The 114,439-nt window shown below is 65.6% G+C and carries 104 protein-coding genes, 1 tRNA gene and 4 pseudogenes (1 of these 109 cut by a window edge); 56 read left to right on the top strand and 53 right to left on the bottom strand.

The features are described from left to right. The 5 genes in view from Q1A36_RS15520 to dgoD are tightly spaced (at most 59 nt apart) and all read right to left on the bottom strand, a layout consistent with a single transcriptional unit that may run on beyond the window. Positions 1-572, bottom strand: partial view of an ABC transporter permease gene (locus Q1A36_RS15520; RefSeq protein ID WP_299846036.1) — the 5' portion only. Its footprint begins 406 nt before the window's first position; only the first 572 of its 978 coding nucleotides appear in the window; its start codon is at positions 570-572; its stop codon lies beyond the left edge, outside the window. A gap of 8 nt (positions 573-580) precedes the next feature. Continuing rightward, positions 581-2,119 carry a sugar ABC transporter ATP-binding protein gene (locus Q1A36_RS15515; protein WP_299846034.1) on the bottom strand — a complete coding sequence of 513 codons (1,539 nt, stop codon included), beginning with the start codon at positions 2,117-2,119 and terminating at the stop codon, positions 581-583. Between the two features lie 59 nt (positions 2,120-2,178). Continuing rightward, a complete protein-coding gene (locus Q1A36_RS15510; protein WP_299846031.1) occupies positions 2,179-3,156 on the bottom strand; it encodes a substrate-binding domain-containing protein in 978 nt (325 codons plus the stop codon). A 22-nt stretch (positions 3,157-3,178) separates the two neighbouring features. Further along, entirely contained in the window at positions 3,179-3,940 is a 762-nt protein-coding gene (locus Q1A36_RS15505) for an SDR family oxidoreductase (RefSeq protein ID WP_299846028.1), read from the bottom strand. A 3-nt stretch (positions 3,941-3,943) separates the two neighbouring features. Next, on the bottom strand, positions 3,944-5,158 hold the full coding sequence (gene dgoD / locus Q1A36_RS15500) for a galactonate dehydratase (protein WP_299846025.1): 1,215 nt from the start codon (positions 5,156-5,158) through the stop codon (positions 3,944-3,946). A gap of 906 nt (positions 5,159-6,064) precedes the next feature. On the opposite strand from dgoD, the gene Q1A36_RS15495 reads away from it, so the two are divergent. After that, positions 6,065-6,250, top strand: a complete 186-nt coding sequence (locus tag Q1A36_RS15495) for a hypothetical protein (RefSeq protein WP_299846022.1) — start codon at positions 6,065-6,067, stop codon at positions 6,248-6,250. A 50-nt stretch (positions 6,251-6,300) separates the two neighbouring features. Beyond that, positions 6,301-7,470, top strand: a complete 1,170-nt coding sequence (pobA, locus tag Q1A36_RS15490) for a 4-hydroxybenzoate 3-monooxygenase (RefSeq protein WP_299846019.1) — start codon at positions 6,301-6,303, stop codon at positions 7,468-7,470. A gap of 260 nt (positions 7,471-7,730) precedes the next feature. Here pobA and Q1A36_RS15485 read toward each other — a convergent pair whose 3' ends face one another. Beyond that, positions 7,731-8,408 (bottom strand): TetR family transcriptional regulator, encoded by a 678-nt coding sequence (locus Q1A36_RS15485; protein ID WP_299846016.1) that lies wholly within the window; start codon positions 8,406-8,408, stop codon positions 7,731-7,733. A 108-nt stretch (positions 8,409-8,516) separates the two neighbouring features. Here Q1A36_RS15485 and Q1A36_RS15480 point away from each other — a divergent pair, with 108 nt between their 5' ends. From Q1A36_RS15480 to Q1A36_RS15465, 4 genes are read left to right on the top strand one after another with little or no spacing between them, the layout of a single operon-like run. Beyond that, positions 8,517-9,512: an HlyD family efflux transporter periplasmic adaptor subunit gene (locus Q1A36_RS15480; RefSeq protein WP_299846011.1), complete on the top strand. Its 996-nt coding sequence runs from the start codon at positions 8,517-8,519 to the stop codon at positions 9,510-9,512. Beyond that, positions 9,509-11,263, top strand: a complete 1,755-nt coding sequence (locus tag Q1A36_RS15475) for an ATP-binding cassette domain-containing protein (RefSeq protein WP_299846008.1) — start codon at positions 9,509-9,511, stop codon at positions 11,261-11,263. Before Q1A36_RS15480 ends, Q1A36_RS15475 begins: the two co-directional genes overlap by 4 nt. Then, complete coding sequence (locus Q1A36_RS15470; RefSeq protein ID WP_299846006.1) at positions 11,260-12,387, top strand: ABC transporter permease; 1,128 nt, start codon at positions 11,260-11,262, stop codon at positions 12,385-12,387. The genes Q1A36_RS15475 and Q1A36_RS15470 overlap by 4 nt, the downstream gene beginning before the upstream one ends. Before the next feature lie 2 nt (positions 12,388-12,389). Then, on the top strand, positions 12,390-13,490 hold the full coding sequence (locus Q1A36_RS15465) for an ABC transporter permease (protein WP_299846003.1): 1,101 nt from the start codon (positions 12,390-12,392) through the stop codon (positions 13,488-13,490). A gap of 156 nt (positions 13,491-13,646) precedes the next feature. Here the strand turns inward: Q1A36_RS15465 and Q1A36_RS15460 are convergent, their stop codons facing one another. Together Q1A36_RS15460 and Q1A36_RS15455 are read right to left on the bottom strand one after the other, a co-directional pair. After that, complete coding sequence (locus Q1A36_RS15460) at positions 13,647-15,008, bottom strand: ATP-binding protein (RefSeq protein ID WP_299846000.1); 1,362 nt, start codon at positions 15,006-15,008, stop codon at positions 13,647-13,649. Beyond that, positions 15,008-15,667, bottom strand: a complete 660-nt coding sequence (locus Q1A36_RS15455) for a response regulator transcription factor (RefSeq protein ID WP_299845997.1) — start codon at positions 15,665-15,667, stop codon at positions 15,008-15,010. Before Q1A36_RS15455 ends, Q1A36_RS15460 begins: the two co-directional genes overlap by 1 nt. A 116-nt stretch (positions 15,668-15,783) precedes the next feature. On the opposite strand from Q1A36_RS15455, the gene Q1A36_RS15450 reads away from it, so the two are divergent. From Q1A36_RS15450 to mprF, 6 genes are all read left to right on the top strand, one after another. Next, on the top strand, positions 15,784-16,065 hold the full coding sequence (locus Q1A36_RS15450) for a lipid-A-disaccharide synthase N-terminal domain-containing protein (protein WP_299845994.1): 282 nt from the start codon (positions 15,784-15,786) through the stop codon (positions 16,063-16,065). Beyond that, complete coding sequence (locus tag Q1A36_RS15445) at positions 16,062-17,636, top strand: glycosyltransferase family 39 protein (protein WP_299845991.1); 1,575 nt, start codon at positions 16,062-16,064, stop codon at positions 17,634-17,636. The genes Q1A36_RS15450 and Q1A36_RS15445 overlap by 4 nt, the downstream gene beginning before the upstream one ends. A 1-nt stretch (position 17,637) precedes the next feature. Further along, positions 17,638-18,438, top strand: coding sequence for a glycosyltransferase family 2 protein (locus Q1A36_RS15440; protein WP_299845987.1), 801 nt, complete (start codon positions 17,638-17,640; stop codon positions 18,436-18,438). Further along, positions 18,435-19,601, top strand: a complete 1,167-nt coding sequence (locus Q1A36_RS15435; RefSeq protein ID WP_299845984.1) for a nucleotide sugar dehydrogenase — start codon at positions 18,435-18,437, stop codon at positions 19,599-19,601. Before Q1A36_RS15440 ends, Q1A36_RS15435 begins: the two co-directional genes overlap by 4 nt. Beyond that, complete coding sequence (locus tag Q1A36_RS15430) at positions 19,601-20,614, top strand: NAD-dependent epimerase/dehydratase family protein (RefSeq protein ID WP_299845981.1); 1,014 nt, start codon at positions 19,601-19,603, stop codon at positions 20,612-20,614. Before Q1A36_RS15435 ends, Q1A36_RS15430 begins: the two co-directional genes overlap by 1 nt. A 144-nt stretch (positions 20,615-20,758) precedes the next feature. Continuing rightward, the gene (gene mprF, locus Q1A36_RS15425) at positions 20,759-23,347 is read left to right on the top strand and encodes a bifunctional lysylphosphatidylglycerol flippase/synthetase MprF (protein WP_299845978.1); all 2,589 of its coding nucleotides are present in this window, start codon (positions 20,759-20,761) and stop codon (positions 23,345-23,347) included. A gap of 61 nt (positions 23,348-23,408) precedes the next feature. Here mprF and Q1A36_RS21480 read toward each other — a convergent pair whose 3' ends face one another. The 11 genes and pseudogenes from Q1A36_RS21480 to Q1A36_RS15375 form a co-directional block, all read right to left on the bottom strand. Further along, complete coding sequence (locus tag Q1A36_RS21480; RefSeq protein ID WP_366141589.1) at positions 23,409-23,969, bottom strand: thiamine pyrophosphate-binding protein; 561 nt, start codon at positions 23,967-23,969, stop codon at positions 23,409-23,411. Between the two features lie 11 nt (positions 23,970-23,980). Then, positions 23,981-24,334, bottom strand: coding sequence for a PrpF domain-containing protein (locus Q1A36_RS15420; RefSeq protein ID WP_299845975.1), 354 nt, complete (start codon positions 24,332-24,334; stop codon positions 23,981-23,983). 74 nt (positions 24,335-24,408) lie between these two features. Then, positions 24,409-24,708: a PrpF domain-containing protein gene (locus Q1A36_RS15415; RefSeq protein ID WP_299845972.1), complete on the bottom strand. Its 300-nt coding sequence runs from the start codon at positions 24,706-24,708 to the stop codon at positions 24,409-24,411. Positions 24,709-24,779: 71 nt separating this feature from the next. Further along, positions 24,780-25,004 (bottom strand): annotated as a pseudogene (locus tag Q1A36_RS15410) (PrpF domain-containing protein); the annotation flags it as partial. An 82-nt stretch (positions 25,005-25,086) separates the two neighbouring features. After that, on the bottom strand, positions 25,087-25,209 hold the full coding sequence (locus tag Q1A36_RS15405) for a hypothetical protein (RefSeq protein ID WP_299845969.1): 123 nt from the start codon (positions 25,207-25,209) through the stop codon (positions 25,087-25,089). A gap of 235 nt (positions 25,210-25,444) precedes the next feature. After that, positions 25,445-26,254 (bottom strand): annotated as a pseudogene (locus Q1A36_RS15400) (tripartite tricarboxylate transporter permease). 78 nt (positions 26,255-26,332) lie between these two features. Continuing rightward, on the bottom strand, positions 26,333-26,500 hold the full coding sequence (locus Q1A36_RS15395; RefSeq protein ID WP_299845966.1) for a hypothetical protein: 168 nt from the start codon (positions 26,498-26,500) through the stop codon (positions 26,333-26,335). Continuing rightward, positions 26,452-27,008: pseudogene (locus tag Q1A36_RS15390) on the bottom strand (tripartite tricarboxylate transporter permease). The gene Q1A36_RS15395 and the pseudogene Q1A36_RS15390 overlap by 49 nt, the downstream one beginning before the upstream one ends. A gap of 159 nt (positions 27,009-27,167) precedes the next feature. Further along, a pseudogene (locus Q1A36_RS15385) lies at positions 27,168-27,755 on the bottom strand (AbrB family transcriptional regulator); the annotation flags it as partial. Positions 27,756-28,326: 571 nt separating this feature from the next. Further along, positions 28,327-31,467: an efflux RND transporter permease subunit gene (locus Q1A36_RS15380; RefSeq protein WP_299845963.1), complete on the bottom strand. Its 3,141-nt coding sequence runs from the start codon at positions 31,465-31,467 to the stop codon at positions 28,327-28,329. A 32-nt stretch (positions 31,468-31,499) separates the two neighbouring features. Further along, positions 31,500-32,681: an efflux RND transporter periplasmic adaptor subunit gene (locus Q1A36_RS15375; protein ID WP_299845960.1), complete on the bottom strand. Its 1,182-nt coding sequence runs from the start codon at positions 32,679-32,681 to the stop codon at positions 31,500-31,502. Positions 32,682-33,348: 667 nt separating this feature from the next. Here Q1A36_RS15375 and selD point away from each other — a divergent pair. Both selD and Q1A36_RS15365 read left to right on the top strand, forming a co-directional pair. Continuing rightward, positions 33,349-34,428, top strand: a complete 1,080-nt coding sequence (gene selD, locus Q1A36_RS15370; protein WP_299845957.1) for a selenide, water dikinase SelD — start codon at positions 33,349-33,351, stop codon at positions 34,426-34,428. A gap of 6 nt (positions 34,429-34,434) precedes the next feature. Further along, a complete protein-coding gene (locus Q1A36_RS15365) occupies positions 34,435-35,640 on the top strand; it encodes an FAD-binding oxidoreductase (protein ID WP_299845954.1) in 1,206 nt (401 codons plus the stop codon). 39 nt (positions 35,641-35,679) lie between these two features. Here the strand turns inward: Q1A36_RS15365 and Q1A36_RS15360 are convergent, their stop codons facing one another. Further along, positions 35,680-36,618 (bottom strand): pirin family protein, encoded by a 939-nt coding sequence (locus tag Q1A36_RS15360; protein ID WP_299845951.1) that lies wholly within the window; start codon positions 36,616-36,618, stop codon positions 35,680-35,682. 157 nt (positions 36,619-36,775) lie between these two features. Between Q1A36_RS15360 and Q1A36_RS15355 the strand changes: the two genes are divergently transcribed. Genes Q1A36_RS15355 through Q1A36_RS15345 form a run of 3 tightly spaced genes read left to right on the top strand, consistent with a single transcriptional unit; the run spans position 36,776 to position 39,259 of the window. Beyond that, complete coding sequence (locus Q1A36_RS15355) at positions 36,776-37,405, top strand: glutathione S-transferase family protein (protein WP_299845948.1); 630 nt, start codon at positions 36,776-36,778, stop codon at positions 37,403-37,405. Continuing rightward, entirely contained in the window at positions 37,402-38,919 is a 1,518-nt protein-coding gene (locus Q1A36_RS15350) for a VOC family protein (protein ID WP_299845946.1), read from the top strand. The genes Q1A36_RS15355 and Q1A36_RS15350 overlap by 4 nt, the downstream gene beginning before the upstream one ends. Positions 38,920-38,941: 22 nt before the next feature. After that, positions 38,942-39,259, top strand: a complete 318-nt coding sequence (locus Q1A36_RS15345) for a GNAT family N-acetyltransferase (protein WP_101754029.1) — start codon at positions 38,942-38,944, stop codon at positions 39,257-39,259. Positions 39,260-39,265: 6 nt separating this feature from the next. On the opposite strand, the gene Q1A36_RS15340 is transcribed toward Q1A36_RS15345, so the two are convergent. Beyond that, positions 39,266-39,808 carry an NADPH-dependent FMN reductase gene (locus Q1A36_RS15340; protein ID WP_299845942.1) on the bottom strand — a complete coding sequence of 181 codons (543 nt, stop codon included), beginning with the start codon at positions 39,806-39,808 and terminating at the stop codon, positions 39,266-39,268. A 328-nt stretch (positions 39,809-40,136) separates the two neighbouring features. On the opposite strand from Q1A36_RS15340, the gene Q1A36_RS15335 reads away from it, so the two are divergent. Beyond that, the gene (locus Q1A36_RS15335) at positions 40,137-40,862 is read left to right on the top strand and encodes a hypothetical protein (protein WP_299845939.1); all 726 of its coding nucleotides are present in this window, start codon (positions 40,137-40,139) and stop codon (positions 40,860-40,862) included. A gap of 60 nt (positions 40,863-40,922) precedes the next feature. Here the strand turns inward: Q1A36_RS15335 and Q1A36_RS15330 are convergent, their stop codons facing one another. Further along, the gene (locus Q1A36_RS15330; protein ID WP_299845936.1) at positions 40,923-41,864 is read right to left on the bottom strand and encodes a ring-cleaving dioxygenase; all 942 of its coding nucleotides are present in this window, start codon (positions 41,862-41,864) and stop codon (positions 40,923-40,925) included. Between the two features lie 118 nt (positions 41,865-41,982). Here Q1A36_RS15330 and Q1A36_RS15325 point away from each other — a divergent pair, with 118 nt between their 5' ends. Beyond that, a complete protein-coding gene (locus Q1A36_RS15325) occupies positions 41,983-42,927 on the top strand; it encodes a LysR family transcriptional regulator (RefSeq protein WP_299845933.1) in 945 nt (314 codons plus the stop codon). A gap of 91 nt (positions 42,928-43,018) precedes the next feature. Here Q1A36_RS15325 and Q1A36_RS15320 read toward each other — a convergent pair whose 3' ends face one another. From Q1A36_RS15320 to Q1A36_RS15300, 5 genes are read right to left on the bottom strand one after another with little or no spacing between them, the layout of a single operon-like run. Further along, entirely contained in the window at positions 43,019-43,981 is a 963-nt protein-coding gene (locus Q1A36_RS15320) for an ABC transporter substrate-binding protein (protein ID WP_299845930.1), read from the bottom strand. A 24-nt stretch (positions 43,982-44,005) separates the two neighbouring features. Continuing rightward, positions 44,006-44,974 carry an ABC transporter permease gene (locus tag Q1A36_RS15315; protein WP_299845927.1) on the bottom strand — a complete coding sequence of 323 codons (969 nt, stop codon included), beginning with the start codon at positions 44,972-44,974 and terminating at the stop codon, positions 44,006-44,008. Continuing rightward, the gene (locus Q1A36_RS15310; protein WP_299845924.1) at positions 44,971-46,455 is read right to left on the bottom strand and encodes a sugar ABC transporter ATP-binding protein; all 1,485 of its coding nucleotides are present in this window, start codon (positions 46,453-46,455) and stop codon (positions 44,971-44,973) included. The genes Q1A36_RS15315 and Q1A36_RS15310 overlap by 4 nt, the downstream gene beginning before the upstream one ends. Beyond that, a complete protein-coding gene (locus Q1A36_RS15305; protein WP_299845921.1) occupies positions 46,452-47,549 on the bottom strand; it encodes a Gfo/Idh/MocA family oxidoreductase in 1,098 nt (365 codons plus the stop codon). Before Q1A36_RS15305 ends, Q1A36_RS15310 begins: the two co-directional genes overlap by 4 nt. Beyond that, positions 47,546-48,598, bottom strand: a complete 1,053-nt coding sequence (locus tag Q1A36_RS15300) for a sugar phosphate isomerase/epimerase (protein WP_299845919.1) — start codon at positions 48,596-48,598, stop codon at positions 47,546-47,548. The genes Q1A36_RS15305 and Q1A36_RS15300 overlap by 4 nt, the downstream gene beginning before the upstream one ends. 103 nt (positions 48,599-48,701) lie before the next feature. Between Q1A36_RS15300 and Q1A36_RS15295 the strand changes: the two genes are divergently transcribed. From Q1A36_RS15295 to Q1A36_RS15250, 10 genes are all read left to right on the top strand, one after another. Then, complete coding sequence (locus Q1A36_RS15295; protein ID WP_299845916.1) at positions 48,702-49,742, top strand: LacI family DNA-binding transcriptional regulator; 1,041 nt, start codon at positions 48,702-48,704, stop codon at positions 49,740-49,742. 163 nt (positions 49,743-49,905) lie between these two features. Then, positions 49,906-50,841, top strand: a complete 936-nt coding sequence (locus Q1A36_RS15290) for a hypothetical protein (protein WP_299845913.1) — start codon at positions 49,906-49,908, stop codon at positions 50,839-50,841. A 58-nt stretch (positions 50,842-50,899) separates the two neighbouring features. Then, positions 50,900-51,772 carry an alpha/beta fold hydrolase gene (locus Q1A36_RS15285; RefSeq protein ID WP_299845910.1) on the top strand — a complete coding sequence of 291 codons (873 nt, stop codon included), beginning with the start codon at positions 50,900-50,902 and terminating at the stop codon, positions 51,770-51,772. A gap of 672 nt (positions 51,773-52,444) precedes the next feature. Then, a complete protein-coding gene (locus Q1A36_RS15280; RefSeq protein ID WP_299845907.1) occupies positions 52,445-54,202 on the top strand; it encodes a transposase in 1,758 nt (585 codons plus the stop codon). Positions 54,203-54,272: 70 nt separating this feature from the next. Further along, positions 54,273-55,988, top strand: coding sequence for an ATP-binding cassette domain-containing protein (locus Q1A36_RS15275; RefSeq protein ID WP_299845905.1), 1,716 nt, complete (start codon positions 54,273-54,275; stop codon positions 55,986-55,988). Further along, positions 55,985-57,307: an HlyD family type I secretion periplasmic adaptor subunit gene (locus Q1A36_RS15270; protein ID WP_299845903.1), complete on the top strand. Its 1,323-nt coding sequence runs from the start codon at positions 55,985-55,987 to the stop codon at positions 57,305-57,307. The genes Q1A36_RS15275 and Q1A36_RS15270 overlap by 4 nt, the downstream gene beginning before the upstream one ends. Positions 57,308-57,346: 39 nt before the next feature. After that, the gene (locus Q1A36_RS15265; protein ID WP_299845901.1) at positions 57,347-60,415 is read left to right on the top strand and encodes a CapA family protein; all 3,069 of its coding nucleotides are present in this window, start codon (positions 57,347-57,349) and stop codon (positions 60,413-60,415) included. Between the two features lie 104 nt (positions 60,416-60,519). After that, complete coding sequence (purQ, locus tag Q1A36_RS15260) at positions 60,520-61,188, top strand: phosphoribosylformylglycinamidine synthase subunit PurQ (protein WP_299845898.1); 669 nt, start codon at positions 60,520-60,522, stop codon at positions 61,186-61,188. Positions 61,189-61,278: 90 nt separating this feature from the next. Further along, the gene (locus Q1A36_RS15255) at positions 61,279-63,066 is read left to right on the top strand and encodes an ATP-binding protein (protein WP_299845895.1); all 1,788 of its coding nucleotides are present in this window, start codon (positions 61,279-61,281) and stop codon (positions 63,064-63,066) included. Between the two features lie 24 nt (positions 63,067-63,090). Then, positions 63,091-64,416 carry a sigma-54 dependent transcriptional regulator gene (locus Q1A36_RS15250; protein WP_101750791.1) on the top strand — a complete coding sequence of 442 codons (1,326 nt, stop codon included), beginning with the start codon at positions 63,091-63,093 and terminating at the stop codon, positions 64,414-64,416. A 71-nt stretch (positions 64,417-64,487) separates the two neighbouring features. Here Q1A36_RS15250 and Q1A36_RS15245 read toward each other — a convergent pair whose 3' ends face one another. Beyond that, positions 64,488-65,651, bottom strand: a complete 1,164-nt coding sequence (locus Q1A36_RS15245; protein WP_299845890.1) for a hypothetical protein — start codon at positions 65,649-65,651, stop codon at positions 64,488-64,490. Positions 65,652-65,994: 343 nt separating this feature from the next. Here Q1A36_RS15245 and metZ point away from each other — a divergent pair, with 343 nt between their 5' ends. Together metZ and folE2 are read left to right on the top strand one after the other, a co-directional pair. Beyond that, on the top strand, positions 65,995-67,179 hold the full coding sequence (metZ, locus tag Q1A36_RS15240; protein ID WP_299845887.1) for an O-succinylhomoserine sulfhydrylase: 1,185 nt from the start codon (positions 65,995-65,997) through the stop codon (positions 67,177-67,179). 95 nt (positions 67,180-67,274) lie between these two features. Further along, on the top strand, positions 67,275-68,237 hold the full coding sequence (gene folE2, locus Q1A36_RS15235) for a GTP cyclohydrolase FolE2 (protein WP_101754035.1): 963 nt from the start codon (positions 67,275-67,277) through the stop codon (positions 68,235-68,237). A gap of 25 nt (positions 68,238-68,262) precedes the next feature. Here folE2 and Q1A36_RS15230 read toward each other — a convergent pair whose 3' ends face one another. Then, positions 68,263-69,084 (bottom strand): hypothetical protein, encoded by an 822-nt coding sequence (locus Q1A36_RS15230; protein WP_299845882.1) that lies wholly within the window; start codon positions 69,082-69,084, stop codon positions 68,263-68,265. Between the two features lie 170 nt (positions 69,085-69,254). On the opposite strand from Q1A36_RS15230, the gene Q1A36_RS15225 reads away from it, so the two are divergent. Continuing rightward, positions 69,255-71,645 (top strand): UvrD-helicase domain-containing protein, encoded by a 2,391-nt coding sequence (locus Q1A36_RS15225; RefSeq protein ID WP_299845879.1) that lies wholly within the window; start codon positions 69,255-69,257, stop codon positions 71,643-71,645. Positions 71,646-71,655: 10 nt separating this feature from the next. Here the strand turns inward: Q1A36_RS15225 and rlmJ are convergent, their stop codons facing one another. Together rlmJ and Q1A36_RS15215 are read right to left on the bottom strand one after the other, a co-directional pair. Next, positions 71,656-72,450 carry a 23S rRNA (adenine(2030)-N(6))-methyltransferase RlmJ gene (gene rlmJ / locus Q1A36_RS15220; protein ID WP_299845876.1) on the bottom strand — a complete coding sequence of 265 codons (795 nt, stop codon included), beginning with the start codon at positions 72,448-72,450 and terminating at the stop codon, positions 71,656-71,658. A 377-nt stretch (positions 72,451-72,827) separates the two neighbouring features. Beyond that, complete coding sequence (locus Q1A36_RS15215) at positions 72,828-73,058, bottom strand: DUF1127 domain-containing protein (protein ID WP_299845873.1); 231 nt, start codon at positions 73,056-73,058, stop codon at positions 72,828-72,830. 343 nt (positions 73,059-73,401) lie between these two features. On the opposite strand from Q1A36_RS15215, the gene Q1A36_RS15210 reads away from it, so the two are divergent. Beyond that, on the top strand, positions 73,402-74,478 hold the full coding sequence (locus Q1A36_RS15210; RefSeq protein WP_299845870.1) for an Mrp/NBP35 family ATP-binding protein: 1,077 nt from the start codon (positions 73,402-73,404) through the stop codon (positions 74,476-74,478). 4 nt (positions 74,479-74,482) lie between these two features. Here Q1A36_RS15210 and Q1A36_RS15205 read toward each other — a convergent pair whose 3' ends face one another. From Q1A36_RS15205 to secG, 8 genes are all read right to left on the bottom strand, one after another. Beyond that, positions 74,483-74,947, bottom strand: coding sequence for a TerB family tellurite resistance protein (locus Q1A36_RS15205; protein WP_299845867.1), 465 nt, complete (start codon positions 74,945-74,947; stop codon positions 74,483-74,485). A gap of 41 nt (positions 74,948-74,988) precedes the next feature. Beyond that, positions 74,989-75,285, bottom strand: coding sequence for a DUF1330 domain-containing protein (locus Q1A36_RS15200; RefSeq protein WP_299845864.1), 297 nt, complete (start codon positions 75,283-75,285; stop codon positions 74,989-74,991). Next, a complete protein-coding gene (locus Q1A36_RS15195; RefSeq protein ID WP_299845861.1) occupies positions 75,285-76,148 on the bottom strand; it encodes a PhzF family phenazine biosynthesis protein in 864 nt (287 codons plus the stop codon). The genes Q1A36_RS15200 and Q1A36_RS15195 overlap by 1 nt, the downstream gene beginning before the upstream one ends. 15 nt (positions 76,149-76,163) lie before the next feature. Further along, entirely contained in the window at positions 76,164-77,069 is a 906-nt protein-coding gene (ppk2, locus tag Q1A36_RS15190; protein WP_299845857.1) for a polyphosphate kinase 2, read from the bottom strand. A 121-nt stretch (positions 77,070-77,190) separates the two neighbouring features. Then, positions 77,191-77,655, bottom strand: a complete 465-nt coding sequence (locus tag Q1A36_RS15185; RefSeq protein WP_299845854.1) for a hypothetical protein — start codon at positions 77,653-77,655, stop codon at positions 77,191-77,193. Positions 77,656-77,830: 175 nt separating this feature from the next. Continuing rightward, a complete protein-coding gene (locus tag Q1A36_RS15180; protein WP_299845851.1) occupies positions 77,831-78,769 on the bottom strand; it encodes a hypothetical protein in 939 nt (312 codons plus the stop codon). 110 nt (positions 78,770-78,879) lie between these two features. After that, positions 78,880-80,523 (bottom strand): CTP synthase, encoded by a 1,644-nt coding sequence (locus tag Q1A36_RS15175; protein WP_299845848.1) that lies wholly within the window; start codon positions 80,521-80,523, stop codon positions 78,880-78,882. Positions 80,524-80,674: 151 nt separating this feature from the next. Next, on the bottom strand, positions 80,675-81,226 hold the full coding sequence (gene secG, locus Q1A36_RS15170; protein WP_299845845.1) for a preprotein translocase subunit SecG: 552 nt from the start codon (positions 81,224-81,226) through the stop codon (positions 80,675-80,677). 74 nt (positions 81,227-81,300) lie between these two features. Between secG and Q1A36_RS15165 the strand changes: the two genes are divergently transcribed. Continuing rightward, on the top strand, positions 81,301-82,734 hold the full coding sequence (locus Q1A36_RS15165) for a cobyric acid synthase (protein WP_299846055.1): 1,434 nt from the start codon (positions 81,301-81,303) through the stop codon (positions 82,732-82,734). A 180-nt stretch (positions 82,735-82,914) separates the two neighbouring features. Here Q1A36_RS15165 and cobD read toward each other — a convergent pair whose 3' ends face one another. Further along, the gene (gene cobD / locus Q1A36_RS15160; protein WP_299845842.1) at positions 82,915-83,877 is read right to left on the bottom strand and encodes a threonine-phosphate decarboxylase CobD; all 963 of its coding nucleotides are present in this window, start codon (positions 83,875-83,877) and stop codon (positions 82,915-82,917) included. A gap of 214 nt (positions 83,878-84,091) precedes the next feature. Here cobD and Q1A36_RS15155 point away from each other — a divergent pair, with 214 nt between their 5' ends. The 8 genes from Q1A36_RS15155 (at position 84,092) to Q1A36_RS15120 (ending at position 90,544) form a co-directional block, all read left to right on the top strand. Continuing rightward, positions 84,092-84,595, top strand: a complete 504-nt coding sequence (locus Q1A36_RS15155; protein WP_299845839.1) for a YbjN domain-containing protein — start codon at positions 84,092-84,094, stop codon at positions 84,593-84,595. Positions 84,596-84,632: 37 nt separating this feature from the next. Continuing rightward, positions 84,633-85,445, top strand: a complete 813-nt coding sequence (gene proC, locus Q1A36_RS15150; protein WP_299845836.1) for a pyrroline-5-carboxylate reductase — start codon at positions 84,633-84,635, stop codon at positions 85,443-85,445. Further along, positions 85,442-85,774 (top strand): tRNA-binding protein, encoded by a 333-nt coding sequence (locus Q1A36_RS15145; RefSeq protein WP_299845833.1) that lies wholly within the window; start codon positions 85,442-85,444, stop codon positions 85,772-85,774. Before proC ends, Q1A36_RS15145 begins: the two co-directional genes overlap by 4 nt. Continuing rightward, positions 85,774-86,733, top strand: a complete 960-nt coding sequence (locus tag Q1A36_RS15140) for a D-glycerate dehydrogenase (protein WP_299845831.1) — start codon at positions 85,774-85,776, stop codon at positions 86,731-86,733. Before Q1A36_RS15145 ends, Q1A36_RS15140 begins: the two co-directional genes overlap by 1 nt. An 83-nt stretch (positions 86,734-86,816) precedes the next feature. Beyond that, positions 86,817-87,035, top strand: a complete 219-nt coding sequence (locus Q1A36_RS15135) for a CsbD family protein (RefSeq protein WP_101750812.1) — start codon at positions 86,817-86,819, stop codon at positions 87,033-87,035. A 193-nt stretch (positions 87,036-87,228) separates the two neighbouring features. After that, positions 87,229-88,467: a DUF4147 domain-containing protein gene (locus Q1A36_RS15130; RefSeq protein WP_299845827.1), complete on the top strand. Its 1,239-nt coding sequence runs from the start codon at positions 87,229-87,231 to the stop codon at positions 88,465-88,467. After that, positions 88,464-89,423 carry a magnesium transporter CorA family protein gene (locus Q1A36_RS15125; RefSeq protein ID WP_299845825.1) on the top strand — a complete coding sequence of 320 codons (960 nt, stop codon included), beginning with the start codon at positions 88,464-88,466 and terminating at the stop codon, positions 89,421-89,423. Before Q1A36_RS15130 ends, Q1A36_RS15125 begins: the two co-directional genes overlap by 4 nt. Positions 89,424-89,473: 50 nt before the next feature. Next, positions 89,474-90,544, top strand: a complete 1,071-nt coding sequence (locus Q1A36_RS15120) for a DUF475 domain-containing protein (protein ID WP_299845823.1) — start codon at positions 89,474-89,476, stop codon at positions 90,542-90,544. A 120-nt stretch (positions 90,545-90,664) separates the two neighbouring features. On the opposite strand, the gene Q1A36_RS15115 is transcribed toward Q1A36_RS15120, so the two are convergent. From Q1A36_RS15115 to Q1A36_RS15070, 10 genes are all read right to left on the bottom strand, one after another. Beyond that, positions 90,665-90,952, bottom strand: a complete 288-nt coding sequence (locus Q1A36_RS15115) for a protealysin inhibitor emfourin (RefSeq protein WP_101750816.1) — start codon at positions 90,950-90,952, stop codon at positions 90,665-90,667. A 109-nt stretch (positions 90,953-91,061) separates the two neighbouring features. Continuing rightward, positions 91,062-92,168, bottom strand: a complete 1,107-nt coding sequence (locus Q1A36_RS15110) for a M4 family metallopeptidase (RefSeq protein WP_299845821.1) — start codon at positions 92,166-92,168, stop codon at positions 91,062-91,064. A 156-nt stretch (positions 92,169-92,324) separates the two neighbouring features. Further along, positions 92,325-93,332 (bottom strand): sn-glycerol-3-phosphate import ATP-binding protein UgpC, encoded by a 1,008-nt coding sequence (locus tag Q1A36_RS15105; RefSeq protein ID WP_299845819.1) that lies wholly within the window; start codon positions 93,330-93,332, stop codon positions 92,325-92,327. Positions 93,333-93,334: 2 nt separating this feature from the next. Next, positions 93,335-94,183: a sn-glycerol-3-phosphate ABC transporter permease UgpE gene (gene ugpE, locus Q1A36_RS15100; protein ID WP_101750819.1), complete on the bottom strand. Its 849-nt coding sequence runs from the start codon at positions 94,181-94,183 to the stop codon at positions 93,335-93,337. Then, positions 94,183-95,061 carry a sn-glycerol-3-phosphate ABC transporter permease UgpA gene (gene ugpA / locus Q1A36_RS15095; protein WP_299845816.1) on the bottom strand — a complete coding sequence of 293 codons (879 nt, stop codon included), beginning with the start codon at positions 95,059-95,061 and terminating at the stop codon, positions 94,183-94,185. The genes ugpE and ugpA overlap by 1 nt, the downstream gene beginning before the upstream one ends. 60 nt (positions 95,062-95,121) lie before the next feature. Next, on the bottom strand, positions 95,122-96,435 hold the full coding sequence (gene ugpB / locus Q1A36_RS15090; RefSeq protein ID WP_299845812.1) for a sn-glycerol-3-phosphate ABC transporter substrate-binding protein UgpB: 1,314 nt from the start codon (positions 96,433-96,435) through the stop codon (positions 95,122-95,124). Positions 96,436-96,760: 325 nt separating this feature from the next. After that, positions 96,761-97,768, bottom strand: a complete 1,008-nt coding sequence (locus tag Q1A36_RS15085) for a DUF808 domain-containing protein (RefSeq protein WP_299845808.1) — start codon at positions 97,766-97,768, stop codon at positions 96,761-96,763. A 149-nt stretch (positions 97,769-97,917) separates the two neighbouring features. After that, positions 97,918-98,487: a fasciclin domain-containing protein gene (locus Q1A36_RS15080; protein WP_299845805.1), complete on the bottom strand. Its 570-nt coding sequence runs from the start codon at positions 98,485-98,487 to the stop codon at positions 97,918-97,920. A gap of 99 nt (positions 98,488-98,586) precedes the next feature. Next, positions 98,587-99,315 (bottom strand): anti-sigma factor, encoded by a 729-nt coding sequence (locus tag Q1A36_RS15075; protein WP_299845802.1) that lies wholly within the window; start codon positions 99,313-99,315, stop codon positions 98,587-98,589. Beyond that, positions 99,312-99,866 (bottom strand): sigma-70 family RNA polymerase sigma factor, encoded by a 555-nt coding sequence (locus Q1A36_RS15070; RefSeq protein WP_299845799.1) that lies wholly within the window; start codon positions 99,864-99,866, stop codon positions 99,312-99,314. The genes Q1A36_RS15075 and Q1A36_RS15070 overlap by 4 nt, the downstream gene beginning before the upstream one ends. 124 nt (positions 99,867-99,990) lie before the next feature. Between Q1A36_RS15070 and cobS the strand changes: the two genes are divergently transcribed. Then, positions 99,991-100,965, top strand: a complete 975-nt coding sequence (gene cobS / locus Q1A36_RS15065; RefSeq protein ID WP_101754038.1) for a cobaltochelatase subunit CobS — start codon at positions 99,991-99,993, stop codon at positions 100,963-100,965. Positions 100,966-100,968: 3 nt separating this feature from the next. Further along, positions 100,969-101,658: an aspartate/glutamate racemase family protein gene (locus tag Q1A36_RS15060; RefSeq protein ID WP_299845796.1), complete on the top strand. Its 690-nt coding sequence runs from the start codon at positions 100,969-100,971 to the stop codon at positions 101,656-101,658. Positions 101,659-101,893: 235 nt separating this feature from the next. On the opposite strand, the gene Q1A36_RS15055 is transcribed toward Q1A36_RS15060, so the two are convergent. Continuing rightward, positions 101,894-102,481 (bottom strand): NAD(P)H-dependent oxidoreductase, encoded by a 588-nt coding sequence (locus Q1A36_RS15055; protein ID WP_299845793.1) that lies wholly within the window; start codon positions 102,479-102,481, stop codon positions 101,894-101,896. Between the two features lie 159 nt (positions 102,482-102,640). Between Q1A36_RS15055 and cobT the strand changes: the two genes are divergently transcribed. From cobT to Q1A36_RS15000, 11 genes are all read left to right on the top strand, one after another. Next, the gene (gene cobT / locus Q1A36_RS15050; protein ID WP_299845790.1) at positions 102,641-104,512 is read left to right on the top strand and encodes a cobaltochelatase subunit CobT; all 1,872 of its coding nucleotides are present in this window, start codon (positions 102,641-102,643) and stop codon (positions 104,510-104,512) included. A gap of 69 nt (positions 104,513-104,581) precedes the next feature. After that, positions 104,582-105,865 (top strand): short-chain fatty acyl-CoA regulator family protein, encoded by a 1,284-nt coding sequence (locus Q1A36_RS15045; RefSeq protein WP_299845785.1) that lies wholly within the window; start codon positions 104,582-104,584, stop codon positions 105,863-105,865. A 98-nt stretch (positions 105,866-105,963) separates the two neighbouring features. Continuing rightward, the gene (locus Q1A36_RS15040) at positions 105,964-106,335 is read left to right on the top strand and encodes a response regulator (protein ID WP_299845781.1); all 372 of its coding nucleotides are present in this window, start codon (positions 105,964-105,966) and stop codon (positions 106,333-106,335) included. 12 nt (positions 106,336-106,347) lie between these two features. Then, positions 106,348-106,641 (top strand): hypothetical protein, encoded by a 294-nt coding sequence (locus Q1A36_RS15035; RefSeq protein WP_101752197.1) that lies wholly within the window; start codon positions 106,348-106,350, stop codon positions 106,639-106,641. Continuing rightward, positions 106,631-109,300 (top strand): ATP-binding protein, encoded by a 2,670-nt coding sequence (locus tag Q1A36_RS15030; protein WP_299845775.1) that lies wholly within the window; start codon positions 106,631-106,633, stop codon positions 109,298-109,300. The genes Q1A36_RS15035 and Q1A36_RS15030 overlap by 11 nt, the downstream gene beginning before the upstream one ends. A gap of 61 nt (positions 109,301-109,361) precedes the next feature. After that, positions 109,362-110,558 (top strand): FliM/FliN family flagellar motor switch protein, encoded by a 1,197-nt coding sequence (locus Q1A36_RS15025; protein ID WP_299845772.1) that lies wholly within the window; start codon positions 109,362-109,364, stop codon positions 110,556-110,558. 88 nt (positions 110,559-110,646) lie between these two features. Next, complete coding sequence (gene infA / locus Q1A36_RS15020) at positions 110,647-110,865, top strand: translation initiation factor IF-1 (protein ID WP_036636451.1); 219 nt, start codon at positions 110,647-110,649, stop codon at positions 110,863-110,865. 52 nt (positions 110,866-110,917) lie between these two features. Beyond that, positions 110,918-111,490 carry a Maf family protein gene (locus Q1A36_RS15015; RefSeq protein WP_299845769.1) on the top strand — a complete coding sequence of 191 codons (573 nt, stop codon included), beginning with the start codon at positions 110,918-110,920 and terminating at the stop codon, positions 111,488-111,490. Further along, on the top strand, positions 111,487-112,560 hold the full coding sequence (locus Q1A36_RS15010) for a ribonuclease E/G (RefSeq protein WP_299845766.1): 1,074 nt from the start codon (positions 111,487-111,489) through the stop codon (positions 112,558-112,560). Before Q1A36_RS15015 ends, Q1A36_RS15010 begins: the two co-directional genes overlap by 4 nt. Then, positions 112,560-112,733, top strand: a complete 174-nt coding sequence (gene yacG / locus Q1A36_RS15005) for a DNA gyrase inhibitor YacG (protein WP_299845763.1) — start codon at positions 112,560-112,562, stop codon at positions 112,731-112,733. Before Q1A36_RS15010 ends, yacG begins: the two co-directional genes overlap by 1 nt. Positions 112,734-112,812: 79 nt before the next feature. Next, positions 112,813-112,888, top strand: a tRNA-Phe gene (locus tag Q1A36_RS15000). A gap of 202 nt (positions 112,889-113,090) precedes the next feature. Here Q1A36_RS15000 and Q1A36_RS14995 read toward each other — a convergent pair. Further along, complete coding sequence (locus tag Q1A36_RS14995) at positions 113,091-113,417, bottom strand: hypothetical protein (RefSeq protein WP_299845760.1); 327 nt, start codon at positions 113,415-113,417, stop codon at positions 113,091-113,093. A 37-nt stretch (positions 113,418-113,454) separates the two neighbouring features. Continuing rightward, the gene (locus tag Q1A36_RS14990) at positions 113,455-113,817 is read right to left on the bottom strand and encodes a hypothetical protein (protein ID WP_299845758.1); all 363 of its coding nucleotides are present in this window, start codon (positions 113,815-113,817) and stop codon (positions 113,455-113,457) included. Between the two features lie 39 nt (positions 113,818-113,856). Between Q1A36_RS14990 and Q1A36_RS14985 the strand changes: the two genes are divergently transcribed. Further along, positions 113,857-114,439 (top strand): hypothetical protein (locus Q1A36_RS14985; protein ID WP_299845755.1); only part of this gene is annotated, 583 nt, incomplete at its 3' end.

Raw genomic sequence — 114,439 nt, 5'->3', positions numbered from 1 at the left:
TGCAGGAAGACCCAGAAGGCGACCGCCACGATGATCAGCACCCAGATCGGCACCGGCAGCCCGAGGACCCGGCCAATACCGATCCAGCGGAAGGTGTTGTCGAAGATCGAGATCGACTGGCCGTCCGACAGGATGAAGGCGATGCCGCGAAAGATTGCCATGGTCCCCAGCGTCACGATCACGGCGTTGATCCGGCCATAGGTGATGAGGAGGCCGTTCACCAACCCCGCCGCCGCGCCAAGGGCAATACCTGCGACAAGCCCCAGCCCGGCGCTTTCAGTGCCCTGAATGGTCATTGCGGTCGCCACGGTCGTCAGTCCGACGATCGAGCCGACCGAGATATCCAGCCCGCCCGACACGATCACGGTCGTCTGCGAAATGGCCAGCACGCCCAGAATGGCCACGCCCATGCCGATGTTCAGCAGGTTGCGGGTCGAGAAGAATACATCGCTGCGGATGAAGCCGAAGATCGCCAGCAGGGCTGCCAGCGCGATGATCAGGCTGAGATTGTGCAGCCCGATCCGGTCGACCAGATCTTTGGCGGTGGCTCGTGTATTTTGCGTCTGTGTCATGGCATGGCTCATATCGTTGCCGCCTCCTGCGCCGGCAGGGTTGGTTTTGCGGTTTGTGGCATGGCGGCGCGGAGAATGCGGTCTTCGCTCATCTCTTCGGCGCTGTATTCGGCGGTGATCCTGCCTCCCGCCATGACGATCACCCGATCCGACAGGCCGATCAACTCGGGCATTTCAGATGAGATCACGATCAGCCCGAGGCCGGCGCGCGTCAGGTTGCGGATGAGGGCATATATTTCGGATTTCGCGCCCACGTCGATGCCTCGTGTAGGTTCGTCAAGGATCAGCACCTTGGGCTGGCGCGCCAGCCATCGGGCCAGAACGACCTTTTGTTGATTTCCGCCCGACAGCCGACCAACCGGCGTGTCGAGGCTCGGTGCCTTGATCGCAAGCTGGCTGGCAATGTCACCAATGACACCCTGGGCGAGGGTCTTGCTGAACAGTCCGCCGCGGGTCACCTTGTCGGGGATGCAGATCACCGCATTGTCGAGGATCGACTGCATCAGGAGCAGCGCCTCTTCCTTACGATCCTCTGGCGCAAAGCCCATCCCGGCCATGATCGCCGCCGCCGTATCGCCGCCGGGAAGCGCAACCCCGTCCAGCGTCACGCGCCCGGCATGGCGGCGGTGAAAGCCGAACAGCCCCTTGGCGAGTTCCGACCGCCCGGCACCCATCAGCCCGCCGATCCCCAGAACCTCTCCCGCGTGCAGGTCAAGGCTGATGTCACTGACGTGATCCGTGGTCATGCCCTGAACCGACAGGATGACGCGCGAGCCGTGCGGCTCCTTCGCCGGAAACATCTCGCTCAGGTCACGCCCGACCATCTGCCGGGTGATGCTGTCCTCGGTCGCGCCCGTCGCGGGCGACACATCGATCAACCTCCCGTCGCGCAGCACGGCGATGCGATCGGCCAGTTCGATGATCTCGGGCAGGCGGTGCGAGATATAGACGACGGCAACGCCATCCGCCCGCAGCCGGCGGATCACAGCAAACAGCCGCCGGGCCTCCTCATCGGTCAGCGACGAGGTGGGTTCGTCGAAGGCAACAAGACGGCCACCGGCGTGGACTGCCCGCATGATCTCGATCATCTGCCGCTGCGCCGGCCCAAGCCCCTCGCATTTCTGGTCGGGCGACAAGTCACGCTCCATCCCGAAATCGGCCAGCAGCTTCGCGGTCTGGCGCGACAGTTGGCGCGCATCCAGCAGCACCCCCGCACGCTTCGGCAGATGGCCGATATAGATATTCTCGCCCACGGTCATGTGCGGAACGATTTCCGGTTCCTGATGGATGACGCGGATGCCCGCGTCATGGGCGCTGCGCGGACCGGGGAAGGTGACGGGCTTTCCCTCGATCCTGATCTCGCCGCCATCGGTTGGAAACACCCCCTCGATCAGCCGCATCAGCGTGGATTTCCCGGCCCCGTTCTCACCGACCAGTGCCAGAACCTCGCCGGGGCGGATGTCGAGCGTAACATCCGCCAGCGCCTGCACGATGCCGAAGGACTTGGTCAGACCGTGGACCGACAGAAAGGAGGTTGCATTACTCACCGGAATACCTGTCATCTCGCGGTAGACCGGGGGCGGCAGATCACCGCCCCCAGAATTGGTCACTTGCAAAGCTGGGCCTTGTAGGTCGTTTCGAAATTCTCGGCATTGATGAATTCCGGGTCACTGTAGGTGGCCAGAGGCAGCTCGGTCCCGTCCTTGGCTGCGGCAACAAGCGCCGCCACCGCATCGCGGCCATGGTTGGCCGAGTTCAGCCACATCGTGCCACGGAAGCCCGAGGGTGTGCCGCCGCCAAAGGCATCGCAGGCGCGGCTGCCGTCGATGCCGATGCCAAGGCCCTGATCAGCGGTATAGCCCGCATTCTCCATCGCCCGGGCAGCGCCAAGGACGCCGTCATCATTGCAGGAATAGAACACCCAGTTGGTCACTTCCGGATTGCCGGTCAGCGTGGTCGTCATCACGTCGATCGAGTTGACCATGGTGTTGTCATAGGCCACGCGGATGATGTTGGCCGGATCGAAGCCGGGCACGCCCTTCAAAAAGGCCTCTTCGGCGCCCATGTTGCGCTGCATGCAGGTATCGGCCTTGCGGTCCTCGATCGAGACCACGCGCACGTTCTTGTCTGCCCAGCCTTCGGCGTTGTAGATCGCGGCAAGCTCGGTGCCGACCGCGACTCCGATATTCTTGGCGTTCATTCCGACATAAGGCACCGGCGAGCCATCCTCGAAGGTGATGTCGTCATCGACCGCGATCAGCGGAATGCCCGCCTCCTTGGCCTTGGCGGCAACCACCGGACCCAGCGCCTTGTCGGGAACCACGATGGCGATACCATCGACACCGTCACCGATCATCGTGTCCAGCGTGGTGATGGTCAGGTTCGCGTCGAACTGCACGTCCTGGCTGACGAAGCCGGCCCCCAGTTCCTCGGCCTTTGCCTTGGCACCCGCGACCTCGGCCACGAACCAGGGGTGGTCCCCCATCTTGTTGATGAAACCGATCTTGAGATCCTCGGCGAGTGCCGGGCCGGTCATGCCCGCCAGCACCAGTGCCAGTGCCGTCAGGCCCTTGAAGTCACGCATGGTTCTCCTCCCTTATGGCGTGTCAGTCGTGGTAGAGCGCCGAACGTCCTCCATCGATCACAATGGTCTCGGCGTTGATGAAGGGTGCCTCGTCCGATGCGAGGAAGACTGCCGTCATGGCAACCTCCTCGGGCCGACCGATGCGACCGGGCGGATGGATCGCCATTGCGCGATGCCGCTCGGCCTCGGGATCGGGGAAACCGGCCCAATAGGCGCGGGCGATCTCGGTCTCGATATAGCCCGGCGCGATGGCGTTCACCCGTATGCCCTCGGCGGCGTATTCCACCCCAAGCGCGCGGGTCAGCCCGATCAGCCCGTGCTTGGCGACCGGATAGGGAAAGGTATGGGGGATGATCTTGAAACCATGGGTCGAGGCGATGTTCAGGATTACCCCGGATCCCTGCTGGCGCATTCCGGGCAGCACCGCCTCGGCCATCGACCACGCGGCCTCCAGATCCAGCGCCATGCAGCGCGCCCATTCCGAGCGCGGCATGTCCAGCGGGCGATGAAAGATATTCGCACCGGCGTTGTTCACCAGAACATCGACCCGTCCGAATCCCCCCACGGTGTCTCGCACCGCTCGCTGGACATCCGCCGGAACCGTCACATCGCAGGGACTGAAGACGGCCCCGATCTCATCGGCCACCTGTTGGCCGGTCTCGGGGTTGCGCTCGGCAATCACCACGTTCGCGCCCTCCGCCACGAAGGCGCGGGCAATGGCCTCGCCGATCCCCTGACCGGCGCCGGTGACGATGGCAACCTTGTCCTTCAGACGATCCGTCATTGCTTACCAATCCACGATCGTGCCATCCGGCAGGACGGCGTTTCTGGCGTGGAGGATTTCCTGTTCGAAAGGATGCCTGGCGATCTCGGCCTCGTTCACCTCGATCCCGAGCCCCGGTTTTTCAGGCAGGCCCCAGCGCCCCGGCAGTCGCTCGATCGGCCATTCGACCACCGCACCATACCAGGGAACCGCCCCCACCATTTCCTCCTGAATGATCAGGTTCGGGGTCGAGATGCCGAAGTGCAGGGCGGCCACGCCCGCAATCGGCCCCAATGGGTTATGCGGCGCGACCCCGATGCCGTGGCTTTCGCACATGGCGGCGATCTTCTTGGTCTCGGACAGCCCGCCGGCATGGCAGATATCGGGTTGCGCGATATGGAAGGCGCGCTTCTTCAACGCCTCGACGAAGTCGCGCCGTCCGATCAGCCGCTCGCCCGCAGCGATATGCACATGCTGCGTCGCGGTCAGATGCGCGAGCCCGTCCATGTCCTCGGGCGGCAGTGGTTCCTCGACGAACATCGGCCGGCAGGGTTCAAGCGCGCGGATGAAATCCTTGGCCAATGCGACCGAGGCCGGCCGTCCGTGGCAGTCGACCATGATATCCACATCCGGTCCAACCGCCTCGCGCAGGCCCATCATCGCATCGGCCACGCTGTCGATATCGCGGTTCGAGGCCACGTAATGTGCATAGGGGATCGAGACGACCTTGACCGCATCATAGCCCGCCTCGACCACCGCCTGACCACGCTCGGACAAGGCGCTGCGACCCGAGGTCTCGTAGACCGACCCCATGTCGCCCATGCCAAGATGGGTATAGGTGCGCACATGGTCGCGGACCTTGCCGCCCAGAAGCCGCCAGACCGGCTGGCCCAGTGACTTGCCGAAGATATCCCACAGCGCCATCTCGATGCCGCTGATCGCCGACATGCCGATGACGCCCATGCGCCAGAAGCCGTGGCGGGTCAGAATCTGGAAGCACTGCTCGATATCCCGTGGGTCGCGGCCCAGGATCAGCGGGGCAAGGTCGTCAATCGCGCCGACGATGGCGCGGGTCTTCCATTCCAGCGTCGCTTCGCCCCAGCCGATCAGACCCGGCACATCCGTCTCGACCCGCACGAAAACCCAGTTCCGCATGGCAGCGTTACACACAAGCGAACTGATCCGGGTTATGCGCACGATGATTCCTCCTGATTTGTAGTATTTAAAAAAATGAATCATGTGATGTCAATGGTGCCGACGGGTCTGCTCTGCGGTCTGTCGCCCGCACCTTTTCATATTTCCGAGCAACACGGTTTGTCGCGATGTTGAGGAGGTCCCGCTGAGCGATCCAGGGGCACGCTGCGCATCAAAAGGCTGCCTGGAGCCCGTGTTCAATCATGGACCGAAAACGAGTCGCGCTGGCAACCTGCCGACGGGCATTTCACGGGTCGCCTGGTTCTGCTTACGCGGTGGATATCCTTCGCAATCGGCTCCGCCGTCGGATTCCAGTTCCGGGTTTCCGTCTCGTCTCCACTGCTTGGTGGTTACGAAGAGCCTGTAACGTTGCGCTACGACATCAACCTAAATGTCCCAAGAAGGCTCATGCGGGACATGCGGCGGGCAAAGGCTCGACACACAGAGGCCGATTGAGATCCAGATCAGCCTGCTGTGGGTCAGTTTCACGATGATCGCCAGGAAATCACAGATCTACGCCACAAATAAACATTCATCAGGACTGCATCCGGCCGTAATTTGCGATCATTCCGTAGTCGAGGCGGATTTCGGGGCAGGGACAGGCGCCGCAGGCTTGCCAGCTTGTCCTCATGCCCAGTTCAAGGGAGGGAAATCATGGCCGGTGTGCTTCGGATCAGCAGTGACAGTCAGGTGGCGCGGCACGTGCCCGATGCAGGTCGCCTCGCCGGTTGGCAGCGTGCTGGATCGTAGCGTGGGCTATACGCCATATGGCGAGCATTTCATGAGGCAATGCGGGATGGAGGTGGTGCTGCCCAATGGCGATCTCTTGCGCACCGCCATGGGCGGGGTCGAAGGCAGCAACAGCTGGCAAGTGTTTGAATGGCGCTTCGGGCCCTGTCTGGACGGACCTTTCACCCAGTCGAACTATGGCATCGTCACCAAAATGGGCCTGTGGCTGATGCCCAAGCCCCCGCCTACAAGCCCTTATATGTCCGCTTCAAGGATGACGGCGACATCGCCGAGATCGTCGACATGTTCCGCCCGCTGCGTATCGCCAATATCATCCCGAACGCCGTCGTCTTCGCCCCCTGCGTCGTGGAAAGCGCCAGTGGTCATCCGGCGGTCGCAATCCCATGACGGCGGCGGCCCTGCCGCCACCCCCTCAGCGTCGTCGAAGGAGAACCACCATGCGCACACAAGTCGTCATCATCGGCGGCGGGCCCTCGGGTCTGCTGCTGGGCCAGTTGCTGCACCGCCGGGGGATCGAGGCGGTGGTGCTGGAACGCAAGACCCGCGACTACGTCCTCGGCCGAATCCGCGCCGGGGTTCTGGAAACCGGGCTGGTCGGACTGATGGAGGAAGCCGGCGTGGCCGAGCGGCTGCACCGCGAGGGCTATGTCCACGAGGGCACGCAGATCTCTCTGAATGGCGAGATGTTCCATCTGGATTTCAATCGGCTCACCGGCAAGACGGTCACCGTCTATGGCCAGACCGAGGTGACGCGCGATCTTTACGATGCCCGCGAGTCAGTGGGCGCCCGGACCGAGTTCGAGGTCGATCATGTGGTGATCCACGATGCCGACAGCGATCATCCCTTCGTCACCTATGACCAGCACGGCCAGCAGCAGCGGCTGGATTGCGATGTCATCGCCGGCTGCGACGGTTTCCACGGCGTCAGCCGTCAGGCCATCCCGCTGTCGATGCGGCGCGAATACGAAAAGACCTATCCCTTCGGCTGGCTGGGCGCGCTGTCCGAGACCCCGCCGGTCCATGACGAGCTGATCTATGCCAATTCCGATCGCGGCTTCGCGCTCTGCTCGATGCGCAACGCCAATCTGTCGCGCTATTACATCCAATGCGCGCTGTCGGATCACCCGGGCGACTGGACCGACAAGGCCTTCTGGCAGGAGCTGCGCCGCCGCATTCCCGCCGAGATGGCCGAGAAACTGGTGACTGGCCCGACGATCGAGAAATCCATCGCGCCGCTCCGATCCTTCGTGACCGAGCCGATGCGCTGGGGCCGGCTGTTCCTCTGCGGCGACGCCGCCCATATCGTGCCGCCGACCGGGGCCAAGGGGCTGAACACGGCGGCGAGCGACGTGCATTACCTCTATACCGGCCTGCGTCAGTTCTATGAGGAAGGCGACAGCGAGGGCATCGACCGCTATTCCGAACGCGCGCTGTCGCGCGTGTGGAAGGCCGAACGCTTCAGCTGGTGGTTCAGCGGCCTCCTGCATCGCTATCCCGACCAGAGCCCGTTCGATCTGAAGATGCAGCAGGCCGACATCGCCTTCCTGCGCGACAACGAGGCCCAGCAACGCGCCTTTGCCGAGAATTATGTGGGGCTGCCGTATTGAGCGAGACGCGCAGAGCTTCTGGATCGCCTGGATGCTTATCCACCCGCTCTAGGTGAAAGTTTTTATCAGGTTGTTCATCCGGCGGGGCCTCCGGTTGTGGTTCGGCGATTGCAGCCTAATCCCGTTCCGGGTGAACAACCTGCTAAGACTTCACAGCTAGGCATCATTCTGTCATGCCCTGCGCCAGCCCCTCCTGATTGGCTGTCCTGGCCGACCTTGGACTCCCGCTTCGCTGCGATGCTGGGGTGGTCTGAACCCGACTACTGCAAATCTGCAGTTGTCTCGCCAGAACCTTTTCTCCGGTAATTTTCGCCGACCGCCTCCAAGCCGCCGATCGCAAAGGTGTAAAGGCGCTCGACCTGCTCATCGCGCGGAAGGGCGAGGGCAAAGCCGCCGAAGGGCAGGTTGCGACCGATCAGCAGCAGGGCGAGGCAGGGCGCGCCGATGCAGGGCAGGCACAGCCACAGGTCGGGGGTGCCGACCGGGATGCCGGTGATCTCGCTGAGTATAGGCAAGACCATCATCAGTTTCGGCGCCACTTCGACATCGCGCAGCGCTGCGATATGCGCACTTGGGGCGACCAGTTCCCGGAACAGCACGATCACCGGCCAGCGATCCTCGCCGCTGGCGCTGGCCAGGAAGAAGGCAATCAGGCCCCGCAACTTGTCGCGGGCGGGGATCGCTGCCGTGGCGATGCGCTCGATATCGGCACGGTCGATGATGCGGCGATGCGCCTCGATCAGCGTCGCCTGATAGAGCCCGTTGCGATTGCCGAAATGGTAATTGATCGAGGCCATGTCGGCGCCGGCTTCAGCGGCCACCATCTTGTTGGTGGTCTGGGCAAAGCCGTGCATGGCGATCAGCGCCCCCGCAGCCTCGAGGATGCGCCGGCGGGTCGCCTCGCCATCGGCGCGTTGGGTGGATCGGGCCTTGCTCATGTCTCGATTTCACACTCGACGTTAAATCAAATTTAATTTAATATTAATTTAATCTACTGGTCAAGCCGGGAGAATCACGGCTTCCGCATCTGCTCCGGGGCTCTGCCAATGAAGAAGCTGACACCGATCCTTGCCCTTTTTGCCTTGCTGGCCGGCGGCTGGTGGTGGTGGAGCCATCGCGGCACGACGGGCAGCGGCGATCTCGTGCTTTACGGCAATGTCGATATCCGCCAGATCGCGCTGGCCTTTGACGGCAGCGGGCGGATCAGCGAGTTGCTCGTCGAGGAGGGCGATGCGGTCGAGAAGGGCCAGATTGTCGGGCGTCTCGACACCCGGACCCTGGAACTGCAAGCCGATGCGCAGGAGGCGGTGGTCGAGGCGCAGCGGCAGGCGCTGATGAAGTTCAGCAATGGCTCGCGCCCCGAAGAGATCGCGCAGGTGCGGGCACAGCTTGCCGCTGCCGCCGCGGCGCAGGTGCTGGCCGAGCAGGAACTGACCCGCGTGCGCCAGTTGCGCGCCTCGCGCAGCGGCGCGGCGAGCCAGCAAAGTCTGGAACAGGCGCAGGCCGGGGCCGAGGCGGCGACGGCCACGGTCGCACAGGCGCAGGCGGCGCTGGATCTATCGCTCGCCGGCGCGCGGGCCGAGGATATCGCACAGGCCGAGGCCCAGCTGCGCTCGGCCGAGGTGCAACTGGAACTGCTGCGCCACCAGATCGGTCAGGGTAAGCTGGTCGCGCCCGATCACGCCGTCATCCGCTCGCGCCTGCGCGAACCGGGCGACATGGTCGGCCCGACCACGCCGGTTCTGGCCTTGGCCCTGACTCAGCCGAAATGGGTGCGGGTCTATGTCGGCGAGCCCGATCTGGGCCGCATCCGCGCGGGCATGGCGGCCGAGGTGGTCAGTGACAGCCAGCCCGACCAGCCGGTCGCGGGCACCGTCGGCTATATTGCCTCGGTTGCCGAGTTCACCCCGAAGACCGTGCAGACCGAGGAATTGCGCACCAGCCTTGTCTACGAGGTGCATGTGATCGTCGCGGATCAGGCCGACCGGCTGCGTCTTGGCCAGCCGGTGACGGTGCGGCTGGCGACCACGGCCACGCCATGACCGGCATCACCATCACTGCAAAGGATCTGCGCAAGACCTTCGGCACGCCCGGCAAGGATGAGGCCGTGGCGCTGGACGGGCTGTCGCTGACCATCCGCGAGGGCGAGTTGACCGCGCTGGTCGGTCCCGATGGCGCCGGCAAGACGACGCTGATGCGGCTTTTCGCGGGCCTGCTGAAACCGCAAGCGGGCAGCCTCTCGGTGCTGGGCATCGATGTGCTTGCCCACCCGCAGGCGGTGCAGGACCGGATCAGCTACATGCCGCAGCGCTTTGGCCTCTACGAGGATCTGAGCGTGCAGGAGAATCTCGACCTCTATGCCGATCTGCACGGCGTGCCGATGGAGCAGCGGCGCGAACGCTTTGCGCGGATGCTGCAGATGACCGACCTGGCGCGGTTCACCGACCGCCCGGCAGGCAAGCTGTCGGGCGGGATGAAGCAGAAGCTGGGGCTGGCCTGCACACTGGTCCGCTCTCCCGATCTGCTGCTTCTGGATGAACCGAGCGTCGGGGTCGATCCGCTGTCGCGCCGCGATCTCTGGGCCATTGTGCAGCAGCTGGTCGAGGACGAGGGTCTCAGCGTCATCGTCAGCACCGCCTATCTGGACGAGGCCGAGCGTTGCGCCAAGGTCTTCGTCATGGATCGCGGGCGGCTGCTGGCCGAGGGCGCGCCCGAAGCTCTGGCCAGCCGCGCGCGGGGCCTGACCTTGACCGCCGCTTCGCCGCCGGGCCTGCCCGCGCGGGTGCTACAGGCGCGGTTGATGGATGCGCGGGATCTGGTCATCGATGCCGTGCCCGAGGCCGGCAATGTCCGCTTCATCCGACAGCCGGGCGGGGACGAGGCGGCCATGCAGGCGCTGCTGGGCGATATCCCGGTCACGCCGCGCGAGGCCGAGCTTGAGGATGCCTTCATGATGATGCTGCATCAGCAGGAGGGCGAGGCGCAGGCGGGTGCGGTGATCGAACCCGCGCCAGTTGCGCTATCCGCGCAAGACGACAAGCCGGTGATCGTCGTCCGCGATCTGGTCCGCAAGTTCGGCGATTTCACCGCCGTCGCCAGCACCTCCTTTGACGTGGCGCGGGGCGAGATCTTTGGCCTTCTCGGCCCCAATGGCGCGGGCAAGACCACCACCTTCCGCATGCTCTGCGGCCTTCTGCCGGCGACCAGCGGGCATCTGGAAGTGGCGGGGCGCGATCTGCGCACGGCGCGGGCGGCGGCGCGGGGGCGGATCGGCTATGTCGCGCAGAAATTCGCCCTCTATGGCAATCTGACCGTGCGCGAGAACCTCGAGTTCTTCGGCGGCGCCTATGGGCTGGGCGGCAAGGCGCTGCGAACGCGGATCGCGGAAACGGCGGCGCAGTTCGATCTTGACCTCTCGGCCCCCAGCGGTTCCCTGCCCACCGGCTACAAGCAGCGGCTGGCGATGGCGACGGGTCTTTTGCATCAGCCCGAGATCCTGTTTCTCGACGAGCCGACCAGCGGCATCGACCCGCTGGCCCGCCGCGCCTTCTGGCGCACCATCACCGGGCTGGCCGGGACCGGCGTCACCATCGTCATCACCACCCATTTCATGGAAGAGGCCGAATATTGCGACCGCATCGCCATTCAGGATCAGGGCGAGATGCTGGTGATCGGCACCCCGCAGGCGGTGCGTGATGAGGCGGGCGGCGGCGCCAGAACCATGAACGACGCCTTCATTGCCATCGTCGAACAGCACCGCGCGCGGCGCGACAGCGGGCAGGTCGCGGCATGACCAGCGGAGGCTTCCCCGCCCGGCTGGCCGCGCTGACCCGGAAAGAGGTCCGCCAGATGCTGCGCGACCGCAGCAACCTGATCGTCGGCCTCGCCCTGCCCTTGGTGCTGATCCTCTTGTTCGGCTATGGCCTTTCTTTCGATGTGACCGATGCCCGCATCGCCGTGGTGCTGGAGGACAGCTCGCCCATCACGCTCAACGCCGTGGCCGGGCTGGCCGGGACCGATTACCTCAGCCCGATCTGGTTGCAGTCCATGCCCGAGGCCGAGGCGATGATCCGCAAGGGTGAGGCCGATGCGATCCTGCGGGTCCCGGCGGAATTCACTGCCGAGCTGGCACAGGGACGCGGCAGGTTGCAGCTGATCCTGAACGGCGTCGATTCGAGCACCGCGCAGGCGATCCAGGGCTATGCCACCGGCGCGATCACCAATGCGCTGCAGCATCTGGCCGACCGCTCCGATACACGTTTTGCCGCCAGCGGCGTGACTGTCGTGGCGCGCACGTGGTTCAACGAGGCCAGCAGCAGCACCTGGTTTCTGGTGCCGGGCCTCATCGCACTGGTGATGACGCTGATCGGCGCATTCCTGACCTCGCTGCTGATCGCCCGGGAATGGGAGCGCGGCACGCTGGAATCGCTGTTCGTGACCCCGGTCCGGCCGTTGGAATTGGTGCTGTCGAAACTGGCCCCCTACCTCATCATCGGGGCGATCGATCTGGTCATGTGCCTTCTGGCGGCGCGCTACCTGTTCGAGGTGCCGATGCGCGGTTCGCTGTGGCTCGTGGTGCTGGCCTCGCTCCTCTATCTGCTGGTCTCGCTGGCGCTGGGGCTGTGGATCTCGGGTACCACCCGCAACCAGTTCGCCGCCAGCCAGATGGCGCTGCTTCTCAGCTTCATGCCGGCGATGATGCTGTCGGGTTTTGTCTTCGACCTGCGGAATGTGCCGCTGGTCATCCAGATCATCTCTCAGGCCCTTCCGGCGACGCATTTCATGGCGGTCATCAAGACGCTGTTTCTTGCCGGTGACTACTGGCCGACGATCCTGCGGGGACTTGCGATCCTGACGCTTTACGCGGCGCTGCTGATCTGGGCCACGCATCGCACCTTGGCGAAAAGGCTGGACTGACCATGGCCTATCTCGCCCAGATCATCGCCCTGATCCGCAAGGAGTTGCGGGCGATCCTGAAAGACCCGTCCAGCCGGGCGCTGCTGTTCGCCCCGGCGCTGATGCAGGCGCTGCTGTTTGGTTATGGCGCGACCTATGACCTGACCCATGCGCCCTATGCTGTGCTGGACCAGAGCCGCAGCGAGGCCTCGACCGAGATCACCGCCCGGCTTGACGGGACCGGCGTGTTCACGCGCATTGCGACCCTCGACAATACCAGCCAGATCGCGCCGCAGATCGACAGCGGCGTTGCGCTGCTGGTGCTGCAATTCCAGCCCGATTTCGCCGACCGGCTGGCCGGTGGTGCCACGGCTCCGGTGCAGGTGATCCTCGACGGGCGCAATTCCTCGACCGCCGGGCTGGCTTCGGCCTATGTCTCGTCGATCGTTGCGGGCTACAATGCCGATCAGGGCACTGCCACGCCGCTGACCATCGTCAGCCGCGCCTGGTTCAACCCCAACTTCGAGTCGCGCTGGAACCTGATGCCGGCGCTGATCGCCTCGCTGTCGATGCTGCAAACGCTGATGCTGGCGGCGCTGTCGGTGGCGCGCGAGCGCGAACAAGGCACCTTCGACCAGCTGCTGGTGACGCCGTTGACACCGACCCAGATCCTGATCGGCAAGGCGCTGCCCTCGATCATCGTCGGGCTGCTGCAATCGACGATCATCTTCCTCATCATCCGCTACTGGTTCCAGATCCCGATGAGCGGCCAGGTCTGGCTGATGTACCTGGGCCTCGTCACCTTCACTACCGCAGCCGTCGGGCTGGGCCTCTCGATCTCGGCGGTGGCGCTGACCATGCAGCAAGCGATGCTTTATACCTTCATCCTGATCATGCCGCTGATGTTGCTTTCGGGCCTGCTGACCCCTGTGCGCAACATGCCCAAGGTGCTGCAATGGGCGACCCATGCCAATCCGTTGCGTTTCGGTATCGACCTCGTACGCCGGGTCTATATTGAAGGTGCACGGTTTTCCGATATCGCATTCGATTTCGTCCCGATGCTGGTGATTGCCGCCCTGACCCTACCGCTGGCAGCCTGGCTGTTCCGCCACCGGCTCGGCTGAGCAGGCAATAGACCTGTTGAATTGCTGCCTGTGGTAAGTTCATCCTGCGCGACGACCTTGCTGGGCCTGGCAGGGAGCATTTGGCATTCCATCGCATTGAGCCGCAGTTGAGAATCTGCAGTCCACCGGCTGGCCAGATCGCCAGTCTGGCCGTGATCACGCCGTATTTTCGGGCCCGAGGATCTGGTCGAGGTCCTGCTGCAGTCTGACCCGCGCCAGAAATCCGTCCGTCTGGTCGGGGCGTGGCGAGAGCAGCTCCAGCCGCCCTCCTGCGCTGGTCAGAATCTGCGTGCAAATGTCGAGGCCAAGACCGAAGCCCTCGCCATGTCGGCGACCGAAGCGCCGGGTCAGCGCCCCCTGCGCGGCGTCGGGGAGAGCGGGTCCGCCATTGCTGACCTCGATCACCGCATCGGGCCGAAGCCGGACCAGCACCGGCGCGTCGGCGGGGCCGTGCTGCAGCGCGTTCTCGACCAGATTGCCCAGCACGATGGCATAGGCATCGGGATCAATGCGCGCCGGCACGGCTGCGTCAGGAAGCTCGGCCCTGATCCGGCCGGCCCGACCGTGCGGCATAGCGTCGTCGAGGATCAGCCGGGTCAGCGGCACCAGATCATGCGCGATCTCTGAACCGCCGATACCGGCATCGGCGCGGGCGAGCTGCAACAGCCGCGCGACCAGCCGGCGCATGCGCTGCAGCGCCCGCTCCAGCGCCTCGGTCCGCGCGATCTGCCGGTCGGTCGTGGCGATCTCGCGCAGCTGCTGCACCTGGGTCAACGCGATGGCGACCGGGGTGCGCAGCTCATGCGCGGCATTGCTGGCGAAGGCGCGCTCTGCATCCAGCGCCTGTGACAGCCGGGCGATGAAGCCGTTGGTGGTGCCGGCGATGCGCACCAGATCCTCGGGCCAGTCGCTGGCATCGATCGGGTCCAGTCGGTCGCCGTCCCGCGCCGCGATCTCGTCACCGAGCGCTCGCATCGGCGCCAGGGCGCGCCGGGTGATCCATCCGATCAACAGCCAGGTCAGCGGCAGAAGGGCGATCATCGGCAAGAGAAACCCCATCATCCCGTCGCGAAAGGCCTCGCGTCGTTCGGCCATGGGCGCAGCGATCTGCAGGGCGTGGCCGGTCTGGTTGAAGGCGGTGACATACACCTGATAATCATCCGCGCCGGTGATCCGGTCGACCGGCAACCCGCGCGGGTCGGGCAGTGCCGCCGCATCCGTCTGTGCGGCCTGTTGCAGCACCCGGCCATCCCCATCGAAGAGGCGATAAAGCACCGCCTCCTCCAGCGATAGCGAGGGGCGCGACAGGGCGACATCCGCCGCGCGACCCCCCGCAAGTTCATTGGCCGACAGCAGCGGCAGCAGGACCTGGCCGTACTCGACCAGCTCCTGATCGAACATCTCGTCCAGCTCGGTCCAGAGGATCACCGACATCAAGAGCACCGCCACGCTCCAGATCGCTCCCAGCCCCAGCGTGCTGAACAGCGTGACCCGTCGCGCCAGGCTCGCGCGCGCCATCAGACCTGACCCATGCGATAACCAAAACCACGCTCGGTCACGATCGCCTCGCGGCCCAGCTTGGCACGCAGCCGGCTGATATGGGCCTCGATGGCATTGCTTTCGACCTCGTCGCCGAACCCGTAGAGCGCATCCTCCATCTGCGCGCGGCTGACGGTGATATCGGACCTGCGGCTCAGCCGCTCCAGAAGCGCCCATTCCCGCAGGGTCAGATGCACCGGCTGTCCATCGAGCAGCGCCTGCCGGCGCTCGGGTAGCAGCAGAAGTCGGCCAAAGCGGCGCTCGATCTCGGGGCTGGCGGCAGAGCGGCGGTGGATGGCGAGGATGCGGGCCTGCATCTCGTCCAGATCATAGGGTTTCACCAGATAGTCGTCGGCCCCCGCCTCCAGCCCGGCAATGCGCTCGGTGATCCGGTCTCGCGCAGTGGTGATCAGCATTGGGGTCTGCACCCCACGCTCGCGCAGTTGCCGCAGGATCGCCAGCCCCTCGCCATCGGGAAGCTGCAGGTCCAGCACCGCAAGGTCATAGCCGGTGGCGGCCAGTGCCGCCTCGGCATCTGCCGCCGTCAGCGCCAGATCCACGGCATGACCGGCGGCGCGCAGATAAGACCCCACCGCCTCGGCCAGATCCGGCTCGTCCTCGATGACCAGCAGTCTCATGTTCGCATGCAATCAGACATTTCTCGCCCTTGGTAAGAAACTGGTAAGATTTAGGGTCCATCAAGCTCATCAAAAGCCTCCGGTCGAGTCTCAACCGGACGGCAGAAGGATGAGGCATGATTACGGCAGACAGGATATGGCTGGCCATCGGTTTCGCCGGGCAGCTGCTTTTTACTTCGCGTTTTCTGGTGCAATGGATCGCCAGCGAGCGGGCGCGGCGCAGCGTGGTGCCGCTGGCTTTCTGGTGGTTCAGTCTGGCGGGAGGGGCGACGCTGCTGGCCTATGCGCTGTGGCGGCGCGACCCGGTCTTTGCCATCGGGCAGGCCTCGGGGCTGATCATTTATACCCGCAATCTGATTCTGATCGGGCGCCAGGACAAGGCCGCGGCAAGCACATGATCCAGCGCCATCCGATTGCGGCGGCGCTGGGGCTGATGCTGGCCACCGCCGCCCTGGGCCTTCTGCTGCGCCCGCTGGCCCCGATTGACGAGACCCGTTATCTCGCCGTGGCCTGGGAGATGCACCGCTCCGGCAACTGGCTGGTGCCCACGAAGAATTTCGCCCTCTACAGCGACAAGCCTCCGCTGCTGTTCTGGACGATCAACCTCGTCTGGCTCGTGACCGGGATCAGCGAATTTGCGGCAAGGCTGGTCGGCCCGGGTTTCGCGGCCTTGTGCCTGTGGCTGACGGCAGTGCTCGCCCGCAACCTCTGGCCCGAGGATGCGGGCATCGCCGGACGCGCGGCGATGGCACTCGCGGGGCTGGTGGTCTTTGCGCTCTCGGGCAGTCTGACCATGTTCGACGTGCCGCTGACCGCATCGGTGCTGCTTGGTCTGATCGCGCTGGCCGCTGCCGGGCGTGATCCGCAGGCGCGGCGCCCCTGGATCGGCTTTGGCGCGGCGATCGCGCTGGGGGTGCTGACCAAGGGGCCGGTGATCCTGTTCCATCTCCTGCCGGCGGCGGCGCTGTTGCCGCTGTGGAGCCGAACCGCCTTTGGCTGGCCCGTACTGGCCAAGCGGCTGGGGCTTGGCCTGCTGGTCGGTCTGGGCCTCTTGTCGCTGTGGCTGGTCCCGGCGATCACGCTCGGCGGGGCGGAATACCGCAACGCGATCCTGTGGCATCAAAGCGCCGGACGGTTGACCGAATCCTTCGCCCATGCACGGCCCTGGTGGTTCTTTCTGGGGCTGCTGCCCCTCTATGCCTTCCCCCTGCTCTGGAGCCCGACTCTCTGGGCGGCCGGCCTGCGGGCGGGCTGGATGAGGGATCGCGGGCTCAGGCTCTGCCTCATCTGGGCCGGGGCCGGACTGGTGCTGTTCAGCCTGACCAGCGGCAAGCAGGTCCATTACCTCGTTCCCGAATTGCCCGCGCTGGGGCTGATCGGCGCGCGGCTGGCTCGTGATCGGCCGCGCTTCGGGCTGCTGCCAGCGGTCGCGCTGCTGGGGCTGCTGGCCGTGGTGGCGGCGCTGGCCGGGTTTGGTCTGCTGCCGCTGAAGAATGCTGGCGAATTGCTTCAGCCAGGCGCCATGCTTCTGGTCTGGGCCCTGCTGATCGCGGCGCTGTGCTGGTTCGCGCTCCGCCGGCGTGGTCTCGAGGGCGCGCTGATCCTGTCGCTAGGCAGCCTCTTGGCCACCAACCTGCTGATCGGCCTCACCGGCACCGGCACGATCTTCAGTACCCATCCCCTCGCCGCGCGGATCGCGCCCTATCAGGCCGAGGGGCTGGCCTATGCCGGAATGCGCTATCATGCCGAGTTCAATTTTGCCGCCCGGCTGACTGAACCCGTCGTAGAGCTCTCTGATCCGGCGGCGCTGCGCGACTGGGTAATCGCCCATCCTCATGGCCGGATCATTGCCCGCAGCGATCTGGCCGAACTGCCCTGGTCCGCCAGCGAAACCATCCTGTTCCGCAACCGCGACTACGGAATCTGGCTTGCCGAGAACTCACCCTTCCTTACATCGCAGGAGCCATAAGATGCATCCTCTCTCCCCCACCGTCTCGGTGATCATTCCGGTTCGTGACGAGGCTGTCGCCATCACCCCGCTCATTTCCGGGATCATGGTGGCGCTCGAGGGTCGCGCCTTCGAAATCATTGTCGTCGATGACGGATCGCAGGACGGCACCGACCACATCCTGCAGGCATTGGCCGCGCGAAATCCTGCGCTGCACCATCTGCGCCACCCGGTCTCGCGCGGGCAGTCGACGGCGATCCGCACCGGCGTGCGGGCGGCGCGCGCGCCGCTGATCGTGACGCTGGATGGCGACGGCCAGAACCCGCCCAACCAGATCCCGCTGCTGCTCGCGCCCTTCGAGGCTGCGCCGCCGCAGCTTGGGCTGGTGCAGGGCCAGCGGGCGGTCAGGCAGGACAATCTGGGCAAGCGCCTGTCTTCGCGCTTTGCAAACGGGTTGCGAGCGGCGCTGCTCAAGGACGGCGTGCGCGATTCCGGCTGCGGGCTGAAGGCCTTTCGCCGCGAGGCCTATCTGGAGTTGCCCTTCTTCGATCACATCCACCGTTTCATGCCCGCGATGATGCTGCGCGAAGGCTGGCGGATTGAAACGGTCGATGTCGCCCATCGCCAACGGCACGGCGGTCGATCGAAATATTCCAACCTCGCCCGCGGTCTGGTCGGCATTCCCGATCTTCTGGGCGCCGCCTGGCTGATCCGCAGGTCCGGCCGCCTCGCGCGCGAGCAAGGGCCGGTCAGACCAGGCGACGGCGCGGCGACCCCCTCGGCATGGCAGGGCATGGAGACGGATGAAGGGGCCAGACCTTGAAGATCGCTGTTGCAGGGCTTGGGTATGTGGGGCTGGCGAATGCGGTCCTTCTGGCCCAAAATCACGAAGTCGTCGCTGTCGATGTCGCGCCCCAGCGGGTCGATGCGGTGAATGCCCGAACCGCTCCGTTCGAGGATACGGACCTCGCGAAGTATCTACGCCGGCCCGGCCTGAATCTGCGGGCCACCCTGGACGGCGACAGTGCCTGGCGCGGGGCCGACTTCGTCATCATCGCCACCCCGACCGACTATGATCCTGTCAAGAACACCTTCGACACCTCAAGCGCCGAGCAGGTGATTGCGCAGGTCCGGGCGGTGAATGACAGCGCCAGCATCATCATCCGCTCGACCGTTCCGGTGGGCTTTACCGACAAGATGCGCGGGATGCCCGATGCCGGCTCGGTCATCTTCGTGCCGGAATTCCTGCGCGAGGGGCAGGCGCTGCATGACAGCCTTTATCCCTCGCGGATCATCGTCGGTGAACGCTCCGCGCGCGGACGGCGATTTGCGGATTTGCTGGTCGAAGGCGCGCTGACCAACAAACCCGAGGTGCTGCTGACCGATTCCAGCGAGGCCGAGGCGATCAAACTGTTTTCGAACACCTTCCTTGCCATGCGGGTGGCCTTCTTTAACGAGTTGGACAGCTATGCCATGGCGCGCGGGATGGAGAGCCGTCAGATCATCGAGGGTGTCTGTCTCGACCCGCGCATTGGCGCGCATTACAATAATCCCTCCTTCGGGTACGGCGGCTATTGCCTGCCCAAGGACACCAAGCAGCTGCTGGCGAATTTCGACCATGTCCCGCAGAACCTGATCGCGGCCATCGTTGACGCCAATCGGACGCGCAAGGATTTTCTGGCCGACCAGATCGTCGCCGCCCAACCCTCGACCGTCGGCGTCTATCGTCTGGTCGCAAAGGCCGGATCGGACAATTTTCGCCACAGCGCAATTCAGGGGATCATGAAGCGGATCAAGGCCAAGGGGATCGAGGTAATCGTCTACGAGCCCGAATTGGCCAATGACCGTTTCTTCGGCTCGGAGGTGCGCGGCGATCTTGCCAGCTTCAAATCCGATTGCGACCTGATCGTCGCCAACCGGCACAGCGAAGAACTGGCGGATGTTGCAGCCAAGGTTTTCACCCGTGATCTCTTCGGGGCCAACTGATGCGCACGGCCCTTGTTACCGGATCCTCGGGTTTCATTGGCTATCACCTGTCGCGTCGCCTGTTGGCCGAGGGGTATCGGGTCGTCGGCATCGACAACCTGTCGGACTATTACGACGTGACCCTGAAGCTGCGGCGTCAGGCCATGCTGGAGGAGGATGCGAATTTCTCGGTGGTGAACCAGCCCATCGAGGCTGCCGGCGTGCTGCATGATCTGTTCGGGACCCATCGCCCCGCGGTGGTGGTGCATCTGGCGGCGCAGGCCGGGGTGCGGCATTCGATCACCGAGCCGCGCGGCTATCTGACGAGCAACCTTGCCGGCACCTTTGAACTGCTCGAGGCAGCGCGGGCCTTTCCGCCTCGGCACATGCTGCTGGCCTCGACCTCCTCGGTCTATGGCGCAAACGAGAGCCTGCCCTATCACGAGGATGACCGGACCGATCACCCACTGTCCTTCTATGCCGCCACAAAGAAGGCCACCGAGGTCATCGCCCATTCCTATGCCCATCTCTACGGGCTGCCGGTGACGATGTTCCGCTTCTTCACCGTTTACGGACCCTGGGGCCGCCCCGACATGGCGCTGTTCAAGTTCACCCGCGCGATCCTCGCAGGCGAGCCGATCGACGTTTACAATCATGGCCGGATGAAGCGCGACTTCACCCACGTCCGCGATCTGGTGGGCGCGATCATCGCGCTGATCGACGAGGTTCCGGTTCGCCCGGCCGAGGGGGAATCCGCCAAGGATGTCTCGCCCGTGGCGCCGTGGCGGGCGGTGAATATCGGCAACTCCGACCCGGTGGCGCTGGAAGACATGATCGCCGCGGTCGAGGCGGCGACGGGGCGCAAGGCGCAACGCAACATGCTGCCGATGCAGGCGGGCGATATGGTCGCGACCTGGGCCGATACCGCGCGCCTGCAGCAACTGACCGACCAGACGCTTGGCACCGATATCTGCGAGGGCGTCAAGGAATTCGTCGACTGGTATCAGAACTACTATTTCGGCCAGAACGACTGACCCCGACCGTCGCGATGGCCCCGGTCCTGCCTCGGAACGACCACCGCCCACAGGCTGCGACGTGACGGACCACGCCGAGCCTCTGGCCCCGCCGGTTGCCATGTGGTTGAAGGCGGCGTGGACGATTCACGGAGACGACCAGACGTGCCAAAGCCTGCCGCTGATCGGCTGCGCAGCTTCCTACCGCTTGCGGTGGGGGGGCTGCTTTTCGTGCTGGGCCTCTATGCGCTGCATCACCTTCTGGCACCGGTCAATCTCGAGGATGTCTGGGCGCGGATCAGGAACATGCCGCCAACGATCCTCATGGCCTCGGTGCTGGGGGTCGCCGTCAGCTATGCCGCGCTGATCTTCTATGACTGGTTCGCGCTGCGTTTCGTCGGCCGGCGACTGCCGGCAGGGCCGGTCGCGCTGGGGGGATTTCTGGGCTTCGCCTTCGGCAACACCATCGGCGTCAGTGTCGTGTCGGGCGGGGCGGTGCGCTATCGCATCTATTCGGCGCTCGGGCTGAGCTTTTTCGAGGTCGCCACGCTGTCGGCCTATCTGGCTGTGGCGGTCGGGACCGGCTTGACGCTGATCGGGCTGGCGGCGCTGGCGCTGCATCCGGGTGCGGCGGGTTCGGTGCTGTCCTATACGCCCGAGGCGATCCGCTGGGTGGCCGGCGGGCTGTTTCTGGTGGGAATGGCGGTGATCATCTGGGCCTCGGCCCGGCGCAGCAGCCTGCGATTTCGCGGGCTGGACCTGCGGATGCCGCCGCTGCCCGACCTCTTCGGCCAGTTGGCGGCAACCCTGATCGACGTGGCTGCGGCGGCATTTGCGCTGTGGATCCTGCTGCCCGAGGGCCGGCCGGATTTCACCGCCTTCATCGCCATCTACGCGGCGGCGACGATGATCGGGGTCATCAGCCATGTCCCGGGCGGCATCGGCGTCTTCGAGACCGTTGTGATCGGCGCCCTGCCGCCGACCGTGCCCGTGGGCGAGGTGGCCGCCGCGCTTCTGATGTTCCGGCTGACCTATTACCTTTTGCCCTTCGCCATCGGCTTCCTGCTGGTGGCGCTGAATGAGGCGCGGGCGGCGGGCGGTGCGGCGGCGCGGATCGTCGGACGACTGTCCGATCCGGTGCAGACCGGCCTGACCACGCTGCACGAGCTGGTCCCGTCCTTGGTGGCGGCCGTAGCCTTTGGCTTCGGCAGCTTCCTGCTTCTGGTGACGATGATCCCGGCCATGCGCACAGATGCCATCGCGGATGGAGATCTGACGGCGGCGCTGCTGCTCGAGGGCGGGACGCTGGCGGCGGCGGTTGCCGGGCTGGCGCTGCTGATCCTGTCGCACGGGCTGATCCGGCGGGTCTCGTCGGCCTATCACCTGTCGGTGATCATGCTGATCGTGGCGGCGGGCTCGGCGCTGCTGAACCACCTTGATCTTGCGGATGCGACCATCCTGCTGTCTGGCGCCGTTGCGCTGCTGCCCTTTCACCGCGCCTTCGACCGGCACGGACCGCTGACCGAGGGCAGTTTTGGTCCGCGCTGGTTCGCGCTGGTCGCCGCCGTCCTGCTGGCGGCGGGCACGCTGTTCTTCTTTGCCCATCGCGCCGTGCCCTATTCGAACGATCTCTGGATCGCCTTCTCGGCCGAATCCGATGCCCCCCGTTCGCTGCGTGCCGGGCTGCTGCTGTCGATCCTGCTGTTCCTCTTCTGCCTCTTCCTGCTGACCCGCCCGGTGCGCCGAATTGCCCCCGCCGAGGTGACGCCCGATACACTCGCCCGGGCCGCCAGGCTGGCCGCCGAGGCACGTTCGCCCCAGGCATGGCTCAGCCAGGTCGGTGACAAGCGTTTCCTGTTCTCGGATGCGGGCGACGCCTTCATCATGTATGGCGTGCATCGCGGCTCTTGGGTGGCGCTTGGCGATCCGGTGGGCAACGAGGCGGCCTTCGAGCCGCTCTGCTGGGCCTTTTGCGAACTGGCCGACGGCGCGAATTGCCGGCCGGTCTTTTACGAAGTGACCGAACGCCATCTGCCGTTGTGGGTTGGCATGGGATTTGCACTGAACAAGGTCGGCGAGGAGGCCGTCATCCACCTCGCAGACTTCAGCCTGTCGGGATCGAAGTTCAAGACCATGCGCGCGGCCCAGAACAAGCGCGAGCGTGACGGTTATGAAACCGCGATCCTGCAGCCGCCGCATTCCGACGCGTTGATCGCCCAGTTGCACGGCATCTCCGAGGCCTGGCTGGGCAGCAAGGCGGGGGCCGAGAAGAAGTTTTCCGTCGGCCGCTTCGATGCCGCCTATCTGGCCCATTTCGAGATCGCCGTGACCCGCAGGTCAGGGCGCATGGTGGCATTCGCCAGCATCATGAGTTCCGCCGGCGGCAAGGCCGTGGCGGTCGATCTGATGCGCTATCTGCCCGACGAGGCCTCAGGGCTGATGGAATACATGTTCCTGCGTCTGATCGAGCATTATCGCGGCACCGGCGCCGACGAATTCAGCCTGGGCGTCTGCCCGCTGGCGGGCCTATCGGACAAGACCGTGGGCCGGTCCTGGAACAAGTATGGCCGGCTGATCTTCCGACATGGCGGTGCCTTCTACAATTTCGAAGGCCTCCGGGCCTTCAAGCAGAAATTCCAGCCGGAATGGCGCCCGCGCTATATCGCGCTTCCTCCGCACCAGTCACCGCTGATGGCCATGGGCGACGTGGCCCTGCTGATCGCCGGATCGCGCCGCGGATTGTTCGGAAGGTAACAGCTGGCGATCATTCTGCACAAATGTGACAATTGCAGCATTTCGTCGCCAATCATCACCATCAGGGCGGCGACACACGGCCGCCGGTTGTCAGCCTGGATCCCGGGCGGATGCCCGTTTCACGGATGCGCTGACGGCGAGCGCGACTTCGCGGGTACCGGCCTTGCCGCCCAGATCGCGGGTTCGGTGCTCGGGCACGCCCAGAGCCATGGGCAGCGAGGCCCCTGCGTCTCGAGAACGGCGTTGCGAGGATCGCCTCGGCCATGCACGGAACATGATGAGGCGCCCGATAGCGCGCCTGATCGAACCATGCCGTGCCCAACGGCGCCTCGCCTGCGAAGATGACCAGCGGGAGTCCGGCACGGAGAGCAGCCGGCAGGGCGGTCAGAACCTGTGTAAGCCCCGGGCTGCGGGTGACGGTTGCGACCCCGAGCTGACCGGACTTGCGCGCAAAGGCGCTGGCGGCGGCGACGGCACAATGTTTGTGGCGAACATAGATCATCCGCACACCACTCCCGGCAAGCGCCGTCACCCAGTTCATGTTCGCATCGCCCAAGAGTGCAAACCAGGTATCGACACCTTCGGCTACAAAACACGCGGCAAGATGTCCAAACAGATGCATGGCCAGCGGGTTCAGACAGAGGTCGGGATCAGGACCTCGCCACTGGCCAGCAGGTAAGCGGACCGAACGACACCGGCCGAGTGGATCTGCACCCCGTCACTCTCGCGCCGGAATTCTACCAGCACCTCGAAGGTTCCTGTTGCATCTTTGATCCCGATATTGAGCGGTGACTGGCCGCGCGCCGAGACGGCCGCCAACCCGTCGACCACGGTGCCGGGCGTAATCGCGCGGGCGGCGATGAATTGCGCGCCGGTCACGGCCATCGAGGTATGGCACGCCCGGGTCATGGAACAGCGGGCCGCGATGGTGCCGTCATTGCGCGGTTCGGCCAGCACCGCGATCCTGGGCGTGACCGATTTCGACACGTCACCCAGACCCTACATCCGGTCGACCTTCATACCTGTAGGCTCGATCGGGTCGAAGACATCCCGCCTGTCGTTCAGATCCTGCCGGTTTTCATTGCCGGACCGCCCGAAATCGGCGGCCCGCGCATCATCACCGGCATGGCGACATCCCTGCAGGTGACTTCGATCCCGTCGATCACGTCGCGCAGGTTGCCGGTCGGCAGCAGCGCGCCGGTCACTGATTCGACGGTCTCCATGAAGCCGAGGGCGATCGGCGCGGCGGCGACGGGGACACCGGCAATGGCACTGTCGCCGCCATCGCAGACCCGACCGCCGGGGGTTTGGACCTGCGGTTCGACCACGGCACCGGTATTGACGGCATGGATGCGGACCACGTTTCGCCGTCCTGCGCAGCGATCAGCCCCATTTTGATCGCAGCGGGGCCCACGCCGACGAGGATATTGCCGCAGGTCGGGCGATAGTCGACCTCGCGCTTGTCCACCGCGACCTGGGCGAAAAAACAGTCGATGTCGCAATCGGCTCGTGCGGAACGGCTCAGCATGGCGACTTTCGTTGTGACCGCATTGCCGTCATCAAGCCCGTCGATGTTCAGCGGGTGGCGAGCGCCGATGATGGCCATCAAGACCTGCGAGAGGGTACCCTGATCCTCGGGGCGATCGCTGCGGCGCAGATAGGGACCGCGCGAGGTGCTGTCCCCGAAGAAATGATGCGGGATTGCGTGTTGGTTCTTGGCAGAGGCCTCAGGTCAGGGTTCAGGGAAGGTGGACCAGCGTCGGCAGGTATCCCGGCGGCACTTCGCGCCCCAGAAAGCCCGCAAGCCCGGTGAAGAAGGCCAGTCCGATCGCGGTGGCCAGAACGGTAGCCGGCCCAGCCAAAGCGAACCCGGATCCGGCAGAAGGCAAGCAGGAAAAGCGTCAGCGCGACGATCAGGCCAAAGGCAAAGGTCGTCGCGACCAGCGCGGGGAACCCAGATCCGTGTTGGCCACAGGCCATGCGGCACCTCGCCTTCGATGCCCCTCTCGAGATCGATGAAGACTTCGTTGGTTGCAGGGCGTGTCGCCATCCGGATCAGCAGAAGCAAGCCGCCGACCAACGTCGCAAGTCCGATGGTCAGCGGAAACATGCGGTCCTGGAGTCGACCGATGCCCGAGGCATCGAAGGTGGCCACGGCAAGATCGGCCACGATGATTGCCAGAAAGACGGCCGGTGCTGTCTTGGTGCCGGTAGGTGCTTCGATGTTTCGCGGATGTTCCTCGAGGCCCTGATCCCTACAAAGACCGATGCGATGGTCAGCAGCGGCAGACCGATGGTGATGGGTGAGAGCAGATAATCCCAATGCGCCTCGGGCGATCGGCGCAAGCGGGCACCGGCACTCTGGAACGCCTGATTGACCAAGATCCCGGATTGGTTGCTCAGCAGGAACCCGATCAGGAAGGCCGGACGCGAGAAGTCGAAGCGCCGCAGCAGGATGCCAAGAACTCTGATCCCGACCAACGCCGCCAGGTCCAGCGCGGATTGACGCGACTGGAACGCCGCGAAGGAGATGATCGTGAACAGATAGGGCGCGATGAGGGTGAAGCGGATCGTGGTCATCGCCGCGATCGGTTCGGACAGCAGGATGCACAGCCCGGCCTCGATCACGTTCGCGAGGGCCAGCGACCAGACGATGGTGTAGGTGATTTCCAGATTGTTGCGCACCATCTACGGGCCTGGCGTCATGTTCAGCAGCGCCAGCCCGCTGAAGAAGATCGCCATCGATCCCGACCCGGGAATCCCGAAGATCAGCGTCGGCACCAGACCGCCGCCCTCTTTCGTGTTGTTCGAGCTTTCGGGTGCGATGACGCCGTGACTATCGCCCTGACCGAATTGCGACCTGTCCTTGGCGGTCAGCACCGCAGAGCCATGGGCCAGCCAGTCCACCACCGAACCGCCCAGCCCGGGAATGAGGCCGACAATTACGCCGATCACGGCGCAGCGCAGCGACAGTCAGCGATGACGTCACCAGTCGCGCACGCCCTGTCCGCAACCGTCGCCCAGGGTGCCGCCCTCGGCAATGGCCTTGTCCTGCCTTAGCAGCGAGATGATCTCGGGCACCGCGTCGATGCCCAAGCCCACGACTACCAGTTGAACGCCGTCGACGAGATAGGGCAGGTCATAGGTCGACATCCGCAGGCTGCCCCCCCCCCCGGTGCCGCGCCGATATTGCCGAACATCAGCCCCAGCCCCAAGGCGACGACGCCCTTCACCGGCGCCCGACCGGCAAGGATGGCGACCATAGACAGGCCGAGACTGGTGATCATCAGCATTTCCGGCAGCCCGAAGGCCAGGATCAGCGGCCGCGCGATCAGGATGAAGAAGGTCAGCACGATAGCGCCGCAGAGGCCGCCGAACAGCGACGAGGCAAAGGCCGCCGACAGCGCCCGTGCCGCCGGCCCTGTTTGGCAAATGGAAAGCCGTCCAACACCGTGGCTTGACTGGCAGATAAACCGGGAATGCCCAGCAGAACTGACGAAAAAGTATCCGAAGTCGGGATGACCGCGATAAAGCCGATCATCAGTTCGAGACGCGAGACGGGCTCCATGCCGTACATGAAGGGCAAGAGTAGCGCGAGGCCCGCAATTCCGCCCAATCCGGGAAGAACCCCGACGAACAGACCAAGCAGCACACCTCCCATGAGGTAGAGCAGCTGCATCGGTTGGAAGATCAGGGCAAAAGCCTGACCCAGACTCGGCAATGCCTGCATTAAGGGGTCCACAACGCTATCCGCTTGATAGGGAAGGGGCTGCTGTCCACCGCGCGCGGGCAGGGCGAGCTGGATGAGGAGGGACGACAATCATTCCATGGTGATCTCGTAATCCTCGTTCAGCCAGTCGAGGACGTATTGCTTGGCTTCGGGCGGGATCGACGTCGCCTGTTTGGTCGCTTCCATCGCCGCCTCTCCGACAAGCTGCGGACAGGCGCACAGAACCTCGGGCGCCTGGGTTTCGAAACCTTCGGCGGTGGTAATTCCGCGCAGGGCCTCGACATAGGCATCAACCATCTCCTGCGGGGCGGAGGAGGGCAGGAAAATCGTATTCTGGTTTGCGAAGCCGGCAACGAAGAACGCCTTGTGGGCATCCCATGCCACGCCCTTGATCTCGCAGGCTGGGGTCGCTCGCACACCTCCTTGAAACTCGTCGGCCATGATCGCCAGTTCGACCGGCGGCATGTCTGCAGCAGGCTCGCCGATCGGGTGGGTCAGCGGGCGATCGAACAGATAGTGCAGGATCGCCGGCAAGGTGGTGACGATGATCAGGACGCGGGTCGCGTGGAGCTGCGACAGGGCGCGGACGGCGCCGCCGGCCTCCTGTCTGAACAGCACCATGTCCTGCAATCCGCCCGGCATTGCCGCGAAATAGGACGTAGGCAGGTCGAAGCCGCAGACCTTGTGGAATTAGGGCACCCCGACCAGTCCGTTGACCGCAATATAGGCCGGGATGAAGGCGGCAGAGCCGACCATTCCGGGGATCTGGTGGATGACCTCGGGTGTCAGCGAGGCACCGTCAGCAACCCCCAGAACCGTTCGCGCTGCGTTCGAGACAGGTTTAACCCCAGCAGAGGCGCGCCTGGATCCTGATGCGCGAGATGGTCGGGGACGGGCATCACCTGGCCTGTGTCTCGAAGGCGCAGTCCAGGCGCGAGGATCGAGCGCGGCATGGTGGCCGAGTTGCCCTTTCCCGGCCGTTCCCTGCCGCGCCCCATCGGCCTGACCCTGCGCAGCGGATGGCAACCGAAGCCTGCTCAGCGGATTCTTCTCGATGCAATCCGCGCCTCTGTCCAGACGCGGGACTAGCAGGGATCGAAGGGATTCACCGGGTATTGCGTCCGGGGCATGGGCCTGCCGGTTCGAGCTGACGCCCCGCGCCCCGACGAAGAGAAGGCAATGAAAACGGGCCGGGAAGTTCTCCTGCCGGCCCGTCTGGTGTGGTTCTGGTTCAGGTAGCAAGCAACGCTCAGGTGGTGGGCTTGGGCGCGTGGTCGCTTTCGATCATCCGGTCTTCCATCTCGTCCTTGCGGCGCAGCAGCTTGCGCATCAGCACGAAGAACATCGGCGCGAAGAGGATGCCGAGGATCGAAGCCAACACGGTGCCGCCCAGCACCGTCGAGCCGATGGCGTTGCGGCCATTGGCACCCGCGCCGGTGGACAGGACCAGCGGCAGGACGCCAAGCGAGAAGGCGATCGAGGTCATGATGATCGGGCGGAAGCGCTGGCGCGCCGCCTCGACCACCGCGCGGTAAAGCGGCACCCCGGCCTGCACCTGTTCGCGCGCGAACTCGACGATCAGGATGGCGTTCTTGCCGGTGAGGCCGATCACCGTCAGCAGGCCGACCTGGAAGAACACACCGTTCTCGAAGCCACCCAGCCAGGCGCCCAGAAGCGCGCCGAGGACGCCGATGGGCATGACGAGGATCACCGCCAGCGGGATCGCCCAGCTTTCGTAAAGCGCGGCAAGGCAGAGGAACACGGCGGCCAGCGACAGCGCGTAGAGGAGCGTGGTCTGATCGCCGGAATCCTGTTCCTCGAGCGACAGCCCGGTCCAGGCGACGTCGAAGCCGCCCGGCAACTGGCTGGCGATGCGTTCGACCTCGGCCATGGCCTCGCCAGAACTGACGCCGGGCATGCTGGCGCCCTGGATCTGCATCGAGGGCACGCCGTTATAGCGGTTCAGGCCCTGCGGACCGAAGGTCCATTCGCCCTCGGCAAAGCTGGAGAAGGGCACCAAGCTGCCGGTGGCGTTCCGGACCCGCCACTTGTCCAGATCGGTCGGCACGGCGCGGCTGTTGGCCTCGCCCTGCATGTAGACCTTCTTGATCCGGCCGCGATCGATGAAGTCGTTCACATAGGCCCCGGTCCAGGCAACTTGCAGCAGGTTCGCCACGTCGGTCGCGGTCACGCCCATCGCCCCGGCCTTGCGCCAGTCGATGTTCAGCCGGTACTGCGACGCATCTTCCAGCCCTGAGGGTCGGGTCTGGGTGATGATCTGGCTTTGCGCCGCCATGCCCAGCATCTGGTTGCGGGCGTCCAGCAACTGTTCATGTGACTGGCCGCCGCGCGCTTGCAGGTAGAAGTCGAAGCCCGAGGCGTTGCCCAGCTCGATCACCGCCGGCGGCACGATCGGGAAGACCATCGCATCGCGGATCTGGCTCAGCGCGCCGAAGGCCCGCCCGGCCACCGCCTGAACCGACAGCGCGGGGTCCTCGCGTTCGGCCCAGTCCTTCAGCCGCACGAAGGCCATGCCAACGTTCTGGCCCTGACCGGCGAAGCTGAATCCCGAGACGGCGAACATCGAATCGACGGCGGCGGATTCCTCGTTCAGGAAATAGTTCTCGACCTGGTCCAGAACTGCCGTGGTCCGCTCGGTGGTGGCCCCGGTCGGGCCCTGCACCAGCACGAACATGATCCCCTGATCCTCGTCCGGCAGGAAGCCCTGCGGCGTGCGCAGGAACAGCAGCGCCATCACCAGCCCGAGCCCGGCATAGACCAAGAGCATCCGCAGTGGTCGGCGGACCATCCAGTTCACCGCTCCGGTATAGCCGTGGGTGGTCTTGTCGAAGCCCCGGTTGAACAGACCGAAGAAGCCACGCTTCTTGCCATGCGAAGGACGCAACATCGAGGCGCAGAGTGCCGGAGTCAGGGTCAGCGCAACCACCACCGACAGGCCCATGGCCGAGACGATGGTGATGGCGAATTGCTGGTAGATCACCCCGGTCGAGCCGCCGAAGAAGGCCATCGGCACGAACACCGCCGAAAGGACCAGCGCGATGCCGATCAGCGCCCCGGTGATCTGGCCCATGGATTTGCGGGTCGCCTCGCGGGGCGACAGGCCCTCGTCCTCCATGATCCGCTCGACGTTCTCCACCACCACGATGGCGTCATCGACCAGAAGGCCGATGGCCAGCACCATGGCCAGCATGGTCAGCGTGTTGATGGTGAATCCCAGCAGTGCCATGATCCCGAAGGTGCCCAGAAGCACGATCGGCACCGCCAGCGTCGGGATCAGCGTCGCCCGCCAGTTCTGCAGGAAGATATACATGACCACGAAGACCAGCACGATGGCTTCGATCAGGGTCTTGACCACTTCCTCGATCGAGATTTCCACGAAGGGCGAGGTGTCGAAGGGGATGACGTATTCCACGCCTTCGGGGAAGAATTCGGCGAATTCCTCCATCCGTTCCTTGACCCGCTCGGCCGTGTCCAGCGCGTTCGCGCCGGGCGTCAGGCTGAGCGCCATGCCCGAGGCGGGACGGCCGTTATAGGTGGCGTCGGCGACATAGGATTCCGCACCGATCTCGACCCGCGCCACGTCCTGCAGCAGCACCAGCCCGCCGTTTTCCTCGGCGCGCAGAACGATCTGGCGGAATTCCTCGGGGGTGGACAGCAGGGATTGCGCGGTGACGGTGGCGTTCAGCTGCTGGCCCTCGACCGTCGGCAGGCCGCCGAAGGCACCGGCCGAGATCTGGGTGTTTTGGGACGAAACCGCCGCCACCACATCGGAGGGGGAAATCTCGTAGGCGGCCATCTTGGACGGGTCGAGCCAGATGCGCATGGCATATTGCGCGCCGAAAACCTGCACGCTGCCGATGCCCTCGACCCGGCTCAGGTCGTCGACAAGGTTGGTGACCATGTAATCGGCAAGGTCGGTCTGGTCGTAATTGTCGTCACCGATCATGCCGATGACCATCAGGAAGCCGGCGGTCGATTTCTCGACCGTGATGCCCTGACGCTGCACCGGCTCGGGCAGCAGCGCGGTCGCCTGTGACAGCTTGTTCTGCACCTGCACCTGCGCGATGTCGGCATCGGTGCCGGTCTCGAAGGTCAGCGTGGTCGAGGAGGTGCCTGCCGAGGTCGAGCTGGAGGACATGTAGCGCAGACCGTCGAGGCCGGTCATCTGCTGTTCGATGACCTGCGTCACCGTGTTGCTGACCGTCTCGGCCGAGGCGCCCGGGTAGTTGGCATTGATCGAGACCGAGGGCGGCGCGATCTGGGGATACTGGGCGACGGGCAGCGTCATGATCGACAGCACGCCGATGCCCATGATGATGATCGAGATCACCCAGGCGAAAACCGGACGGTCAATGAAAAAACGGGCCATGGCTTAGCTTTCGATGTTCCGGGCAGGCCAGCTTAGTTGCTGGCCGTGCCGTCAGACGTTTCGGCCGTGGCGGCCTCGGTATCTTCGGGCATGGTCGCGGCAGCATCCCCGACCGGTGCGGCCTCGGCGGGCGCAGCCTCGGCAGCCGCAGCCGGTGCCGCCTCGCCTTCGGCGGCAGGTGCGGCCTGTTCCTCGGGGGTCACGGGCGCGCCGGCGGCGATACGCTGGAAGCCGGCGACGATCAGCCGGTCTCCATCCTTCAGGCCGTCGCGTACCACCCAATTGTTGCCGCGATCCTGCACGATATCCAGCATCCGCTCTTCCACCACGTTCTCGGCATTGACGACCATGGCGACCGGGCGGCCACGACGGTCGCGGCTGACGCCTTCCTGCGGGGCAAGAATCACGTCCTTCATCTCGGTCGTGGGGATCTCGGCCAGCACATACATGCCGGGCAGCAGCAGGCCCTCGGGATTGGCGAATTCCATGCGCAGGGTGACGACGCCGGTGGTCTCGTCCACATGCGGCTCGGCTGCGGTGATCGAGCCGGTATGTTCATAGTCGGTGCCATCGGCCAGTTGCAGCGTCACCGTACGGTCGACGCCATCGGGCAGCGCGGCTTCGGCGCCCTGACGCTGCCAGCGGATGATCTCGGCCGCCGACTGGGTCACGTCCACGCGCACCGGGTCGATGCTGCGGATGACGGCCAACGGCGTGGCCTGGCTGGCCGTGACAAGAGCGCCTTCCGAGGTCTGGGCAAGGCCGATCACGCCGTCCAGCGGCGCGGTGATGGTGGTCCGGTCCAGCTCGATCTGGGCACCCAGCAGCTGGGCCTCGGCCGAGGCGACGGCGGCGTTCGCCGCATCGCGCGCGGCGACGGCGGCATCCTGGGTCTGCTGGCTGGCGACGCTGCGGTCGCGCAGCGTGGCCACGCGATCGGCATCGCGGTTGGCGGCGTCGGCCTGTGCCCGCGCCGAGGCCAGTGCGGCTTCGGCCTGCGCAACCGCCGCCTCATAGGTGCGCGGATCGATCCGGTACAGCGGATCGCCGGTCGAGACATGGCTGCCCTCTTCGAACAGCCGTTCGGTGATGATGCCATTGACCTGCGGACGCAGTTCGGCCTCGGCCGAGGCGACCACCCTTCCGGGCAGGGTCGCCGTCAGGGTCACATCCTCGGCATGAAGCGTGACGACGGTGACGGCAGGGGGCGGCATCTCTCCGCCGGCCTCCTGCGCCAGAATCGGCGTCCCGAGGAAAAGGGAAGCAAGAAGAGGCGCAACTGCGACAGAAGTGATGTGTTTCATGATCTCGCCCGGCGGCAACTGGAAAAGGTGCGATCCGGCAATGCAATCGGTTGCCGGAGCAAGGGGTCCGACCTGTCTATGCTGTCATTGCACAAACCGCAATCACTGAAACGGCGCAGGGCGCGTCAATTCCGACCAAATGGCACGGGATTTCAGCGGCGGATCGGGCGAAAACCCGGCCTATTGCGGGAAAACCGGCAGGCTGTTCTTTGCTGCGCGGCGCGCAAGAAAAAGCCGCCGCTTCGGCCTGAAATAAGGCCATCTGCGGCGGCGTAAGCAGGGAATCTGACAAATCTGTGAGGTAAAAAGTCACTCGTTACTAAACGAATTCATCTTGTCGCCCCGAAGGCCGCTTTTGAATCGCGGCTAGTAAACGGTCACTATCTACTCCACATCCTGGAATATACTTGCGCGATGCTGCGCAGTATATGCGCGCCTTTACCTAGGCAATTTTGCCTATCCACTGTCAAGTTTGCGCTGACAGTCACGCAAGTCGCCGCGCGACCTTGCGTCGGGCGGCGCAGTCGGGAAAGGTCTGCCGCAACAGCGCACCAGCCGCGCCAATCCGAGGATCGCCATGTCCAAGCCCACCGCCGAAACCCGTCCTGCCGCGACGACCGAGCCGCCCCTGACCTCGCTTTCCCATGGTGGCGGTTGCGGCTGCAAGATCGCGCCGGCGGTGCTGTCGCGCATCCTTGCGGCGACGCCCTCCTTTCCCGCCCCCGCCGATCTTCTGGTCGGGAACGAGACCGCCGATGATGCCGCCGTCTACCGGCTGAACGACCAGCAGGCGCTGGTGGCGACCACGGATTTCTTCATGCCCATCGTCGACGATCCTCATGATTTCGGCCGCATCGCCGCGACCAATGCGATCTCGGATGTCTATGCCATGGGTGGCCGCCCGATCATGGCGCTGGCGCTGGTGGGGATGCCGGTGGACCGGCTGTCGCCCGAGACCATCGGCAAGATCCTGTCGGGCGGGGCGGATGTCTGCGCCAGGGCGGGGATACCGGTGGCCGGCGGCCATACGATCGACTCGGTCGAGGCGATCTATGGCCTTGTGGCGCTGGGGCTGGTGCATCCGGACCGGATCCGGACCAATGCCGGGGCGCGGCCGGGTGATGTGCTGGTGCTGGGCAAGCCCGTCGGCGTCGGCATCCTGTCGGCGGCGCTGAAGAAGGGCGCGCTGGACGATGCCGGCTATGGCCGGATGATCGACACCACCACACGGCTGAACACACCCGGCCCGGATCTGGCCGAGACCGAGGGCGTTCATGCGATGACCGACGTGACCGGCTTCGGATTGGCGGGCCATGCGCTGGAGATGGCGCGGGGATCGGGGGTCGGGGTGCAAATAGATTGGCAGGCGGTCCCGCTGATCGAGGGAGCGCGGGCGCTGGCCGAGGGTGGGTTCATCACCGGCGCCTCGGGGCGCAACTGGGCCAGCTATGGCGAGGGGGTAACGCTGGCGAGCGGCCTGACCGCCACCGACCGCGCGCTTCTGACCGATCCGCAGACCAGCGGCGGGCTGATGGTCGCCTGCGATCCGGCGGCGCTGGATCAGGTGCTGGCGGTCTTTGCCGCGCATGGCTTTGACCGGGCCGGAGTGATCGGGCGGGTCGTGGCCTCTGCGCGGCCCTCGGTTCAGGTGGCGTGAACAAGGATGCGCGACAGCCATGACGTGGTGATCGTGGGCGGGGCCGTGATCGGCTCGGCGGTCGCCTATTACCTGATGTCCAACCCGGATTTCGATGGCACGGTGCTGATCGTCGAGCGCGACCCGCAATTCCGCCAGGCCTCGACCTCGCTTTCGGCGGCCTCGATCCGCACGCAGTTTTCGAACGCCATCAATGTGAAGATCAGCCAGTATGGCGGTCAGGTGATCCGCGATTTCGCGGATATGATGGCCGTGGGCGACAGCCGGCCCGACCTGAATTTCCACGGCGGCGGATATCTGTTCCTCGCCACGCAGGAGGCGCAGGCCGAGACCCTGCGCCTGAACCACGCCGTGCAGCGCGACTCCGGCGCCGATGTGGTCCTGTGGAGCCGCGACGAGTTGGCCGAGGCCTTTCCGCATCTGCGGGTCGATGACGTGCTGCTAGCCTCCTATGGCCGCTCGGGCGAGGGCTGGTTCGACAATTCCGGGCTGATGAACGGCTTTCGTGCCAAGGCCCGCGATCTGGGCGCCGATTATGTCGTGGACGAGGTGGTGGGCATCGACCGGCAGGGCGGGCGCGTCAGCGGCGTCACGCTGGCTTCAGGCGCAAAGGTGCAGGCTGGCACCATCGTCAATGCCTCCGGCCCTCGCGCCGCGCGGACGGCGGCGATGGCGGGGCTGGCCATCCCGGTCGAGCCGCGCAAGCGCAGCGTTTTCGTCTTTGACTGCGCCGCCTCGCCCGAAGGCACGGCGCGGCTGAACCATGGCCGCCTGCCGCTGCTCATCGATGCCAGCGGCGTCTATGTCCGGCCCGAGGGGCGGTTCTTCCTGACCGGCTGCCCGCCGGTGGAGGATCCGGCGGTGGATTACGACGATTTCGCGCCGCGACACGAGGAGTTCGAGGAGATCATCTGGCCGGTGCTGGCCGAACGCTCTCCGGCTTTCGAGGCGATCAAGCTCGTGAACATGTGGGCCGGGCATTACGCCTTCAACACTTTGGACCATAACCTGATCGTCGGGCGGCATCCCGAGGTCGAAAATTTCATCTTCGCCAACGGCTTTTCCGGTCACGGCTTGCAGCAGGCCCCGGCCACTGGGCGCGGCGTGTCGGAACTGATCGTGCATGGTGGGTTCCGCACGCTTGACCTGAGGCCATTGGGGGTCGAGCGGGTGCTGGAGGGGCGTCCGTTCCTTGAGCGTGCGGTGATCTGAGGGGCGCGGCCCGTGCTGGTCGCACGGGCCAAGAGGCCCTTACCGATCCGGCGCCTTGATATGCTCGTGCCGGTCGCCTTCGGGCAGGTCGAACAGCCCTTGCCCCCAGTTCGCCGCCTGCCATTCGCGCTTGGCGTGCTCGATCTTTTCCTCGGATGAGGCGACGAAGTTCCACCAGACATGGCGCGGCCCGTTCAGCGTCGCCCCGCCAAGCGCCATCAGCCGCGCGCCCCGTGGACCCGCCGAAACGGTGATCTTGTCGCCGGGGCGAAACACCATCATCTGCCCGGCCGCAAACTCCTGCCCCGAGATGCTGACCGAGCCTTCGGTGATGTAGAGGCCGCGATCCTCGTGATCGTCGGGCAACGGGAAGCGCGCGCCGGGGATCAGCACCACGTCGAGATAGAAGGTCTCGGAATACAGCGTCGCCGGCGCCACCTCGCCATAGGCATTGCCGAGGATCAGCTTCGCGGTGACGCCCTCGGCCTCGATCTCGGGCAGGGTTTCCTTGCCGTGATGCTCGAAGATCGGGTCCATATCCTCTTCATCCTCGGGCAGCGCGATCCAGGTCTGGATGCCGTAAAGGCTGTGCGGCCCCTGACGACCGGTGGCCGAGGTGCGTTCGGAATGGGTCACGCCCTTGCCGGCCACCATCCAGTTCACCGCGCCGGGCAGAATCACCTGATCGGTGCCGATGCTGTCGCGGTGGTGGAAATCGCCGCTGTAGAGATAGGTGACGGTGCCGAGGCCGATATGGGGATGGGGGCGCACGTCGATGCCCTGTCCGGTCAGGAATTCGGCCGGGCCGGCCTGATCGAAGAAGATGAACGGGCCGACCATCTGCCGCTTGGGTGCGGGCAGGGCGCGCTTGACCTCGAAGCCGCCCAGATCGCGGGCGCGGGGGATAATGAGGGTTTCGATCGCGTCGATGCCGATCTCGTCGGGGCATCCGGGCTCGAGTGCGGGGTTCCAGCTCATGGCCTCTCCTTTCGGTCGTTCTCCCGACGGTAAGTCGCCAAGGCCGGACACGCAACGCCCCGAGGGTTCGCAATTGCCGAACACGGGATTTGTCCGACCGCTCTGGACAAGCCGCGCGCCTATCCCCACGATCAAGCGCCGACCCAAGGAGGATCTGATGCCGACTCTCTATTATGCCGTCGGGGCCTGTTCGCTGGCCCCCCATATCGTGCTGGAATGGATCGGGGCGCCCTTTGAGGCCGTCCGGGTGCAATATGGCTCGCCCGAACTGCTGGCGGTGAACCCCGCCGGCGCGGTGCCGACGCTGCGCGAGGATGACGGCTGGCTGCTGACGCAGGCGGGGGCGATCCTGGAATACCTCGCCGCCAAGCACCCCGAGGCCGGGCTATCGGGCGGCGAAAGCCTGCGCGAACGGGCCGAGGCGCATCGCTGGTCGGCCTTCCTGACCAGCGACATGCACGCCGCCTTCTGGCCGGTCTTCATGCCCTATCGCTATACCACCGATGGCAGCGACGAGGCCAAGAAGGCCGTCACCGATGCCGGGCTGAAGCTGGTCGAGAAGCAGATGTCGGTGCTGAACGAACATCTCGAGGGCCGCGACTGGATGCTGGGCGAGGGGCGCGGCAAACGTTCGGTCATCGACGCCTATGCCTGCCCGATGATCCGCTGGGGCATCAAGCTGCTGCCGGGCGGGCTGGCGGAGTTCCCCAATGTGCTGGCCCTGCATGAGCGGCTGGCCGCCGATCCGGCCGTTCAGCGGGTTATGGAACGCGAGCGGGCGAAATGACCAGCGGCATTCACCACGTCACCGGCCTCACCCGCAGCGTCCAGAAGAACGTCGATTTCTACAGCGGTTTCCTCGGATTGCGGCTGGTCAAGCAGACCGGCGGCTACGAGGATGCCGAGCAGCTGCACCTGTTCTACGGCGATGCGCTTGGCAGCCCCGGCTCGATCATCACCTTCCTGGTCTGGGAGGCCGGATCGCCCGGTCGCGTGGGCCATGCGCAGGTGGGCGAGATCGCCTTTGCCGTGCCGCCGTCCAGCATCGGCGACTGGCTACAACGGGCCATGGCCGCGCATGTCCCCGTCGAGGGGCCAAAGCGCGAGATGGGCGAGACGGTGCTGCGGCTGAAAGACCCGGACGGGATCATCGTCAAGCTCGTGGGCATCGACATGCCCGCCGCTGCGCCGCTGCCCGACCCGATCGCGCCGACGCGGGTGCGCGGCGTCACCATCCTGACCGAGAACGCGGACGCCACCGCCGAGTTCGCCAGCCGCTTCGGCTATCGCCCCGGCCCGGTGGACGGGACCACAAGGCGGCTGATCTCGGACAGCGATGTGCTGGACATCCGCGATGCCCATGGCTTCTTCCCCGGCATTCCCGGCACCGGCACCTTTGACCATGTGGCCTTCCGCGCCCCGGACGTGGATGCCGTGCGCCAGATGCGGCTTTCGCTGCGCGACCATGACGGGCTGACCAATGTGCATGACCGGAAATATTTCCTGTCGCTCTATGTCCGCGAACCCGCCGGGACGCTGTTCGAATATGCCACCGATGCGCCGGGCTTCACCGTCGATGAGCCGGCCGAGCATCTGGGCGAGACCCTGCTGATCCCGCCGCGCGACGCGGCCCGGACCGAGGACCTGAAAGTCATGCTGCCGCAATTCGCCCGACCGGGCGAAGAAAGGATGCCGATGCGCGACCTGCCCTTTACCCACCGCTTTCACACGCCGGCGGATCCGGATGGTTCGGTCATCGTGCTGCTGCACGGCACCGGTGGGAACGAGGCCGACCTGATGCCGCTGGCGGCACGGCTGAACCCGCGTGCGACCCTGCTGGGGGTGCGCGGACGATCGACCGAGGAAGGCATCAACCGCTGGTTCCGCCGCTTTGATGCGGTGACCTATGACCAAGAGGATATCCGTTCGGAATCAGAGGCATTCGCGGCCTTTATCGAGGGTGCGATCCGCGGCTATGTGCTTGAGGCCGAGAAGCTGACCTTCCTTGGCTATTCCAATGGCGCGAACCTTCTGGGCGCGATCATGGAACTGCATCCGGGCGTGGTCCAGCGGGCGATCCTCTTGCGCGGGATTCAGGTCCTGGACGAGGCGCCCGCCGCCGACCTCAAGGGCGCCCGCGTGCTGATGCTGAACGGCGCGCGCGATCCCTTTGCCAAGATGGCCCCGGCTCTGGAACAGGCGCTGCGCGCCTTCGCCGCCGAGGTCGAGGCGCAGACCCTGCCCGGCGGGCATGAGCTGACCCCCGACGACCTGACCGCCGCCGCCCGCTGGCTGGCCTGACCCCATTCAAGGAGAACCCGACATGTCCGAGATCACCATCACCAAGGAAGAAACCGACGCCCGCCACGGCCGCTATGTCGCCAAGATCGAGGGGATCGATGCCGAGGGCGAGATCACCTTCACCCATCGCGGGCCGAAGGTGATCAGCGCCGATCATACCGGCGTGCCAGATGCCATGGGCGGCAAGGGCGTGGCCAAGGCGCTGCTGAATTTCATGCTTGATGACGCGAAGGCCAATGGCTTCCGCATCATCCCGGTCTGCCCCTATGTGCGCGCCCAATATGCGCGCCATGCGGAATGGTCGGATCTCTTCACCACCAAGCCGGGCGAGGATCCCTGATCCGGCCTAGAGGCTGGCGGCAAAGCCAGCGACGAACTCGGCCAGCTGCTTGCGGGTGGCCGCGTCCTGCAGCTTGCCGTCCTGATCGAACAGCTGGCCGGCATGGGAAACCAGCATCCGGCCCTCGAACCAGGGCTTGGTCCTGAGCGTCCGCAGCACCGGCAGCCATGCGGTCTGGGCCTGCCCGGTGCCGAACCCGCCGGGCGAGGCACCCAGCACGGCAACGGGCTTGCCCACGAACATCTTCAGCCCCGGCCCGCGCGACATCCAGTCGATGGCGTTCTTGAACACGCCCGGAATGCCGTTGTTGTATTCGGGCGTGACCAGCAGCAACCCATCCGCCGCCTGCAACTGCGATTGCAGGGTCAGGACGGCGGGGGGCAGGCCATGGGCGGCCTCGGCATCGCCATCATAAAGCGGCACCTCGCGGATCGAGCCGATCTGGATCGTGGTATCCGCCGGCGCGATCTCGGCTGCGGCCCGGAGGAGGCCGGCATTGAACGAGCCGCGGCGCAGGCTGCCGGACAGCCCGAGGATGATCTTGGTCATGTTTCGTCTCCGATTGGGTTGGGCGCATGAAAGCCGGGCAGGGGAGGATCGTCAACCGGGGGGTGCGCAAACGGCAGCGTGCGGTGGGGTGCGCAACAGTGCGGGGTGGGATGCGGGTTTGGGGCTGCACAGGGCGTAGCTTCGGTGATGCAGGGATGAGGCAAGCGGACAGGTTCGCCAGAGTAACCCCTATTTCCGAACGTCGGGAGGGCGGGTTCTTTCGGATTCGCAGGTTCAATTCTGCGGGGGGCCGAAGCAGAGTTTGACGGTTCCAGCGAGGCGGTTAGAGTTCGGTCAGATATCTGAGCAAGAAAGAAAATGACCTTTGATGGCCAGCGCTTCCAAGCTTCACGACGCCGACATCCTGTTTAACCCTTCTCCTTGGGCAGAGCTTGTGGAAACGCAGCGCGATCTGTTCAATCCCGACGCTCTGATCCGCATTTCGGATCGACTTCGTGGCGAGTTTCATGATGGTCATGCTGACGGACGGGACATGCCGGAAATCGCTCCGCAGGATTGGAACACCAAGCTGTTGGCGCCCTACGTGGGCGGAACGATCGGCTACGACCTTCCCTGCCTGCTTTCGGCGGACCGACCTTCCCGTGGTCGTATCATGTTGTGCGCGCAAGACCCTCTGCGAAAGCCAGGCGGCGCCAGACTTACCGTGGGAACGTTCTTCGGCATCGACAATCACACCCTGCGCACGCGGCGACATTATGGCGTGATCTGGCTGTTCATCCGACAATGTGTGCTCGCCGGATATGATGTCTGGGTGACGGATGCGATCAAGCTCTATGCCGGCCGGAACGTCCTGCGTCGTGACCCCGACCTACGTTCGCTGTCCATTTCAGTGATCAGTGCGGAGGTCGCAGCATTTCGCCCGGACAAGATTCTCACCTTTGGTAATGATGCGCGTTGGGCGATGAAAGCATCCGGTGCCGTCGTTCCCCTGACCCATGTGGCCCATCCGAATGCACGAGGGATCAAGGGGCCATTCAAGGATCGTCTCATCATCTACAGTCAAGCATTGTTCGGGTCCGACTCGCCACAATAGTTCTTGCTACGCAAAAGGGCGCCCCGTGGGACGCCCCTTAAACCCAATTCGCAAACCCGATCAATCCAGCGGCTTCAGCCCGGCCTCGATCTGCGCCCGGCGGGGTTCGAGGAAGGGCGGCAGCGACAGGCCTTCGCCCATGGTCTCGCGCGGTTCGTCCACGGCGAAGCCGGGGCCGTCGGTGGCGATCTCGAACAGGTTGCCGCCCGGTTCGCGGAAATAGAGCGAGCGGAAATAGTAACGCTCGACCTCGCCCGAACTCGGGATGCGGAACTGGTTCAGCCGTTCGGCCCATCCGGTGATGGCGGCCACGTCCGGGGTGCGGAAGGCGACGTGATGCACGGCACCGGCGCCCTGACGGGCGACCTGAAGTCCGGGCTGCACCGCCACGTGAAGCTCGGCCGAGGGGCCGCCGGCGGCCATTTCGAAGACATGCACCTGACCCTCGCCATCGGGGCTGGCATAGTCGCGGACGCGGCGCATGTTCATCACCGTGGTCAGCACAGCCTCGGTCGGGGCCAGTTCGGGGACCGAAATGGTGATCGGGCCAAGGCCGCGGATCTGATGCTCGGCCGGGACCGGGCTTTTCTCCCACGGGTGGGTTTCGCCGGGCTGGTCGGTGGTCAGGCGGAAACGCTGGCCCTCGGGATCTTCGAAATCGAGGCTGCCGCGACCATCGAGCGGGGCGATGTCGCCGACGATCAGGCCCTTGTCGTTCAGCCGTCCGGCCCAGTAATCGAGGCTGGATTCATTGACCCGAAGCCCGGTGCGGCTGATCGAATGAGTGCCGCGACGTTCCCGCGTAACCGGCCAGTCGAAGAAGGTCAGGTCGGTGCCGGGGCTGCCGGCGCCATCGGCGAAGAAGAGGTGATAGGCCGAGGTATCGTCCTGGTTCACCGTCTTCTTCACCCGGCGCAGGCCAAGCGTGTCGGTGTAGAAACGGTTATTGGCGGGCGCATCGGCGGTGATGGCCGTCAGGTGGTGAATGCCGGTGAGGTCCATGATGCTCTCCTTTTCGTTGCCCCCAATCTCGGGTGCGATGCCGCAGGACGCCAGCCGGCCCATCGCGAAGCCGGCGTTCGGGAATTGCGAACGGCGCGCGGCGCGCTATGCTGTTGCCATGCGCTATAGTCTCGATGAAATCTCGACCTTCCTTGCGGTCATGGAACTGGGCACGGTGACGGCCGCCGCCGCCCGGCTGAACCTGTCGAAATCGGTGATCTCGAAACGGATCGGCGATTTCGAGACCGCCGTGGGCGCGGCCCTGTTCCGCCGCCATGCCGGCCGCATCAGCCCGACCGAGGCCGCATTGCGGCTGGCCGAGCGGCTGCGCCCGGCGCTGGCGGAACTGACCGCCGCCACCGAAAGCGCGGCCTGGGGCATGGACGGCGCGGCGCCCTTGCGCGGCAGCCTGTCCATCGCCGCGCCGATGAGCTTTGGCACCATGCATCTGTCGGCGATCCTCGCGCGTTTCGCTGCCGCCCATCCGGGGCTGGAACTGCGCATCGATTACGACGACCGCGCCCGCGATCTGGCACGCGACGGTTTTGACCTGGGCATCCGCATCGGCGAGGCGAGGGACGGGGCGCTGATTGCCCGCAAGCTGTGCGAGGACCGGCAAGTCGCCTGCGCCAGCCCGGATTACCTCGCGCGGCATGGCGTGCCGTCGGGTCTGGCCGATCTGCGCGATCATCAGGTCATCGGCTACAGCCATATCCCCGATGCGCAGCTGTGGCAGTTCCGGCAGGGCGGGCGGATGATCTCGCCGCAGGTCACAAGCCGGCTGAGTCTGAACAATGGCGAGGCCATGCGCGAGATGGCGATTGCGGGCGTCGGGCTGGCGATGCTGCCCGGCTTCATCGTCGCCGATGCGCTGCGCGAGGGGCGATTGCAGCGGGTGCTGGCCGATTACGAGACCCGCGCCCTGCCGGTCATGGCCGTCTGGCCCCCGGTCACACCGATGCCCGCGAAGCTCAGGGCGCTGGTGGACCATCTCGCAGCAGAGCTGGCGGATGGCGGGCCGTGGCAGGAGGGGATTGGGCAGGCCGCTGACCCGGCGGGCTGACGCAATCGATTCCGGGGCAGACCGCTGAACAATCGTAAGAAAAACCCCGCCATCGTCGATGGCGGGGGCACTCGTCACAATCTGCGTTCGATCAGAACGGGCTGTCGGGATAATAGAACTGTTCCGCGTTCTCGGGGGTGATCAACTGGCTGCCAATGATGAAGCGGCCGGTCATCGGCGCGTTCGAGACGAAGCGCAGGGCGGTCATCTCGATGGCCGAGGAGATCAGCGCCGGCGGGTAGGTCACGTTCACCGGCAGTTGCGGGTCGCCGTCCATGATGCGCTTGACGATTTCCTTCATCCCGGCGCCGCCGATCACCCACATTTCCTCGCTGCGATTGGCGGCGGCGATGGCCTCCATGACGCCGACGGCCATGTCGTCATCGGCAGCCCAGACCGCGTCGATCTCGGGATATTTCGACAGAAAGTCCTGCATGACGGTGAAGGCGTCATCGCGGTTCCAGTTGCCGTGCTGCATGTCGAGGATCTCGATCTCCGAGCCTTCCAGCGCCGCCTGGAAGGCCTCGACCCGCTCGTTGTCGAGCGTGGTCGGGATGCCGCGCAGGACCACGACCTTGCTGCCGGCTTCCAGGTTGTCGCGGAAATACTCGCCCGCGACGCGGCCGAAGGCGGTGTTGTCACCGGCGACATAGAGATCCTCGATGCCCTCCTGCGACAGGCCCCGATCGACCACGGTAACGAATTTGCCGGCTTCCTTCACCGCAGCGACCGGGGCGGTCAGCGGCTCGGATTCGAAGGGCAGGACGACAAGGCCGTCGATGTTGCGGGTCGCCATCATGTCCTCGATATCGGCGACCTGCTTGGCGGAATCGCCCGCCGTGGACAGCACGAATTCGAGGTTCGGATAGGCGGCGCTGAGGCGTTCGATGCTGTCCTGTGCGTGCCAGTTCAGCCCGCCCATGAAGCCATGCGTGGCCGAGGGGATCGAGACCCCGATCACCTTTTTCTCGGTATCCTGCGCGAAGGCCGCGCCTGCGCCCATGCCCAGCACAGCAGCCAGCGCCGTCGCCTTCATCAGAGTTCTGCGGTTCATGAATTCCTCCCGGTTTAATATCTGTTACCGCTCGTCGGCGGTGCGTTTCTCCCGCTGCAAGACGACAGCAAGAACGATGATGACCCCCTGGATCGCCCCGTTGAGATAGGGGCTGACCAGATCGGCCAAATTGAGGATGTTGTCGATGAGCGACAGGATCAGCACGCCGACCACGGTGCCCCAGACCCGGCCCGTGCCGCCCTTCAGCGCGGTGCCGCCGATGATGACGGCGGCGATCGCCTCGAGCTCCCAGAGCGTGCCGGTCGAGCCCGAGGCCGAGCCGAGACGCGGGACGTAAAGCACGGTGGCCAGCCCGACCAGCAGGCCCAGAAGCACATAGGTCATCAGCTTCACCCGGTTCACGTCGATGGCCGAATAGCGCGCCACCCGGTCATTCGAGCCGATGGCCTCGACATGGCGGCCAAAGCGGGAATGGCGCATGATCCATTCGCCGGCGATGGCGGTCAGGGCGAAGGCGATGATCGGCCAGGTGATCCAGCCAATGCCGCCATAATAGACCGGCCGGGCCAGCGTGCGCAGGCCATAATCGAGGCTCAGCGTGCCGCCATCGGCCATCCAGGTGATCAGCGAGCGGAAGATGCCCATGGTGCCCAGGGTGACGATGAACGGCTCGATCCGCGCCTTGGTGATCAGCGCGCCGTTCAGATAGCCCGCCGCAATGCCGCCAAGGATACAGACGATCATGCCAAGGAGGATCGTGCCCCAGTTCTCGCCGACCGAGGGCAGGGCGAAGTTCATCGCGATGATGGCGATGCCCGCGAGAAAGGCCGCCATCGAGCCGACCGAGAGGTCAAGCCCGCCGGCGGTGATGACGAAGGTCATGCCGACCGCGATCATGCCGATGAAGGCCGAGCGCGCCAGAACGTTGGTGATATTCGCCGGCGCGAGGAATGCCGGGTTCAGCAGCGCGCCGAGGATGATCAGCGCGACCAGCGCGACCAGCGGGCCAAGGGTATGCAGGTCCAGTTTCATGCGGCCTCTCCGGTCACGCCCATGGCAAGGCGGACGATGTTGTCTTCGGTCATGGCATTGCCCTCGACGGCGCCGGCCAGCCGGCCCTCGCGCATCACCAGCACGCGGTCAGAGATGCCGATCACCTCGGTCATCTCGCTGCTGATGACGATCAGGCTGCGGCCCTCGGCGGCGAGATCGCGGATGAAGGCATAGATCTGTGCCTTGGTGCCGACATCGATGCCGCGCGTCGGTTCGTCGATGATGATGATCCGGGGATCGGGCAGCATGGTCTTGGCCAGAAGCAGCTTCTGCTGGTTCCCACCCGAGAGCTTGCCCGCCACCATGTCGCGGCGGGGGGCGCGGATGTCGAACTCCTGCGTGGCCTTGTCCAGCGCCGCATCCTCGGCCGCTACATCCAGCCGCCACGCGCCGAAGCGCTCCAGTGTGGCCAGGGTCAGGTTCTCGCGCAACCCCTTGTCCAGCAGCAGCCCGGCCTCCTTGCGGTCCTCGGTGAGATAGGCGAGGCCGGCGGCGAAGGCGTCGCGCAGGCTGGTGATCGGGGTCGGCCGGCCGCCCACGCGGATCTCGCCCGTCGCCGCGCGCAGCCCGACGATGCCCTCGGCCAGTTCGGTCCGGCCTGAGCCGACCAGCCCGGCAATTCCCAGAACCTCGCCCTTCCTCAGCGTCAGGCTGACGCCATGGACCTTCCCCGGCACGGTCAGGTCGGTGATCTGCAGCGCCGGTTCATCCGAGGGATTGCCCTTCGGCGGATAGAAATCCTGCAACTCGCGCCCGACCATGGCGGCGGCCATGCCATCCTCGGTCAGCTCGCCGCGCAGGGCCTGACGCACCACGCGGCCATCGCGCAAGACGGTGATGCGGTCGGCCAGATGCGCCACCTCGTCCAGCCGGTGCGAGCAGTAAAGGATCGCCACGCCCTCGCCGCGCAGCCGATCGATCTGTTCGTAAAGGCTGCCGACCTCGCGATGGGTCAGGACGGCGCTCGGTTCGTCCATGATCAGGACGCGAGGATTGCGCGACAGGGCCTTGGCGATCTCGACCATCTGCCGGTCGGGCACCGACAGATCGCGGATCAGCGTTCCGGGATCGATGGGGCTGTGCAGCCTGTCCAGAAGCTTGGCGGTGGCGGCGCGCATCGCGCTGTGGTCCAGCCGGAAGCCGCCCAATTCGCGGCCAAGGAACACGTTCGCCGCGACGGTCAGGTCGGCGGCAAGATTGAATTCCTGATGGATGACCACGATGCCCTGCGCCTCGGCTTCGGGGCCGCTGCCAAAGCGCACGGGCTGCCCGCTGAACAGCAACTCGCCCTCGGTCGGGTCCAGAAAACCGCTGAGGATCTTCATGATCGTGGATTTCCCGGCGCCGTTCTCGCCGATCAGGGCGTGAACCTCGCCCGGTTCGAGTGCCAGATCGACATTGTGCAGCACCTGGATGGGTCCGAAGCTTTTCGAGACATTGCGCAGCGCCAGAACGGTCATGCCTGCACCTTGGTCCAGGCGCCATCCTGCGCCGACGAGGCTTGTGCAGCGGCGATGAACGTCATGCCCGACAGCCCGTCGGCAATTCCCGGCACGCGCGCGGCATGGGCCAGATCGCCCCGGATGATGGCGGCGATGTCGCTGTAAAGATTGGCGAAACCTTCCAGATAACCCTCGGGATGGCCTGGCGGGGTGCGGAAGGACTGGCTGCGATCCTGCGCCCGGGTCAGGATCTGCGCCGGGCCGTCCTTGGGCGTCAGGATCAGCCGCTCGCTGTCTTCCTGCCGCCATTCGAGCCCGCCCTTGGTGCCAAAGACGCGCAGCGACAGGTTGTTGCCCTGACCGGCGGCGACCTGGCTGACCCAGATGCCGCCCTTTGCGCCCGACGCATAGCGCAGCGCCACGCGGGCATCGTCGTCGATGGGCCGGTCCGGCACGATGCTGGAGAGTTGGGCGGAAATTTCAGAGGGCGTCTGGCCGGTCACGAACTGCGCCAACTGCCAGGCATGGGTGCCGATATCGCCAAGCGCCCCGGCACCGGCGCGGGCCGGATCGGTGCGCCATTCGGCCTGTTTCCCCTGCGCGGCATCCGACAACCAGCCCTGCAGATATTCGGCCTGCACCAGCCGGATCTGGCCAAGCGCGCCCTCGGCGACCAGCGCGCGCGCCTCGCGCACCATCGGCAGGGCGGAATAGTTGTGGGTCAGGAAGAAGCGCGCGTCGCTGGCGGCTGCGGCCTCGGCGATCTCGCGCGCCTGATCCGGGGTCGCGGCCAGCGGCTTGTCGCAGATGACATGGATTCCGGCCTTGAGGAAGGCGACGGCGGGGGCGGCGTGCATGTGGTTCGGGGTGACAATGGCCACCGCCTCGATCCCGTCTTCGCGCGCTGCCTCGGCCCGGGCCATCTCGGTGAAATCGGCATAGCTGCGGGCGATGTTCAGCTCCGCCGCGCTGGCCGCCGCACGGTCGGGGTCCGAAGAGAGGGCACCGGCGACCAGATCGAAACGGCCATCCATGCGCGCGGCGATGCGATGCACCGCGCCGATAAAGGCGCCGCTGCCGCCGCCGACCATGCCAAGACGAACGGGTGTCATAGTCCAAGCGCCTTTCTGATGGCCGAGGGATCGACATCGCTGGCGGCGAAATCGTCGAAGGCGTGCGGGGTGGTGCGGATGATGTGGTCGCGGACGAACTTGGCCCCCTCGCGCGCCCCGTCCTCGGGGTGCTTCAGCGCGCATTCCCATTCGACCACGGCCCAGCCATCGAAGCCGTACTGGGTCAGCTTGGAAAAGACCTGTCCGAAATCAACCTGACCGTCGCCAAGGCTGCGGAAGCGCCCGGCGCGATCGACCCATGACTGATAGCCGCCATAGACGCCTTGCCGGCCGGTGGGGCGGAACTCGGCATCCTTCACATGGAACATGCGGATGCGGTCGTGATAGATGTCGATGTTCTGCAGATAATCGAGCTGCTGCAGCACGTAATGCGACGGGTCGTAAAGCATGTTGGCGCGGGGATGCTGGTCCACCCGGTCGAGGAACATCTCGAAGGTCACGCCGTCATGCAGATCCTCGCCGGGATGGATCTCATAGCAGATGTCCACGCCATGCTCGTCGGCGAGATCCAGGAGCGGGCGCCAGCGCGCGGCCAGCGTGTCGAAGGCGGTCTCGACCATACCCGGCGCGCGCTGGGGCCAGGGATAGAGATAGGGCCAGGCGAGCGAGCCTGAGAAGCTGACCATGCGGTCCAGCCCCAACAGGCGACTGACGCGGATGGCGCGGGCGACCTGAGCAACGGCCCAGTCCTGCCTGGCCTTGGGATTGCCGCGGATCGCCGCCGGGGCGAAGGCATCAAAGCCTGCGTCGTAGGCGGGGTGAACGGCGACCAGCTGGCCCTGCAGATGGGTCGACAGTTCCGTGACCTCGACGCCGTTCTGGCGCGCCACGCCCAGGAACTCGTCGCGATAGGTTGCGGAGGACTCGGCCAGCTCCAGATCCAGAAAGCGGGGATCAAGCGTCGGCAGCTGCACGCCCAGATAGCCGCAATCGGCGGCCCAACGGGTGATCCCGTCCCACGAGTCGAACGGCGCCGTGTTGCCGATGAACTGCGCCAGAAACAGCGCAGGCCCCTTGATGGTCCGCATGAATATCTCTCCCCTGATTCTCAGGCTGCACTGGACTGAAATCGATTACAACGATTTTCTTCTTGCGCTTGCCGGATGGGCGTTCCGGGCCTAGTCTCACGCGATGAACAAGCGCATGGCGACGCCCGGCCGGGCAAAGATTTCTGACGTGGCCAAGCTGGCCGGTGTCTCGCCGGCGACGGTCAGCCGGGTCCTGTCGCGACCGGGGCTGGTGGCCGAAGCGACACGGCTGGCGGTGATGAATGCGGTAAGCGCGACCGGCTACCGGATGAACCATGCCGCGCGGAACCTGCGCAAGCAGCGCACCGGCAGCGTGGTGGCGCTGGTGCCCAATTTGGGCAACCCGTTCTTTGCCAAGATCCTCGAAGGCATGGGGCGCGAGTTGGCGCGCGGGGGCTATGACCTCTTGGTCGCGGATACACTGGAGGGCGAGGGTCGGCACCGGACGCTGGAGCGGTTTCTTGATCCCTCGCGTGCCGATGGCATCATCCTCTTGGACGGGTTGGTACCCCATGCGGATCTGGACCAGCGCGACGACCTGCCGCCGATCGTCACCGCCTGCGAATGGATCGAAGGCGCATCCCTGCCGCGGGTGATGCTGGACAACCGCGAGGGCGGGCGACTGGCGGTCGCCCATCTGCGCGAGTTGGGACATGGGCGCATCGGCATCATCGGCGGGCCGTCGCAAAACGTTTTGCACCAGGCGCGACTGGCCGGGGCGGAAGCCGCAGCCGAGGGGGCGCAGCTTGTAAGCTTTCCGGGTGATTTCACCCTCGCCTCGGGGCAGGCGGCGGCCGATCTGTGGACCGCCATGCCGGACGCAACGCGCCCCAGCGCGGTCTTTGCCTTTTCGGACGAGATGGCCTGCGCCTTCATGGCACGGCTTCACCAGCGCGGCATTTCCGTGCCGCGCGACGTGTCGGTCATCGGCTTCGATGACATCGAACTGGCCTCGCACCTTACCCCGGCCCTGACCACCATCCGCCAGCCCAAGCGCGACCTTGGCCGGGCGGCAGCCGGCATCATCATCGACCGCATTGCCGGGCGCGAGATCGCCGAAGTCACGCTGCTGGTTCCCCGGTTGATGCTGCGCGATTCGACGGCCGCACCGGCCGGGCCGGCTGGCGGGACGGACCGGGCCTAGCGGCGTTCGGCTGGCGATGGGCAGCGTATCCTGACCATCTGGAAGAAAAACCACTCGGTTTAGCCGACAAGATTTGTTGAGATCGCAATTTCATGCTAGGGGATTTGAACATCCTGGGCGCAACGGAAGGTTGCGTTCCCATACTTGCAGCGGGAAGGCTGGTATGACCGGGACAGGTTCCGACAGTTGCACTGCCGTGATCGGCAATGTGCGGATGACGCTTTATACCCATCATCCCGCGCGAGAGGCGCAGGGTCTGATGCTGATGTGTCATGGCAACAGCGGCAATGCCGAGGCGCTGCGCGATTTCGCCCTGCCGCTGTCCGAGCGGCTGGGTCTGATGATCGTGGCGCCGCTGTTCGACCGGAAGCGCTTTCCGCCCGTCGCCTATCAGCGCGGCCACATCACCGATGGCCGCGGGCGTCCTCGCCCGCCCGAGCAATGGGCCACGCGACTGGTGCCGGCGCTGGTCGACTGGGCGCTGGACGGGCGGTCGCTGCCCTATTGGCTCTGGGGTTTCTCCGCCGGGGCACAGTTCCTGTCGCGGGTTGCCGCCTTCCAGCCGCTTCGGGCCGCGCCCGAGCGGATCGTGATCGTCAGCCCCTCGGTCCATGTCCAGCCCCTGCTGGGCCGATGGCCATCCGGCGAAGCCGCGCCCTATGGTCTGGGCGGGGTGTTTCACGGCGAGGAAGAGCGCGAGGTCCAGCGCCGCTATCTCGAACGGTCGGTGACGCTCTGCGTGGGCGCCGAGGATCACGAGGCGACCGACCCGACACTGGGGCGCAACAGGGCTGCCCGGCGTCAGGGGCCGGACCGCCTTGCGCGTGCCGCCCGGACCTTTGACCTGGGGGCGATGACGGCGCTGCGGTTGGATTGCGATTTCGGCTGGCAGCTGAAGATCGTGCCGGGTGTCGGCCATTCCGCCCGCGACATGCTTGAGCCGCTCAGGGCCATGGCGATCATGGACCTGTTGCCCGAAACCCGGTCCGAGGCGCAGCGGTTGCGCGAGAGTCTGCCCTTCGAACTGGTCCCCGGCCGCCGGTCCGGACCCAAGATCCGCGTCGGCGGCCGCTGGTTCGATCTGCCGCGCAAATCTTGATTCTGCCTGCCGCTCGCCGCAGACTTGCCGGGCTGGACCCATATGGGGCAAGACGAGGATGAAGCAGACACTTGGGCGCAATCTGATCCGCCGCTCGGTGCTGGGGGCGGCGCTGATGCTTCTGGCCCCTGCCGCCGCATCCGCCGAAGAACCGGTCGAGCAGGTCACGGCAGAGATCGACGGGCAGGATATGCGCATCTATCGCTATCATCCCGAGGGCTGCGCCGCGCCGTCGATCCTTCTGGTCTTTCACGGCAACAGCCGGGCGGCGAAATCCTATCTCAACTCGGCGCGCGAGATCGCCGACCGGGGCTGCTTCATCGTCTATTCGCCGCTCTTCGACCGCGACCGCTTTCCAAACTGGACCTATCACCGTGGCGGGCTGGTCCGTGACGGGCAGTTGCAGCCCGAAGAGGACTGGACCGCCTCGATGGTGGACGACCTGATGGACTGGGCGCGGCAGCAGGAGGGTCTGCCCGAGGCCGATGGCTATCTCTTCGGGCATTCCGCCGGGGCGCAGTTCCTGTCGCGCGTTGCCGCCTATGCGCTGCCCGATGACGTGGCGCGGATCATCCTGGCCAATCCCTCGAGCTATGTCATGCCGAGCGAGGAGGAGCAGGTTCCCTATGGCTATGGCGGGTTGCCCGAACCCGAGGCCGAGGGCTGGATGCGCGATTACCTGGCCGCGCCGATCACCATCTACCTGGGCGAGGAGGATACCGGGTCAAAGGATCTGACCACGAATCCGCCGGCGCTGCGGCAGGGCCGCAACCGGCTCGATCGGGGCGAGCGGACCTTCGAGGCTGCCCGCAAGGCCGCCGAGTCGAAAGGCTGGCCCTTTAATTGGAGCCTCGTTCGCGCCGACGACGTCGGCCACAGCGCCCGCGGGATGCTCGGGGCCGAGGAAATGGTCGAGGCCTTGGGGTTCTGACGGCGACGCGTCTCACGACGATATATTGCAGCAAATGCAAGTGGTCGGCATGAATTGGCCGACTCGGTTGGTCACTTCCGCCAGAGAAGCGGTGATTTGGACGAAATACGCGGCGCGAGACGGCGATATTGAGGATGATTAGTCGATTCCATTGACTGGTATGCCAGAACCGGCCAGAAACCGCTTATTCTCCTATTGGGTGCAGCCAAAATTCGCCGGAATTAGCGTTTGTTTGTGTGGGCTGTCTGGGACGCTCAGGCGGCGCGGCGAACATCCCTAGGTTTTGACAGGTTTCAGCAGTTGGTTCTGCGACGCCGAAGCGACTGTCCTAAGGTTTTCTTCCTTTGTGGTAGCGATCTGAATTGACTTTGAAATAACCAAAACAATTTGTTTAGATCTGCGCCTGTTAGTGGAAACAGCTGCCTCCGGCCCGAGTGCGCACGCAGCAATGTTGAACGTTTTCGTTCGGAATTTCGGTCAACAAAACCGTTCAGATATCGTCATTGAAGTGAATCAACCTGCGGGTTAGCCAAAAAGGGCGATTGGTCTGGGGTCGGCATTTCGTTCGGTTGCCATGCTGACTCGCGGGACGTTTACTGAGTTTGCAGTTGCAGAGAGTTATTTTCAGCGACGCGCGAGAGCCTGCGCGCCTGCGGAAGGGATACAATCCACATGGCCCATCTCAATCTTCGTAAAAGCCGTATCGACCATGCCAAACGGGCTTTCAGCACCCGGCGGGTTCCGCGCAAGGCGTACCAGACCCTGTTGACGGGCAAGCTGGTGCCGAAGCCCGGCGACCTGGTGCTGGCCCGCGTCGACGAGATCGGCAAGCAGACCAAGCTGGAGCTGACCGATGGCCGGCGGGCGCATATGTTTCCGGGTGACGAGATCATCGTCTGCTATGGCAATCGCTATGCGCCGGACCAGTACGAGGCGCAGATCGGTCAGGATCTCTCGCCCTGCGATCTGGTTGCGGCCGGTGGTCTGGCGGCGGTCGAGCTGTCACGGCACCAGCGGATGAAGCCGCCGACGCAAATCACCCCGCTGGGGCTGCTGGGTGATGCCAAGGGTCGCAGGCTGAACCTGTCGAGCTTCGGCGTCGATGCGACCGACGCGGTGCCGCAGATCCCGGCGATCCTGTCGCTTGGCACCTCGATGAATGCCGGCAAGACGCTGACGGCGACCTCGCTGGTGCGCGGGTTCAAGCGGCTGGGGTTCAAGGTCGGTGCGCTCAAGATCACCGGCACGGGGGCAGGCGGCGACATGTGGATCGTGCGCGATGCCGGTGCCGATGTGGCGCTGGATTTCACCGATGCGGGCTTTGCCAGCACCTATCTGGTCGGCATTCCCGAGATCGAGGCGGCGACCTATCGGCTGATGAACCATGCTGCGGCGCAGGGCTGCGATGTCTGCGTGATCGAGATTGCCGACGGCTTGCAGCAACTCGAGACCTCGCAACTGATCCGCAGCCCGCAGATCCTCGATGTCACCATCGGCACAGTCTTTGCCGCCTATGACGCGATGGGAGCGAAATACGGCGTCGATGTGCTGCGTGCGGCAGGCCACTCGGTGCTGGCCATGAGCGGGCGTCTGGGGCGCTCGCCCCTCGGCGTGCGCGAGGCCGAGGCGGCGACCGGGCTCAGGGTGTTCTCGCCTTGGGAATTGCAGGAAGGCGCGCTGATGACGGCGATCCGCGAACGCGCGGCGGCAGCCTGCCGGACCCGCAGCGCGGCGCGGCCGGCGCTGGAGGCGCTGGCGCAGGCGGCAGTGCCGGCGGATGTGGCGCTTGGCAATCTTGTGCCGATGGGACCGGCGGCGGCGGATGCGCGGCGGATCGGCCTTTCGGGCACCTCGCTGGCGCGCGACATCCTTGACCGCGTCGCCCATCACGTCATGCAGGCCGAGGCAGACCAACTGTGCGGGGTGGCCTACGGGGCCCATGCCGCGGGTCGCCGCGACTGGCGCAATGGCGTGCGGCCACAGGACTGGATCACCGATTTCGGCGTGATCGAGCTCAGGGTGCCGAGGCTGCGCAAGACGCGCTATGAACCGGCCTTCCCGCGCCAGGCGGCGGCGCCCATCGCCGCGCTGAAGGCGGTGATCGATGCTCGGCATGGCGATTTCGACACGGCGGTGCAGCGTCTCTGTGCCGGTCTCGCCAAGGGCGGTCGCTTCGGCGGCGACCTTGACCGGCTGCTCGACGAGCTGCGGCGGATGATCGATGCCGCCCGGCTGCAGGGCCTGCCGCTGGCGGCACCAATGCGGGTGCTCGACTGGCCGCTGCCCGGTCCCTCCGAGAATGGCGGCATCGACGAGGACGAGATCTTCGACGGCGGCACCGGCTTTCTGGGCGGGCTTGAAAGCGATCACGAGCGCGTCGGCGTGGGCGAGCTGTTCCAGAACGGCTTCGGCGTGACCGCGGCGGAATGATCAAGGGCCATTGGCCCGGGCAGATCCGGGGCCGGTCACTCGGCCCCGGTGGGAAGACAAGGGACGATTGATGGCAAGACGCAGGAAAGCCGGAACCGAGACCGTGTTGACGGCGGCCTGGCGCCAGTCGCGGCCCGGGCTGTTCGTGGTGCTGCTGTTCACGGCCTGCTTCAACCTGCTGAAGTTCGCCATGCCGCTCTACCTGATCCAGGTGCTGGACCGGGTGCCGGCCAGCCGCAGCATCGAGACGCTGGTTATGCTGACCATCATGGTCGTCATCGCTGTCGGCTGCGGTCTGGCGCTGGACGTGATCCGCCGGCGGATGCTGGTCCGCTGGGGGCTGTGGATCGAGCGCCAGTTCGGCCCGCGCATGGTCGGGCAGGGGCTCGAGGGCCGCAGCAGCGACGACCAGTCGGGCGAGATCGACGGCGCGCTTGGCGATGTCGCGCGACTGCGCAGCTTTGTCTCGGGGCCGATCGTGTCCTGGCTGGATATCGGTTTCGCGCCGCTGTTCTTCATCGGCATCTTCTTGGTCCATCCGCTTCTGGGCGTGATCGGGCTTTCCGCGTTGGTGGCGCTGGCCGTGGTGGGCATCTTGGGCGATTCCCTGACGCGGGATGCGCGCCGCGCCTCGGGTGATGCCTATCGCGAGCAGCGGGCATTGGTGCAGGCCGCCGGGCAGAACCGGGAAAGCGTCGGTGCCTTCTCGATGTCGCGCACCCTGACCGAGCGCTGGCGGCGCACCGCCTCGGCCCGGTTGGAAGAGCGTCAGCGCATCGAGGACGGGCATATCCTGTTCAAGAGCCTGCGCCGGGGCATCGGGCAGTTCCTGCGCATCGCCATGATCGCCGCCGGTGTCTGGCTGGTGGTGATCGGATCGCTGACCTTCGGCGGCATCTTCGCGGCGCGGATCATGGCGGGCTTCGGCTTCAGCCTCGCGAATGACGCGATCAGCAACTGGCGCAATCTGCGCGAGGCGCGGGCTGCCTATGCCTCGCTGAAAAAGCGGCTGGCCGAGGACCCGGATCAGCCCGCTTCGGTCGAGGGCGAGCCGGCTGCCGCGCCGCTGATCCTCGACCAGATGAGCTTTCGGCAGCCGGGCGAGCGGTCCTACCTGTTCAACCGGCTGACGCTGGAACTGGCACCGGGCGAGCTGATGGTGGTCAGCGGTCAGGCGGGGACCGGCAAGACCACGCTGTCGCGGCTACTGGTCGGGGTGCTGGCGCCGCGCGAGGGTCAGATCCGGCTGGGGGATGTCGAGTTGTCGCGCCTGCCGCCCGAGCAGCGGGCCGGTCTAATCGGCTTCCTGCCCCAGCATACCGAGCTGTTCACCGGCACCATCCGCGAGAACATTGCCCGCATGGACGCGGGCGATTTCGCCGCCGTGACCGATGCTGCCCGGCTGGTCGGGATGCACGAGAAGTTCATCGGTCTGCCCGAGGGCTATGACACGGTGATCAGCGGTGACAGCTTCGGCATGTCGGGCAGCGAGCGCAAGCGCATCGCCCTGGCCCGCGCCTTCTATGGCCGCCCGCGTCTGATCGTCCTCGACGAGCCAACGGCCAATCTGGATGCCGGCGCGCGCCGGGTGCTGGAAACGGCGCTGGCCGAGTTGAAACAGGGCGGCGCCTCGCTGGTCGTGACCCAGTCAATCCATTCGGTGCAGATCGCCCGCATGGCCGAACGGTTCCTGATCCTCGGCGGCAAGCGCGCGCATGAGGTGACTGAAAATACCGGCCGCGAGACCCGCGAACGTGCCCGTGACCATCTGAGAAGCGTGACATGACTGACCGCACCCAGACCCTCCTTGACGCCGAGACCGGCCCGCCATTCGGCCGCGGTCTGGCACTGGCCGGCTTCGGCGTGATCGCGGTCTTTGCCGGCACGTTCTATGTCTGGGCCGCCGCCGCCCCGATCGAGGGCGCTGTGGTGGCGCCGGGCCTTGTCAGCGTCGATACCAGCGTTCGCACCGTCCAGCATCTGGAAGGCGGCATCATCCAGGACATCCTTGTGCGCGACGGCGATCAGGTCGAACCGGGTCAGGTGCTGATCCGGCTGCAGAACACCGTGCCCTCCTCGAGCCTGAACGAGGTGCAGGCGCAGTATTTCGAGGCGCGGGCGACCGAGGCCCGGCTGTTGGCCGAGCAGCAGGGGCTGGACGCAATCAGCTTTCCCGGGGAATTGACCGAGAAGATCGGCGACAGCGCTGCGCAATCGGCCATGGCCGGTCAACAGGGCATCTTCGACAGCCGCCGGACGTTGATGACCGACCGGCTGACCATCTTCGAGCGCACCACCGACGGGCTCGAGACCGAGATCGAGGGGCTGGAGGGCCAGATCGCCGCCTCGGAATCGCGCCAGAAACTTCTGGGTGAGGAACTGGCCGATGTGCAGCGCCTCTTTGACCGGAACCTGACCGACAAGCCGCGCCTGCTGCAATTGCAGCGCGACGCCGCCCAGTTGGAGGGCGAGATCGCCAGCTATCGCGCGGCCATCGGCACGGCCGAGCAGAAGATCGCGGAAACCGCCCTGCGCCGGTCCGAGCTGAAGAACGCGATGGAGACCGAGGTGGTCCAGCAGTTGCGCGACAGCCGGGCGCGTGCCTACGAACTGAGCCAGCGCCTTGCCGCCGCCCGCGACGTGATGGGCCGGACCGAGATCCGCTCGCCGGTCAGCGGTGTGGTGACGGGCTTGCAGGTCCACACCGTCGGCGGGGTCATCGCCGCCGGCCAGCCGCTGATGGACGTGGTGCCGGTCAGCGACAAGCTGGTGGTGCAGGCGACCATCGATCCGCTGGACATCGATCAGGTCACAGCCGGGCAGGAGGCGCAGGTCTGGCTGTCGGCGCTGAACCGGCGCAGCCAGCATCCGATCGAGGGGGTGGTCCAGACCGTCTCGGCGGACCGGCTGGTCGATCCACAGACCGGCGCGCCCTATTATCTGGCGCGGGTCGAATTGCAGCGCGCCGAGATCGAGAAGGGCGGGATGCCGCTGCAACCGGGCATGAGCGCCGAGGTGATGATCCATACCGGGGCGCGCACCACGCTGGACTATCTGCTTTCACCGATCACGCAATTCCTGACGCGCGCCATGCGCGAGGGATGAGGTCGATCCCTTTCCCTGTTAACACGTGAGGACAAAGCCATGCAGAGTCTCGACGCCACGTTCCTTGCCGCCGGCAATATCCACGCCCGCTGCCGGGTCCTGTCGCTGCGCATCAAGGATGCGGCCGACCAGACCGTTTCGCCCGAGGCCATCGCCGTGCTGGCCGAGGCGATGCAGCGCATCCGTCCGGTGATTCTGGATTGCCCGGCCTGGCGGCGGTTGACGCAGGCAAGGGGGGATGTGCCGGTGGCGGCGCTGGTCGAGGTTCTGGCGCTCATCCTGCAGCGCTATACCCATTGGCCGGTGAAATTCTGCTCCTGGCGCGAACGCGCCTCGCAGAGCCATCCCGGGCGCACCGATCAGCTCGAGCGGCAGGGGATCGCAGTCTTCGAGATCGGCGCCGAGAATCCTGGCCGCGTGGCCGGTGAGGGAGCGATCGCTCTGGCCGAGCTGCTGATGGGTCAGCCGTCGGCCGACGAGGTCTACCACGCCTTTCTTGCGCAGATGACCATCCTCCAGGATCGCACCTCGCACGAAACGCCCTCGGGCGACGCGCTGCAGATCGCCGGCGACGCCGCGCGGCGGGGAATTGCCTGGGCGGTGATGCAGCGGTCGCAGCTGATGCGTCTGGGGCTGGGGCGCTATTCGCAGATCCTGAAGGGCACGGAATCGACGCATACCCGCTCGATCGGCCGGCTGGTGGCCGGCGACAAGGGGCTGACCAACCGGATCTTGACCGAGGCCGGTTTGCCGGTGCCACGACAGGCGGTCACCAGCAGTCTGAAGCGGGCGCAATCGTTGGCCGAGAAGGTCGGCTATCCGCTGGTGGTCAAGCCGCGCAACGGCAATATGGGGCGCGGCATCACCATCGGCGTGCGCGACGGCAAACATCTGGCCAAGGCCTTCGAGCGGGCGCAAAAAGTCTCGCACACGGTCGTGCTGGAATCGCTGATCGAGGGCGAGGAATATCGCCTGCTGGCGGTCGGCGGCCGCTTCGTCGCCGCCGCCCATCGTCGCGCTGCACAGGTCAAGGGCGATGGCGTCTCGACCATCACCCAACTGGTCGAGCGCGAGAACCTGCGCCCCGAACGCGAGCCGGTGCTGATCAGCCGCATGGCCATCCTGCGCCGGCTGGAACTGGACGATTACGCGCTGGAGGTTCTGGCCGAGCAGGGGATGCATGCGGAGTCGATCCCGGAGGAGGGGCAGATCGCCTATCTCAGGCGGGAATCGAACATCTCGCGCGGCGGCGAGCCTGCGGATGTGACCGACAGGATGCATCCCGACAATATCGAGATGGCGGGACGCGCGGCGCGAATCGTCGGTCTGGACATCGCAGGGATCGACTTCATCACCACCGATCCCGCCATCTCGTGGCGGCAGAACCGGGCAGCGATCTGTGAAGTAAACAGCCGGCCGGGGATCAATATGCAGATCCAGATGGCCGGGAAGGGCCGGGACCGCATCACCGGTCCGATCCTCGACATGTATTTCCCGCAGGGCAGCCGCTCACGTATGCCCGTGGTCGCGCTTCTCGGCCAGCCCGAGCAGACCCGGCAGTTGCGCGAGAGCATCGAGGCGGCGGCGACAGAGGCCGGGCTGGTGCTGGGACTGGTCGGACCCGCTGCGTCGCCGGCCCATCCGGACAGCTCGACGAGCACGCGGCATCTGGCTGATGCCGATGCGCTGGCCTGGGACCCCGATATCGACCTGGCGCTGCTCGAGGCGACACCTGCCGAGTTCGTCGCCCGTGGCATCGGGGTCGAGCGGCTGGACCTCGCGGTGACGGCACTCAGCGATGGTTCTGAAGCGCATGGGCTGGCCTCCGAGACGCTGTCCCGGGTCTCTGGCGGGCGGTTGGTCGGGCTGGACGACTCGGCAGCCGCCGAGCAGGTCGGCGCGGCTCTGGGCCTCGATCTGCGGCAGGTTGCTTCGACGCCGGTGCCGATGTCGCCGCAAACGGAAGCCCGCGCGAACTTTGCCACCCCCTTGCCGCGCCGAGCCCAGGACCCCGACGAGGTCGCGGTGCTGTTCCTTGGCGATCTGGGTTTTGGCGAAAGCTACATGCACCATCCCCGCACCCTGGACCTGCAGCGGATTCTGGGCAGCTTTGGACATGGCTTTTCACTGGCGAACCTGCAGGACATCCTGGGGCTTGGGCATTTCACCATCGCCAATCTCGAGGTGCCGCTGTCGATGCGCCCCGACCCGGCGCTGCAGGGGCAGAAGAACTATCTGGGCTGGTCCGATCCCGAGCGGACGGCGGCCGCGTTGCAACAGGCCGGGATCGATGCCGTCTGCCTTGCCAACAACCACATGCTGGATTGCGGCGCGGCGGGATTGTCGGACACGCTGAGCCGGTTGCAGGCGTCGGGGATCGGTGCCTTCGGTGCAGGCGAGGGCGAGGCTGCGGCCGCCCATCCGCTGATCCATCGCTTCGAGGTGGCCGGTGCCGAGCGGTCGCTGGTGGTCTTTCCCGGCTTCGAATATCGCCGCCGCTATGATCGCCGCTATCGCTGGTATGCGCGGGGCCAGCGCGGCGGGATCGGGCTCTTGTCCCCCGATGCCATCGCCCGGCAGATCAGCGCCCTGCGCGAGGTGCTGCCCGATCCGGTCTTCGTGGGCTTTCCCCATTGGGGTACCGATTACGAGGACACGACCGACGCTCAACGCGTCACGGCGGCGGAACTGGTCGCGGCGGGGCTCGACCTGATCATCGGCCATGGCGCGCATGTGCTGCAGCCGATCGAGATGATCGAGGGGGTGCCGGTGCTTTACAATATCGGGAACTTCGTCTGGAACACGCCGGGGCGCTTCAAATCGCGCGAGGTGCTGCCGATGGGCGCGGCGGTCAGCCTGACATTCGCGCGCAACCAGCGCGGCGGTCCACGGCTGCGGCTCTACCCCATCGTGACCGACAACGACCTGACCGGCTTCCAGAACCGCCCGGTGACCGAGGACGAGTTTCCCGAGGTCGCGCGCTTCCTGACCTCGCGGCTGACGGGCCGTCCGCGCCGGATGCAGGACGAGGCGGGCTTCTGTCTGGACCTGCCCTTGCACGCGCGACGCACCGCCGAGGCATCCGCGTCCCACGTGGCGGCGGAATAGCGCCGCGGTTCTTGCGCTGAAGGGGCGCTGCCAAGGGGCGGCGCCCCTTTTCCCGGACTGCTGCTTGCGCTATGGCAGGGCCATTCCCGCGACAGGAGCCGCCGATGAAAGCCGCCGTCATCACCTTCCCCGGATCGAATTGCGATCGCGATCTGGCCGTCGCGCTGGATCAGGCGGGCGCCGATGTGTCCCGTGTCTGGCACAAGGACGAAGCCTTGCCGGCGGGGACCGATCTGGTTGCCGTGCCGGGCGGGTTCTCCTTCGGCGATTACCTGCGCTGCGGCGCCATCGCTGCCCATTCGCCGATTGCGGCAGCCCTGCGCGAGCACGCGCGGCGCGGCGGCTATGTGCTGGGGGTCTGCAACGGCTTCCAGGTGCTGACCGAGCTGGGCCTGCTGCCCGGGGCACTGATGCGCAATGCCGGGCTGACCTTTGTCTGCCGGCCGGTCGGGCTGGTTGTGGCAGCGGCCGACAACGCCTTCACCGCCGGATACGAGCGGGGCGCGCGGCTGGAGATCCCGGTCGCCCATCACGACGGCAATTACCAGATCGATGCCGAGGGGCTGGCGCGGCTGAAGGCCGAGGACCGGATCGCCTTCACCTATGAGGGCGCGGTGAACGGCTCGGTCGCCGATATTGCCGGCGTGCTGTCCGAGAACCGCCGGGTTCTGGGCCTGATGCCGCATCCCGAGCGGGCGGCCGATCCCAAGCTCGGTGGCAACGACGGCGCGGCGATGTTCCGTGGCCTCATCGATCAGGCAGTTGCGGCCTGACTTGAGAGAAAGCCCGCAAGGGCTTAGATTGGCTTGATCCATGGCAATTGATGGACAGGCTGATTGGCAAGGGAAGCTGACCCGACCCAGATGACAGACACGGGCACCGAAACGCCGCTGCGCAATCCGTGGTGGCTGCGCATCGCGGTTGCGCTGATCCTGGTCACGGCGGCCGGGGTCATCTGGGTGACCAATGCCTGGCTGACCGAGCGGTTTTCCGAAACCACCCGGGTGCGGCTGGAGCTGCGCTCGGCGCTTTACATCGGCAACCTGCGGTCGGAATTGCAGCGGACGGCGGTGGTGCCCTTGCTGCTGGCGCGCGATCCGGCGTTGATCGGCTCGCTGAACGGGCAGGATTTCTCGACCACCTCGGCGCGGCTGATGGCGGCGCAGAAGGAAATCAACGTCGCCTCGATCCGGCTTCTGGATGCCTCGGGGCGGGTGGTGGCCTCGACCGACCGGGCGCTTCTGGGCGGCAATGACCTGTCCCAACCCTATTTCGTCGAGGCCCTGCGCTCGCGCGAGACCGTGTTTACCGTCAGCAAGAACGAAGCCGGGGCGAACGAGTTCAGCTATTCCCGCGCCGTGGTCGCCGAGGGCAAGGCCGTGGGGGTGATCGCCGTGGCCGCCGACCTCTTGCGGCTGGAACGGTCATGGGCCGGGATCTCGGACGCGGTGGCGGTGCTGGACAGCGCCGGGACCATCGTGCTGTCGACCGAGCCGCGCTGGCGCGGGCTGACCCTGCCCGAGGCGCTGTCGGTGCGCTCGGCCCCCAATGCCATCGACCGGGCCTTCCAGGTCACCGCTGACTGGACCAACCAGCCGCCCGACGCCTATCTGCGCGGCAAGGCGGTAATGCAGACCGAGACCCGGATCCCCTTCCGTGGCTGGCGCATGGTGTCCTTTGCCACCTATGATTCGATCCGCGAGCGGGTGAACGCGGTTCTGGCGCTGGAGATCATGGGCTTTGCCATCATCCTGGCCGCCGCCTTCTATATCCTGTCGCGGCGCGAGCGCGAGAAATCCGTGGCCTTCATGCGCGAGTCGGCTGATCTCAGGGCGCTGAACAACCGCCTGAAAGCCGAGATCGCCGAGCGGGTGCGGGTGCAGCGCGAACTGAGGGTGGCCGAGCAGACGGTTCAGCAAAGCTCGAAACTCGCGGCCCTGGGCGAGATGTCGGCAGGGGTCAGCCACGAGTTGAACCAGCCGCTGGCGGCGATGAAGACCTATCTGGCCGGCGCGCGGCTCTTGTTGCAGCGCGGGCGCGGCGAAGAGGCGCTGTCCAGTTTTCAGCGCATCGATGATCTGGTCGAGCGCATGGGCGCCATCACCCGGCAGCTGAAAAGCTTTGCCCGCAAGGGCGAGGAGGCGATGGAGCCGGTGGACCTGCGTGCCAGCGTCTCTGCCGCGCTTACCATGATGGAGCCGCAATTGCGCAGCGGCGTCATCCGCGTCAGCCACAGCATCCCGCGCGAGAAGATCATGGTTCTGGCCGACCGCATCCGGCTGGAGCAGGTGATCATCAACCTGTTGCGCAATGCCGTGGACGCGGTGAAATCGCAGCGCGACCCGACGATCGAGATCTCCGTCGGCACCGGCTCGCACGCCTATGTATCGGTGCGCGACAACGGCCCGGGCGTCGCGGATCTGGAAAAATTGTTCGAACCTTTTTTCACCACCAAGAAGCCCGGCGAGGGAACCGGGCTGGGACTTGCGATTTCCTCTGGGATTGTCTCCGATTTCGGGGGACGATTGACGGCCCAGAACAATGAGACGGGCGGAGGGGCGGTGTTCGAGGTTGAACTGCCGCTCTACGAGCCCGGTGTGCGGCGCCGGATGCCGACCCCGGAGGGCGGGGACAGCGTGGCGGCCGAATGATGTATTTGAGACAAGGATGGCCAAATGGCGCGTAAACTGAAAATCGCGATCGTCGATGACGAGCCCGACATGCGGGAATCGATCAGCCAGTGGTTGGTGCTGTCAGGCTTCCAGACCGAAACCTATGCCAGTGCCGAAGACGCGCTGAAGGTCATCGGTGCCGACTGGCCGGGCGTCGTAGTCACCGATATCCGGATGCCGGGCATGGACGGGATGACCTTCCTCAAGCGGCTGATGGGGCTGGATTCGGGTCTGCCGGTCATCATGATCACCGGCCATGGCGATGTGCCGATGGCGGTCGAGGCGATGCGGCTTGGCGCCATGGACTTCATGGAAAAGCCGTTCAATCCGGATCGCATGACCGAACTGGCCAAGAAGGCCACGCAGTCGCGCCGGCTGACGCTGGACAACCGCGCCCTGCGCCGCGACCTCAGCGAGGGCCAGCAGGTCATGTCGAAGCTGATCGGCACCAGTCCGGTGATGGAGCGGCTGCGCGAGGATATTCTGGATCTGGGGCAGGCCGATGGCCATGTGCTGATCGATGGCGAGACCGGCACCGGCAAGACGCTGGTTGCCCATGCGCTGCACGCGGTCGGCCCGCGGGCCTCGAAGAAATTCGTGCCGGTTTCCTGCGCCGCCTATAATGACGAGGCGCTGGCCTCGCGGCTGTTCGGCCCGCTGGAGAACGGCGTGCCGGCGGTCGAGGAGGCGCGGGGCGGAACGCTGTGCCTCGAGGATGTCGAGGCGCTGTCCGAACCGCTGCAGGCGCGGCTCTTGGCCTTCATCAGCGAGCAGGGGACCCCGGCCGAGACCCGGATCATCGCCATCTCGAACGCGCGGGGCGAGGGGCGCAAGGCCGAAGATTCGCTGCGGCCCGATCTCTTCTATCGCCTCTCGGCGCTGAAGATCACCCTGCCGCCGCTCAGGGCACGCGGCGAGGATATTCTTGCCCTCTTCACCCGGATGACCGAGCAGTTTTCCGAGGAATATGGCTGCGAGCCGCCGCAGGTGAACGCGCAGGAGGCGGCGCAGCTGCTGCAGGCGCCCTGGCCGGGGAATATCCGCCAGTTGATCAACGTGGCCGAGCGCGCGGTGCTGCAGAACCGGCGGGGCTCGGGGTCCATCGCCTCGCTGCTGATGGCGGATGGCGATGACAACCAGCAGGCCACCACGACCGAGGGCAAGCCGCTGAAGGAATATGTCGAGAGCTTCGAGAAGATGCTGATCGACAATACCATGCGCCGCCACAAGGGCAGCATCGCCAGCGTGATGGAGGAACTGTGCCTGCCGCGCCGGACGCTGAACGAGAAGATGGCGAAATACGGGCTGCAGCGCGGGGATTATCTGTAGGCGCGCAGCCGCCCGGCGATGAAAAAACGGCGGCCCCGTAGGGCCGCCGTTCCTGCCTGGGGGTATCAGGTTCAGACGAAAGCGAAGCTGTCGTTTTGCATCTCGAGCGTATAGGTCGCCTCGGTGTGTCCGGCGACATCGGTTTCTGCGGTCAGGATATGATCCTGATCGTTGAACACGGTCCAAGGCAGGCTGTCCGGCGCTTCGGGATTCAGCGGATTGTCCTGCGCGAAATCCGCGATGTTGTAGTTGGCTTGATCTCCGCGGCAATCTGTCACGATCACGGACTTGAGGATGTCGCTGCGGTCGATGAACGGATCTTGTTCGACCAGCAGGGCGACGATCTGGTCAAGATAGGCATCCGGATCCTCGCCCATCTCGGCCGGCACGTTGATGCTGACGGTATAATACCAGTCGCCACTGGTGTCGCCGGGCGTAGGTTGATAGCCGCCGTTGCCGTCATCAACATTGTAGAACGACAAGGTCAGATTCGTGATCTGGGCGTCCTGCATCTCGATCTTGCCGGCGACATCCGGGCCGTCCAGCGGGCGGTCGCAAAGGTCTACGGGCTCGGGATGGCGAACCTCGCCGGTATCGGCGAGCTTCAGGCTGGTGGCGCCGCCGGCGGCGCCACTGACGCTGGTGGCGCGGATGCCGATCTCGGCATTGGCCAGCTGGTCGAGACTGGTGATCTTCAACGCGCTCAGCGAGACAGTGACCGTCCCCGCGGTGTTGTCGGCATCATTGCCGCCGACGCTGCCGAGGGCCTTGGCGTAGTCGAAGCCATCGAGCTTGTCGCCGTCGGTATCCGACCCGTTCATGTTGTTGGCGTTGCTGCCGACCTTGGTGATCGAGCCGCCATCATTGTTCACATCGATGAAGAAGCCGTTCAGGTCGGCCTTGCCGCTGAGGAGCTGGTATTTGAACACGACATTGCCATCGAGGATCGTCGCGATGACCTCGACGCTCACTCCGCCCGAGCTGAGGACCCATTTGGCAAAGGACTCGTTGGGGGTGGGTTCGGTCACAGTACTTCCTCCAGTATGGTCTTGCGCGCCATGGTCTTGGCCACCGAGATCGCCGCGGGTGTTGTGGTCCTGGTCCTTGCGGTCATGACCATCTCCTTGGTCACGCCCACGGCCGTGATCGTCGCCCCGGTGGTCGAAACGATCATTGCGGTCATCGCGGTGGTCGGATTTGCCGTTTCCTCGGCTGGTTTTGCCGGACTTACTCATCAACTTAGCCTTTGTTAAACAACGTCTCCTAAAATATCGGCGAAATTTGGCCGATCAATCTGTCGAAAAGTTAGTTGTCGGATTTTCATATATTTGCGATTAATATCATTGACTTATGCCATAATTTTACCGGGTTTCTGGCGTCCTGTGGCAGGGTGAATCGGCGAATTTTGGAGTTTTGCAATCAAAAGTTGTATTTTTCCGAAGGCTTCCCGCTTTTCTTGTGCGACACATTGACTCGGGACCGCATGAGACCATCGCTCTGGCAAGCGCCGGCGATTGCAGCCTTGCACCAATGGGCTTCGGGCGGTAACTGCGGCTGACAGCAGACAAGGCAGCAGACATGACCGAAACGCCCAAGAATGCCGCCCATCCCCGCACCCGCGCCGTGCATCACGGCACGCGCCGAAGCCAGTATGGCGAGATGGCCGAGGCGATCTTCCTGACCCAGGGCTTTGTCTATGACAGCGCCGAGCAGGCCGAGGCGCGGTTCATCGAGACCGGGCCGGACGAGTTCATCTATGCCCGCTACGGCAACCCCACCAGCCGCATGTTCGAGGACCGGATCGCCGCGCTGGAAGGGACCGAAGATGCCTTTGCCACCGCCTCGGGCATGGCGGCGGTGAACGGTGCGCTGTTTTCCATGTGCGCCCCGGGCGATCACATCGTCGCCTCGCGTGCACTCTTCGGCTCCTGCCTCTTCGTTCTGGACCTCTTGGCCAAGTTCGGGGTCGAGGTCTCTTACGTGGACGGCACCGATCTGGAGCAATGGCGCGCGGCGCTGCGGCCTGGCACCAAGGCGGTGTTCTTCGAGTCGGTGTCGAACCCGGGCCTCGAGGTGATCGACATGAAGGGCGTGGCCGATCTGGCCCATGCGGTCGGCGCGCTGGTGGTGGTGGACAATGTCTTTGCCACGCCGGTCTTTTCCCGCGCGGTCGAACAGGGCGCCGATGTCGTGGTCTATTCGGCCACCAAGCATATCGATGGCGGTGGCCGGGCGCTGGCCGGGGTCATCTGCGGCACGCGCGACTATATCCGCAAGGTGGTCGAGCCTTATCTGAAACATACCGGCGGCGCGATCAGCCCGTTCCACAGCTGGATCATGCTGAACGGTCTGGCGACGATGGATCTGCGGGTGCGGGCGCAGGCCGACAGCGCGCTGACCATCGCCAGGGCGCTGCAGGGCCATCGCAAGCTGAAGCGCGTCATCTATCCCGGCCTTCCCGACCATCCGCAGCACGCGCTGGCGATGGAGCAGATGGGCAGCGGCGGCACCATGCTGGCGCTGGAGGTCGAGGGCGGCAAGGACGCGGCCTTCGCGGCGCTGAACCGGCTGCGGCTCATCAGCATCTCGAACAACCTGGGCGACGCGAAGTCGATCGTGACCCATCCGGCCACGACCACCCATCAGCGCCTCAGCGATGCCGACAAGGCCTATCTGGGCATCACCCCGGGCCTGTTGCGGCTGTCGATTGGGCTTGAACATGCCGAGGACCTGATCGACGATCTGCAGGCCGCGCTGCAATAGGGCGCGGTCGGACCGTTGGGCCCGACAGAAATCATTTGGGATCGGGCCACCGATCCCCATATATGCCGCAGCCTTTCCCCCTGAAGGAGCCGAGCATGACCGAGAACCGCCCCCTGATCCCGGCCTATCCGGCGCTGGCGCGCGATTACGACGCCGGCTTCACCGTCGATGCCGCCTACAAGGCCAGTTTGCCTGACCTGCAGAACGGCCCGGCCAGCCTGATCGTCGGCGCGCACAAGCCGATCCAGCATGTCGGGATCTCGAATTTCCGTCTGCCGATCCGCTATCAGCGGCGCGACGGGGGCGAGATCACGCTGGAAACCAGCGTCACCGGCACCGTGAGCCTCGAGGCCGGGCGCAAGGGCATCAACATGAGCCGCATCATGCGCTCCTTCTATGCCCATTCGGAAAAGCAGTTCAGCCTGAAGGTTCTGGAAGCCGCGCTGGATGACTACCAGGCCGATCTGGATGCGCTGGATGCCCGTATCCTGATGCGGCTGTCCTATCCGGTGCGGGTCGACTCGCTGCGTTCGGGCCTCTGGGGCTGGCAGTATTACGACATCTCGCAGGAGGTAGTGGAACAGCGCGGCCATCGTCTGCGGATCATGCATTTCGATTACGTATATTCCTCGACCTGCCCCTGTTCGCTGGAGCTGTCGGAACATGCGCGCGAGACCCGGGCGCGGCTGGCCACGCCGCATTCGCAGCGCTCGATCGCGCGGATCTCGGTGGTGATGAACGGGCCCGAGAAGATCTGGTTCGAGGATATGGTCGATCTCTGCCGCCGCGCCGTGCCGACCGAGACGCAGGTCATGGTCAAGCGCGAGGATGAACAGGCCTTTGCCGAGTTGAACGCCTCGAACCCGATCTTCGTCGAGGATGCGGTGCGGGCCTTTGCCCAGCAGCTGATGGATGATCCGCGCTATGGCGATTTCCGCGTCGTGGCCAGCCATCAGGAATCGCTGCATTCCCATGATGCCGTCAGCGTGCTGACCGACGGTCCCACCTTCGAGCAGCACAGCCTGGACCCGGCGCTGTTCGCGCGGCTGCGGGCCTGAGCCACAGCCGCGCCGCGCGCCGGCCTTATTCGGTTGCGGCCGGGGCCGAGGTCTCGGTGATCGGGATGATCGACAGGGCGTAGATCCCGCCTTTCTCGTCAAGGCTGGTCAGGTTGACGCAATAGCTGCCATCGGCGCTGACCGGGGCCAGTTCCAGCTTGCTGTTGGTATCGCCGCCGCCATCGTCATCCTCGGAGATCACCTGCCCGATGCCGTCCTCGAGCGTCAGGTAGGTGTCGAAGATCGGGCTGCGCGCCTCGATCCGCACGCCGGTTCCGGCGGCGACGTTCAGGGCAATGCTCGCCTTGGTCGACAACTGGTCGCTGGTGATGATCTCGTCGCTGCCGGCCTTGATCTCGACCGGATCGCCGGCGGTCCTGATGCAGGCATCGGGCGGCGGGGCCGGGGTGATCGAGACCGGGACCACGGCATCGGTCTTGGCGAAATTGACGACGGTATCGACCTGCAGGCAATAGTTGCCCGGCTGCAGACGGCTGACGATGCGGGCATTGGTATCGCCGCCACCGTCATCGTCCGAGGCGACGATCTGGCCCTTGTCGCCGAAAAGGATCAGCGTGGTGTCGACGCTGCCCGAATCGGCCAGCATGGTCAGCGCGACCGGCGCGGTGATGCCCAGTTCGATATAGCGGGGCTCGTTGCGGCGCAGCTGGACGAAGGCGCCGGTGACATCCTCAGGCTGCTTGTCGAAAGTGAGGCTTTGGGCGGTCAGCGCGGCGGGCTGGCCGCAGAGGCCGGTGGCCGGGCTCGCGCTCTCCTGTGCCTGCGCAGCGCCGAAGCTGCAGGTGACGGCAGCGGCGGCAAGCAGCAACGGTTTGAATTCTCGCATGGAAACCCCTGAATGATCGTGACGCATGACCCATGTGCTCGCCCGGAACGGTGGACAGGTCAAGCGGGCTCTGGACCGTGGGCGCGGCAGACGGGCTATTTCTGCGGGTGGCGGGAACGGAATGTGAACACGCCCTTCCCATGAGGGGCCTTCGCGTCTATGTTCCGGTCATGAGCCAGTTTGACGATCAGGATGCCTTCGAGGCCGCCGTGCCGCTGTCGCAACGCGCCCTGTCAGCGCGTCCGGCCCCCTATCTCGAGGGGCTGAACCCCGCGCAGCGCGAGGCGGTCGAGGCGCTGGACGGGCCGGTCTTGATGCTGGCCGGGGCAGGGACGGGCAAGACCCGCGCCCTGACCACGCGGATCGCGCATCTGCTGCTGCTGGGCAAGGCGAGGCCGGGGCAGATCCTTGCCGTGACCTTCACCAACAAGGCCGCGCGCGAGATGAAGAACCGCATTGGCCGGCTTCTGGGCGAGGCGGTCGAGGGGATGCCCTGGCTGGGCACCTTCCACTCGATCAGCGTCAAGATCCTGCGCCGCCATGCGGAACTGATCGGCCGGGACGGGCTGTATCTGAAACCCAGCTTCACCATCCTGGACACGGATGACCAGCTGCGCCTGCTGAAGCAACTGATCGCCGCCGAGAACATCGACGAGAAGCGCTGGCCGGCGCGGCAACTGGCCGGGCTGATCGATGACTGGAAGAACCGCTGCATCACCCCCGCGCGTCTGCCCAAGGGCGAGGGCGCGGCGTTCGACGGCATGGGCGGGCGGCTTTACGCGGCCTATCAGGACCGGCTGCTGGCGCTGAACGCGGTCGATTTCGGCGATCTCTTGATGCATTGCGTGACGCTGTTCCAGGCGCATCCGGACGTGCTGAAGCAATGGCAGGACCGGTTCCGCTATATTCTGGTGGACGAGTATCAGGACACCAACATCGCGCAATACATGTGGCTGCGGCTGCTGGCACAGGCGCATCGCAACATCTGCTGCGTGGGTGATGACGACCAGTCGATCTATGGCTGGCGGGGGGCCGAGGTCGGCAACATCCTGCGTTTCGAACAGGATTTCCCCGGCGCGCGGGTCATCCGGCTGGAACAGAATTACCGCTCGACCCCGCATATCCTCGCCGCCGCCTCGGGGCTGATCGCGGCGAACAAGGGGCGCTTGGGCAAGACGCTGTGGACCGATGCCGAGGACGAGGGCGAACGGGTGCGCCTGATCGGCCATTGGGACAGCGAGGCCGAGGCGCGCTGGATCGGCGAGGAGATCGAGAGCTTTCAGGGCGGCCATCGCGCCAGCATCGGCCGGGTCAGCCTGAACGACATCGCCATCCTCGTCCGTGCCAGCCACCAGATGCGGGCTTTCGAGGACCGCTTCATGACCATCGGTCTGCCCTATCGCGTCATCGGCGGCCCGCGCTTCTACGAGCGGCAGGAAATCCGCGATGCCATGGCCTATTTCCGGCTGGTGGTCAGCCCCGCCGACGACCTGGCCTTCGAGCGGATCGTGAACACCCCCAAGCGCGGTCTGGGTGACAAGGCGGTGCAGACCATTCAGACCATCGCCCGGCAGAATGGCGTGCCGCTGCTAGAGGGCGCGAAAATTGCCGTGGACGAGGGGCATCTGGGCGGCAAGGGTCTGGCCAACCTGCGCGACTTCGTGACCGGGATCGGGCGTTGGCATGCCGATGTGCTGGACAGAACCGTCAGCCATGTCGAACTGGCCGAGCGGATTCTGGACGAATCCGGCTATACCGCCATGTGGCAGAACGAGAAGTCACCGGATGCGCCCGGGCGTCTCGACAACCTCAAGGAACTGGTCAAGGCGCTGGAAGAGTTCGACAACCTTCAAGGCTTCCTCGAACATGTCGCACTGGTCATGGACCGCGACGAGGGTGAGGCGGCGGAAGAGGTCAGCATCATGACGCTCCATGGCGCCAAGGGGCTGGAATTTCCGATCGTCTTCCTGCCGGGATGGGAGGACGGGCTGTTCCCCAGCCAGCGCGCCATGGACGAAAGCGGCACCCGCGGGCTCGAGGAGGAGCGCCGGCTGGCCTATGTCGGCATCACCCGGGCCGAGCGGCTGGCGACCATCAGTTTTGCCGGCAACCGGCGGCTCTACGGGCAATGGCAAAGCTCGATGCCCTCGCGCTTCGTCGACGAACTGCCCGAGGATCATGTCGAGGTGCTGACCCCGCCGGGCCTCTATGGCGGCGGCTATGGTGCGGCGATGGCCTTTGCTGGCGCCAATGGCGGCAGCGACATGCACCAACGCGCCGCTAATGCCGATGTCTATAACTCTCCGGGCTGGAAGCGGATGCAGGCCAATGCGACCCTGCGCAAGCCGCCGATGCAACGCACGCCGGTCATCATCGATGCCGAGCTGGCGGCGGGCTTTGCCGTGGGGGATCGGGTGTTCCACCAGAAATTCGGCAATGGCACGGTGATGGGCATTGCCGAGGATACGCTGACGGTGCAATTCCCGACCGGCTTCAAGACCATCAAGGCCGCCTACCTGCAGCCCTCGGGCAATGCGGGCGGGGATGACGTGCCGTTCTGAGCGGTCGAGCCTATGGCGCGCCGCCCCGCACGCCCTTGGCGATCGCCTCCGCCAGCCGCTGTGCCTCACGGTCCAGACCCCAGGGCGGGTTGATGACGAACATGCCCGAGCCAACCATGTTGTGATCAGCCCGGACTGGCGGAAAGCGGATCTCTGATACCAGCGCCTGCCGGTGAGTCTGCTTCAGCCGCGTGAGCATCGGCAGATGCCGGTCATCGGTCAGGATCGGGTACCAGAGCGCAATCGTCCCGACATTCCACTTTCGCACGATCTGGTCGATCTGGCGGGGAATCTCATCGTACTCGGTCTTTACCTCGTAGCTGGGATCGATCAGCATGAAGCCCCGCCGCGGTGTCGGCGGGCACAGCGACTGCGCAACCTGGAAGCCATCGCGTCGGTGAATGGTGGCGAAGCCTGCCACCCAGGACAGCGCCGCATGTTCCGCCGGGTGCAGCTCGGCCAGATGTGCATTGTCTGATTTGCGCAGGAAATGCGCGGCAATAAGCGGTGATCCGGGATAGGCGGCGCGACCATGTGCGGCGCGCACGGCGGCCAGCACCTGCAGGAAGGGGTGGCCAGCGGGCAGCCAGCCCTCGGCCTCGGCGCGCCGGATGCCCGCCGCCGCCTCGCCGGTCTTCTGCGCCTCGGCGCTGTCCAGCCGATAGAGGCCGCGCCCGGCATGGGTCTCGATATAGCTGAGCTGCTTGTCCTTGCGCGTCAGGTAATCCAGCGCCACCGCAAGCAGCGTGTGCTTGTGGAGATCAGCAAGGTTCCCGGCGTGATAGGCGTGCTGATAGCTGAGCATCTTTTGCCCATAACCCGGCCCGCAGAAAAAGAAAAGCGGCGGCGCCCAGGGAGGAGAAGGGGCGCCGCCGCGTTCACGCTGGCCCAGGGAGGAGGAGGGGCCGCGTATGGGGTGCGGTGTCGCCCTGGGAGGAGGTAGGGCTTCACCGCGAACAAGGCGGGCTGTCCAGGGAGGAGGAAGGACAGCGGGCCTCGTATTCTTTTCAGCGGCGACCCCTGGGAGGAGGAGTGGGGCCGCCGCTGCGACAGGATGGCCCTAGGGAGGAGGAGCGGGCGATCCTGTTAACTGGGTGGCGGCATCCTCAGGGAGGAGGAGGGAGGATGCCGCCTAAGCCCTGGCCCCAGGGAGGAGGAGGGGCGAGGGATCAAAAACCTGTGTTACTGCGCGGCGCCGTAGGCGGCTTCGCGGGCGATGCGGGAGATCATCGAACGATGAATGCCCAGGTCAGCCAGGTCACGCGCGGTCAGGGCGTTCAATTCGCGAACGGTCTGACGGTAGACGGCATTGCGAGCGCGGTTTTCCTGAATGCCGGCGATCACGTCGCCCAGCCAAGTGCGGAAACCGGCTTCTTTGCGGGCGCTGCCGTGGATATGTTCAATTGCAGCCATGTTCGTCTTCCTTGCGTCTGCTCTTCGTCTCTGCGCCGAACCCGGATGGTCCTGCGCTTTCGGATGAGACAAAGATGGCGCCAATGCTGCAGATGCACAATGGCTGGAATGTGGTTTTCTGCTATGCAGCAATTGCATAACTATTGCTGACCTAGCTGGCTGTGACCTGCTGAAAAGGCGCGCAAAAAAGAGAGCGTTCTGGCGTTAGCGATCACGGTTCCGCTACCCTGCGCTCTTGTGACGCAGGGTCAGATGGGGTTAGCCTGCGACAAAGGGACGCGAGTGTTGCCGGGGCGCCGCGGTTCCATAAGTTTGATGACGATCTCGGGTGAAAGGCGAAGAAATGGGCATCGAACGCGAAGTTGCCGTAAGGTCAATCGAAGGGATCGAGATTCCGGGCGGCGGAAGCCTTGGCGGGGCCGATTTTCTGCGCGCTCTCACCGTCGACGGCGATACCGTTCGATTCGTCCTCGAGGTCCGGGATGCCGATCAGGCGCGCGCATTCGCCCCGGTCGAGGCCGAGGCGCGGCGGCGGCTGCTGGCGCTGCCGGGTGTGGCCAATGTCTCGATCGTCATGACCGCGCCGGCCGGCAAACCGGCGGCACAGACGCCACCGCCGCAGATGAAGCTGGGCCGCCACCCGACCCCGCAAGCCGGACCGCAGCCGATTGCGGGCGTGAAGAACATCATCGCCATCGGTTCCGGCAAGGGCGGCGTGGGCAAATCCACCGTCACCTCGAATCTCGCGGTGTCGCTGGCGCGGGCCGGGCGGCGCGTGGGGATTCTGGACGCCGATATCCACGGACCCAGCCAGCCGCGGATGATGGGGGCCTCGGGCCGCCCCGCCAGTCCCGACGGCCAGCGGATCGAGCCGCTGCAGGCGCATGGCGTCACGCTGATGTCGATCGGCTTCATGCTGAACGAGGGCGAGGCGGTGATCTGGCGCGGGCCGATGCTGATGGGCGCGATGCAGCAGTTGCTGGGACAGGTGAACTGGGGCGAGCTTGACGTGCTGCTGATCGACCTGCCGCCCGGCACTGGCGATGTGCAGCTGTCGCTGTGTCAGAAGGCGGCGCTGACCGGGGCGCTGATCGTCTCGACGCCGCAGGATGTGGCTCTGCTGGATGCCCGCCGCGCCATCGACATGTTCCGCAAGCTGAAGACGCCGATCCTCGGGCTGGTCGAGAACATGTCGAGCTATGTCTGCCCGAATTGCGGCCACGAGGCGCATCTCTTCGGTCATGGTGGTGTTGCCGCCGAGGCGCGGGATCTGGATCTGCCCTTCCTTGGCGAGATTCCCCTGGAACTCGAGGTGCGGCTGGCCGGAGATGCGGGCCGCCCGGTGGCTCTTGGCGAGGGGGCGGTTGCCGAGGCCTATGCCCGGCTGGCCGACCGCCTGATCAAGGGCGGGCTGGCCTGACCGGTCAGCCCTTGTCGCCGAGGCCCATCTCTTCCAGGACGCGCTGGCGGGCCAGCGCCGAATCGCGGTCGTTGATGCCCAGCAAGCCGGCGACGAGGCGGATCATCGATTCCTCGTCGGCCCCGCGTGTCTCGTCGGCATAGGCAATCTCCCACAAGGCGGCGATCACGTCAAAGCGGTCTTCCAGCGCGATGCGGTCCTTGATCGTGCGGGTGAAGCGGACGGTATCGGGCGCCTCGGCCTCGATCATCTCGGCGGCGGCGCGGCGTTCGGCCGCCTGCGATGCGCTGAGGCCACGGCGGCGGGCGAGGATCTGCTCGATCCGCCGCTGCTCGACCCCGTCATAGCGGTCATCGGCGCGGGCGACCCGCACCAGCAGTGCCGCAAGCGCCACCTCGGCATCGCCGGCATCGATGCGGCGGTCCTCGGTGTCATCGGCGAAAAGGCGGGTCAGGAGATTGCGAAACATGCGGCCATCATAGACCTTACGCCCGCCGTCACAAGACGCGATCAGGCTGGGTCATATCCGGCGACGATGACGACATCCCCCGCGCTGCAGGGTTTGCGCAGCGCCAGCGCAGCCTGGTACTCGGCGCTGTGATAGCAGTCGGTCGCGGCCTCGAGGCTGGGAAATTCGACCACGACACTGCGCGGCCGTGCCTCGCCCTCGACCACGGTCTGCGCGCCGCCGCGCACAAGGAAGCGCCCGCCAAACTGGGCCAGCGGCGCGGCATTGGCCTGACGATATGCCTCGTAGGCTGTGGGATCATCTACCGTCACATGCGCGATCCAGTATCCCTTGGGCATCAGTGATCCTCCGGTATGGCAATCCGTCCTTCGGCGACCTTCGCCGCCCGCCCGCTGATGCGGACCTCGGTGATGGCCCCGTTTCTGACCTGAACCGTCAGCCCGATCTCTGACGGGCGGCCCATCTCGACGCCCTGACGCAGCGCGATGCGGCTCTCGCCCTCGCCGAGCCGACCGGCGGCCAGCAGCAGCGCGGGCAAGGTGGCCGAGGCGGATCCGGTCGCGGGGTCCTCGGGCACGCCATTCGCGGGCGCGAACATGCGCGCCCGGAAACCATCGCCCTCGGGCGCATAGGCATAGAGCTTGGGGACAGCGCGGGTCAGCGCCTCGAAGGCCTCGCCGCGCGGACGTGCCTGGGCCAGCGCTTCGAGATCGCGCAGCGGCACAAAGATGAAACCATTGCCGGCACTGGCCATGGCGGGGCGATGCGCGCCGAACCCGATCTGCCCCACCGTCAGCCCCAGCGCCGCGGCAACGTCGACAGGCGTTGGTGCCTCGCCGTTCAGCGTGGGCAGCACCGGCGCCACGAATTCCGCCAGCCCGTCCCCGATGATCACGGGCACCAGTCCGGCCTCTTCCTCCAGCACGATCCGCCCATTCTCGCCGCCCGACAGGTGCAGCGCGCAGCCGATGGTCGGATGGCCGGCGAAGGGAATCTCGGCCTTGGGCAGGAAGATCCGCACCCGCGCCGTATGCGCCGGATCGCGCGGCGTTTGGACAAAGATCGTCTCGCTGAGATTGAACTGCCGGGCGATGGTCTGCATCTGCGTCGTGCTCAGCCCATCCGCCCCCATGACCACGGCCAGCGGATTGCCCGAAAAGGGCTTGTCGGTGAAGACATCATAGATGTGGAACTCGAGCATCACCCGCCTCAGCCCTCAATATTTCTGCGGCACATAGAGATCGCGCGGCAGCACGTCACGTTCGTAATCGGGGTTGAACACGCGGTTCGGCAGCTCGATCTCGTCATGCGGCACCTCGGTATAGGGCATCAGCCCCAGAAGGTGGCTCATGCAGTTCAGCCGGGCGCGCTTCTTGTCATTGCCCGGCACGATATACCACGGCGCCTCGGGAATATTGGTGCGCTCGAACATCTCTTCCTTGGCCTTGGTATAGCTTTCCCACCGCACCCGGCTTTGCAGGTCCATCGGCGACAGCTTCCATTGCTTCAGCGGATCGTGGATGCGCATGAGGAACCGCATCTGCTGTTCCTCGTCAGTGACCGAGAACCAGTATTTCACCAGCCGGATGCCCGAACGGACCAGCATCCGTTCAAATTCCGGAACGTCCTGGAAGAACTGCTCGACCTCGTCCTCGTTGGCGAATCCCATCACCCGCTCGACGCCCGCGCGGTTGTACCAGCTGCGGTCGAACAGCACGATTTCCCCGCCTGCCGGCAGATGCGGCACGTAGCGCTGGAAATACCATTGCGTCTTTTCCCGGTCCGAGGGGGCGGGCAGGGCGACCACGCGGGCGACGCGCGGGTTCAGCCGCTGGGTGATGCGCTTGATGGCTCCGCCCTTGCCGGCCGAATCGCGGCCCTCGAAGATGACGACGATCTTTTCCTTGTAATGGCTGACCCAGTCCTGCAGCTTGATCAGCTCGGATTGCAGGCGCAGCAATTCCTGGAAATACAGCTTGCGATCCATCTGCTCGGGATGGTTGTCGCGGTAGATGCGCCGGATCTCGGCCGAGAGCACCGCATCCTCCAGCTCGATCTCGTAATCCTCGTCCAGCGTGTCCTGAAGCTCGGCTTCGAACCAGTCCTTGGGCGCATCGTTCATGTTCGGCAATCCTGCAGTGACGTTACGTAGTTAGCAGAGAAAGATGACAAGTTAAAAAAGGTTGGGTTTCCAAACCTGCAGAATCTGCACATAAAGATTGTGCGCGGCGGCCTTTGCTCTGTCAGCGGTTGAAGCGCGCAGCGCAAGACCGCGTAACCCCCAGTACAAAGCCACCGCCGCGCACCCCGTCCACCGTGCCGCACCATTCGCCGTTCGTGCTGAACAGGCTGCGCGTGCCGCGCGCCGGACGATAGGCAACCCGCCGACCGTTCACGTCAAAGAGGTTCAGCACCCCGCCCGCATTGGTGCTGTAATAGCCCATGACCCCGCCATCGCCGGTGATGATCAGCCGCTCCGAATTCGCCGGGTTCGAGGGCCGGTTCTCGTAGGCCGAACTGGAATTGGCGCTGTTCGCCGCGCTGTTCCAGGCGGAATTGGGCGAGTTCGACATGCGCGACGGCTTGTTCGCCGGATGGGCCGGGCCAAGGTCGAAGGGAATCTGCGACTGCTCGATGACAATCAGGGGGGCGTCAGCGAGAGCAGGGGTTGTGAGAAGTGCGGCGAGTGCGGCGAGGGCGAGGCGCATGGGATGGATCGCTCGATTATGGTTTTGAGCGATTGTGACGCGTTGCGGGCGGTTTGGGTAGGGGGTGGGGGATCGGTCGGCGGAAAAGGGGTTGAGTAAAGGTGGGAGATGCACAAGCCCGGCAGACCCGCTCCCTGCGTGAGATGGCTTGCGATACAAGCCTAGGATTATCCCTCTACTGGATTGCCAGATAGTCGCTGGCGTTTAGATCTATGTACCGCGCTCGGAATTTGTCGAGCCACTCCCGTTCGTGATCTGTCGCAACTCGCTGCCACGCCTCTGAAACTTGGCCCAAGGTAAATGCGCGGAAGTTCTGTTCAGGTGAAATCAGGGTTTTTCGGTAGGCTTCGATTGGACCAACGCACTTTTGGTCGTCGTCATGATGAACGACCCAAAGCTGAGAAGTATCAATGTCGAACTCCCGTGCGCTGCGGACACTCGCAAGTAGCAGATGGTTCCGCCAAAGCTGCCAAATATCAGTTGTGACGAACACGTCACTCTCTGGCTCCGCCCAAAGGCGGGCGCTATGTGCGGTCGCTCGATATACCGGCTTGTCCGCCTGACTGTTCCGGCTTGGGTCGCTAAATGGCTCGGTGAGCTTGGTCTCTATCGCGATCAGACCTTGCCTGCCGAGATGGTCAGTATAGCGAACCAAGACATCAAAGGATGTTCGGTCATTCAAATGAGTTTTCTTGTCTGGCGTGAATTCGATCTCCACGCTGGCGCTGTGTAGCTCAGTTCCCAAGAGGGTGCCCATAAATCGTCGCGCCCGTTCTGGATTTACAACCAACGGACCGAACAGGTTGAAGGCCATCGGCTGCGATGATAGCAAATTCTGTTCGTTTCGGCGTTTCTCGACATGCGGGCCGGCGCTTCCCATCGCCAGAACTTTAATCTCTTCAGTCAGAAAATTCAGGCCTTTGGCAGCGTCGTCGGAATGCAGGTAATTGCCATATGGAAGCTTTTGGGGACCACCGACACCGGTTCGCTCAAGTCCTAGAACCACGCGCCGCCACCACGATTGATGCAACCTCATTCGCTTCGTGAACGGGTCGTCGCTCGATCTTTGCGGACCTACATCCGCGAGTTGCACTGCCAACAGATCGTCAGACATAAAAAGCTCCCTAGTTGCCTCGACTAGAGTTCACCATGCCCGGATCGTTATCAAGGTTAACTGGCGAGACCTCTGACCAGTGGCTCGCCACCGGTCAGCAAGTTGCCCAATTACACCAACCGCGCCCCCACCTTAGCCGCCTCCACAAATCCCGCAAACAGTGGCGCCGGCAGGAACGGCTTCGACTTCAGTTCAGGATGCGATTGCACGCCGATGAACCACGGGTGATCGGCATATTCCACCACCTCGGGCAGCTTGCCGTCCGGTGACATGCCCGAGAAATGCAGGCCGGCGGCCTCCAGCTGGTCGCGGTATTTCGCGTCGACCTCATAGCGGTGGCGATGGCGGTCTTCCATCTCGGTCGCGCCGCCATAGATCCCGGAGATCTTCGAGCCGGGCTCCAGGATCGCGGTATAGGCGCCAAGGCGCATGGTGCCGCCCTTGTCGTCGCCGACCTTGCGCTGCACGGTGTAATTCCCCTGCACCCATTCCTTCAGGTGATAGACGACCGGGGTGAAGCGGGTCTGGCCGGCCTCGTGGTCGAACTCCTCGGAGCCGGCATCGGGCATGTCGGCGAGGTTCCGGGCGGCCTCGATCACCGCCATCTGCATCCCCAGGCAGATGCCCAGATAGGGCACCTTCTTCTCGCGCGCGTATTTCGCCGCGGCGATCATCCCCTCGGTGCCGCGCTCGCCAAAGCCGCCGGGCACGATGATGCCGTGATAGCCATCCAGAAGATGTGCGCCTTCGCCTTCCAGCTTCTCGCTGTCCACCCAGTCGGCCTTGACCCGCACCCGGTTCGCCATGCCGCCATGGGTCAGCGCCTCGGCGATGGATTTATAGGCGTCCTCGAGCTGGGTATACTTGCCGACGACCGCGATCTTGACCTTGCCCTCGGCATTCTGCAGCCGGTCCATCACGTCTTCCCACCGCGACATGTCGGGGCGCGGGGCCGGGCTGATGCCAAAGGCATCCAGAACCGCCTGATCGAGACCGGCGCGATGATAGGCCAAGGGGGCCTCGTAGATCGACTTCAGGTCATAGGCGGGAATGACGTGATCGGGGCGGACATTGCAGAAGAGCGCGATCTTGGCGCGTTCCTTCTCCGGGATCGGATGCTCGCTGCGGCAGACCAGCACATCGGGGGCAAGGCCGATCGACTGCAATTCCTTGACGCTGTGCTGGGTGGGCTTGGTCTTCAACTCGCCGGAGGCCGCCAGATAGGGCAAGAGCGTCAGGTGCATCAGGATGCACTGGCCGCGCGGACGCTCGTGGATGAACTGCCGGATCGCCTCGAAGAAGGGCAGGCCCTCGATATCGCCGACCGTGCCGCCGATCTCGCAGAGCATGAAATCGACCTCATCCTCGCCGATGGAGAGGAAATCCTTGATCTCGTTGGTGACGTGCGGAATGACCTGAATGGTCTTGCCCAGGTATTCGCCGCGGCGTTCCTTTTCCAGCACATTGGAATAGATCCGGCCCGAGCTGACGGAATCGGTCTTGCGCGCCGAAACGCCGGTGAAGCGCTCGTAATGGCCAAGGTCCAGATCGGTCTCGGCCCCGTCATCGGTGACGAATACCTCGCCATGTTCAAAGGGTGACATGGTGCCGGGATCGACGTTCAGATAGGGGTCGAGCTTGCGCAGCCGCACGGTAAAGCCCCGCGCCTGCAGCAGCGCCCCCAGCGCGGCGGATGCCAAGCCCTTGCCGAGTGAGGAAACCACGCCGCCGGTGATGAAGATGTAACGCGCCATTGGGCCCCCGTGATGTCGTCAAATTCAAGTCGTAGCGGGCCGCCGAGCGACCTGCATCACGGGAGTCAAGAAATAACCGATTTGTCCCGTGGCCGCAACGGACCGCAAGTGGATGTGGGGTGATTTTCACACCCCGCAATTTCTGGTGAGCTTAGTTGGTCGCAGGTGCGGCCGGTTCGGCGGGCGTTTCCGCCGCCGGGGGAGTCTCGGCCGCGGGGGCCTCAGTTGCGGGGGCCTCAGCCGGGGCTTCCGCTGCCGGCGGGGTTACAGGAGCAGCCGCCGCATCCGTCGCCGGCGCAGCCGCTTCAGGCGCCGCAGCCGCGTCACCGGCCGGCGCGGTGGGCGCGGGCGGCGTCACCGGCTGGCCGCTGGTCGCGGGCGGGGGCGTATAGGTGCCAAGGCCCGGCAGGTCGGTCGCCGGTGCCTGCTGGCTCTGGCCGTTGCCGCCCAGCTGGTCGATGATCGAGCCGGTCGAAGCTTCGCGGGCCGCGATGATGGTCAGCGCGATCGAGGTCACGAACAGCGCGATGCCGAAGATCCAGGTCAGCCGGGTAAAGACGTTCGCCGCCTGACGGCCGGTCATCACCCCGCCGCCACCGCCGCCGCCCATGCCAAGGCCACCGCCTTCCGAGCGTTGCAGCAGCACCACCCCTGTCAGAAGCAGGGCCAGAATCAGATGGATCGTCAGCACGACGTTTTGCACGGGGCGGGCCTTTCCTTTGCGGACGCGCCTATCTAGTCATCCGCAGAGATGATGGCAAGCGGTGGGTGGCCTCGATGGGCGCGGTGATGATTCAGGGCACGGGATCGAATGTCGGCAAGTCGCTGCTGGTCGCGGGCCTCTGCCGCGCGGCGCGGCTGCGCGGGCTGTCGGTCGCGCCCTTCAAGCCACAGAATATGTCGAACAATGCCGCCGTGACCGCCGATGGCGGCGAGATCGGTCGGGCGCAGGCGCTGCAGGCGCGGGCCTCGGGGCTGGAGCCTGTGACCGACATGAACCCGGTGCTGCTGAAACCCGAGACCGATACCGGCGCGCAGGTCGTGGTGCAGGGGCGCGCCGTCGCCAGGGCCGAGGCGCACGACTATGCCGGGCTGAAGCCGCGCCTGATGACGGCGGTGATGGAGAGTTTTGGCCGGCTCAGCGCCGCGCATGATCTGGTCATTGTCGAGGGGGCGGGCAGCCCCGCCGAGGTGAACCTGCGTCCGCGTGACATTGCCAATATGGGATTCGCGCGGGCGGCCAATGTGCCGGTGGTGCTGGCGGGCGATATCGACCGGGGCGGGGTCATCGCCCAGATCGTCGGCACGCAGGCGGTGATCGACCCCGAGGATGCAGCGATGGTGCGGGGATTTCTCATCAACAAGTTCCGTGGCGATCCGCGGCTCTTCGATGATGGCTATGGCTTCATCGAGGACCGCACCGGCTGGCGCGGCTTCGGCGTGCTGCCGTGGTTTCGGGACGCCATGCGCCTGCCGGCCGAGGATGCGGTCGATCTGCGCGCCTCGCGTGGGGCAGGGCTGAACGTGGTGTGCCTGACCCTGTCGCGGATCGCCAATTTCGACGACCTCGACCCGCTGGCCGCCGAGCCGGGGGTGCGACTGAGCATGCTGGGGCCGGGGCAGGTCTTGCCCGGAGACACCGATCTAGTGGTGATCCCCGGCACCAAATCCACGCGCGGCGATCTGGATTTCCTGCGCGCGCAGGGCTGGGATATCGACCTTCAGGCGCATCTGCGGCGGGGCGGGCATGTGCTGGGTCTCTGCGGCGGCTATCAGATGCTGGGGCGTGCCATCCGCGACCCGCAGGGCACCGACGGTCCGCCGGGCGAAAGCGAGGGGCTGGGCCTTCTGGACGTGGCGACCGAGATGGCCGGTACCAAGCGGCTCGAGCGCGTCAGCGGCACCGCCCTTGGCCAGCCGCTCAACGGCTACGAGATCCATATGGGCCGGACCGAGGGGCCGGATTGCGCCCGGCCTTTTGCGCATGTCCCCGGCCCGGACGGGGCCATCGGCCGCGACGGGCGGGTGATGGGCACCTATCTGCACGGGCTTTTCGCCGATGACCGCTTTCGGGCCGGCTTTCTGGCGCGGCTGGGGGCGGCCTCGCAGCCGGGCTACGAGGCCGGCGTTGAGGAGACGCTGGACGCATTGGCCGCGCATATGGAGCGGCATCTGGACGTTGGGGCGATTCTGGGGCTGGCGCAAAGCTAGCAGACCCGGCCCGGGGACTAGGGCGAAGCCCGCCCGGGCCAGCGCCTGCCCGTCCCGGCGGGCTGGCGCTTTGGTGACGCTGGTCCCGAGTTCACCCAGCCGAGGGACTTTGCACCATAAACCGTATTGGCGAACCGTCGCGGCGCCAGCCCACGGGCCGGCGCTGGCCCTCCGCCGCGCCTAACTGCGCATCGCCGCCGTCACCCGGTCCCATTCCGCGTGATCGCCCGGAACCCCCATCCTGAGCCAGCCCTTGGAATAGGGAAAGCGCCGCGTCCAGACCTGTGACCGGGCCAGCGCCTCCTGCGCGCCTTCCGCATCCCCGGTCTCGTACAGCCGGAACAGATGCGTGCCGCCCACCACCTGCCAGCCCCGCTGCATCGCCAGCCGGTCCAGCCGCAGCGCGGCCTCGCTGTGATAGACGACAGCCGCATCGGCCCATGCGGCATCACCCATGGCCGCCGCCCCGATCTCCAGCGCCGGGCCATTGACCGCCCACGGCCCCGCCTCGCGCGCGACTGCGGCCAGCAGCGGTGGCGCGCCCAAGAGGAAGCCAAGCCGCAGCCCCGCCAGCCCCCAGAACTTGCCGAAGCTGCGCAGGATGCTGACATTCGCGGGCATCCGGCCCGCCAGCGACAGGTCCGGCCTCGGATCGGCAAAGCTTTCATCGACGACCAGATGCCCGACCCGCCCGGCCAGATCGGCCAGCACCTCGGGCGCCCATTCGCGCCCGTCGGGATTGTTCGGATTGACCACCATCGCCAGATCGGCGCCCGTCATGGCCTCAATGGTCGGAACGTCGTCGACCTGCCAGCCCGCCGCCCGCAGGCTGGCGGCATGTTCGTTATAGCTGGGCGCGATGACCGCCGCGCGGCCCTTTGGCAAGATGCGCGGCAGCAACTGGATCGGTGCCGAGGCCCCCGCCATCGGCAGCACCTGCTCTGCTTCGCAGCCGAACCATGCCGCCGCGACCCGGGTCAGCCGCGCCCGCGCCGATTCGGTCGGCAGCGCGCGCCAGACCGCCTCGGGCACTTGCCCCACCGGCCAGGGGCGGCGGTTGATTCCTGTGGACAGATCGATCCAGTCGCCGCCGCCAAAGCGCGCCTGAGCGCGGTCGATATCGCCGCCATGGTCCCGATTCATGCGGGTTTTCCCCCTATCCGCCGCTTGTGCGTTTGCTAGGCAGTGCCTCGTTGCGAGGCAAGCCGTTAAGGAAATTTTACTTTACACCCTGCCAATTCCAACACAGGATATAGTGTAAGCAGCCAAGGCATCCCGCCGGGTGTTGTGACTGCCACCAAGACTAGCGGCGACAGAACCGCTTCCTCAGACAGGCGAAAGCAGGCAGGGGACAGACATGGCTCAGACAGACCATTACATCCATAGCGACGAGATCCATCCGATCGATATTGTCGAGTCGGTGGCCACCCATCACGCCTGGGATTTCGACCGACTTGCCGATGACCAGATTGCCATGGTGGTCGAGGGGCAATGGCGCAGCTACTCCATCACCCTCGCCTGGTCGGCGCGGGAAGAGGTGCTGCGGCTGATCTGCACCTTCGACATGGACCCGCCCGAAGAGCGCCTGCCCGAGCTTTACGAGACGTTGAACCTTGCCAACGATCAGGTCTGGGATGGCGGCTTCACCTTCTGGGCCGAGCAGAAGCTGATGGTCTGGCGCTATGGTCTGGTGCTGGCCGGCGACACCATCGCAGCGCCCGAGCAGATCGACCAGATGATCTGCAATGCGCTTCTGGGTTGCGAACGCTTCTATCCCTCGTTCCAGCTGGCCGCCTGGGGCAACGCGAGCCCCGCCGCTGCGCTGGACATCGCCCTGTCCGAAGCCTACGGACGGGCCTGAGGGGGCGCACTTCCCCCGCCGGCAAGAGGGGGAATGAATGACCGATTTCGACGAACTGAACAGCCGCGGGCTAGTGCTTGTCGGCTGTGGCCGCATGGGCGGGGCAATGCTGAAGGGCTGGCTGGCACGCGGGCTGGAACCGGGCGCTGTCACCGTCATCGACCCGAAACTGGCGCCCGACTGGCATGACAAGGGCCTGCGCGTGAACGCGCCCCTGCCGGAAAATCCCGCCGTTCTGGTCCTTGCGGTCAAGCCCCAGATGATGGCCGGGGCGCTTGGCGAGATGCCCAAGCTTACCGATACGCTGGTCATATCGGTGGCCGCCGGCACCACCATCGCCACCTTTGAGAACGCCTTTCCGGGTAGCCCGGTCGTGCGGGTGATGCCCAATACCCCCGCCGCCATCGGGCAGGGGATCTCGGCCATGATCGGCAATGCCGCCGCCACGCCAGCCCATCTCGATCTGGGCGAGGCGCTGATGCGCGCGGTCGGGCGCGTGGTGCGGCTGCAGGGCGAGGACCAGATGGATGCCGTCACCGGCCTCTCGGGCAGCGGCCCGGCCTATGTCTTTCACCTGATCGAGGCGATGGCGGCGGCTGGCGTGGCGCAGGGCCTGCCGGCAGACCTGTCGCTGGAACTGGCGAGGATGACCGTGGCCGGGGCCGGGGCGCTGGCGGTCGATGCCGATCAGGACCCGGCGGTGCTGCGCGAGAACGTCACCTCGCCGGGCGGCACGACGGCCGCGGGGCTTAAGGTGCTGATGGACCCCGAGACCGGCTTGCCGCCCTTGATGGCGCGCACGGTCGCCGCCGCGACCGAACGGGGCCGTGAGTTGGGAGCCGCGAAATGACCATTTCCTTCGACGAATTCCTGAAGGTCGATATCCGCGTCGCCACCATCACCCGCGCCGAACCCTTTCCCGAGGCGCGCAAGCCCGCGATCAAGCTGTGGCTCGATCTGGGGGAACTGGGCGAGCGCAAATCCTCGGCCCAGATCACAAAATATTACCAGCCAGAGACGCTGGTCGGGAAACAGGTGCTCTGTGTGGTGAACTTCCCGCCGCGCCAGATCGGCCCGGTCATGTCCGAGGTGCTGGTGCTGGGTGTGCCCGATGAGGAGAACGAGGTGGTGCTGATCGCGCCGGACCTGAAGGTTCCGAATGGCGGAAGGATGTATTGATGAAACTGCTGGTCACCCGCCCGATGACGCCCGCCGCGACCGACGCGATCCGCGCCCGCTTTGACGCGAGCTTCCTGCCTGACCGCCCGCTGACGCCCGCCGAGGCGCGGCAGGCGATGCAGGATCACGACCTGATCCTGCCCACGCTGCGCGACGGCTTCACCGCCGAGGCCTTTGCCGGTGCCGAGCCCGGTGATCTGCGCTGCAAGCTGCTGGCGAATTTCGGTGTGGGCTTCAACCATATCGACATCGAGGCGGCGCGGGCCGCCGGCATCGCCGTCTCGAATACGCCGGGCGCCGTTACCGACGCCACCGCCGATATCGCCATGACGCTGCTTCTGATGGCCGCCCGCCGCGCCAGCGAGGGCGAGCATCTGGTGCGCAGCGGTAGCTGGGACGGCTGGTATCCGACCCAGCTTCTGGGCACCCATGTCACCGGCAAGACCGTCGGCATCATCGGCATGGGCCGCATCGGGCAGGCCATCGCCCGGCGCTGCCATTTGGGCTTCGGGATGCGGGTCGTGTTCCACAACCGCTCGGCGGTCTCGTCGCTGGACTTTCCGGCCGAGCAGATGCCGGATCTGGCAGCGGCCCTCTCGGCCGCCGATTTCGCCGTGGTCGCGGTGCCGGGTGGTGCCGGAACGCGGCACCTGATCGGGGCGGCGGAATTGGCCGCGCTGGGGACGGGTGGCTATCTCATCAATATCTCGCGCGGTGATGTGGTGGATGAAGCCGCGCTGATCGCGGCGCTGCAATCGCGCGCCATCGCCGGCGCTGGCCTCGATGTCTATGAGCAGGAGCCGCTGGTGCCCGAGGCGCTGCGCAAGCTGTGGAATGTCAGCTTGCTGCCGCATCTCGGCACCGCCGCCGAAGAGGTGCGCACCGCCATGGCGCTGCGCGCGCTGGACAACCTGGTCGACTTTGCCGAGGGCCGCGCACCTCGCGATCAGGTGAATTAACAATTGCTCAATCGCGGAACTGCCGTTTCCAACCCTGCGTTTGATCCCCGTAATCAACGCGCAATTCTTGAAAGGAGCACGCGATGAACTGGGATATCGTTGAAGGCAAGTGGAAGCAGCTCAAAGGTGCCGCTCGCGCCAAATGGGGTGATCTGACTGATGATGAATACGATCAGGTCGCCGGCAACCGCGAGCAGCTGGCCGGCAAGCTGCAGGAGAAATACGGCTGGACCAAGGACGAGGCCGAAAAGCAGGTCGACGAGTTCGCGCGTGACGTGGATCGGGACCTGAAGAACCTCTGAGATCGCACACCGGCTTTGCCGGTGGGCGCCAACCGGCAAGCGGGACACCAGTCCCACCTGTAGGTTCACCAGTTTATGCCGCCGCCGAGCAATCGGCGGCGGCTTTTTTGCGGCACCGGACCGGGTGATCTTTGCGCCCGCCAGTCCGTGAACGCCTCTTTCCTTTTTCAGCGAAACAGGCTCATCTTGCGCCATGACAGAGCTTGGCGAACGCGCGATGGCCTTGATCCGCGCCGGTATTGCGGCCGCGGACCCCGCGGCTTGCGTGACAGCAAACCTGGATCAGGCGCTGGCCGATCCACCCGCCGCCGGCGGTCGCTGGCATGTGATCGCGCTTGGCAAGGCGGCACGGGCCATGGCGGTTGCAGCACTGGCGGGCCTGCCCAAGGGCACGACTGCGCTGGTCATCACCAATGCCGGCAATGATGCCCCGCTGGAGGGGGCGCGGGTGCTGACCTCGGGCCATCCGGTGCCCGATGCGGCGGGCGAACTGGCGGCGCGCGAGGTCGAGGCGATCCTGCAATCGGCCGGTCCAGACGACCGGGTTCTGGCGCTGATCTCGGGCGGTGGCTCGGCCATGCTGCCGGCGCCGATCACCGGGCTGACGCTGAAGGACAAGCAGGCGGTGAACAAGCTGCTGCTGGCCGGGGGCGCGGACATCACCGAGACCAACCTGATCCGCCAGGCGCTGTCGCGGCTGAAGGGCGGGGGCTGGCTGCGTACCAGCCGCGCCCCGGTCACTGCCCTTATCCTTTCCGACGTCCCGGGCGATGACCTGCGCGTCATTGCCTCGGGTCCGACCGTAGCGCCCATCGGTACGGTGGCCGAGGCTGCCGCCAAGGCCCGCGATCTGGGTCTCTGGGACCGGTTGCCCGGATCGGTGCAGGAGGCGCTGGCGCGCGGCGAGGATCGCGGCGCGCTGCCCGAAGCGCGAAACATCCTGATCGGCTCGAACCCGCAAAGCGTCGCGGCGATTGTCGCGGCGGGGGCTTCCGAGGGGCCGATCCCGCTGGAAGGCGACGTGCAGGACTGTGCCGAGGCGATTTTGGCCGTGGTGCGCGACCTGCCCGAGGGCGCGGCCATGGCCTTCGGTGGCGAGACGACGGTGACTCTGACCGGCAAGGGCATGGGTGGGCGCAACCAGGAACTGGCGTTGCGTTTCGCGCGAATTGCCAGCGAGGCGCTGGCAGGCGACTGGGTCTTTGCCAGCGTCGGCACCGATGGCCGTGACGGGCCGGGGCAGGCGGCCGGCGGGCTGGTCGGCCCCGAAACCATCGGCCTGATCCGCAAGGCCGGCATCGATCCTGATGACGCGCTGGCGCGCAACGACTCCACCCCGGCGCTGAAGGCCGGCAAGGCTCTGGTCATCACCGGCCCGACCGGTACCAATGTCGCCGATTTGGCGATCTTCATGCGCGGGACGGTGGCGTGATCCGCGCCTATACGCTGGCCGGCAACAAGCTGGTCCCGCTGCCCGAGGGGGTGGGTCTGGCCGAGGCGATCTGGATCGACCTCTGGTCGCCAACCGACAAGCAGATCGCCGACGCGACCGCGCTGGGGATCGACGTGCCGAGCCTCGCCGATATGGAAGAGATCGAGATCTCGAACCGGCTCTACCGCGAGGGCGATACCGAATACATGACCGCCGTTCTGCCCGGCGAATTGCCCGATGGCACGAGGGTCGCCATGCCGGTGGCCTTTCTGCTGTCGCCGACCCGGCTGGTCACCGTCCGCCACCACGCGCCGCGCCCCTTCAACACCTTTCCCGACCGGGCCGAACGCTCGACCACCGGCTGCCGCTCGGCCGAGCGGCTGTTCCTGGGCCTGATCGAAGAGATCATTGCCCGGCTCGCCGATATTCTGGAAAACTCGGGCCGCGTGCTGGATGCAACGGTGCTGAAGGTTTTCGATGCCGGTGCCGACAGCCCCTCGGCGGTGCTGCAGGCGGCATTGTCCAAGGTGGGGGCCGAAGCTGAACTGATGGCGAGGGTGCGGCTTGGCCTGCTGACGATCGAGCGGCTTCTGGCCTTCTACACCGCCACCACCGACGAGCGCCCCGATAGCGCCAAGATCCGGGCGGTGCTGCGGGGCCAGCAGCGCGATGTGCAGGCACTGGAGGTTCATGCCGATTTCCTGTCCTCGCGGGTCAGCCTGTCGGTCGACACCACGCTGGGGATGATCAATCTGCAGCAGAACAAGACGGTGCGGATCCTGTCGGTCATCGCCGCGCTGTTCCTGCCGCCGACACTGATCGCCAGCATCTATGGCATGAATTTCGAGGTCATGCCGGAACTGCAGCAACGCTGGGGCTATGCCATGGCGCTTGTGATGATGGTTGCCTCGGCGGTCGGCACCTATCTCGTGCTGCGCTGGAAGAAATGGCTGTAGCGCGCTGATTTCGGGCGCGACTGAACCAAAGGAAGGTAAGGGGTCTGCAGATGCGTTCGACGATGTCCTATCTGGTCTGGCCGCTGATCGTGACGGTGCTGGGCGTGGCGCTGGCCGGGTTCATTGGCTGGGAATTCACCGGCCGCAGTTCAGGGGCGATGTCGTTTCTCTTGATCGCGGCGGTGCTGGCGGTGCTGGAAATCTCGCTGTCCTTCGACAATGCCATCGTCAATGCCAACAAGCTGAAAACCATGTCGCCAATCTGGCAGCGGCGCTTCCTGACCTGGGGCATCCTGATCGCGGTCTTCGGGATGCGGCTGTTGTTCCCGCTGATCATCGTGGTGATCGCGGCCAAGATCGGGCCATGGGCCGCCGTCATGCTGGCCGCCACCGAACCCGGCGAATACGCCCGGATCATGGGCGAGGCGCATCTGCCGATCGCGGCCTTCGGCGGGTCGTTCCTGATGCTGGTGGCGCTCAGCTTCTTCTTCGACCAGTCAAAGGACGTGGACTGGATCGGCCGGCTGGAGCGGGCGCTGCGCGCCCTCGGTTCGGTCCGGGGGATGGAGGTCGGTTTCGTCCTCGTCATCATCCTGCTGTTCGTCTGGCTGCTGCCGGTCAGGGACGAGAAGATCTTCATGTTCTCGGCCATGTGCGGGATCGTGACCTTTCTGGCCGTGGATGCGCTGGGGCATGTTCTGGACCGCTGGGGCAAAAGCGCGGGCGCGGCGGCGCAGGGCGGGTTCGGCGCCTTTCTCTACCTCGAAGTGCTGGATGCCTCGTTCAGCTTTGACGGGGTGATCGGCGCATTTGCCCTGACGCAGAACCTGTTCCTGATCGCCATCGGTCTTGGCATCGGGGCGATGTATGTGCGGGCGATGACGGTGATGCTGGTCGAGAGGGGGACACTGGCCGAGTTCCGCTTTCTGGAACATGGGGCTTTCTGGTCGATCCTGATCCTCAGCGTCATCATGTTCGGCCAGACCATGTGGCATATCCCGGAGGCGGTGACCGGCCTTCTGGGCGCGGGCTTCATCGGCATGGCCTTCATCAGCAGCCTGATCTGGAACAGACGGCACCGAGAGCGCGAGGCGGATGAGGAAGAGGCGCGCAACGGCTGAGTTCGGTGCCTGCGCAATACCGGGGCGCTGAGCGCGGAAAATGCCAGAAAATGCTGGGTTTCTGGCCGCACGGCCCGTGCACCGATGGTGCACAGGGCGTGCACCGGTCGCGCGGCCTGCCTACATCGAGTCGATCAGATCCAGCATCTCGGGCGGCAGCTGGTCCTCGGGGATTGAATAGACATGCTGCCCATCCTTCGGATCGGTCACGGTGATCTTGTAGACCATCGCATCGGCCGAGCGTGACCTGACGCTGCGCGAGGCGAGTTGGTCCAGATCTCGCGGCTCGAAATATTCGCAGATCTCCTGCTGGACCGCCGCGGATTGCTGGTCCACGTCGATCCGCTTCTTGACGCCAGCCGCAGCGATCCCGCCGAAGCCGCCGCTGGACGAGATTTCAATGATCATGGCAATGCATCCAGCCGTTACCGTTGTGCAACTCATCGCGCGAAAGATAGGCGCGACGGGCGATTCCGGCAAGATCACTCTATGGACAGGTTGCCTCAGCGGGTCCCGATCAGGCGGGAAGCCCGACCAGTTTCCACGCCCGGCGCAGCATGATGACCTCGGTGCTGCCGAGCCCGTGGATGCCGATGGCCGCATCCACGGTCTGCTGGCACCAGTCGGCAAAGCTGGCCAACGGGTTGTTCAGGTCCTGCAGGGCGCGATACCAGATCTGTCCCGGCTTCTCCCAGGAATTGCCGCCAAGATACTGGCAATAGAGGTAAAAGGCGTGGTTGGGGATGCCCGAGTTGATATGCACCCCGCCATTGTCATCGGTCGTGGACAGGAAATTGTCCATGTGGAAGGGCTGCGGGTCCTGACCCAGAAGCTCGTCGGCATAGGCGGTGCCGGGGGCCTTCATGCTGCGCAGGCCCACGCCCTTAACATCGGGGCCAAGGATACCGCCGCCGATGATCCAGTCGGCCGCATCCACATCCTGCCCCAGATGGCGCTGGACCGCGATGGCGCCGAAGACATCGGCGATGCTTTCATTCAGGGCGCCTGACTGGTCCTGATAGACCAGCCCGCCGGAATGCTGGACGACACCATGGGTCATCTCGTGCGCGATCACCGAGAGGTCGATGAAGGTCTTGAACAGCTTGCCGTCGCCATTGCCATAGGCCATCTGCCGACCGTCCCAGAAGGCGTTGTTGTAGTTGCGGCGGTGGTTCACCGTGGCGATCAGCGACTGGCCCTCGCCATCCAGCGAGTTGCGGTTGAACTGGGTGGCATAGAGCGAGAAGACCTCGCCCGCGCCGTCATAGGCATTGTCGACATCGGCATTGCCGGTGGGGTCGTCGCCTTCGGACCGGACCAGCTTGCCGGGCAGGGCGGCCTTGTTCTCGCCATCATGGATGCGGCGGTCGGGGCTGAAGCCGGGTGCGGCGCTGCGCCGCTTGCCGCCCCGCGCGACGGCGGCGGTGGGCTGGTCGGGCGGGGGCGGGGTGACATGCCCCTGTTCCTGCCGTTCCTGCCGCAATTGCTCGGTCTGCTTCAAGAGGCTGCGGGCCATGTCGGCCACCTTTTCGTCACCGCGCAGGGCGATGACGCGCAGCATATGCGGGGGGACGATGCAGTTGATCGGGTGATGAGTGGCGTTGCCGCAGACCGCAAAACACATGACACAGATTCCTCTTGCTGGCAGCAAAAGATTAACACAGGTTAACGTCAGAACAAAGAGAGAACATCAACCGCAGAGGGTTGCGCAGGGGGAATTGCTCAACCTTGTGACCGGATGTGTTTGGGCGTGGGGCAGGGCGGAGACCCTGCCCGGATCTCAGTCCAGCCGCTTGCCGCTCTCCGCGTCGAAGCGGTGCAGCGCCTGCGTCGGAACCGACAGGCGCAGCACCTCCCCCAGATCGGCATCCGACGGGGCGGTGACGGTGAAGGCCTCGCCGCCGACCAGACCGTGAACAAGCCGCTGTGCGCCCAGTTCCTCGACCGCGTTGATGCGCAGCACGATCGGGCCATCGGCGGTGATGTCCATGTCCTCGGGGCGGATGCCCAGTAGACCGGCATGGGCGCTGCCCGGCAGATGCGGCACCGCGCGGGCGGGGATCAGGTTCATGGCCGGGCTGCCGATGAAGCCTGCGACAAAGGCCGAGGCGGGGCGGCGATAGACCTCGAGCGGCGTGCCGATCTGTTCGACCTTGCCCATGTTCAAGACGACCAGCCGGTCGGCCAGCGTCATCGCCTCAAGCTGGTCATGGGTGACATAGAGGCTGGTGGTGCGCAGGCGCTTCTGCAACTCCTTGATTTCCAGCCGCATGGCCACGCGCAGTTTCGCGTCGAGGTTCGACAGCGGCTCGTCGAAGAGGAAGGCCGCCGGTTCGCGCACGATGGCGCGGCCCATGGCGACGCGCTGGCGCTGGCCGCCGCTGAGAGCCCGGGGCTTGCGGTCCAGATAGGGTTCAAGCTGCAGGATGCCCGCCGCCTCGGCCACGCGACGGTCGATCTCGTCGCGCTTGGTGCCGCGGTTCTTCAGGCCGTATTCGAGGTTCTGGCGCACCGACATATGCGGGTAGAGCGCATAGTTCTGGAACACCATGGCGATGTCGCGGTCGGCCGGCTCGATCTCGTTGACCACGCGATCCGCGATCCTGACCGTGCCATCGGTGATGCTTTCCAGCCCCGCGACCATGCGCAGAAGCGTGGACTTGCCGCAGCCCGAAGGCCCGACCAGCACGATGAACTCGCCATCGGCGATGTCGATATTCACGTCGCCGATGGCGCGGGTGCCGCCGGGATAGACCTTGCCGACATTCTCCAGAGTGATGGATGCCACGATTATTTCTCCGTCTCGACAAGACCTTTGACGAACAGCTTCTGCATGGCAATGACCACGGCGACGGGCGGCAGCATCGCCATGACGGCGGTCGCCATCACCAGATGCCATTGCGGCAGCCCGTCCACCGCGTCGGCCATGCGCTTGATGCCCGCAACGATGGTGTAATAGCTGGAATCGGTGGTGACCAGGAGCGGCCACAGGTACTGGTTCCAGCCATAGATGAACAGGATCACGAACAGCGCCGCGATATTGGTGCGCGACAGCGGCAGAAGGATGTCGCGGAAGAATTTCATCGGCCCGGCGCCGTCGATCCGGGCGGCCTCGGTCAGTTCGTCCGGGATGGTCAGGAAGACCTGCCGGAACAGGAAGGTCGCCGTGGCCGAGGCAATCAGCGGGATCGACAGGCCGGCATAGCTGTTCAACAGCCCCAGCCCCGCGACCACCTGGAAGGTCGGCACGATGCGCACCTCGACCGGCAGCATCAGGGTGATGAAGATGCACCAGAAGGCGAGATTGCGCAGCGGGAAGCGGAAATAGACGATGGCGAAGGCCGAGAGCACCGAGATGATGATCTTGCCGATGGCGATCATCAGCGCCATGACGAGGCTGTTCAGCATCATCATCCCGACCGGCGGGGTGCCGCTGGTGGAAAGGCCGCTGTCGAGCATCCGCGAATAATTCTCGATCAGATGCGGGCCGGGCCACATCGGGATGGTGCCCGAGGAAAAGTCGGTGGCGGTATGGGTCGAGGCGACGAAGGCGATCCAGACCGGCATGGCGACGATGGCCACGCCGAGGATCAGCACCAGATGCGCCAGAAGGTTCAGGCCGGGGCGGTTCTCGATCATCAGTATTCGACCTTCTTCTCGACCCAGCGGAACTGGATCACCGTCAGCGCGATCACGATCAGCATCAGGATCACCGATTGCGCGCCGGAACTGCCAAGGTTCTGGCCGACGAAGCCGTCGAAATAGACCTTGTAGACCATGATGTTGGTGGCCTGCGCCGGGCCGCCCTCGGTGGTGCTGTCGATGACCGCGAAGGTGTCGAACATGGCGTAGACGATGTTCACGACCAGAAGGAAGAAGGTCGTGGGCGAGATCAGCGGCAGGGTGATGGTGAAGAAACGCTTCACCGGGCCGGCGCCGTCGATGGCGGCAGCTTCGCGCAGGGACGCAGGAATGGACTGCAACCCGGCGACGAAGAACAGGAAGTTATAGCTGATCTGCTTCCAGGCGCTGGCGATCACCACCAGTAGCATCGCATCGCCCTTGTCGCTGATATGGTTCCAGTTATAGCCGACCTGATCCAGAAGATAGGGCAGGATGCCGATGGTCGGGTTGAAGATGAACCACCACAGGATGCCGGCGACGGCAGGGGCGACGGCATAGGGCCAGACGAGCAGCGTCGTGTAGGTCTGGGCCGAGCGGATCATCCGATCGACCGCAACCGCGAGAAGCAGCGAGAAGCCCATGGACAGGATCGTTACCGAGACGGCAAAGACCGCAGTCACCTGCAGCGAGTTCAGGTATTCGGGGCTGTCGAGCAGCCGCCAGTAATTCGCCATGCCGACGAAGGTGGACTTCATCCCGAAGGCATCTTCGCGCAGGAAGCTTTGCCAGACGGCCTGTGCGGCGGGCCAGATGAAGAAGATGAAGGTGATGGCCAATTGGGGGGCCAGCAGAAGCCAGGGCAAAAGCTGGTTGCGAAAGATCGTGCGCTTCATCTTGTCACTCGGGTCCGGGGGGATGGGGGCCGCACCATCGGCGCGGCTCCCGGGATCAGATTACTGGTTCTGCGCCTGGAATTCCTCGATCAGCGCATTGCCACGCTCGACCACGCCATCCAGCGCGCCCTGGGCATCCTTGGACCCCGACATGAGCTGTTCAAACTCCTCGTCGATGATGCCGCGGATCTGGACATAGTTGCCGAAGCGCAGGCCCTTGGAGTTCTCGGTCGGCGTGTTCAGCGTGATCTGCTTCAGACCGGTATCGGCACCCGGGTTCTCGCCGAAGAAGCCGGCCATCTCGTCGGCTGCCGCCTGGGTGATCGGCAGGTAGCCCGAGAACGAGGCCCAATCGGCCTGAACCGCCGGGCTGGAGAGGTATTCGAAGAACTTCGCGGCGCCGGCATATTCCTCGTCCGGACGGCCCGACAGCACCCAGAGCGTGGCGCCGCCGATGATCGAGTTCTGTGGCGCGCCCTCGACATCGTCGTAATAGGGCAGCATGCCGAAGCCCAGTTCGAAGTCCTTGGCGTTGGCGATGACGCCGGCACGGCTGGCCGAGCTGTTCATGATCATCGCGCATTCCTGCGAATAGAACATGGGCGGCGCGTTGTCGCCGCCGACCGGGCCGCCATATTTGAAGATGCCCTCATCGGCCCATTTCTTCAGGTTGCCCCAATGCTTGACCTGCACCGGCCCGTTGACGGTCAGGCGCGCGTCCAGCCCGCCGAAGCCGTTTTCCAGCGTGCCGATCGGCTGGTTGTGCCAGGCGCTGAGGTTCTCGGTCTGGATCCAGCTGATCCAGCCGGTGGTGAAGCCGCAGCTGGCTGCACCCGAGTCGATGATCTTCTTGGAAAATTCTTCCATTTCGGCCCAGGTCTTGGGCGGGGTGTTCGGGTCCAGCCCGGCCTTCTCGAAGACCGACTTGTTGTAATAGAGAATCGGGGTCGAGCTGTTGAAGGGCATGGACAGCATGTTGCCGTCGGTGTCGGTGTAATAGCCGACGACCGAGGGCAGGAAGGCCGACTGGTCGAAGGCCGCGCCCTGATCCTTCATCAGCTGGTGAACCGGGATGACGGCGCCCTGTGCGGCCATCATCGTGCCGGTGCCGACCTCGAAGACCTGCACGATGGCGGGCTGTTCCTTGGCGCGGAAGGCCGCGATCGCCGCAGTCATGGTCTCCGGATAGGTGCCCTTGTAGGAGGGGACAACCTTGTAATCGGTCTGGCTGTCATTGAAGCCCTTGACGATCTCTTCCAGCTTGGCGCCCAGCTCGCCGCCCATGGCGTGCCACCACTGGATCTCGGTCTGCGCATTGGCCGACATGGCCGACAGCGCAAGCGCGACGGCCGAAGCCGTAAACAATGATTTCATAAGATTTTTCCTCCTGCTGAGGTCATGGGTACTGACGCGGTCTAGCCTCCCGCCGTGACAGTCCCGCAACCATTTTGTGAAGGAAATGTGACAGTCTTTGACTGAACGGTCAACGAAAGGATGGGCGTTTTTTGCAGGGGTCGCAAAATGCCTGTCTGCACGCCGATACCGGGCCAGCGGCCTGCCGTGGGTGGCCGCTGAGGCAGCTCGAGGGGGAATTTTACGGTTCCGGTATATCGAAAAGTCGCTCGGTGCGTGCCATCACCAAAGCGGCCAGCCGTCGGGACGGCAGGCCGCTGGCCCGGGCCGGGCTCTGCGGGAGAGATCAGGCCTTCTCGGTCTTGCCGAACAGGCCCTTGATCCAGCCGATCAGCGGAATCACCGTCGCGCCGAGCAGCGGGTTGATGATGTACTTGGCCAGCGGGATCAGAATCAGGCCGATCACAAGGCCGATGATACCGTCGAAGAAGGCCGTGGTGGCCCAGGCCGCCAGCCCGGCGACCTGGGGCAAAGCAAGTGCTGCGGCCTCGGCCTGTTGCTTGATCCATTCATAGGGCTGGTGCTGGCCCATTTCGTGCAGCCCGTGGAGGATGATCTGGCCGCCGACCCAGATCATCGCGGCGGTGCCGACGACCGTCAGCACCTTCATGAAGCCCGGCATGAATTTCACGATGCCCCGGCCAAGCGCGGCCAACGCGCCCTTGCGCTCGGTTGCCAGATGCACGCCGAGATCATCGGCCTTCACGATCAGCGCGACGAAGCCATACACGGCGACGGTGATGCCGATGGCGACGATGAACAGGATCAGCGCCTTCATCCACAGTGTATCGGTCGCTGGAATGGTCGAGAGCGCGATGGTCATGATCTCGGCCGAGAGGATGAAATCGGTCTTGATCGCGCCGGCAACCCGGGTTTCCTCCAGCGCCGCACCATCCTGCTCGGGATGGGTGTGCTTTGCGCTGTCATGGGCGTCGGACTGGCTGCCGAAGGCATGGGCGACCTTTTCCGCGCCCTCGTAACACAGGTAGGCGCCACCAATCATCAGCAACGGTGCGATCAGCCAGGGCGCAAAGGCCGAGAGCAGCAGCGCTATGGGCAAGAGGATGATCAGCTTGTTGAAGATCGAGCCGCGCGCGATCTTCCAGACGATGGGCAATTCGCGGCTGGCGTCGAAGCCCTGGACATATTTCGGCGTCACCGCCGCATCGTCGATGACCGCGCCGGCCGCCTTGACGCCGGCTCTGGCCGCCTGACCCGCCACATCATCGATGGATGCCGCCGCGACCTTCGAAATCGAGGCCACATCATCCAGCAGCGCAATCAGCCCACTCATCCAGTATCTCCGTGCTGTCCTGACCCGTAACTGCCCTGCCAACGCTGCGGGCGCAAGTTCGGTTCACCCCGGGCGGGACGAAACAGGGGAGAGGAAAAGTCCCGCCCGCACCAGAGAGGGGGCGCGGGCGGGTGATGCCGTGGGTCAGCTTACATCGCGTCCATCTTCGGCATCAGCACGGTGTCGATGACATGGATGACGCCGTTCGATTGATCGACATCGGGGATGGTGACGACGGCCACCGTGCCATTCTCGTCGGTCAGGGTCAGCGCCTTGTCACTGTCACGGATCGCGGCGGTCAGCACGCAGCCGCCGACCGTGTTGACCGCATGGGTTCCGCCATCATCGGCGATCATCTTGCCGATGGCGGGCGACATGGCGTCCACGGCAGCGACGTGGCAGGTCAGCACCTTGGCCAGCTTGTCCTTGTTCTCGGGCTTCAGCAGGTCCTCCACCGCACCGGCCGGCAGTTTCTCGAAGGCGGCATTGGTCGGGGCGAAGACGGTGAAGGGGCCGGGGCCGGACAGCGTTTCGGCCAGACCGGCGGCCTGCACGGCGGCGACCAGCGTGGTGTGGTCCGCCGAGTTCACGGCGTTCTCGACGATGTTCTTGTCGGGGAACATCTCGGCGCCGCCCACCATGGTATTGGCCGCCCATGCGGCAAAGCCGAGGCTGGCGGTCAGGGTCATCGTGCCGATGGCCAAAGTCATGCGCTTCATCTGTGATCCTCCTTGAGGGTTCAGGCGCGCTTTTCGCGCCCTGTGTCTCAAGACACGGAGGGGATGCGGCGAAGTTGCGGGCCGGCGTCCGCACTCACCTCACGTTTGCGTGAGCGTGGAATGTGCCATGATGTCGCCGGTTGGCTGGCCGGTGGGCGAGCCGCCAAGCGGTTCGTCCGAGATGGCCAGCTGCACGTCGGTTCCGGGCTCCAGCCCCTCGGGAAGGGCCATGGTCATGCTGCCGTCACGCGGGACGAGGCCAAGCGAGACCGGCGTGGCCTCGGGCCCGGCGATCCACCACAGCTCCATGTCGCGGCCCTCATGAGCCTCGCCCTCCATCATCGCGACCCTGATCTCGCGCCCCTCGACTTGGGCCTCGACCATCATGCCCTCCATCGCCAGCTGCGCGACATAGCCCGGCTGGTCCTGACCCGGCAGCAGGATGACGGCCAGCGCCACCGCACCGGCGGCGACCGCACCCAGAAGCCAGCCCATCCAGCCGCCCGACCCGCCCGCGCTTCCGCCGCGCCCGCGATGGATTTGCGGCACATCGGCCAGCGGCTGGTTGCCATGGCCAAGGCTGCGCTGGATCCCCAGTCTTGCGCTGGTGGGGGCCATGACCGGGGTCAGCTCATTGGCCATGCCGGCAAGGCGCTCCTGCCAGAGCCGCACCATGGCGGCGAATTCGGTATCCTCAACCATGCGCTTCCGCGCCGCCTCGGCCTCGTCCCCGGCCAGCAGGCCAAGGGCCAGTTCAGCGGCCAGCGCCTCGGTTTCCTCGTCGGGAGTCAGCGGTGCATCTGACGGCGGGGGAGGGGTGTCGGTCATTGGCTTACGCAGTCCTTCAACTGCACCAGTCCGCGCCTCAGCCAGCTGCGCACGGTATTGATCGGCGCGCCGGCGCTCTGGGCCAGTTCGGCATAGCTGGCGCCTTCCAGATAGACGGCGCGCAGGGCCAGCGCCTGCGCCTCGCCCATCTCGTCCAGGCAATTGTCCAGCATCCGCCGCTGTTCCTTGCGGATCACCTGTTCCTCGGGTCCGGGCGTGGCAGAGGCCACGGCCTCGGCCGCCTCGGCCGGTGCTGCCGGCGGCTGGCCGTTTTCGGCGCGGAGCCGGTCGATGGCGCGGTTCCGGGCAATGGTGATCAGCCAGGTCATCGGTGACAACCCGTTGGCGGCATAGCGCCCGGCATTGTTCCAGATGCGGATATAGACCTCCTGCAGCACCTCCTCGGCGAGCGGACGTTCCTTCAGGATCGACAGGCAGACGGCATGGAGTTTCGCCGAGGTCGCCTCGTAAAGCGCATCGAAAGCCTGCCGGTCGCCAAGGGCGACGCGGGCGATCAAGGCCTCGATTTCAGCGCGTCGGCGCTCGAGCACTGGACGTCCTTCCATTGGCTTCGGCCACGTTAGGCCGCAGCGCGCACCGGCGTCAACGCCAGCGACCTTGCACCTGACCCACGAATGCGCGATCAAGCAACGGATGCGAGTGAAGGGGCCCGAGATGCTGGACGCGACGACCAAACCCACCGAAGAGATCGACCTGCGCGAGGTATTCGGTCTGGACAGCGACATGAAGGTCAAGGGCTTTGCCGAAAAGACCGACCGCGTGCCCGAGATCGACCCGACCTACAAGTTCGACCCCGACACGACCTTGGCGATTCTGGCGGGCTTTGCCTATAACCGCCGGGTGATGATCCAAGGCTATCACGGCACCGGGAAATCCACCCATATCGAGCAGGTTGCCGCGCGGCTGAACTGGCCCTGCGTGCGGGTGAACCTCGACAGCCATGTCAGCCGGATCGACCTGATCGGCAAGGACGCGATCAAGCTGGTCGATGGCAAGCAGGTGACGGTGTTCCACGAGGGCATCCTGCCCTGGGCGCTGCGCAACCAGACTGCCATCGTCTTCGACGAATATGATGCCGGCCGGGCCGATGTGATGTTCGTGATCCAGCGGGTGCTGGAGGCGGACGGCAAGCTGACGCTGCTGGATCAGAACGAAGTGATCACGCCGAACCCCTATTTCCGCCTGTTTGCGACCGCGAACACCGTGGGTCTGGGCGATACGACCGGCCTCTACCACGGCACCCAGCAGATCAACCAGGGCCAGATGGACCGCTGGTCGCTGGTCGCCACGCTGAACTATCTCAGCCATGACGCCGAGGCGGCGATCGTGCTGGCGAAGAACCCGAATTACAACAACGAGAAGGGCCGCCGGATCATCAACCAGATGGTGACGCTGGCCGACCTCACGCGCACCGCCTTCATGCAGGGCGACCTGTCCACCGTCATGTCGCCGCGCACGGTCATCAGCTGGGCGCAGAACGCGCGGATCTTCGACAATGTCGGCTATGCCTTCCGCCTGACCTTCCTGAACAAATGCGACGAGCTGGAACGCCAGACCGTGGCCGAGTTCTATCAGCGGCTGTTCGACGAGGAACTGCCGGAAAGTGCTGCGGCGATTGCGGGGCAGTAACCCGTGCATCTGGGCCTGATCGGCGGCATCGGCCCGGCTGCGACTGTCGTCTATTACCAGCGCCTCTGTGCCGCCGTGGCGGCGCGGGGCGGGACGCTGGACCTGACCATCGTTCAGGCCGATATCCAGACGCTGATCCGCAACAATCTGGCGGACCGCAGGGTCGAGCAGGCCGAGATCTACGCCCGCCTGATCGACCGGCTGGCGGCGGCGGGGGCTGATTGCGTCGCCATCACCTCGCTTGGCGGGCATTTCTGTCTCGAGGAAACCCGGGCGCTCTCGGCCCTGCCCATCGTCTCGGCGGTCTCGCCGCTGGACGATTACTTTGCAGCGCAGGGGATCGGTCGCGTTGGGCTTCTGGGGACACGCGTCGTCATGCGCACGCGGCTTTACGGGCAGTCGACCCGGACCGAGGCGGTGGCGCTGGACGACCGGATCGAAGAACTCGGCCAGCGTTATCAGGACCTCGCCGTCCGTGGCCAATGCCTGCCCGAAGACCGCACGGCCTTCGTCGCCGCCGGCCGCGAACTGGTCGAGAAGCACGGGGCCGAAGCCGTGGTTCTCGCCGGCACCGACCTGAACCTCGCCTTTGACGGCACCGATCCTGGCTATCCGGTCATCGACGCGCTGGATGTGCATGTTGATCTGCTGGCCGATCTGGCGACCGGCCGGCGTCGGCTGGATACGGTCTGAGCAGCAGACCCGGCCCGGATGCGCCGCGCTAGCCGCCCGGGCCAGCGCCTGCCCGTCCGGGCGGGCAGGCGCTTTGCCGCGTCAGTCCCGAGTTCCGGCAGAAGAGGGGCTTGGCACCATAAAGCGCGTCGGCGTGCGGTAGCAGCGCCACCCCACGGGCAGGCCCTGGCCCTCGCGTTGCTCATCAAGCCGCAAAGAAAAAGGCAGCGGTTGCCCGCTGCCCTCAATTGCCGCCTCAGGCGTTGCGTGCAGCCACAGTCGCCTTGGTCCACCACACGAGATCGGCCAGCGTCGCGTCGAGCGAGCCTTTCAGGTGATCCTCGATGGTCTCGATCGGCTGGTTGCCGCCAAGCGGCGAGGTGGCGAAGAAATCGCCGCCGCCGATATGCACGGCGCTGCGCACCGGCACCATCTGCAACTCGACCGCCATCAGGCGCAGCTGTTCCAGCGCGCGGGCCCCACCCATGGCGCCATAGGCGACCGCCGCCATCGGCTTGTGGTTCCATTCCTTGTAGGCCTGATCTAGCGCGTTCTTCAGCGCCCCGGTGATCGAACGGTTGTATTCGGCCACGATGAAGACATAGCCGTCATATTCCGCCAGCTTGTTCTGCCAGGCGACGGCATGGGGGTCCGAGGAGGGCATCCACAGGTTCGAGGCCGGCTCGTCGAAGAAGGGCAGGTTGAAGTCGCGCAGGTCAAGCAGCTCGAAATCCAGGTCGGGATTGTCCTTGACCTTGCTCATGAACCAGTTTGCCGGCTTGTCGGCAAAGCGGGTGGCGCGGGTCGAGCTGATGATGACGGCGATTTTCGGTTTGTTGGCCATGGAATGTCCCCTGATCCGGTGCTGTGACGTTCTGTCGCGCCGAACATGGCGCGAGGATTCAGTTTCTGCAATCCGGTCCCGCGCACAACCGCCCCTGCAGCCGCGCACAAAGGCCCGTTGACCCTTGCTCCGCGCCGCGCGGGGTGCTCTATGGAGGGCATGAAAAAGTCCGACAACCCCGCCGATCCGTTCAAGAAGGCGCTGACCGAGGCGACCCGCGCGCTTGCCGATGATGCCGAGCTGAACGTGACCTTCACCGCCGACCCCTCGGGGGTTGCGGGCGACCAGATGCGGCTGCCGCAGGTCAGCCGGCGGATGACCCGCGACGAGGTGCTGCTGGCAAGGGGCACGGCGGATGCGCTGGCCATGCGGCTGCGCCATCACGACCCGGCGACCCATGCGAAATTCGCCCCCTCGGGGCCGATGGCGCGGGAGCTCTACGAGGCGCTGGAAACCGCGCGGGTCGAGGCGCTTGGCGCGCGCGAGATGCCGGGCGCGCTCAGCAATATCGACGCCAAGATTGCTGCCGATGCCGAGAAGAAGGGCTATGCCCAGATCAAGGCGCCCTCGGATGCGCCGCTGTCCGTCGCTGCGGGCTATCTGGTGCGGCAGGCCGCCACCGGGCGCAAGCTGCCGGCGGGGGCCGATCATGTCGCCGATCTCTGGCGTCCCTTCGTCGAGCAGCAGGCGGGCGCGACGCTGGAAAGCGTGCGCGCGGCGCTGGCCGACCAGGCCGCCTTCTCGCGCCTGTCGCGGCGGATCATCAGCGATCTCGGCTATGGCGACCAGCTGGGCGACGATCCCGACGAGCCCGAGGACGACGACGCCGACGAGAACGCCGAGCAGGACGAGGAATCGGGCGACAACCAGTCGCGCGAAGAGGATGACAGCGAGGATGCCGAATCCTCGCCCGAGCGCAGCCAGGAGCAGCAGCAGGACGAGCGTCAGGCGCAGGTCAGCATGGATGACCAGTCCGATGACGAACTGGCCGACGAGGCCGAGATGCCCGAGGCGGAAAGCCCGCCCGACATTCCGCCCCCGGTCAGCGAGGCCAGCGCCGATTACAAGGTCTTCAGCCAGGCCTGGGACGAGGAGATCAAGGCCGAGGATCTGGCCGAGCCGGCGGAACTTGAACGGCTGCGCGCCTACCTGGACAAGCAGCTGGAACCCCTGCGTGGCGCGGTCTCGCGGCTGGCGAACAAGCTGCAGCGCCGCCTGCAGGCGCAACAGAACCGCAGCTGGGAATTCGACAAGGAAGAGGGCGTGCTGGATGCCGGGCGTCTGGCCCGCGTGGTCGCCAATCCGACCACACCGCTGAGCTTCAAGGTCGAGAAGGATACCGAGTTCCGCGACACGGTCGTCACGCTGCTGATCGACAATTCGGGCTCGATGCGCGGACGCCCCATCTCGATCGCCGCGATCTGCGCCGATGTCATGGCCCGCACGCTGGAACGGATCAGCGTCAAGGTCGAGATCCTGGGCTTCACCACCCGCGCCTGGAAGGGCGGGCAGGCGCGCGAGGACTGGCTGAAACAGGGCCGCCCGGCCCAGCCCGGCCGACTGAACGATCTGCGCCACATCATCTACAAGGGTGCGGACGCGCCCTGGCGGCGGGTGCGGCCCAATCTGGGCCTGATGATGAAAGAGGGCCTCTTGAAGGAAAACATCGACGGCGAGGCGCTGGAATGGGCGCATCGCCGGCTCGCCCGCCGTCCCGAGGCGCGCAAGATCCTGATGGTGATCTCGGATGGCGCTCCGGTCGATGACAGCACCCTGTCGGTCAACCCGGCCAACTACCTGGAAAAGCACCTGCGCGACGTGATCGCCATGGTCGAGAAGAAGAAGCAGGTGGAACTTCTGGCCATCGGCATCGGCCATGACGTGACCCGCTATTACGACCGGGCGGTGACGATCACCGATGTCGAGCAGTTGGGCGGAGCGATGACCGAGCAACTGGCCGCGCTGTTCGACAATGACCCCCGAAAGCGCGCCCGCGTGCTGGGCATGAACGCAGCGCGGCGGATCGGCTGAAGAGAACGCGCCCCCCGCGACCAACCGCCCCCTTGTGCGAAGGCCCGGCCCGCGCTTTCATGCGGCCTCATGAGCAGCCGCAGCGCCACCCATATCCTGACCGGCACGCGCATCCGCGAAAGGCGGCTGGCGCTGTCGCGGAAGCAGGCCGATGTCGCGCAGGCGGCAGGCATTTCGCCCGCCTATCTCAATCTCATCGAGCATAACCGCCGCCCGGTTGGGCAGGAATTGGTGGCGCGGCTGGCCGCGGCGCTGGACGTGCCGCGCGCGGAACTGGAATCGGGTCGCGAAGAGGCGCGGCTGGCGGCGCTGCGCGAGGTGGCGGCGGGGCTTGACCAGCGTCCGGAACCAGCGCGAGGCGGCAGCGCGCCCGAACTGGACCAGATCGCCGAGTTTGCCGCGCGTTTCCCGGGCTGGGCCGATGCGCTGGTGACGCTGTCGGGCCAGAACCGGGCGCTGTCGCGGCGGCTCGTTTCGCTCTCCGACCGGATGACGCAGGACCCCTACCTGCTGACCACGCTGCACGAGGTCCTGTCGGCGGTGACGGCGCTGCGCTCGACCGCCGCCATCCTGGCCGAGGGCGACCAGGGGCTGACGCCCGAATGGCGCGCGCGTTTCCATGCCAATCTCGACAGCGACAGCCAGCGGCTCTCGACCACGGCTCAGGCGCTGGTCGCCTATCTCGACAGTTTCGAGGCTGACAACACCGTGCTGACGCCGCAGGACGAAGTTCAGGCCTGGATGGCCGCCGGCGCGCCACCACTGGATCAGGCGACCGACCTCGCCTCGGACGCAGCGCGCGCCATTGCCGGGCGCCATCTGGACCGCATGGCGGCCGAGCGCGCGGCCCTGCCCGATGCAGACCTGCAACGCGCCAGCGCCGAGGCCCCGGACCCTTTGGCCATCGCGCAGGCGCTGAACCGGCCGCTCGACCTGGTGATGCGCCGGCTCGCGGCGCTGCGGCCGCATGGCTACGAAGGCGCCGGGCTGCTGATCTGCGATGGCGCCGGCGTGCTGATCCTGCGCCGCGCGGCCGAGGGCTTCGCGCTGCCGCGGCAGGGCGATGCCTGCGCGCTCTGGCCGCTGTTCCGGGCCCTGGCCAATCCGCAGCTGGCGATTCAGGCGAGGGTCGAAATGCCCGGCGGGGCGCAATTCGAAACCATCAGCTTTGCCGTTCGCAGCCAGCCGGGTGGGCTTGATGGCCCGCTGCTCAGCGCCGCGCAGATGCTGATCCGCCCGGCCTCTGGCGATGCCCCGGCCGAACCGGTGCTGCGCATCGGCCCGACCTGCCGCATCTGCCCCCGCAGCGCCTGCCCGGCGCGGCGCGAGCCCTCGATCCTGCAGGCGGGTTGAGGCATGGGCATGGCGCAAACAGTTTTGACATTTTGGCCCTCGCTTCTGCACAATACCACAGGCTCTGGCGTCGGGCCGGGACAGAGGGGCAACGCGGATTGAGCGACCGGACCGACATCCTGCTGGTCGAGGACGAGCCCAATATCGCCGAGGCGGTGCGGTTCATCCTGTCGCGCGCCGGCTGGCAGGTCGAGGTCATCGACGACGGCGCCAACGCGATGCCGGCCATTCGCGCGATCCGGCCCCGGCTGGTGATCCTTGACCTGATGCTGCCCCATCGCTCGGGCCGCGAGATCCTGATGGAGTTGCGGCGCGAGACCGATCGCGCGCTGGCCGCGACCCGGGTGCTGCTTCTCACCGCGCAGGGTCAGGCCGCCGACACCGCCCGGCTGGCCGAGGCCGATGCGGCGCTGTCGAAGCCCTTTGCCAATGACGATCTGAGGGCGCTGGTCCAGCGCCTGATGGCCTAGCGCGGCGCCGGCATGAAGCAGCGCCAGCCCCTGTTTCTCGAACGCGCCTCCTATCGCCGGCGGCGGCTGGGTGATGCGGCGCGGATCCTGCCGGTGCTGGCCCTGATGCTGCTGTTGCTGCCGGTCTGGTGGATGCCCGGGCTAGTCAGCCTGACCGGCGGGGCGATCTGGCTGTTCTGTCTCTGGGCCGGGATGATCGGTCTGACCGCGCTGCTGCACGCGCTGCTGGGGGCCAGCGACCGCAAGGCCCGGTGGGCGGCGGATGCCGGCGGCGATGCCGAGGACGAGGGCGACGATGACCGTTGATCTCCTGGTCGGGGTCTGCCTTGGCTATGTCGTCCTGATGTTCATCGTGGCCTTCGCCGCCGACCGTGCGGCGCTGCGGGGGCGCGTCCGCTGGCTCGATTCGCCGGTGGTCTATACCCTGTCGCTCTCCGTCTATTGCTCGGCCTGGACCTTTTTCGGCGCGGTCGGATACGCCACCCGCTCGGGTCTGGAATTCGCCACCATCTACCTTGGCCCGACGGTGATCTTCTGCGGCGCATGGTGGGGGCTAAGGCGGCTGGTACGGGTGGCGCGGATGCACCACGTCACCTCGGTCGCCGACCTCGTCTCGGCCCGGTTCGGCAAATCGAACCCGCTGGCGGCGCTGGTGACGCTGATCGGGGTGATGGCCGCCACGCCCTATATCGCGCTGCAGCTGCAATCGGTCAGCCTCTCGTTCCGCGCCTTCACGGTCGAACCGGACAGTGCCAGCCAGGGCGGCACAGCGCTGTGGGTCGCCTCGGGCCTGGCCTTGTTCACCATCCTCTTCGGCACCCGCAACCTCGCCGCCGACGAGCGTCACCACGGCGTCGTCACCGCCATCGCGCTCGAGGCGCTGGTGAAGCTGGTGGCCTTCCTGGCGCTGGGGATCTTCGTCGTCTGGGGGCTGGCCGACGGGCCGATGGATATCGTCGCCCGCATCGCCCATGCCACCGCCACCGATCCCGACCTTGCCGCGGGCTGGCAGCTGCAGCCCGACCGCTGGACCGCGCTGATCGTGGTCTCGGGCATCGCCGTGGTGACCCTGCCGCGGATGTTCCAGGTGATGGTGGTCGAAGCCGCCGACGAGGATCGGCTGCGCGTCGCTGGCTGGGCCTTCCCGGCCTATCTCTTCGCCATGTCGCTGTTCGTCTTGCCCATCGCCATCGTCGGGCGCGAGCTGTTGCCCGCCGGTTCGAATCCCGACCTTTTCGTCCTCAGCCTGCCACTGTCGCAGGGCCAGAACGCGCTGGCGCTTCTGGTCTTTCTGGGTGGCTTCTCGGCGGCGACCTCGATGGTGGTGATGAGCGCGATCGCGCTGGCCACGATGATCTCTAACCACTGGCTGGTGCCATTGTGGTTGTGGATGCGGCGGCGGCCCGATGTCGGCGATGCCGAGGATCTGGGCGAGTTCGTGCTGAACGCGCGCCGGCTGGCGATCTTGGCCGTGGTCGGCGGCGGCTGGGTCTATCATCAGGCCTCGGGCGGATCGGCGGCGCTGGCGGCGATGGGGCTTGTGGCCTTTACCGGCGTGGCGCAGGTCTTTCCGGCCATGCTGGGCGGGCTTCTGTGGCGCGGGGCCACGCGCACCGGCGCCTATGCCGGGGTTGGCACCGGGCTGGTCTTGTGGACGGTGCTGATCTTCTTGCCCTCGGTCGGCATCGGCGCGCTGCCGCACTATCCGGCAGGGGTGGATTCGCTCGCTGGTTCGATCGCGCTGTCGATGGGGGCCAATATCCTTGCCTTCCTGATCCTGTCGCTGACCAGTTTCCCCGATCCGGTCGAGCGTCTTCAGGGCCTGTCCTTCGTCCATGCGGTCGAGCCCGATGCCCCGGGACGCTCGGGTGGCGGCTCGGCGCGGGGGGCAGAATCGCTGCTCGCCCTGTCGCGGCGCATCTGGGGTGCCGACCCGGCGCTGCGCTTCTTTCAGGCCGAGGCCGTGGCGCAGGGGAAATCCGGCTTCCTGCCCGATCTGACCCCGCGCTTCCTGACCCGGCTCGAGCGGCGGCTGGCCGGCTCGGTCGGTGCCGCCACGGCGCACGCGATGATCGGGCGGGTGGGTGGCGGCTCGGGCCTCAGCGTGTCGGACCTGATGGAGGTTGCGGGCGAGGCCAGCCGCGCCAAGGAAGAGGCGCGGCGGCTAGAGACGGCGCGCGCCGAACTTGCCCGCACCGCCATGCAATTGCGCGAGGCCAATGAGAAGCTGACCGAGCTGTCGGTGCAGAAGGACAGTTTCCTGGGGCAGGTCAGTCACGAGTTGCGCACACCGATGACCTCGCTGCGCGCATTCTCGGAACTGCTGAAGCTGCCCGATCTGCCCGAGGCCGACCGCAGCCGCTTTGCCTCGATCATCCATGACGAAACTGCGCGGCTGACCCGGCTGTTGAATGACCTCTTGGACCTGTCGGTGCTGGAAAGCGGGCAGGTGCGCTTGGGCATCTCGGCGGCCAACCTGCATGACCTGATCGGCCGGGCGCTGGATGCGGCTTCCTCCAGCGGTCCGGGGCGCGATTTCACCATCGACCGCGACCTGCCGGGCGAGCATCTGCCGGTGCTGACCGATACCGATCGGCTGCTGCAGGTGCTGATCAACATCATCAGCAATGCCCGCAAATACTGCGACGCGCCGCGGCCCGAATTGCGCATCCGCGCGCGCCGCCGCCCCGACCGCACCACCGAGATCGACTTCATCGACAATGGCTCTGGCATCGACCCGGACCGTCAGGCGCTGATCTTCGAGAAGTTCTCGCGGCTGAACGACCCGATGCGCGCGGGTGGCGCGGGGCTGGGGCTGGCCATCTGCCGCGAGATCATGACGGCGCTCGGGGGCAGCATCACCTATCTGCCGGGGCAGGGGGGCGCGGCCTTCCGGGTGACGCTGCCGCGCCGGCCGCCGACGATGGGGCGGGACGGCCGCGCGGCGGCAGGTGCAGGACGATAAACGGAATCTCAACCTGTCTCGCCGATGATCCGCACATGGATGATCGCGATTCGGCAGGGTGATGGCAGAGGATCAGGGGCAGGAGAGCGGGCAGGGCGTGCTGGGCCGGCTGCTCAAGGCCCGTGACCAGTCGCGCCTTGGCCAGGGCGGTGCGGCGGCGCTGCCCCGTCCGCAGCCCGTGACCGCACTGCGCGCCGCGACCACAGCCGTGGCCCGCGCGGTCGAAGGGCTTTACGGTCTGCCGGTCGCGCCTCTGGAGGTCACGCCCGCTGCAATCACGCTGGCCGAGATGGCCGAACTTCTGCCGCGCCCGGCGCTGCTCTCGGTGGTCGAAGGTGCTGGCGAAGCCATAGGCGTGGTCGCCCTCTGCCCGACCCTGATGACCGCGCTGATCGAGGTGCAGACGCTTGGCCGAGTCACCTCCCGGCTAGTCGAGGCGCGCCGGATCACGCGCAGCGACGCGATGATCTGCTCGGATTTCGTCAATGCCCTGCTGGCCAGACTGGGCGACGAGATGACCCGCATCGATGGGTTCGAGGGGTTCGGCAGCTTTCGCTATGCCAGCTTTCTGGACGATCCCCGACCCTTGCTGTTGATGCTCGAGGACAGCCCCTATCGCAGCCTGCACTATCGCCTGCGCCTCGGACAGCCTCCGGGACGCGAGGGCGAGATTTTCGTTGCGCTGCCGCAAAGGATGTCGGCTTCGTCGCAAGCCGCGGCGAAGGAAACCCAGACCGGGATCGGGCGGGGCCGGGGCGAGGCAGCGGCGATCCCGCCAGCCGAGCCGGGGCCGCTCGAGCCCGATCTCGCGCTCAGAATGCGTGATGCACCCATCGACGTCGTGGGCGTGCTCTGCCGCCGGCGCCTGCGCCTTGGTGTGCTGCGCCAGCTGAGGCCCGGGCAGATCCTGTCGCTGCCCCGCGTCGATCTGGCCGAAACACGATTGGAAACCCGCCTCGGCAAGGTTCTTGCCACCGGCAAACTGGGCGAAGCTGGTGGCTATCATGCCGTCCGGCTGAGCGGCGCGGGAGAGGCTCTGTCTGCCCCGGCGAGCCTTTCGGCCCGAGCCAGCAATGGTCAGGATGGCGCGTGGTCCGGCAGGGACGGCGGCGCCGGTGTCTCGAGCGTCGCCGGCCTGCCGGTCGAGCCGCCCATTGCCGATCTTGATCGGCCCGACAGTTTCCGCGCGCCCTTGCGGGATGCCGTTCCGTCGGAGGATTTCGCGGATGCGCCGCGCAAAAGCGCATTATCCGGCTGAGCCTGTGCTTTGCCCTTGAAAAAAACATGTTTCCGCCGCATGTAACAGCGGCCTCGCAGAGTCGGGGAGAAATCAAGATGGAGTGACCATGGCCAAGGAAGAAATGCTCGAATTTCCCGGCGTCGTGAAGGAACTCCTGCCGAATGCGACGTTCAGGGTCGAGCTGGAAAACGGCCATGAGATCATCGCGCATATGGCAGGAAAGATGCGGAAGAACCGCATCCGGGTTCTGGCCGGGGACAAGGTCCAGGTGGAAATGAACACCTATGACCTGTCCAAGGGACGCATCAACTATCGTTTCAAATAGGGCAGCAATGCCGGATTCATGCCCGTCAGGCCTCGCCCCCGCGCGGCCCGTTTTGCGTTTGGTTCTGGGCTCTGCCAGCCTCCGGCGGCTGGAGCTTCTGGCCCAGATCGGCATCGTTCCGGCCGAGATCCGGCCCGCCGATATCGACGAGACGCCGCGCCGGGATGAAGGCGCCCGCGACTATGTCCGCCGCATGGCGGTGGAAAAGGCCGCAGCCGTGCCGCTGTCGCCGGGCGAAGCCGTACTGTGTGCGGACACAACCGTGACCGTCGGTCGCCGCATCCTTGGCAAGCCCGAGGATAAAGCTGAAGCGGCCGAGTTCATGCGGCTGATGTCGGGCCGCAGGCACCGGGTGCTGACCGCCGTGGCGTTGCGGGATGAAACCCGCAGCCGTGTCCGGCTGGTCGAGACCACGGTGAAGATGCGGGTGATCGATCCGCCGTCGCTGGCGCGCTATCTCGCCACCGGCGACTGGCGCGGCAAGGCCGGCGGCTATGCGATCCAGGGACCGGCCTCGGCCTTCATTCCCTGGATCCAGGGCAGCTATTCCGCCGTGGTCGGCCTGCCTCTGGCCGAAACGGCCACGATGCTGGCCGCGATCGGCATCACCGGAGGTGAAGCATGAAGGGTCGCCAGATCGTACTGGGCGAATTGTTCGGGGCCGAGGCCGCCGCGCTGGTGGTGGATGGTCAACTGACCGACCTGATCGCCGATGCGTCGCTGCTGACGCCGCTGGTCCCCGGCGCAATCTGCCGCGCCGTTGTTGACCGGCTGGTCAAGGGGCAGGGCGGCGTCTTCCTGCGCCTGCCCGATGGCGCGCGCGGCTATCTGCGCGACCGCTCGGGCCTCAGCGAAGGCCAGCGTGTGCTGGTTCAGGTCAGCGGCGTGGCCGAGGAAGGCAAGGCCATCCCGGTCACCTCGCGGCTCTTGTTCCGCGGCCGCTTCGGCATTCTGACGCCGGGCAAGCCGGGGGTGAATGTCTCGCGCAGCATCAAGGACGAGGAAACGCGCAGCGCTCTTACCGAATTGGGCGAGGGGCTGATCGCTGGCGCGCCGGGTCTGGGCGAGGATTGCGGTCTGATTCTGCGCAGTGCCGCCGGTCAGGTCGATGACGACGAGATTCGGGACGAACTGGCGCCGCTGGTCGAACTGGCCGCCAGCATCCTGTCGGAAACCGAGGGCGCGCCGGAACTGCTTCTGGATGCGCCGGGGCCGCATATGGCCGCCTGGGTCGATTGGGCCGAACCCGCGCCCGACCAGGTGGACGAGGGCAAGGATGCCTTTGACACGTTCGGCGTAACCGAGATGGTTGACGCCCTGCTGTCGCCCGAGATCGCGCTGACCGGCGGCGGCTCCGCCCTGCTGCAGCCGACCCGTGCGCTGCTGGCGATCGATGTGAATACCGGCAGCGATACCTCGCCTGCGGCGGGGCTCAAGGCCAATATCGCGCTGGCCCGCGACCTGCCGCGGCAATTGCGGCTGCGCGGCCTTGGTGGTCAGGTGGTGGTCGATTTCGCCCCCATGCCCAAGCGCGACCGGGCGACGCTGGAACAGGTGCTGCGATCCGCCTTCAAGTTCGAGTCGGCAGAAACCGTTCTGATCGGCTGGACCAAGATGGGCCTCTTCGAGATCAGCCGCAAACGCGACCGCGCCCAGCTGGCTTCATTGGCCGCCGCTGGCGGCGAGGGGGCGTGATGTCGGGCTGTCCGATCTGTGGCAAGCCGGGTGTCCCGGCCTATCGCCCCTTCTGCTCGCGCCGCTGCGCCGATGTCGACCTGGCCCGCTGGCTCAGGGGCGATTATGTCATCCCCGGCCCGCCTGCCGATACGGCCGATGGCGAGGAAAAGCCGAATCCCGGCGACAACTGAAGAATTGTCGATTTCGGGTCTGGACAGCGCCGCAGGCCGCCACTAAACACCCCACACCCAAGGTTGAGAGACCCCCGGGGCCCGGATAGCTCAGTTGGTAGAGCAGCGGATTGAAAATCCGCGTGTCGGCGGTTCAAATCCGTCTCCGGGCACCATTATTTTCCCTTGTTCGTCAACTGGTTATCCAGCATCACGAACCGCTCCTTTCAGTGGGTTCGACGGCTTTCGGGAAAGTGTTGCGGCGCGCTAGCTTTCGGACAGCGGTGCAATAGCTTTCGAACAGAAATTTTTCGTCATGATGTGAGCTGGCGGCGTCAATCCTGACGGTCAGTCCGCCGGCAGGTCAGCTGCTCGCAGTCACTGACCCCAGATATCGAGCCCGAGCTGCTGCCCAAGGAGTTTCATCAGCCGGAACCTTTGCTCGATCGTGGGCACGACATCCGCCATCAGCATCAACCCGATTCGATATCGACCATTATCATCGCCCCACACATTCTGGCCGATGCGGAAGCCAGCCTGCTCCACGGCAGTACCGGTCTCGGCGGTACCAGTGATGACCTTCCGGCCGGTCTCGGAGTTTACGACGGAGGTGATGATGGCCATGGCCTCGTCGCCGCCATCACTCAGCTGGGCCTCGACCATAATCGGGCGGCCATCATGCCAGCCACCGGTCCCCTCCTGCACCGCTGAACTGCGCGACAACTCGAGGAACGAAAAGCCGCTATTTGCTCCAAGTGTGATGCCAGCCGTTCCCTGCGGTGGGCTGATGAGCCCCGGGGTATGCGTCGGTATAGAAACCGAGGATCACGACCAAGTAGCGAGGGGTGATCGGCGAGGAGAAGGTCCCGGTCATGCGGTCGTCAGCGGTATCTACCATCCCGCCGGTCAGCACCGGGAAATTGCCCGGCTGCGTGGCAAGCATGGTGACTGTCGGGCTGACAACAGCCCCGACCGGCCCGCCCTCGACGGCGGGTGTCGTCATGGCAGTGTCGGCGTAATAGCTGGCCTCGCCCGGCATCCCGACGGCGCGCAGGTTTACCCCGGGCAGGGCTTCGGCCAGGGTGTCGATGCCGGTCATACTCACAGCGCCCAGCTCCTCGGGGCCAGTGCCACCGAGGCCCGCATGAGGGTATTCAGCGTCGGCACCATCCTCATCTACGGCCAGTGCCCGGACCTGCCCGGCACCCCCCTGGCAACGGATGACGCGCCGTGGCGACCGCATATCCAATCCTACGAGCGTGCTCACGCCTATCTTCATGACAGCATCCGCGCGTGGCTCGATGGTGCCGGGCATGCGGGCGTAGCCTGCCGAGTGATCCCGATCCATCGTCTCGCAGCTAGACTCTATGACGATGCGCTGGCGGGGACTATTCCCGGGGGGATTACGACGCATCGGGCGTTCAGGGTTGGCTATGATGAGACGGGGGCGACCGAAACGCATCAATATCTCTGGCACGAGCGTGGTGTCTGGGCGATGCAGGCTCTGTTTCGACTGGTCGCGTTTGGTGATCTGCCGAGCACGCTGCCGACAGATAGCCATGTCGATGCGTCGATGGCATCCTACCTCGCCGGCATTGTGCAGGATATCGTCTCTAACTACGCACTCGCAGGCCACGGCGGTATGGATCAGGGCGAGGCCGGGGTGGTCCCCTACAGCGGCGAGACCCCGGCCGAGATCATGCCGGATGCGACCGTCCACCTGATCG

This window comes from uncultured Paracoccus sp. (assembly GCF_947487305.1).
In the GTDB taxonomy this organism is placed as follows: domain Bacteria; phylum Pseudomonadota; class Alphaproteobacteria; order Rhodobacterales; family Rhodobacteraceae; genus Paracoccus.
Note: the sequence above shows the minus strand (reverse complement) of the source record. Positions and strands in the feature narration are given on the sequence as shown.

Coding starts and splice junctions, on each gene's coding strand:
- Q1A36_RS15510 (WP_299846031.1), bottom strand. CDS start 3,156: ATGCGTGACTTCAAGGGCCTGACGGCACTGGCACTGGTGCTGGCGGGC.
- Q1A36_RS15505 (WP_299846028.1), bottom strand. CDS start 3,940: ATGACGGATCGTCTGAAGGACAAGGTTGCCATCGTCACCGGCGCCGGT.
- dgoD (WP_299846025.1), bottom strand. CDS start 5,158: ATGATTCATTTTTTTAAATACTACAAATCAGGAGGAATCATCGTGCGC.
- pobA (WP_299846019.1), top strand. CDS start 6,301: ATGCGCACACAAGTCGTCATCATCGGCGGCGGGCCCTCGGGTCTGCTG.
- Q1A36_RS15485 (WP_299846016.1), bottom strand. CDS start 8,408: ATGAGCAAGGCCCGATCCACCCAACGCGCCGATGGCGAGGCGACCCGC.
- Q1A36_RS15480 (WP_299846011.1), top strand. CDS start 8,517: ATGAAGAAGCTGACACCGATCCTTGCCCTTTTTGCCTTGCTGGCCGGC.
- Q1A36_RS15475 (WP_299846008.1), top strand. CDS start 9,509: ATGACCGGCATCACCATCACTGCAAAGGATCTGCGCAAGACCTTCGGC.
- Q1A36_RS15470 (WP_299846006.1), top strand. CDS start 11,260: ATGACCAGCGGAGGCTTCCCCGCCCGGCTGGCCGCGCTGACCCGGAAA.
- Q1A36_RS15465 (WP_299846003.1), top strand. CDS start 12,390: ATGGCCTATCTCGCCCAGATCATCGCCCTGATCCGCAAGGAGTTGCGG.
- Q1A36_RS15460 (WP_299846000.1), bottom strand. CDS start 15,008: ATGGCGCGCGCGAGCCTGGCGCGACGGGTCACGCTGTTCAGCACGCTG.
- Q1A36_RS15455 (WP_299845997.1), bottom strand. CDS start 15,667: ATGAGACTGCTGGTCATCGAGGACGAGCCGGATCTGGCCGAGGCGGTG.
- Q1A36_RS15450 (WP_299845994.1), top strand. CDS start 15,784: ATGATTACGGCAGACAGGATATGGCTGGCCATCGGTTTCGCCGGGCAG.
- Q1A36_RS15445 (WP_299845991.1), top strand. CDS start 16,062: ATGATCCAGCGCCATCCGATTGCGGCGGCGCTGGGGCTGATGCTGGCC.
- Q1A36_RS15440 (WP_299845987.1), top strand. CDS start 17,638: ATGCATCCTCTCTCCCCCACCGTCTCGGTGATCATTCCGGTTCGTGAC.
- Q1A36_RS15430 (WP_299845981.1), top strand. CDS start 19,601: ATGCGCACGGCCCTTGTTACCGGATCCTCGGGTTTCATTGGCTATCAC.
- Q1A36_RS21480 (WP_366141589.1), bottom strand. CDS start 23,969: ATGCATCTGTTTGGACATCTTGCCGCGTGTTTTGTAGCCGAAGGTGTC.
- Q1A36_RS15395 (WP_299845966.1), bottom strand. CDS start 26,500: ATGTCGACCTATGACCTGCCCTATCTCGTCGACGGCGTTCAACTGGTA.
- Q1A36_RS15380 (WP_299845963.1), bottom strand. CDS start 31,467: ATGGCCCGTTTTTTCATTGACCGTCCGGTTTTCGCCTGGGTGATCTCG.
- Q1A36_RS15375 (WP_299845960.1), bottom strand. CDS start 32,681: ATGCCGCCCCCTGCCGTCACCGTCGTCACGCTTCATGCCGAGGATGTG.
- selD (WP_299845957.1), top strand. CDS start 33,349: ATGTCCAAGCCCACCGCCGAAACCCGTCCTGCCGCGACGACCGAGCCG.
- Q1A36_RS15365 (WP_299845954.1), top strand. CDS start 34,435: ATGCGCGACAGCCATGACGTGGTGATCGTGGGCGGGGCCGTGATCGGC.
- Q1A36_RS15360 (WP_299845951.1), bottom strand. CDS start 36,618: ATGAGCTGGAACCCCGCACTCGAGCCCGGATGCCCCGACGAGATCGGC.
- Q1A36_RS15355 (WP_299845948.1), top strand. CDS start 36,776: ATGCCGACTCTCTATTATGCCGTCGGGGCCTGTTCGCTGGCCCCCCAT.
- Q1A36_RS15350 (WP_299845946.1), top strand. CDS start 37,402: ATGACCAGCGGCATTCACCACGTCACCGGCCTCACCCGCAGCGTCCAG.
- Q1A36_RS15345 (WP_101754029.1), top strand. CDS start 38,942: ATGTCCGAGATCACCATCACCAAGGAAGAAACCGACGCCCGCCACGGC.
- Q1A36_RS15340 (WP_299845942.1), bottom strand. CDS start 39,808: ATGACCAAGATCATCCTCGGGCTGTCCGGCAGCCTGCGCCGCGGCTCG.
- Q1A36_RS15335 (WP_299845939.1), top strand. CDS start 40,137: ATGGCCAGCGCTTCCAAGCTTCACGACGCCGACATCCTGTTTAACCCT.
- Q1A36_RS15330 (WP_299845936.1), bottom strand. CDS start 41,864: ATGGACCTCACCGGCATTCACCACCTGACGGCCATCACCGCCGATGCG.
- Q1A36_RS15325 (WP_299845933.1), top strand. CDS start 41,983: ATGCGCTATAGTCTCGATGAAATCTCGACCTTCCTTGCGGTCATGGAA.
- Q1A36_RS15320 (WP_299845930.1), bottom strand. CDS start 43,981: ATGAACCGCAGAACTCTGATGAAGGCGACGGCGCTGGCTGCTGTGCTG.
- Q1A36_RS15315 (WP_299845927.1), bottom strand. CDS start 44,974: ATGAAACTGGACCTGCATACCCTTGGCCCGCTGGTCGCGCTGGTCGCG.
- Q1A36_RS15310 (WP_299845924.1), bottom strand. CDS start 46,455: ATGACCGTTCTGGCGCTGCGCAATGTCTCGAAAAGCTTCGGACCCATC.
- Q1A36_RS15305 (WP_299845921.1), bottom strand. CDS start 47,549: ATGACACCCGTTCGTCTTGGCATGGTCGGCGGCGGCAGCGGCGCCTTT.
- Q1A36_RS15300 (WP_299845919.1), bottom strand. CDS start 48,598: ATGCGGACCATCAAGGGGCCTGCGCTGTTTCTGGCGCAGTTCATCGGC.
- Q1A36_RS15295 (WP_299845916.1), top strand. CDS start 48,702: ATGAACAAGCGCATGGCGACGCCCGGCCGGGCAAAGATTTCTGACGTG.
- Q1A36_RS15290 (WP_299845913.1), top strand. CDS start 49,906: ATGACCGGGACAGGTTCCGACAGTTGCACTGCCGTGATCGGCAATGTG.
- Q1A36_RS15285 (WP_299845910.1), top strand. CDS start 50,900: ATGAAGCAGACACTTGGGCGCAATCTGATCCGCCGCTCGGTGCTGGGG.
- Q1A36_RS15280 (WP_299845907.1), top strand. CDS start 52,445: ATGGCCCATCTCAATCTTCGTAAAAGCCGTATCGACCATGCCAAACGG.
- Q1A36_RS15275 (WP_299845905.1), top strand. CDS start 54,273: ATGGCAAGACGCAGGAAAGCCGGAACCGAGACCGTGTTGACGGCGGCC.
- Q1A36_RS15270 (WP_299845903.1), top strand. CDS start 55,985: ATGACTGACCGCACCCAGACCCTCCTTGACGCCGAGACCGGCCCGCCA.
- Q1A36_RS15265 (WP_299845901.1), top strand. CDS start 57,347: ATGCAGAGTCTCGACGCCACGTTCCTTGCCGCCGGCAATATCCACGCC.
- purQ (WP_299845898.1), top strand. CDS start 60,520: ATGAAAGCCGCCGTCATCACCTTCCCCGGATCGAATTGCGATCGCGAT.
- Q1A36_RS15255 (WP_299845895.1), top strand. CDS start 61,279: ATGACAGACACGGGCACCGAAACGCCGCTGCGCAATCCGTGGTGGCTG.
- Q1A36_RS15250 (WP_101750791.1), top strand. CDS start 63,091: ATGGCGCGTAAACTGAAAATCGCGATCGTCGATGACGAGCCCGACATG.
- Q1A36_RS15245 (WP_299845890.1), bottom strand. CDS start 65,651: ATGAGTAAGTCCGGCAAAACCAGCCGAGGAAACGGCAAATCCGACCAC.
- metZ (WP_299845887.1), top strand. CDS start 65,995: ATGACCGAAACGCCCAAGAATGCCGCCCATCCCCGCACCCGCGCCGTG.
- folE2 (WP_101754035.1), top strand. CDS start 67,275: ATGACCGAGAACCGCCCCCTGATCCCGGCCTATCCGGCGCTGGCGCGC.
- Q1A36_RS15230 (WP_299845882.1), bottom strand. CDS start 69,084: ATGCGAGAATTCAAACCGTTGCTGCTTGCCGCCGCTGCCGTCACCTGC.
- Q1A36_RS15225 (WP_299845879.1), top strand. CDS start 69,255: ATGAGCCAGTTTGACGATCAGGATGCCTTCGAGGCCGCCGTGCCGCTG.
- rlmJ (WP_299845876.1), bottom strand. CDS start 72,450: ATGCTCAGCTATCAGCACGCCTATCACGCCGGGAACCTTGCTGATCTC.
- Q1A36_RS15215 (WP_299845873.1), bottom strand. CDS start 73,058: ATGGCTGCAATTGAACATATCCACGGCAGCGCCCGCAAAGAAGCCGGT.
- Q1A36_RS15210 (WP_299845870.1), top strand. CDS start 73,402: ATGGGCATCGAACGCGAAGTTGCCGTAAGGTCAATCGAAGGGATCGAG.
- Q1A36_RS15205 (WP_299845867.1), bottom strand. CDS start 74,947: ATGTTTCGCAATCTCCTGACCCGCCTTTTCGCCGATGACACCGAGGAC.
- Q1A36_RS15200 (WP_299845864.1), bottom strand. CDS start 75,285: ATGCCCAAGGGATACTGGATCGCGCATGTGACGGTAGATGATCCCACA.
- Q1A36_RS15195 (WP_299845861.1), bottom strand. CDS start 76,148: ATGCTCGAGTTCCACATCTATGATGTCTTCACCGACAAGCCCTTTTCG.
- ppk2 (WP_299845857.1), bottom strand. CDS start 77,069: ATGAACGATGCGCCCAAGGACTGGTTCGAAGCCGAGCTTCAGGACACG.
- Q1A36_RS15185 (WP_299845854.1), bottom strand. CDS start 77,655: ATGCGCCTCGCCCTCGCCGCACTCGCCGCACTTCTCACAACCCCTGCT.
- Q1A36_RS15180 (WP_299845851.1), bottom strand. CDS start 78,769: ATGTCTGACGATCTGTTGGCAGTGCAACTCGCGGATGTAGGTCCGCAA.
- Q1A36_RS15175 (WP_299845848.1), bottom strand. CDS start 80,523: ATGGCGCGTTACATCTTCATCACCGGCGGCGTGGTTTCCTCACTCGGC.
- Q1A36_RS15165 (WP_299846055.1), top strand. CDS start 81,301: ATGGGCGCGGTGATGATTCAGGGCACGGGATCGAATGTCGGCAAGTCG.
- cobD (WP_299845842.1), bottom strand. CDS start 83,877: ATGAATCGGGACCATGGCGGCGATATCGACCGCGCTCAGGCGCGCTTT.
- Q1A36_RS15155 (WP_299845839.1), top strand. CDS start 84,092: ATGGCTCAGACAGACCATTACATCCATAGCGACGAGATCCATCCGATC.
- proC (WP_299845836.1), top strand. CDS start 84,633: ATGACCGATTTCGACGAACTGAACAGCCGCGGGCTAGTGCTTGTCGGC.
- Q1A36_RS15145 (WP_299845833.1), top strand. CDS start 85,442: ATGACCATTTCCTTCGACGAATTCCTGAAGGTCGATATCCGCGTCGCC.
- Q1A36_RS15140 (WP_299845831.1), top strand. CDS start 85,774: ATGAAACTGCTGGTCACCCGCCCGATGACGCCCGCCGCGACCGACGCG.
- Q1A36_RS15135 (WP_101750812.1), top strand. CDS start 86,817: ATGAACTGGGATATCGTTGAAGGCAAGTGGAAGCAGCTCAAAGGTGCC.
- Q1A36_RS15130 (WP_299845827.1), top strand. CDS start 87,229: ATGACAGAGCTTGGCGAACGCGCGATGGCCTTGATCCGCGCCGGTATT.
- Q1A36_RS15120 (WP_299845823.1), top strand. CDS start 89,474: ATGCGTTCGACGATGTCCTATCTGGTCTGGCCGCTGATCGTGACGGTG.
- Q1A36_RS15115 (WP_101750816.1), bottom strand. CDS start 90,952: ATGATCATTGAAATCTCGTCCAGCGGCGGCTTCGGCGGGATCGCTGCG.
- Q1A36_RS15110 (WP_299845821.1), bottom strand. CDS start 92,168: ATGTGTTTTGCGGTCTGCGGCAACGCCACTCATCACCCGATCAACTGC.
- ugpE (WP_101750819.1), bottom strand. CDS start 94,183: ATGATCGAGAACCGCCCCGGCCTGAACCTTCTGGCGCATCTGGTGCTG.
- ugpA (WP_299845816.1), bottom strand. CDS start 95,061: ATGAAGCGCACGATCTTTCGCAACCAGCTTTTGCCCTGGCTTCTGCTG.
- ugpB (WP_299845812.1), bottom strand. CDS start 96,435: ATGAAATCATTGTTTACGGCTTCGGCCGTCGCGCTTGCGCTGTCGGCC.
- Q1A36_RS15085 (WP_299845808.1), bottom strand. CDS start 97,768: ATGAGTGGGCTGATTGCGCTGCTGGATGATGTGGCCTCGATTTCGAAG.
- Q1A36_RS15080 (WP_299845805.1), bottom strand. CDS start 98,487: ATGAAGCGCATGACTTTGGCCATCGGCACGATGACCCTGACCGCCAGC.
- Q1A36_RS15075 (WP_299845802.1), bottom strand. CDS start 99,315: ATGACCGACACCCCTCCCCCGCCGTCAGATGCACCGCTGACTCCCGAC.
- cobS (WP_101754038.1), top strand. CDS start 99,991: ATGCTGGACGCGACGACCAAACCCACCGAAGAGATCGACCTGCGCGAG.
- Q1A36_RS15055 (WP_299845793.1), bottom strand. CDS start 102,481: ATGGCCAACAAACCGAAAATCGCCGTCATCATCAGCTCGACCCGCGCC.
- cobT (WP_299845790.1), top strand. CDS start 102,641: ATGAAAAAGTCCGACAACCCCGCCGATCCGTTCAAGAAGGCGCTGACC.
- Q1A36_RS15045 (WP_299845785.1), top strand. CDS start 104,582: ATGAGCAGCCGCAGCGCCACCCATATCCTGACCGGCACGCGCATCCGC.
- Q1A36_RS15035 (WP_101752197.1), top strand. CDS start 106,348: ATGAAGCAGCGCCAGCCCCTGTTTCTCGAACGCGCCTCCTATCGCCGG.
- Q1A36_RS15030 (WP_299845775.1), top strand. CDS start 106,631: ATGACCGTTGATCTCCTGGTCGGGGTCTGCCTTGGCTATGTCGTCCTG.
- Q1A36_RS15025 (WP_299845772.1), top strand. CDS start 109,362: ATGGCAGAGGATCAGGGGCAGGAGAGCGGGCAGGGCGTGCTGGGCCGG.
- infA (WP_036636451.1), top strand. CDS start 110,647: ATGGCCAAGGAAGAAATGCTCGAATTTCCCGGCGTCGTGAAGGAACTC.
- Q1A36_RS15010 (WP_299845766.1), top strand. CDS start 111,487: ATGAAGGGTCGCCAGATCGTACTGGGCGAATTGTTCGGGGCCGAGGCC.
- yacG (WP_299845763.1), top strand. CDS start 112,560: ATGTCGGGCTGTCCGATCTGTGGCAAGCCGGGTGTCCCGGCCTATCGC.